Below are 115107 nucleotides of genomic sequence, written 5' to 3'. Positions count from 1 at the left end.
TCCTGGCCGGGTACCGGCAGCTGGTACTGCGCGCCCGTAGCGCCGGGCTGCGGGTGGTCGGCGCGACCGTCACCCCGTTCGAGGGCTGGACCCGCTGGACACCGGAGCTGGAAGCGGTACGGCAGCAGGTCAACGCGGCGGTACGGACCGGCCGGGTGTTCGACGCCGTAGCCGACTTCGACACGGCACTGCGCGACCCGGAACGCCCGTCGCGGATGCTGCCCGCGTACGACAGCGGCGACGGGCTGCATCCCAATTCCGCCGGTCATGCCGCGCTGGCCGCGGCCGTCGACCGCCGACACCTTCTGTGAGGGCCGCATCATGAACCCAGGCACCAACCCGGGCACCACCCGGCGCACCGTTCTCGCCGGGGCTGCGGCGCTCGGCGCAGCCGCCGCCCTGCCGCTCACGCTCACCGCGGCCACCGCGCACGCGGCGGCCGGGGACGCCGCCGTCGATGACGCCGCCGGCCTGCGCAGCCGCTGGCACACCCTGCTCACCGGCGGCCCCGGCCTCGACCTGACGGACCCGCAGATCGCCGCGGCCGTGGCCAGGATCGGCAAGGCCGCGACCACCTCGGCGAAGGGCCTCGACCCGACCCGTACCGACGGGCTGTTCCCCGATCTGACCAGCACCACGCTCTCCAACCACGTCACGACGTCGTTCAAACGCCTCGCCACGATCGCGACCGCGTGGGCGGTCCCCGGCACTCCTCAGTACGGAGACACCGCGCTGCGCGATCTGCTGCTCGCCGGCCTCGACTGGATGCTGACGAACCGCTACGGGCCCGGTCACACCCGGTTCGACAACGACTGGGACTGGGAGATCGGCTCCGCACTCGCCCTCAACGACGCGACCGTGCTGCTGTACGACGCGCTCGGGACGGAGCGGCTCGGCCGGATCACCACCGCCGTACGGCACTACACGCCCGACCCGAACCTCTGGCGGGCCGACCGGCAGATCGCGACCGGCGCCAACCGGGTGTGGATCTCCACCGTCGTCGCCGTCAACGCCGTGCTCAGCGACAACGGCGACGATCTGGCCCGGGTCCGTGACGCTCTTTCGGACGTCGAGGGTTCGGGCGCAAACAGTGTCCTCGCCTTCAACGACGTCAGTGCGGCGGCGCAGGGTACGGGCGAGGGCTTCTACTCGGACGGTTCGTTCCTCCAGCACTACAAGCACCCGTACAACGGGGGGTACGGCAAGGAGCTGCTGAACAATCTCTCCCGGCTGCTGAACCTCCTGGCCGGTACGGCGTGGAGGGTCACCGACCCCGATCTCGACAACGTCCTCAGCTGGGTCGACGACGGCTTCGATCCACTGCTGGCCCGTGGCGATGTGATGGCGTCGGTGTGCGGGCGCGAGATCGCCCGCCCCAGCAAGCAGGGCCATGTCTCGGCGCAGACGGTCATCGAGGCGGTCGTGCGGCTGATCCCGAGCTTCCCCGGCGAGGCGGCCGACCGGTTCACCGCCCTGGTCAAGCAGTGGATCGCCGAGGACACCTACCGGGACTTCCTGGCCGTGACCGACCTCGCCTCGCTCGTCGCCGCCCGGCAGGTCATCGCTTCCCCGGTCCCGGCGCGTGGCCCGCTGGTCGCGCACAAGCAGCACCCGCGGATGGACAAGGCGGCTCACCACCGGCCGTCCTTCGCCCTCGGTATCTCCGCGTACTCGTCCCGGATCTACAACTACGAGTCGATCCAGAACGAGAATCTGCACGCCTGGCACCTCTCCGACGGCATGGTCCTGCTCTACACCGACGACCTCGGGCACTACAGCGAGGACTACTGGCCGACCGTCGACCCGACCCGGCTGCCCGGCACCACCGTCATCGCCGGCCGGCCCGCGGACGCGGCGGGGCAGCGCACCACCAGCACCGCGGACTGGGCGGGTGGCACCGCCCTGCCGGGTACGACGCTCGGGGCGTACGGCATGGAGCTGCGCGCGTACGGAAGTTCGCTGCACGGGCTGAAGAGCTGGTTCTGTCTGGACGACGTGATCGCCTGCGTCGGCTCGGGCATCACCTCCGACGCGGGCACGGCCGAGACAGTCGTGGAGAACCGGAAGCTCCGCGACCCGAAGGCGGCCCTGCTCGTCAACGGCACGGCCGCGCCCACGGACGCCGGCTGGTCGGCAAAGCTCGACCATGTGCGGTGGCTGCATGTCGCCGGCACCGGCGGTTACATCTTCCCCGAACCCGCCACGCTCCACGGCCTGCGCGAGGACCGCACCGCGACCTGGCGCGAGATCAACCTCAAGTACGGCACGGACACCCCGGTCACCCGCCCGTATCTGACGCTGTGGCAGGACCACGGCACCGCGCCGAGCGGGGCGGGCTACTTCTGGCTGCAGGCCCCGGCGGCCTCCGCCGAGCGTACGAAGCAGTGGTCGTCCGCGCCTCCGGTGAAGCTGATCGCCCGCTCCACCGCCGTGCATGCGGTACGCCGCTGCGCGGACGGACTGGTCGCCGCGAACTTCTGGACCGCGGGCACCGTGCAGGACCTGGCCTCGGACGGTCCCGCCTCGGTGCTCGTACGACCGGACGGAAGGACGGTGAAGGTGTCGCTGTCCGACCCGACGCAGCTGCGGTCCTCGGTGGTCCTGGACCTGGCACAGCGCGGTCTGACCGTCGTCTCCGCCGATCCGGGAGTCAGCGCCGCACCCACCGGCAACGGCATCCGGATCACCGCCGACACCGCTGAACGCCACGGTGCAACCCTCAACCTCACCCTGAAGAGGAGCTAGACCCTTGCTGTTCGACATGGATCTGGACCGGCTGCGCGACTACCGGCCGGAGCCGGAGGAGCCGGCCGACTTCGACGCGTTCTGGGAGAAGACGCTCGCCGAGACGGCCCGCCACCCCCTGGAAGCCGAGTTCGTCCCGTACGACGCCGGGTTCGCGACCGTCGATGTGCTCGATGTGACGTTCCGCGGCTGGGGCGGGCAGCCCGTGAAGGCTTGGCTGATCCTGCCGAGGGTGCGCTCCGGGCCGCTGCCCGCCGTAGTGCAGTACATCGGCTACAACGGCGGCCGGGGCATTCCGTACTCCTGGCTGACCTGGAGCGCACTCGGGTACGCGCATCTGGTCATGGACAACCGGGGCCAGGGCGGCGGCGGCAAGAACACCGCGGACACCCCGGACATCGGTCCGGACGGGCACGGCTCGTCCTCCCCCGGCTTCCTGACCAGCGGCATCGAAGACCCGTACCGCCACTACTACCGGCGGCTGATCACGGATGCGGTGCGTGCGGTGGACGCGGCGAAGGCCCATGAGGCGGTGGACGCTTCGCGGGTGGCTGTGCTCGGGGGCAGCCAGGGCGGCGGGCTGGCCCTGGCCGTCGCCGGGCTGCGGGACGACATCGCGGCGACGGTCGCCGATGTGCCGTTCCTCTGCCACTACCGGCGTGCCTCGCAGATCACGGACGCCGGACCGTATGCGGAGATCGCCCGCTGGCTGTCCGGGCACCGCTTCCGGATCGACGAGGCGATGGAGACCCTGTCCTACTTCGACGGGGTCAACTTCGCGGCACGGGCAACCGCCCCGGCGTGGTTCTCGGTCGGTCTGATGGACAGGATCTGCCCGTCGTCCACGGTGTTCGCCGCGTATCACCGCTATGCGGGTCCGGCCGAGATCGAGGTGTTCACGTACAACGGGCACGAGGGCGGCGCGGAGTACGACCTGCCGCGCAAACGCGACGCGCTGCGCGGCGTGTTCGGTCGCTAGCGGAACAGGGTCACCGGCCCAGCGCCGCCATCGCGGCGTTGTGGCCGGGAACCCCGCTGACCCCGCCGCCGCGTACGGCGCCCGCCCCGCACAGCAGCACATTGGCGTGCGCCGTCTCCACCCCCCAACGGCCGGTGGATTCGGTGGCGTAGGGGAAGGCGAGGTCCCGGTGGAAGATGTGGCCGCCGGGCAGCCGCAGATCCTGTTCGAGATCGAGCGGTGTCTTCGCCTCGATGCACGGCTCGCCGTTCTCGTCGTGTGCCAGACAGTCGGTGATCGGCTCGTCCAGGTGTGCGTCGAGTTCGGCGAGTGTGGCCGTCAGGAGCTCGGCGCGCGTTGCCGCGTTGTCGGCGGCGAAGAGCCGGGCGGGGGTGTGCAGACCGAACAGGGTGAGGGTCTGGTAGCCGCGCGCGGCGAGGCCGGGGCCCAGGATCGACGGGTCGGTCAGCGAGTGGCAGTAGATCTCGGACGGCGGGGCGGTGGGCAGCCGGCCCGCCGCCGCGTCCCGGTAGGCATCGGCGAGCTGCCCGTACCCCTCGGCGATGTGGAACGTCCCGGCGAAGGCCTCGCGCGGGTCGACGGAGCGGTCGCGCAGCCGGGGCAGCCGGGTGAGCAGCATGTTCACCTTCAGCTGCGCGCCCTCGGCCGGGGTGGGCGGCTCGTCCCCGAGGAGGGCGGCGAGCGCCTGCGGCGAGGCGTTGACGAGGACCTTGCGGGCCGTGACGACGTGTTCCGCTTCGGGTGAGCGGACGGTGATCTCGGCCCTTGTTCCATCGGTTTCGATACGGGTCGCCTCGTGCCGTACGCGGATCTGTGCCCCGGCCTCGCGGGCGGCCCGGGCGAGGGCGTCGGTGAGCGCGCCCATGCCGCCCACCGGGACGTCCCAGTCGCCGGTGGAGCCGCCGATGATGTGGTAGAGGAAGCAGCGGTTCTGGAGCAGGGACGGGTCGTGCGCATCGGCGAAGGTGCCGATCAGGGCGTCGGTGAGAACGACTCCGCGTACGAGGTCGTCATGGAAGGTCTTCTCGACGGCGACACCGATGGGCTCCTCGAAGAGTGTCCGCCAGGCCTCCTTGTCACCGATCCGCTCGCGCAGTGCGTCCCGCGTCGGCAGAGGTTCGGTGAGTGTCGGGAAGGCCTGCTCGGCGACGCGTCGCGTCATTCCGTAGAAGCGCTGCCACGCCTCGTACTCCCGGTCCGAGCCGGTGAGCGCGGCGAAGGAGTCCCGGGTGCGGTCCCCGCCGACGAGCAGCCCGGTGGCGCGGCCGCCCCGCACGGTCGGGGTGTACGAGGAGACGGTCCGCTTGCGTACGGCGAAGTCCAGTCCGAGATCGCGGACGATCTTGTGCGGCAGCAGGGACACAAGGTACGAGTAGCGCGACAGGCGGGCGTCGACCCCGTCGAAGGGACGGGTCGAGACGGCCGCTCCCCCGGTGGTGGCGAGGCGTTCCAGAACCAGGACGGACTGTCCGGCGCGGGCGAGGTAGGCGGCGGCGACCAGACCGTTGTGGCCGCCGCCCACGATCACTGCGTCATAGCTGTCGGGTGCGGGCATGCCCCTTCGTAACACGGGACGTTCCCCCCTGACCAGAGGTGGTGGTGCCTGGTCAGTGCGGTGGCGCTCCCCGCCCGCGGCGCAGTGCCGCGACCCGGCGGTACAGCTCGACGGCCTCCGGTCCCCGGCCGAGCTGCTCCAGGCAGTGCGCCTCGTCGTTGCGGCCGGCGAGGGTCTCGGGGTGGTCGGCGCCCAGGACGCGTTCGCGGGCCTCGGCGACCTGGCGGTAAACAGTGAGGGCGTCGGCCCAGCGGCCGAGCCAGCCGAGGCCGACGGCGACCTCGCGGCGGCTGACGAGGGTGTCGGGGTGGTCGGGGCCCAGGACGCGTTCGCGGATCGCGCACACGTCGCGCGCCTCGGCGAGCGCTTCCTCCCAGCGGGCGAGGCGCCCCAGGTTGACCCCGCGGCCGTGGCGGGCGCGGAGCGTCTCGGGGTCGGCGGGGCCGCCCACCCTCGTCCGGTCGTCGACGAGCGCGCGGTACAGCTCCAGGGCCTCCGCGCTGCGGCCCAGGCGACCGAGGCTGATGCCGACCTCGTAGCGGGCGGACAGCGTGTCGGGATGGTCGGCACCGAGCGACCTCGACCGGGCCTGGGCGACGTCCCGGTAGGTGTGCAGGGCCTCCGTCCAGCGCCCCAGCCTGCCGAGCGTGTACGCCACTTCGTAGAGCGTGACCAGGGTGTCGGGGTGGTCGCCCCCGAGCAGGCGGGTGCGGGCCGACGCCACGTCCCTGGCCATCCGGTACGAGTCCTCCAGGCGGCCGAGCCTGCTGAGGTTGAAGGCGAGATTGTGGCGGCAGCGCAGGGTGTCGGGGTGGTCGGGGCCCATCGACCGCTCCCGGGAGGCGAGGACCGCCGCGTACACCTGATGGGCCTCGAAGTGCCGGCCGAGCTGGCCCATGACGTACGCCATCTCCTGACGGGCCGCGAGGGTCTCCGGGTGGTCGGGGCCCAGGGTGCGTTCGCGGCCCTGGGCCACGCGGCCGAACTCCCGCAGGGCGTCGGACGCGCGCCCGGTGCGGCTGAGGGTGAAGCCGACCTCGTACCGGCTGGAGAGCGTGTCGGTGTGGTCGGGGCCGAGTGCGTGCTCGCGTTCGGCGGCGACTGCACGGTGTACTTCGCCCGCCTCCTCCCAGTGGCCGAGCCGGCCCAGGTTGAGGCCCGCACTGTGCCGGTTGGCGAGGATGGAGAGCAGCTCCGGCGACGGGGTCGGCCGCTCGGCCCTGACCGGTGGCAGCTCTCCGGTGAGGTGCCGCATGTCGGTGCCGGTGGTCCACTCGCCGGTGAGGCCCGCGGAGTGGTCGGGCGGGGCGAGCCCGAGGTGGGCACCGGTCGCCTTGTGTCCGGTGGTCATGCCGCGGGTCCAGGCCGGCAGCTCCTGCCCCGGACGCACGACGGGAACAGGCGGCGCGAGCCGTACCTGTCCCGAGGGCTGGAGCTGCGGCTGCTCGCCGGTACGGCCGACGGCGATCCGCCGGCGCAGGTCGCCCGCGTCGACAGGCCGCCCCTCGGGGGTCTTGGCCAGCAGTTCCAGGACGACGCGGTCGAAGAACCCGGGGAGTTCGGCGCGGTGGGTGCGCAGTGGCTCGGGCTGGGTGTCGCGGTGTCCGACGAGGACGGCCCAGGCGTCGTCGAGGTCGAACGGCGGTGCTCCGGTGGCGATCTCGTACAGGACGCAGCCCAGTGAGTAGAGGTCGCTGCGGTGGTCGACATGGCCGCCGCTGATCTGCTCGGGCGACATGTAGTGCGGGGTGCCCATGGCGATGCCGGTACCGGTGAGGCGGGAGGTGAAGCCGATGTCGTGGCCGAGCCTGGCGATGCCGAAGTCGCAGATCTTCACCGTGCCGTCGCCCAGCCGCATGATGTTGGCGGGCTTGAGGTCGCGGTGCACGATGCCCTGCTGGTGCGTGTAGCCGAGGGCGTCGGCAACCTGTTCGGCGATGTCGACGATGTCGGGCACCGGCAGCGGATGCTGTTTGTTGTCCTCCAGCAGCTGGCTGAGGTTACGGCCGTCGAGGAGCTCCATCACCAGGTAGAGGACGCCCTCGTGCTCGCCGAAATCATGGACGACGGTGACGCCCCGGTGCTGGAGCGCGGCGGCGACGCGGGCCTCGCGGCGGAAGCGTTCGCGCAGGACACGGGTGAAGGACTGGTCGTGCTGGGGCCCCATCGGCTTGAGGCATTTGACGGCCACGTGGCGGCCGAGCGACTCGTCGCGGGCGCGCCACACCTCGCCCATGCCCCCGCGCCCGATCAGATCGAGCAGTCGGTACCGGCTCTGGATCAGCCTGGTGTCCGCCATCGCCTGCTGTCGCCCCCGTCGCTTCGCCTACTCCTGTGCCCTCCCCGGCCCGTCCAGTATGGCGGCCTGGCTGCGCAGTTTGTACGGGGTGGGGCGGCTGCCGGGACCGAGTCGGGCCATCGCGTTCAGAATGTGACCGGGCGGGAGTTGCCAGCGGAGCCGGGAGGGAATGCAGCGCAGAGCGGTTCCGGCGGTGCGCAGACGGCGGTCGACGGTGCGCACGGGCCCCACGGGTCTGCCGTACAGCTCATGGGCGTACGGGGGCAGTGACTGGTAGGCGAGTGCCGCGACGCGCCGCCACAGCAGTGCGCGTGCCGGTAGGAGCAGCGGATGAACGGGTGGACGGCGCAGGAAGTCGTCGACGTCCAACGCCTCGGGGGATGCGGCAAGTTGGGGCCGCACCCGTTCGAAATAGGCGGCGAGCTGTGCGGTGGTGGCCGGGACGTCGGCGGGGTCGAGACCGACGAGACGGGCGCTGTGGCGGTGCTCGTCGATGTAGCGGTCGGCCTGGGCGTCGGTGAGCGGGAAGCCGGAGCGGCGTTCGACCTGGAGGTAGGAGTCGACCTCGGCGCAGTGCACCCAGAGCAGCAGCCCGGGTTCGTCGACGCCGTACATCTCACCGGTCGCCGGGTCGGTGACCTTGAGGAGCCGGTGGATCCTGCGGACCCGGGCGCCCGCCTTCTCGGCCGCTTCGGTGGTGCCGTAGGTGATCGTTCCGACGAAGCCTGCCGTACGCATCAGCCGCCCCCAGGCGTCCTTGCGGAAGTCGGAGTTCTGCATGACACCGCGTACGGCGCGCGGGTGCAGCGCCTGGAGGTAGAGCGCACGCACTCCGGCGACCCACATCATCGGATCGCCATGCATCTGCCAGGTGACGGATTCGGGCCCGAAGAGCCCCGGGTCGGCGTCCACCATGTCGCTCGTACCTCCCGTCCGGCGGCGTACGTACGCAAAGCATGCGCCATGCGACGAAGACTCACAGCTGACACTCACCAACGTCCCCGACCTGCAGTGGTGCCAACCGGGTCAAGGCGCTCAAAGCTCATAATCAGGAACTTACTTGGCATATTGGTACACGATCGCTGCAGACATGACGATCACGTCAAAGGACACACACGGCCCTACAGGCAGCTATGCATTGCAATGAGAGCCGTCCGCCCCGCCCCTGAAGTGGTCACAGAACCGGACTGGCAGCCCAAGATCACCCCGAGATGCATCGCCACCACGTCCACCACTCGCTTTCACTGAGCGGTCAAGATGCGACACCACCCACTCCATCTGCACAGTCCCAGCTCACAGCCCTGCCCACCCCACAGAAAGGCTGGTCCTCGACAGCGAGGGAAGCGAGCACGGCGGGAGCTGATCACTGGTACCCCAGAGTCTCGTCCTTTGCCGCGTCGCTCACCCATGGGGCAGTGGCTGCGAACAGAGCGAGTGCGGGGGCCATGAGTTCTCCGTCGAAGACTCGGGAGCTGTCAACGGCATTGGCCCAGGTGTTTCATCGGTGCACGGCTGTCGGGCAGCCGCGCTTGGGAGGATGCGCGGGTTCGGATGCCGCCTCGCTGTGTCCGCATCGGGGACGTGAGGGCCAGACGCGGCCACTCCCGTCCCCGAACCTCCGTGTGTCGACACGAGCTGTCACGGCTCATGCGTGGTCACCGACTCCGAGCGAGTCGTGGAGAGTAGGCGTGCCCCGAGAGGCTGACCGGATCCCCGGTCACCACCGCGGCTTCGTCGGGTTGAAGTCCGGGTGGAACCGGCGCATGTAACCCGTGTCGTCGCGTCCGGTGATGCCCTGCCGAAGGTAGTTCTCATGCAGCCGGGCAAGCGCGTCCCGGTCCAGCCGCACGCCGAGCCCCGGCGACATCGGCACGGGTACGGCGCCGTCGACGAAGGTCAGCGGGTGCTCCACCACGTCGACACCCAGCTGCCACGGCGTGTGGGTGTCGGCGGCGTAGGACAGCTGCGGCAGCGCCGCGCCGAGGTGGGTCATCGCGGCAAGGCTGATGCCGAGATGGCTGTTGGAGTGCATCGACAGGCCAAGGCCCCAGGTCTCGCAGATGCCCGCCAGGCGCACGGACTGCCGCAGTCCGCCCCAGTAGTGGTGATCGGACAGGATGACCTGAACGGAGCCGCGATCGACGGCCTCGGGAATGTGGTCGAAGGAGACCACGCACATGTTGGTGGCCAGCGGCATCCCGGCGGTCTCGGCGATGGCGGCCATGCCGGCCAGGCCCTCGGTGGGATCTTCGAGATATTCCAGCAGGCCCTGAGTCTCGGCGGCGACCCGGCGGGAGGTCTCGACGCTCCACGCGGCGTTGGGATCGATGCGCAGCGGCAGCGTGGGGAACTCCTCGCGCAGCGCGCGAATGGCGTCGAGTTCCTCGTCGGGAGCGAAGACACCGCCCTTCAGCTTGATCGACTGGAAGCCGTACATCTGCACCATCGTCCGGGCCTGCGCCACGATCCCGTCAGGGTCGAGCGCAGCGCCGTAGGGGTCCGGGGCATCGCCGGGATGCTGCGCCCACTTGTAGAACAGGTACGCCGAGAAGGGCACGGCGTCGCGTACCCGGCCGCCGAGGAGATCGTGGACCGGCCGGCCGATCGCCTGGCCCTGCGCGTCGAGGCAGGCGACCTCGAATGCGGAGAAGACCCGCAGCGCCGCCTTCTCCGGGCCCATGCCGCCGGCCGGACCGAGTTTCTCCGCGGGCGCGTCAGCGGTGCCGAGCAGCGCATCCACCACGGACTTGATGTATTCGGTCCGGAACGGGTCCAGCCCGATCAGCAGCGGTGCCACCGTACGCAGCACCGCCAGGTGCGTGGCGTCGCCGTAGGTCTCGCCGAGCCCGATGAGCCCGTCCCCGCAGTCGACTTCGATGATCGCGCGCAATGCCCACGGCTCGTGGCAGCCCACGGCGTTGAGCAACGGCGGATCAGGGAATGCGATGGGCGTGATGCGGATGTCGGTGATCGTGGCGTGCCCTGACGGGCTCTGCAGCTCCACGTGGTCCTCCCTCGTACCGGAACCAGTCGTCATGCCCGGGACTCCTCCAGTCGATGGAGTGCCGTGCGTCCGCGGTCCACGATGGCCGCGAGTTGCGCGACGTGTTCCGGTGTGGCCTCCACCAGCGGCGGCCGGACGGGGCCGACGGCCAGTCCGGCCAGCTGCGCACCGGCCTTGACCAGCGAAACGGCGTAGCCGGGCACACGGTCGCGCAGCGCGGCGAACGGCAGGTAGAACTCGGTCAGCAGCGTTCGCTGTGCCTCCTCGTCGTCGTCGCGCACAGCCCGGTGGAATGCGGTGGCGATGTCGGGGGCAAAGCAGTGCACCGCCGAGGAGTAGCTCTCCACGCCGATCGCTGCGTAAGCTCGTGCGCTGAGCTCTGCGGTCGGCAGGCCGTTGAGGAATCCGAACTCGGCGGCGCGGGGGTGTCCGCTGGTACGTACGGCGGTGACCAGGCGGAGCATCGCGTCGACGTCGCCGCAGCCGTCCTTGATGCCCGCGACGGTCGGGATGTCGAGCAGTTCCACCGCGGCTGCCGGATCGAGGACCGCGTTGGCCCGCTGGTAGACGGTGATCGGCAGCGGTGTGGCCTCGGCGACGTAGCGAATATGGCGCACCAGCCCCTGCGGGGTGGACGTCAGCAGATAGGGCGGCAGCAACAGCAGTCCGTCGGCGCCGCATTCCTGCGCGGCCAGCGCGAACTCCCGCGCGACCCGCGGGCCTCCGCCCGCCCCGGCGAACACCCGTATGCGTCCGGCGGCCTGCTTCACCGCGGTGGACACGACCTGCCGGTACTCGTCGAGCCCGAGCGCGGGGAACTCGCCGGTGCCGCACGCCACGAACAGCCCGCTGGGTCCGGCGGCGATCTGTGCCTCGACGTGGGTGGCGAAGACGTCCAGGTCGACCTCGTCGGCGTCGTCGAAGGGAGTCAGAGGGAAGGAGAGCAGTCCCGAGAGCCGCGTTGTTCGTTCATCGCATTTCACGGTATTCATGGATAAATCTCCACTTCAAGGGTTGCCTCGGCCGAGCCGGTGCTCGGCCGACTGTTACGAACGGATAGCTGTTATGAACGGATGGCTGTCACGAACGGACGGCTGTCACCAGGTCCGCCCCAGGGGGAGGGCGCACCAGGCGCCCCCGAGCCGGGCTGCGGTCGGGTCGGCGGGGTCCGGCACGCCGCACCCGTCGGTCACCTCGGGCGCGAACTGCTCGGCGTCGTCGAGCGGGTGGTAGCCGATCGCCTCACCTTCGGCCAGGCTCAGCCGGCCCCGGGTGTTGCGGCTGACTCCCCAGACGATCCGGTAGCCGGGTTCGCGGCAGCTCAGGCAGGCTTCGACGAGGCGGTGCCCGTCGGCCGGTGACAGCCAGGTGGACAGCCCGCGCATCCCGTTCGGCATCGGGAACCAGCTTCCGATACGCAGACAGATGATGTCCATGCCGAAGCGGTCGTGGTACAGGCGCCCGGCGGACTCGATCGCGGCCTTGCTCCAGCCGTAGAGCGTGTCCGGGCGGGCCGGTGCGTCCGCGGCGACCGGAGTGCCGTCGTACTGGTGGAAGCCGACGGTATGTGTCGAGGAGGCGAGGACGACCCGGGGCACACCGGCCAGCCGGGCCGCCTCCAGGAGGTTCAGTGTGCCGCGCACGTTGCGGTCCAGTACGTCGTCCAGGGTGGACTCGACGCTCTGGCCGCCGAGATGGACAATCGCGCTGACGCCCCGGCATGCCTCCAGCAGCGCCTCGGCGTCGGTGAGGGAGGTGATCACGGTCTCCTCCGCTCCGCTCCCTTCGATGGCGGGCGGCGTGGTGATGTCGAGAAGCCGCAGCGTGCGGCCCTCCCGTGCCGCCAGCGGCCGCAGTTGCGTGCCGACCCTGCCCGCGGCGCCCGTGAGCAGGATCCGGGTGGTGTCGACGGAGCCGGTGGTGCGCGCGCCTTGCCGGGTCATGCGGAACCTCCGATGTCGTTCGATGCGTAACTGAGCGGCGTCCATGGCCGGCAGTGGCCCGACTTCCCGGTCACGCCCCAGCGCCGCGGCGGCGACCGCGGTGACCGAGCCGAAGGCGGGCCACCTCAGTCGGCTCTGGGAGGGGGCCGTACAGGTAGCCACCGGCGAACGCGTTGCCCGCGCCCACCGGTTCGACGTACGCCGATAGCGACCCGTACCGTCCACCGCGGACATTTGGTGAATACGGTCGTGGTACGTATCGCGCCCGCTTACCGCGTGCAGCCGGATGGTCCTATTCGTCGCGCTGTGACGGCTTGGCCCGGCCGGTCGCGTGGCGACGGAAGGCCTCTGCGGCGTCGTCTTCCCGGCCGTTGACGAGTATGTCGAGCAGGCGCGCGTGTTCGTCGACCAGCTTGTCGCGGCTGCCGGTGTAGAACGGGTTGGAGACCACGCGCAGCGTCCAGAGACTGGGCTCCATCACCTCCCACAACCGCGGCAGCAGGTGGTTGCCGCTGGCCTGGCAGACGAGGCGGTGGAAAGCCATGTCGCTGTCGCGGAAGCTGCTCGGGTCGTCGTGCAGGGCCGCCCGTCGCATGTCGTCGATCACCGAGTTCAGCTGGTCGACGTAGCCCTCGGCGCGGCGCTGGGCGGCGGCTCGGGCGGCGAACTCCTCCAGCAGACCGCGCAGTTCTCGTGCCTGTTCAGCTTGCTCGATCGAGATATTGGCGACCCGGCTGCCCAGCCGCGGCACGTGAGTGACCAGGCTTTCGTGCACCAGCCGTTTGACGGCCTCGCGCACCGGGGCCTGGCTGATGCCCAGGCGTTTGGCGATGTCGGATTCGACGATCCGCTGATCCGGTGCCATCTCGCCGCTCAGGATGGCCGAGCGCAGCAGCCGGTAGACGCGGTCGGACAGCAGCCCGCCGGACGTCATGCCCCTGTTCTGTTCTAGCAGATCGTTCAGACCAGTCATCAGTGCTCCCTTTGCCGGATCATTGTCATCCTGTCGCCGGCGGACGGGTCCGCCAGATCAAGTCGGTATGCCCTGATGGCCGTTCCACCCCGGACCGCGGCGGCTTCGTCAGCGGTCAGCCCGTCCAGCACCCGGGCCGTGGCTCCGGCCACGGCCTCGTACGGCGACCACTGTGTGCTGACCGGCCAGTCGGACCCGAACATCAGCCGGCGTGGCCCGAACACGTCGAGCAGCACCCGCGCCACGGCGTCCAGGCGCACTCCGCCCGGTTCGGCGGTGGCCTTTCCGAGTCCGGACAACTTGCACACCACGTTGGGCAGTCGGCCCAGTGGCGTCAGCTGCGCGGCCCATTCGCTGAGGCCTTCGCGCCGCACGTCGACGGCCGAGATGGCGGCGTGGTCGACGACGAACCGCACCTGCGGCAGGTCCCTGGCCGCTGCGTATGCCTCACGCAGAGTCCCGTGCCCCAGCAGCAGGTCCATGGCCAGGCCCCGCTCGCCGAGAGCCGCGAGTGAGCGCCGCACCTGGGGCAGCCCGAGGCGGGCGCCCTCGCCTGCCCCGACCGGGTCACGGACCCCGACCAGCGCCGAACCCCCGTCCTCCGCGCGGAGTGCGTCGATCGTGTCCACGGCGGCCGGATCGGCGAGATCGGCGTGGACGACGACGCCGGCGAGCCGTGGGGACCGCGCGGCCAGGCCCAGCAGCCAACGGGCCTCGTCCACGGTCCGCCCGGCCTGCACGACAACAGCCGTCACCGACCCGGAGGCCGCGGTGAGGTCGTCGAGAAGGAAGGGGCGATGCAGTTCGCCCGCGGACCGCAGCCACGCGTGGTCGTGCAGGTCGGGGTCCCACAGGTGGACGTGTGCGTCGATGACGGTCACGGCGTCGGCACCTCCTGCGGGAGCAGTCCCGCTTCGCGCAGCTCCGCCCACAGGTCGGCGGGGACGGTGGTCTGCGCCATGGCGAGGTTCTCCCACACTTCATCGGCCGTCCTGGCTCCGACGACCAGAGCGGACACGGCAGGATGCCCCCAGGCGAACCGCAGGGCCGCCGCCTTCATCGGCACCCCGTGACGGGCACAGATCTCCGAGATGGCCAGCGCGGTGGCAACCTGTTGCGGCTCGGCTGTCCGGTAGTCGTACCTCGCGCCGGGTCGCGGATCGGCCAGCAGGCCGGAGTTGTACACCCCGCCCAGGATGACCCCGACACCGCGGGCCTCGCACTCAGGCAGCAGGCCCGTCAGAGCTTCCTGGTCGAGCAGAGTGTACCGGCCGGCCAGCAGCACGCAGTCCACGTCGACTTGCGCGACGATCCGCTCCAGCATGCCGCTCTGGTTCATGCCCGCGCCCACCGCCGACACCACGCCCTGCTCCCGCAGGTCGACCAGGGCGCGGAAGGCCCCCGCGAGGGCCTCCTGCTCATGGTGGTCGGGGTCGTGCACGTGCGCGATGTCCACCCGGTCCAGGCCGAGCCGGGTCAGGCTCTGCTCCAGGCACCGCATGGTGCCGTCATAGGAGAAGTCCGGCTCGGCCCCGTCGTCGGTGAGGAGGTATCCGACCTTGGTCGCGACGACGACCTCAGACCTGGGTACCCCGGCCAGTACCTGGCCGAGGCGCTGTTCGGACACGCCGTTGCCGTACCGGGGGGCGGTGTCGAACAGGCGCGTCCCACCCGCCAGCGCGGCACGCACCGTGCCGGTGGCTTCCTCCTCCGGAACCGGCTCGTACAGGTTGCCCAGGGGCGCGCAGCCCAGGCCGAGCCTGCCGACCGTGAGACCGGTGCGGCCCAGCACACCCGGGCCCGAGACATGGTTCATCGCTGGGACGACCGCTGCTGGTCGCGCCACTGTTCGTACTCCGCGCGCGACTCCGACGTCAGCGGGTAGTAGTTGCCGAGCCGGGCGCCCTGGTCGAGACGCATCCGGCTGAACACCTCCCACTCCTGGTGGTCCTGGGCCGTGGCGACCACCTCCGGCGCGGTCGCCCGGGGGACGACGACGGCGCCGTCATCGTCGGCGACCACGATGTCGCCGGGCAGGCACAGCACTCCGCCGGCGGCAACCGGCACGTCGTACGCCCAGGGGAACAGCTCCGACTGGGAGGCGTAGTGCGGGGTGGTGCCGGTGCACCAGATCGGCACGCCGAGCTCACGGACCCGCGGAGCGTCCCGGATCCGGCCGTCGACGACGATACCGGCGCCGCCCTTGCGCTTGAAGTAGCGGACGAGCATGTCGCCGACGCAGCCGCTGAACGCCGACCCGTACGCCTGGATGACGAGGACGTCACCGGGCTGTACCGCCTCCAGGACCGCCCACAGGGCGGTTTGGCGTTCGACGGCCTCCTGGGCCAGGCCGCTGGCTATGTCCTCGCGCTGCGGCATGAACTGGAGCGTCAACGCCGAACCGGCGATCTTCTGCCCGGTCGTGAGGGGCTGCGGCCCCTCCATCCACGTGCGCCTGATGCCCATGCCGTGCAGCTTCGCGCACGCGGTGGCACTGCTCACCTGGCCCATCTGGTCCACCAGCTCCGCATCGGCACGCTGGTATGTGTCGCCGCGCACCGGAAGGGGAAACACCCGCTGGGCATGCTCATCGTTCGTCATTCTACTTCTCCTGGTATCGGTCGAACGTGGGGTGGCTCGGGGTGAACTGACGGCGTCTCACCTGCATGGTCAGGTCGAGCCGGGTCCCTGGCGGCAGGATCACCAGCAGGTGATTGTCGTGCACGTCGATGTGCCGGGTACTGGTCGTGAACTCGTCGGCCCGGTAGGCGCGGTTCGGGCCGGGGTAGCCGCTGTCGAGTCGATCCACCACGACATGGTCGATGCCGTCCTCGGCGAACGCGCCGGCCTGCACGGCCACACGCCGCTCACACGTATTGCTCAGGTTGACCAACTGGACGCCGACTCGGGCCTCGTCGAGGCTCTCGACGAGGGCGGCGACGTCGGCCGGCAGGCCGGGACGGCCGCGGTCGGCGTCCCAGTAGCGCACCCGTGCCTGCTGGAGCCCCCCGTTGTAGGGGGTGGCGGGAGCGCCGGTGGTCAGCTGCACCAGAATCTCTGTCCCCACGGGATTGAGCCGCTGCCACCAGTGGATGTCATCGGTGCGGGCGGTTGTCGCATCCTCGCGGACGAGTGCCATCCTGCGGGCGACCTGCCCCAGCGCCATGCCGAGGGCTCGGGCCGGGTAGTCGGGGTTGCGACCGTCGAGGTAGGCGAGCCACGGCGCCTCGTGTCCGGCCTCCTCCTTGTCGCGGAAGGCGTGCACGGTGGTCCAGTCGTAGCCGCATTCGCGCTCCACGCGGTCAAGCCGCTGCCGGTCCTGCGGGTCGCCGGAGCACCACCAGATCCAGGCCGGGAAGGCGATCTGCAGCGGCTGGTGGTCGAACCAGCCGTGCAAGCCGTACCGGTAGGGCACCAGTTGCAGGTCGCTGTCGGCATCGGGCCCGAGGCGCTGGAGCCAGGTCGTGGCCATGCTGGAGTCACCGTCACGAACCGGCCCGCGCGTCGCCTCTTCCAGCACCCGGTCCAGTGGGGCGCGGGCCAGGTCGAACCACGCGTTGTCGCCGGTGACCAGAGCGGCGTTCATGGCAGCGACGACCGCGACCGCGCCGACGCTGTGCAGACCGTGAGGCCAGGTCCAGCCGTACGGGCCGCCGTACCAGCGGCCGTCGTGCAGCTCACCGACCTCCCCGGAGGGCCCCACGTTGTCGGGGATGACGCCGCCCGCGGCGGCGGCCCGGTCCCGCCAGGCCTGCACGTAGTCGACGAGCCAGTCGCGGTACCGGTCCTCGCCCGTGTACAGCCACGCGTTGGCGATCAGCGAGGTGGAAGCGAGGTTCACGGCGACGTCGCCGTCGCCGAGCCGCCGGTTCATCGCCTCGCCCATACGCCGCGCGTTGACGGGGTCGGCCAGGTCGTCCCAGGTGTTGATGCCGGGCAGATCCTCCAGGGGCAGGCCGTACGCTTTCATGTTGGTCAGTTCCGCGCCGAACCCCTGCGCCCATGCGTCATCCACGCCCCGGCGCGGCCCGCCGGCCCCGGTGTGCGGAGCCCGGATGATCCGCTGCGAGCCGTCGACGTTGCCGACGGGCGAGGTGGGCAGGTAGAGGTCGGCGAAGCGCAGCGCCCGCCGGCGGAACGTGTCGTCGGACGGGTCGGCCGCGCAGATCCCGTAGAACATCAGCAGCGACTCGCCCTGGTGGAACCAGTCGTACCCGCGCTCGTACTCGTCGACCAGGAACCCGGCGTCGGAAAGCTGCCGAGTGATCCCGTTCCAGTGCTTCTTGCTGGCGTCGAGGAGGTCATCCGCCCCGCCGAGCATGTACAGCATCGGCCAGTTGAAGAACGGTTCGTAGAAGTCGTCCGCCCCGTCACGGCCTTTCAGTTCCCCGTCGAAGCGCAGCCCGCCGTCGGGGTGGCAGTACCGGTCCTCGAAGACCCGCCATGCCTCGTCCAGCACCGAGAACAACTGCCGTTGCAGTACGGCCCAGGCCGGCGGTTCGCAGGCCGGCACGGACGCCGTCACGCTCACCATGTGCTTGCCCACGGTCACCCCTTCGTCGCGCCGGCGGTGAGGCCACCGACGATCTTGCGTTGCATGATCACGAAGAAGACCAGCACCGGTGCGATCGCCAGGAGCAGCGTCGGATAGACCACGGACAGGTCGGTGGTGTGCAGACCGATCGCGGAGTACACGCCGGTCATCACGGTATACAGGCCCGACGTCGGGCCCAGCACGATCTGCGGGTTCACGAAGTCCGTCCAGACCCCGATGGTGTGCAGGACGACCGCGGTGACCACGACCGGCCGCATCAGCGGGAAGATCACTTGCCAGAAGGTGCGCAGCCGGCCTGCACCGTCGATCTGCGCCGCCTCGTCGAGCTCCCGGGGGATGGACTTGATGTAGCCCACGAACAGGAACATCGACAGGGGCAGGGTCAGCGTCGCCTCGTACATGACGAACCCGGGGATCGTGCCCATCAGGCCCGTGAAGCGCAGCACATAGATCACCGGAATGACCAGCACCTGCCCGGGGATGAACAGCCCGGCCAGGAACACCAGCAGCATCCCCTTGTGCCACGGGCGGGTACCCCGGGCGATGACGTAGGCGGCCGGACCGGCCAGCGCCAGAGACAGCGCGTTGACCAGGACCACGAACATCACCGTCACACCGAACGCCTTGATGATGTTGTAGTCCGGTGACGACAGTGCCGCTCGGAGATAGTCCGTGGACAGCACGCCCGGGTCGGCGGAGAACGGCCGTTGACGGATCGCCGACTCCGGTTTGAACGCGTTGACGATCACGAGGTACAGCGGCGCCACCATGACCAGTGCGAAGAGGCCGAGCATGACCGGGCCGACCCGGCTGCCTGCATTGCGGTTCACAGTTCCACCGCCTTCTCGCTGCGCTGGCGCAGCGCGACGATCACGACGGCGAGCACCGTGATGACGATCATGAGGACGATGCTCTGGGCCGAGGCGTAGCCGATCTTCCCGTTCAGGAACGACTCCGACAGGACCAGGTACGCGTACGTCTGCGTGTGGCCGGCCGGACCACCGTCGGTCATCGCCAGTACCAGGTCGTAGACCCGCAGCAGTTGGACGAGTACGAGGACCACGTTGATCGTCACCGTGGGTGCCAGCATCGGCAGCACGACCTGGCGGAACGTCTGCCGGCGTGAGGCGCCGTCGATGCGCGCCGCCTCCAGGAGCGACTCGGGGATCGTCTGCAGCCCGGCGAGGTAGAGGACCACGTTCACCCCGAACGTCGACCAGATCACCACGAAGACGACCGCTGCGAGCGCCCACTGCGGATCGGACAGGAACGGGATCTTCGAGCGGTGCGCCGCGGTCAGGAGGGTGTTGACCGCTCCTTCGCTGCTCAGTATGGCCGACCACAGGAAGCCGATGATGACCGCGCCGAGCACGTGCGGGTAGAAGAACAGGCCCCGCAGCATCGCTTTGACGCGCCCCTGGCCGTTGAGCATGACCGCGAGGCCCAGGCCGAGGACGTTGCAGGCCACGGTGCCGACCACCGCGATCACGAGCGTGACGTATGCCGCGCTCGCCACGTCCGGGTCGTGGAACAGCTGAACGTAGTTGTCCAGGCCGACGAATTCGGAGTTGTCGGAGAAACCGTCCCAGTCGGTGAGGCTGAGCCGTCCGGCGACCACGACAGGGATGAGGATGAAGGCCACGATCGCCGCCAGTGCGGGGCCGACCATGAAGATGCCGGACAGGCTGCGGGCGGCGCGTGCGCGCAGCGGGCGCGGGGAAGTGTGGTGAGTGTGACGGGGGCGCTCGGGGACCGGTGGGTTGTCCGGCGGTCCAGGAGCGGTAAGCGTCTCGTTACTTGGGCGCATTCGCGGCCCACCACTTGTCCATGGCACCCGCCACCTGATCGGCTGTCGTCCCGAGATACATGCTCTGGACCTGGGTGTTGAACTCCGCGGGGAAGCCCGCCGGGGAAGAGTTGTCGCCCAGTCCGGGGCCGATCGCCACGGTCTTGCCGCCGGCCTCGTCGAGGAGCTTCGCGATGTCCTTGGTCAGCGGGGAGGCTTCGTAGCTGTATCCGGTACGGAAGTTGCCCTCCGCGCTCAGCGCCCTCGTGATCGCCTTCTTGTCGCTGACCAGGTACTTCACCAGGTCTATTGCCGCGTCCGCGTGCCTGGAGCTCTTGAGCACCGAGTACGGCATGGCCGGGTTGGCCCCCTGCGGCGGCGTGGAGCCGTCGAACGTGGGGACGGGGAACACGCCCGCGTCGATGCCCGGCTTCGCTTCGGCGAGCGAGGCCGCCAGCCAGTTGCCCATCACCATCGTCGCCGACTTGCCGGCTGTGAAGTTGTTGATCATGTCCTGGTACTTGATGCCGTTGGCGTCCTTGGGAACCAGGCCGTCCTTGATCCACGACTGGTAGACGCCCAGGTACTTGGCGTAGTTGCTGCCGGCGAAGGTCACGGAGCCCTTGTTCCGCTTCGCGTACCACTGCGGCTCGGTGTTCATCACGTTCGGGTTGGCCATCATCAGGGCCTGCGCGCCGGTGGTCCACTCACCACCGGTCTGCAGCGGCGTGTAACCGGCGCCCTTCAGCTTGCGCAGCGCGGCGGTGAACTCGTCGACCGTCCTGGGCGTCCCGGTGACACCGGCCTTGGCGAAGGCAGCCTTGTTGTAGAACACCAGCGACTGAAGCTGGACGCCGGTGCCGGCCATCCACACCTTGCCGTCCAGCTTGGACGCCTCCGCGAACGGTGCGTCCTTCACCCACTGCTCGTCGGGCAGCGGCTCCATCTGTCCGGCGAGAGCCGTGTTCTGCCCGCCGGCGAGGATGTCGGGCGGGCTGCCCGCGGCCAGTTGCTGCTTCAGCGTGTCCTCGATGCCCCTGCCGGTGGGCGCCTCGATCGTGACCTTCACTCCGGGGTGACTGGCGACGTACCCCGCCACCAAGTCCTTGTAGAACTGCTTGGTCAGCACCGGAGTGATGTTGACCAGCATGCGGATGTTCTTGTCGCCGCCTGCTGAGTCCGAGCCGGTCGAGCAGCCCGTGAGCAGTGCGGCGGATATGGCGATGGCACCCAGCTTGACCAGGTGCCGGCGAGAACCCGAAACCATCGAAACCTCCATCGATTGCTAATCGCTTATCGCTTATCGATAGCGCGCTCACCATCGAGGACCTGCCGGGCGACGGTCAAGGCCTGTCAACGGAGGCGTTACCCGTTCGCAACCTGCGCTGCGTGTGAACCGTGCTTCATCCAGCGGGTTTTGAAGGATCCCTTGACACTCGCCACCGCCGACCCACTACTTATCGCTCAACGATTATCGATAGTCGGAGCGTCGTGCAACGAAGGCTCGGCCGGAGGCGCTGTGCGCCCGGACCGAGGGCCCGGTTCCAGTAGGCACCTACGAAAGGCACAACATGTCCAGATTCTCTCGACGTGATCTCCTCAGGGCCGCCGGGGCCGTCGGCGCCGGCGCGTCGGCGGCCCTCGTCGCCGGGCCGGCCTACGCCGGTACCGGTGACCGGCGGGACCGGCCCAAGGACCAGAAGTCCTTCTTCGTGGCAACGGACGGGAAGGACTCGAACCGGGGCACGCAGGCCGCGCCCCTCGCGACGCTGGAGAAGGCGCGCGACGTGATCCGGACCTGGCGGCAGGGGGCGCCGGGCCGTGCCACGGAACCGGTGACCGTCTTCCTCCGGGGCGGCACGTACCGGCGGACGCGAAGCTTCACCCTCGAAGCGCAGGACTCCGGTGCACCGGGCCGGCCGGTCACCTACGCCGCCTACGAGGGCGAACAGGTCCGGCTCGTCGGCGGCGTGGACCTGCCCGCTACCGGTTTCGAGGCGGTCAGCGACCAGGCAATCCGCGACCGCCTCCCGGCCGGGTCACGCGACACCGTCCGCGAGTTCGACCTGAAGGCGCTCGGGATCACCGACTACGGCCAGATCGTCCAGACCGGATACGGCCTGCCGCGCGCGGTCACCCCGCCCGAACTGTTCTTCAACAGCGAGGCGATGACCCTCGCCCGTTACCCGAACACCGAGTTCCTCGCCGTCGGTCAGGTCATCGACCCGGGCGGGAACCCCCGCAGCGTCCTCGGCGACCCCGACAAGATGGCCGCCGAATTCGCCAAGGGGGCCACGTTCAAGTACACCGACCCCCGGCCGTCGACCTGGACCGACACCAGTGACGTGTGGATGCAGGGCTACTGGTTCTACGAGTGGGCCGACGGCAACCTTCAGATCAAGGCGATCGACCCGGCGGCGCAGACGGTCTCCACCAAGACCGCCAGCATGTACAGCGTCAAGGCGGGCCAGCGCTACTACTACTACAACGTGCTTGAGGAACTCGACTCGCCGGGTGAGTGGTACCTCGACCGGGCCACCGGGAAGCTGTACCTGTACCCGCCGAGTGACCTGTCCGGCGCGTCGGTGCAACTGTCGCTGCTCGCCGACCCGATGGCCGTCCTCAAGGGCTGCTCGAACGTCACGTTCTCGAACCTCATGTTCGAGGGGTCGCGCGGCGACGGCATCGTCATCACCGACGGCACGTCCAACACGGTCGCGGACTGCACCCTGCGGCTCCTGGGCGGTCGCGCGGTCACGATCGGCGACTCAAGTGTCTCGGCCGGCCCGCACGGCGGATCGCTGAACGAGGTCCGCGGCTGCCACATCCAGGCCACCGGTCAGGGGGGCATAGCCCTCGCCGGCGGTGACCGGGCCACCCTCACCCCGGCACGCAACCGGGCGGTCGGCAACGAGATCCACGACTACAGCCGCCTCCAGTTGACGTACAACCCCGCGGTCGAACTCGCCGGTGTCGGAAACCACGTCGCCAACAACCACATCTACGATGCGCCGCACGTCGCCATCCTCTTCCGCGGCAACGATCACGTGATCGAGTACAACGAGATCAACGATGTGGTGAAGGAGACCAACGACGCCGGCGCCATCTACGCGGGACGGGAGTGGACCGGACGCGGCACGGTCATCCGCTACAACTTCCTGCACGACATCGTGGGCAGCGGCGGATCCCTCTTCGCCTCGGGTGTCTACCTCGACGACTGCTTCTGCGGAACGACGGCGTTCGGCAACATCTTCTACAAGGTCGACACCGCCTTCCAGATCGGCGGCGGCCGGGACAACGTCATCAGCAACAACATCATGCTGTCGTCCGGCCGTTCGGTGACGCTCGACGAACGAGGTCTCAACTGGGCGGCGGAGGAAGTGGCACCCGGCGGCGCGTGGGGGATGTACGACCTGCTGGCCGCCGTTCCCAACCAGAAGGAGCCGTGGCGGTCGCGCTATCCGAACCTCGTGAACATTGCCGACGATCAGCCGGCGTACCCGAAGTACAACGTCGTCGAGTACAACGCGCTCTGCACCGTCGCCGCGCTGGACATCGCCCCGTCCGCGCGCACGTACGGAACGGTTGACCGCAATCTGACACTCACTGCCGACCCCGGCGTCGTGACAGTCGTGGACGGGAAGCCGACCCTGGGCAACGACGACCTGATCGCCGCTCAACTCCCCGACTACCAGCGGATACCCATGAACCGGATCGGACTCTCGTGACCCGCACGGCCGAGAGCCGCGGGGCAGGGAACCGGCCCAGTCAGAGCCAGTAGATTAATTAGTAATTAATCTTGACGGTGGCCCGGTTGCCCCGTCAGTCTGTATCAGCCGAACGAGGCCCGGCCGCCTGGGTCAGGAGGCCGGGCCTCGTTCCGTGGGCGCGCATGCGGAGTCGCAGGTGCACCTCAGCACAGCACAGAGCCGCACCTTTCTGGTCACCCCGCAGTCCAACTCGTCGTACGCGTGAGGCAGTAGCCAACCGTCCGAACGGCGCCACCGGCAGAATCGCCGACAGCTTCACCACCCGAGGAGCCGACAGCCCCATGAACGGAAACACCCGCTTCGCCGACAAGGTGGCAGTGGTCACCGGAGCCGCGTCGGGCATCGGCGCGTCCACCGCCGAACGGCTCGCCGCCGAAGGCGCCGCGGTGATCCTCGCCGACATCGCCGAGGACGCGGGCGAGCGTGTCGCCGCGGGCATCCGAACAGCGGGCGGCCGGGCCCTCTTCGTCCGCACGGACGTCGCGGACGAGGACGACTGGGGGCGGATCGTCTCCGCGGCGCACACCTTCGGCCCCGTCGACGTCCTGGTGAGCAACGCCTTCACGGTCGACGTCACCCCCGCCCACGAGATGACCGTCACCTCATGGGAGCGCCAGCTCGCAGTGAACCTCACCGGAGCGTTCCTCGGCTTCCGTGCGGTCCTGCCCGACCTGCGCGAACGCCGCGGCGCCGTGGTGCTCACCTCCTCGGTCCACGCCCACAAGGGCATCCCCGGACATCCCGCGTACGCGGCGTCCAAGGGCGCGCTGCTCTCTCTGTGCGGACAACTGGCGGTGGAGTACGGACCCGAGGTGCGGGTCAACGCCGTCCTGCCCGGCCCCATCCTCACCGGGGCATGGGACCGGGTCTCGGAGGAGGACCGGAGGCAGAGCGTCACCGAGACTGCCGCCAAGCGTTTCGGCACCCCCCAGGAGGCCGCGGCGGCGATTGCGTTTCTCGCCGCCGACGAGGCGTCCTACATCACGGGATCGAGCCTGCTGGTGGACGGCGGCTGGTCCGTCGTCAAGGCCTCGGCCTGACCGTCTCCGTACCCATCGCACACCAGAAAGGCACACAGACATGACGCCATACGCGCGCCGCGGAGTGCACGGCCAGACCGTGGAGACTCTCGCGCGCCGGGTGCTGAGCGGCGAGATCCCCGAAGGCGCGACACTCGATCTCGTTGCGCTGCAGGACGAGTTGGACGTCAGCCTGACCGCCTTGCGGGAATCCCTGAAGGTCCTCGCCGCCAAGGGGATGGTCGACGCGCGCCAGAAACGCGGCACCTTCGTCAGAGCCCGCGCCGACTGGAACCTCCTCGACGCGGACGTGCTGCGCTGGCAGTTCGCGGGTGGCACCGACTCCGGCACCGATCCGGCACTGCTGCACAACCTCGGTGAGGTGCGCGGCATCATCGAGCCGGCCGCTGTCCGGCTGGCCGCCGCCCGCCGCACCGATTCCGATCTGGACGCACTCGAAGCGGCCCTCGCCGCGATGGGTGAGCAGGAGGGCGGCGCGGCCCACGCGGTCGAGGCGGACCTCGCCTTCCACCGCGCGCTCCTCGCGGCCACCCACAACGAATTGCTCGAACGCATGGAGATGGTCATCGAGTCGGGCCTCGCGCACCGCGACGAGATCGTGCACAGTTCGCCGCACAGCGAGGACCCCGTACCCAGTCACCGGGCTGTGCTGGACGCCGTACGCGACCAGGACCAGGCTGCCGCCGAACGCGCCATGCGGGACCTGCTCGACCAGGCCGTACGCGACCTCGACCGGGCCCACGACACCCGGCCGGCCACCGACGAGGGGACCGCGAACCGGTGAAGATCACTCGCATCGAGACCTTCCTCGTACCGCCACGCTGGCTGTTCTGCCGGATCGAGACCGACGAGGGCGTCGTCGGCTGGGGGGAACCCGTCGTCGAGGGCCGGGCCGAGGTCGTCCGCGCCGCCGTCGATGTCCTCGCCGAATACCTGATCGGCCAGGACCCGCTGCGCATCCAGGACCACTGGCAGGTGCTCAGCAAGGGCGGCTTCTACCGGGGCGGACCGATACTCTCCAGCGCCGTCGCCGGTATCGACCAGGCCTTGTGGGACATTGCCGGCAAGGCCTACGGCGCCCCCGTGCACGCGTTGCTCGGCGGTCCGGTCCGCGACGAGGTGCGGGTCTAAGCCTGGGTCGGCGGCGACGAACCCGCCCAGCTCACCGAGGAGATCACCGCCCAGGTCGAGGCCGGCTTCACCGCCGTCAAGATGAACGCGGCGGGTCGCACCACACCCCTCGCCACCCCCGCCGAGACCGCCGCCGTCGTCGATCGGGTGACCGCCGCCCGTGCGGTCCTCGGCCCCGGCCGCGATGTGGCCATCGACATGCACGGCAGATTCGGACCGGCCGGCGCCCGCCGGGTCCTGCACGCCATCGAGCCGCTGCACCCGCTGTTCGTGGAGGAACCGCTCCTTCCCGAACAGGGGCACCTGCTGCCCGCCCTCGTCGGCGCCACCTCCGTACCCATCGCCACCGGCGAACGGCTGTACGGGCGGGCCGATTTCCTGCCCGCTCTCACGGCCGGCATCGCGGTCGCCCAGCCGGACCTCTCGCACGCCGGAGGCATCTCCGAGGTCCACCGCATCGCCTCGCTCGCCGAGACCTACGGTGCACAACTCGCCCCGCACTGCCCCCTCGGCCCGATCGCACTCGCCGCCAGTCTCCAGATCGCCTTCGCCACCCCGAACTTCCTCATCCAGGAGCAGAGCCGGGGCATCCACTACAACAAGGACGCCGACCTGTTGTCGTACGTCGTCGACACCGAACCGTTCCGCTTCGTCGGCGGACGGGCGCGGCGCACGGCCCTGCCGGGGCTCGGTGTCACGGTTGAGGAGAACGCCGTACGCGCGGCCGACCGGACCGGGCACGCCTGGCGCAATCCGGTGTGGCGGTACGACGACGGCGCCTTCGCCGAGTGGTGAACACGATGCCCGCCGTCAGAATCGAGACCGACCCGGCCGGCGGCGGAAGGTGGACGTCCCTGCGTGCGGCCGGCCGCGAATGGCTCTGGCACCGCGACGAGCCACGCCGCCCCGGCGCCATTCCGGGCGACGCCTTCGCCGACGCCGGTGGACTGGAGGAATGCGTACCGACCGTACGCGGCACACCCGACCACGGCGATGCCTGGGCCCGGCCCTGGCAGTGGGCCGATGGCACCGAGTCCGTCGACTGCCCGGACTTCCGGCTCAGCCGCCGGATTCGCAGCGACGGAGGCCGCGCAGTGGCCGACTACCGGCTCACGGCCGAACCCGGCTACCGCTTCCTGTGGGCCGCGCACGCGCTGTTCGATCTCTCGGAGGAGGCCCATATCGGGATCAGGGACGGCACGCCGACCCGCTTCTATCCCGACAGCGGCGCCCGGTGGACCCCCTGCTCCTGGCCGTCGCAGCCCGGGCGGACAGAAGGACTCGACCGGCTCGGGCCGGATGACGGGACGGCCGTCGGCGCCATCGTCGACACCCCACAGGTGTACGTCCGCGACGGCGCGGCCACGTTGCGCATGGCCGTCGAGGCCGAAGGCCAGCCGGTGTCCGTAGCGCTGTGGCGCAACCTCGGCGGCTTCCCCGAGCAGGAACCGTACCGGTCCGTAGGGGTCGAGCCCATGCTCGGCCGGGTCTTCGACCTGGCGGCCGCGCAGGACGGGGACGCCGCGTGCGTCCCGCGCAGCGGCGAGGTCCGCTGGCGTCTCACGCTGGCTGCGCAGGCACCGGAGCCGTGGACACAACCAGCGCCACAGACGGAGCCGGAAACCGACACGGCACCGGAAGACACAGACAGGAAGGGAACTCGCACGTGGATCTGCTGACTGCGCTGCGCACCCACCGGATCGTCGCCATCGTGCGCGGCGACGATGCGGACGCCGCGCTCAGGACCGTACTGACCCTGGCGGAGGAGCACCTCCCGCTCATCGAGGTCTCTCTCAGCGGAAAGGACGCACTCGACGTCATCCGCCGGGCCCGCGCCGCGCTGGGCCCCGGTGCACCGCTCGGTGCGGGCACCGTCCTCACCGCCGAGGACGCACACGCGGTACGCGACGCGGGAGCCGGCTTCGTCGTCACCCCTGCCGTCTGCGAAGCCGTCACGGAGGCCCAGCGCCTCGGGCTGCCCGTCCTTGCGGGGGTGATGACCCCCACCGACATCGTCGCCGCACGGCGGCTCGGTGCGGACGCGTTCAAGATCTTCCCTGCGGCGCAGGCCGGTGGCCCCGGATATCTGAGGGCACTGCAGGGCCCGTTCCCGGACGCGCCGTTCGTGCCGGTCGGAGGAGTGGACGCCGACGCGGCCGGGACCTATCTCGCGCACGGGGCTACCGCCGTGGGTGTCGGCTCGCCGCTGATCAGCGACGCGGCCGACGGCGGCAGTCTCGAAGCACTCCGCGAGCGGGCGCGCGCCTTCCGCGACGCCGTACGCGCCGCCGCCCCCGCGGACGCCGGCCGATGACCGCCGGCACACCGGCCGTCTGCTGGCAGGACCGGCTCGGGCTCGGTGAAGGAATACGCGCGGTCGACGACGGCATCGTCCTCGTCGACATCCTCACCGGGCGGCTGCTGGCCGGACCCACGGACCGCTCAGCTCCGCTGACGCAACTCGCCCGGCTGTCCGTGCCCCTGGGCGCGGTCGCCCCCGTCCACGCACGCCCCGGCACCTGGATCGCGGCCGCCGGAACCGGTGTCTGTCTGATCACCGCGCACGGGCGGACCGAGTGGCTCGCGCGCCCCGAGGACGGGGCCGCCACGGCCATGCGGATGAACGACGCGACCGCCGATCCGTACGGCAGGTTCTGGGCGGGCAGCATGGCCTACGACGCCGAGGACGGCGCGGGCTCCCTCTACCGTGTCGACCACGAGGGCACGGTGATCCGGGTGCTGGACGGCCTCACCGTTCCCAACGGCCCGGCATTCTGTGCGGACGGCACCGTGATGTACCTCGCCGACAGCGCCAAGGGGATCATCCGCCGGTACCCGGTCGACCCGGACACCGGGCTGCCGGGTACGCCGGACACTTTCGCCGCCTTCGACCGCGGCAGCCCCGACGGTATGACGGTGGACGCCGAGGGCGCCCTGTGGACTGCGGTCTGGGGCACCGGCACTGTCCACCGCTACCGCGCCGACGGCACCTTGGACCGGCAGATCCGAATTCCTGCGACGCAGCCCGCCGGGCTGTGCCTCGACGGGGACAGCCTGTACGTCACCAGCGCGCGGCACGGTCTCGCTGCACCCGGACCGCTGGACGGTGCAGTCTTCACCACGCGGGTCGGCGTCCGGGGCCTGCCCACGTGTGCCTACCACCCCGGGAGAACCGAGTGACGGCGATTCACACGTCCCGCGAAACCGGCCGGCGGCCGGTGACGGGACCGGTGACCTGTATCGGTGAGACCATGGCCGCGCTGATCCCCGAACCCGCCGCCCCGCTGGACGGTGCCGGTCTGCTCGGGATCCGGATCGCGGGCGCCGAGTCCAACGTGGCGATGTACCTCGCCGACCACGGGGTGCCCGCCCGTTGGGTCTCCGCGCTCGGTGACGACCCGTTCGGACACCGGATCCGCGCCGAGGTGGCCGCGTCCGGTGTCGACATCAGCGGCGTACGCACCGACCCGCACCGCCCGACCGGACTCCTCGTCAAGGACCCCGGCACCGAGGGCACCCGGGTCCACTACTACCGCCGCGGCTCCGCCGCCTCGGCCCTGACCCCGGACATCCTGGACGACAATGCCGTGCGCTCCGCAGGCCTCGTGCACCTGAGCGGCATCACCCCGGCACTCTCGGCAGGCTGCCGGGACCTGGTCACCGCGCTGCTCGAGCCCGACATTGCTGAACGCCCGTGCCCCGTGAGCTTCGACGTCAACCACCAGGCCGCTCTGTGGGCGGAGGGTGCGGCGGCCACCGTGCTGCTCGGGCTCGCCCGACGGGCGGACATCACGTTCGTGGGCCTCGACGAGGCACAGGCCCTGTGGGGAGACGGACTTGCCGACGCCTTCGCCGTACGGGACTTGCTGCCACAACCGCCCGTCCTCGTCGTCAAGGACGGTGCACGGGCCGCCACCGCCTTCGACGGCCCCAGGGTCCACACCGTGCCCGCGCCCAGGGTCGAAGTCATCGAACCGGTGGGCGCCGGTGACGCGTTCGCGGCTGGGTTCCTCGCCGGACTGCTGCGCGGCGAGGAACCCGTACGGGCGCTGCGGCTGGGGCATCTGACGGCGGGCGCCGCGCTGCGGGTGACCGGCGACCACGGCCCGCTGCCGGACCGCGCCCGCCTCGCCGAGCTACTCGACGCGGCGCCCGAGGAGTGGGCAGAAGGTGGGTGACCCGGCGATCCGGCCACTGAGCTGAACCGCATTCCGTGCGGCCCTGAAGCCAGGCATGATCGCCCCGGCCGATGGGAGAACACAGGTCCGATGCCTGCACCAGCGAACGCGCACCCCGGCCCGCTGGGCGCCGCTGCCCGACGGAACGTACCTGACCCGGATCAACGGGGTCCGGTTGCGGATCACCGACGCGCACATCGCTGGGACCACCGTCAAAGGGCTGCGGCTGCGGCACCGACCCGGACCGCGCCTCGTTCACGGTGGCTCTGGAGACCGCGAAGGACCAGGTCATCGCCGCTGCCGGCGTATTACCGGACGGAGGGCCCCGGCGGCTCGGACAGGCCGTGCTGGACAACCTGCTGCCGCCGCGTCGGCCGCGTGTCGCCCCGCGCCGCGTCAAGTGTCGGATCTCCCGGTATGCGTCACCACCGGACCAGGCCCAGGTCCTCAGCGCGTCTCGCATCAGCGACATGACCAGCACCGTGGACCAGAGCCCACAGGGCTCCGATGGGTCGACGTGACCGGACACTGCAGTTGTTGCGGACCGACCCGGCACGTTCCTGGCGCGCCTGCGAGATCGCCCGGGGAATCGGCCTGGACGATGCGCGCGGACTGCGTGCCGAGTTCGGCCGCTGGGTCAACGAGGGCATCCTCCGCAGGGCCGCCCGGTCATGCCGCAGGTGTACACATCACCGGCCGGCAGATCGCCCTGCGCGGCCCGTACCAGGCAATGATGCGGGGCAGTATCGACGGTGCGGCCCCGTCACGATCACGTTGTCGGCGCACAAGAACCAGGCGAGCCAGGGCCACGACATCTCTCTGGACTCCGTCGAAGGGAAGCGCTGAGGCGTGTCGTCACACTTCCGTCGTGGCCCTGACTGTTTTCAGCGGTCATGGACCGACCGAGGCCGTTGTCAGCCGCGAGTGACCTGCAGGCTGTACGTGACCTCCGCGTCGGGCATGATGCCGTTGTTGCGCGCGGTGATCGTGAACCGCTTGGTGCCCGGGGCGGTGGGGACTCCGGTGATGCCGCCGGTGTCCTTGTTCAGGCTCAGTCCGGCGGGCAGCGCGCCGGATGTGACCTCGTACCGGACCGTACGGGGCGAGCTAGAGGTGACCTTGAACGCGTACAGCTCACCCACGCGGCCGTTGGCCGGCTCCGGTGTCGTGAAACCGGGCTTCGGCGCCCGCACCGGCTGAGCCCGGCCGACCGGACTGCCGGACGAGTCCAGTTCCTGCAGCGACCACTCCTTCCCCTCGGCCATCTCGCTCAGGTGCCAGTTCTTCTTCTCGTCGGTCATGAGCTGCTGCTGAGCGGGCGTGAAGGCGCCGGCCTCGATGGCGGAGTTCCAGATCCGTACCGCGGTGAGGACCTCTGCGGTGTTGGATCCCTTGGCGAGACTGTCCGTGCTCGTCTCGAACCAGCCGAAGTTCGCGCCGATCGACGCGCCGAGGGCCAGGTTGTGCTCGACGCCGAGCGTGCTCGTGCCTCCACCGATCGGCAGTGAACCACCCATGGCGGGCAGGAAGTTGGCCCGGTAGAAGTTGTTGTTCCTGATCACCTGCGCGTAGTTGGAGTCGGACCAGCCGATGCCGCCCCAGCTGATCCGCGACTGGGCGAACCACGAGTTGGACGACGGGTTGGACGCCTCGCAGATGAAACCGTCCTGGGAGTCGAGCCGGCGATAGATCCCGTTGACCAGGTGAGCGAAGCCCTGGCCACGCCAGCCGCTCCAGGACACCTCCTCCAGCCCGTCGTACGAGATGCTCCGGACGCCGGTGGTGTTGGCCATCGTGGCAAGGCGGGTGGCGATCTCGTCGATGACCGGCAGGTCGCCTCGTGCACCGCCGTACTGGTTCTCGCTGACCCGGGTGGCGTCGGCCCCGGCGGGGTGGGCCGCCGCGGCCGATCCCCACTGCGCCCGGCTGATGCCGGTGAACTGCCACTCGCCGGCGCCGGCCTGCGTCACACCGGAGTATGTGAGGAACTCGTCGCCGATGCGCAGCCGGCGGCCGATGACGTGACCGCCGCCGCCGGAGTCTCCGTCGGCGTACAGGGTCGTGTCCGACGCGGCCAGAGCGCGGGTCAGCTGCACGGTCGCGCCGACCGTGAGCCGCATGTCGGCCGGTGCGGGAGAGATGTACGGGTCATCGGCCTGGATGAAGTTGGACAGGGTGTGCACGCCGACCCGCATGCCGCCCGCGGCGGCGGTCGCCACCAGTTGAGCCGCGGCGGCGTCCGAGCCGCCGAAGCCGCTGTTGAACTGGTAGTGCCCCGTCGACTTCCAGGGACCGGCCGCGCCCTGCACGGAGTAGACGTTCTTGATGCCCGCCTGCTTCGCGAACTTCATGGCGTCGGAGAGGTTCGAGGTGCCGAGGGACGACAGGGCCAGGAACGGCTGCCGGGTCGCCCGGGTCGTCTTCTGCCACTGCCCGTCGATGGTCGGGTACGGCAGGTGCTCGCCCTGCGCGATCTGGCTGAGCACGGTGAGCACGAGATCAGGGGTGCTGCCGTACACGGCCAGCTTCGATCCGAGGATCCGGCCTTCGAAGCCCGGCAGCGGGCCGATCCGGATGCCGTCCTCGCGGGTCCGTACGGTGCTGTAGTCGTAGGCGTAGGCGCGCAGAATGCTGCCCCACGACGTCTTCGCCGCGGCGCCCCACTCGTTCTGCGTCCCGGCCTCCCCGTACGGCTTCGACTGCACCTCCGAGCCGAACCCGTACGCGTCGAACTCCTTGGGCCAGCCGCCGACGGTCTTGTCGTTGAGCGGGGTGATGCCGAGGGCGAAGCCGCTGTCGCGGACCACACCGACGGCCTCGCCGACGGTGTCGGTGACGCTGGTGGTCAGCGGCCCCCACAGCAGGGTCCGCACGTCCACGCCCGGTGCGGCGTCCAGACCGACGACCTCAAGCGTCGCGTACGTCGCGTGGTTGACGACCTTGACCTCGACCGTCGCCTGGTCGCCGCTGAACACCAGCATGTGCCGGTCCTGCCGGGAGACCTTCACCTGGGTGGGGGTGTCCTGGTGTCCGTCTCCCAGGACGACGGACACCAGGGGGAGCGACTTGCCCGCCGGCAAATGGTCGGTTCCCGTGCGTATGTCCTTCAGTTCGACGACCCGGCCCGCCGGGTCGAGACCCAGCGACAGGAATCCCGCCCTGATCCGTAACGGGCGGCCGGCCTGTTCCGTGAACGCCGGCCCTGCTGCTGCCGCCGGCTGGGCGAGGGCCGGCGTCGCGATCAGCGCCAGCGAACTGACACCGCCGGCGATCAGGAAGTTTCTTCTGTCCACAATTCCTCCAAATCGACATGTGTCGATATGTCTCGTGTTCTACGTGGAGGGTGCAATCGGTTGTGCAGTGGTGCCGGCCGACGTCGTCACCGGCCGGCACCACCTCTCAGCGGCGCAGCAGGTTCGTCGCCGGGCTCGCGGCCCGGACCTCGAGGCGCCGGAGCGAATAGCCGAAGGACGACGTGCGCTTGATGCCCTGCATGCGGATGTACCGGCCCGACACGGGAGCGAAGGTGAGGTCGTCCACGCGGGCGCCTGCGGGCTTGTCCCGGACGGCGGCGGCTGTCTTCCAGTTCGTCCCGTCGTCGGAGACCTGGATGTCGTAGTCCTTTCCGGACGCCGTCTCCCAGTCGAGCAGGACGCGGCGGACCGTCTGTACCTGGCCCAGGTCCACCTGGATCCATTCGCCGTCACGGTAGGCACTGGCCCAGCGGCTCACCGGGTCACCGTCAGTGGCGTTCTCCGGTCCCAGGCTGGGCACTTCGGACGACGACGCGGTGGTCGGCCGGTGCAGCGCCAGATCCGCTGCGTCGAAGACGCGCATGCTCCACAGCGCGAAGCCGTCCTGCTTGCGGGCCGCTTCGGTGCCGACGAGACGCACGTACCGGGCGGTGACCGGCTCGAAGGTGAGCGTGTCGGATCCCGCGGACGCGCGGTCCGTGCGGTGGGCGACCGTGGTCCAGGTCGTGCCGTCGCCGGACACCTGGATCGCGTAGTCGCGGCCGTGTGCGGGCGCCCAGTCCAGGTCGGCCTTGGTGACGGTCTGGGGGCGGCCGAGGTCCACGCGGAGCCAGGCGTGATCTCCCGGGCCGCTCTGCCACTTGGTGGTGCTCACCCCGTCGAACGCCGCGTCGGCCGTGCCGGCGGACGCGGACGCCGGCTTGCCCGCACTCAGCTCACTGTTGGCCGGGGTGGCGAGTGTCGTGGCGACCTCGGTCAGCCCCGTACCCACGCCGAGCTTGCGCACGGTCGACATGAAATCGCTGTACGGGACACCCGAGTTGGCGCCGCTCCACATCTTCTGCGCGAGGACCCCGAAGGTGGGCTCGACCAGCTCGTGCACGTCGAGTTCGGTGTAGCTGGACTTGGTCAGGTCGTTCCACACCGAGGACATGGCGCCGAGGAGTTGGGGGTCCTTCGATGCGACGCTCTGGCCGTCGGGGAAGACGTTGGGTTCCCAGTTGTCGTAGAGGTACTTACCGTCCAGGCCGTGGCCGTGGTAGTAGCTCGCGAACGGGACGATGTAGAGCAGGGCGTCGTTGGTGTTGATGAACGAATAGCCGTCCTTCTTGGCGGCCTGCGGTCCGTACCACGAGTTGTTCCAGCTGTTGAGGGTGACGTCGCGGTCGAAGCCCTCGGTGTTGGACGTCATCAGGGACAGGCTGCCCCAGGCGCGCGGATGCTTGCCGAGCGTGCGGATGTGGGCGGCGATCTCGTTGAAGTAGCTCTTGTAGCGGGGCTTGTCCGACCGGTACTCGTCGGCGCCGAAGTGCACGTCCGGGCCGCGGAACCACGGCGTGAACTCGTCGAACACCGACTTCATGAACGCGGTGGTCTCCGGCTTGGACAGGTCCAGGTGGTCGGAGTCGCCGTTGTTGAGACCCAGGGATGGCTTGAACCGGATGAACGCGAGCGAATGGGCGGGGGCGTCGAACTCGGGGACGAGCGTGACGCCGTTGGCGGCGGCGGTGTCCTCGAAGGAGTCCCAGTCGTGCCGGCCGTACGCCCCGTCCTTCGAGGCCAGGCCGGACAGCGCGGGGTTGTCGGTCTTGAGCCGGAAGCCGGCCTGGGCCTCGCTCCAGGGCCGGTCGCCCTTGAACCCGTTGTCGTTGAGGTGGATCTGGAACTCATTGAGCTTGAACCAGCCCATGAGGCGGATGTAGTCGCGGATGAAGTCCGCGGTGAAGAAGCGCCGCCCGACATCCAGCGTGAAGCCCCGCACCTTGTAGTTCGGCCAGTCCACGGCGGTGCCCACGGGGACGGAGTCACGGCCGTCGTCGAGCAGCAGGATCTGCAGGAGCGTACGGGTGCCGTAGTAGACGCCCTTCGCGGTCGGCGCGGTGATCCGCACGTTCTCGCCGGTGACCGTGAAGGTGTAGCCCTCTTCCTTGAACCGGGCGCTGTCCACCGCTTCGGGCAGGGTGGGATCGACCGAAAGCACGATGTCGCCGCTGTGCGGGTGGCGCGGCGACAGGGCCGGCTTGCGCCCCGTGACCTGCTCGATCTCGTCGGGGAGGGTGGCGAGTTGATCGCGGAGACGGTCGCGGTGCGCTCCGGCGAACACGATGCGGCTGTGCCGGCCCAGCTCGAAGAATCCGGTGCGGCCCTCCCACTTCTGGAGGGCGGGCACCACTGCGGGTTCTGCGTTGACCGGGTCGGGGGTGGCGCTCGCCGGTGTCGCGGGAGCGGCGAGGGCGAGCAAGGAGAGCATTGACGCGAGAAGGCACAGCAGCTGTCCTGGACGCACTCTCATGTGAAACTCCAAGCGTTCTCGATGGATTCGTTCCTGGAGGTTCGTGCGGGTGACGCGATGGGGAGCAGGTGCCGGCCGTGCCGTGCCCCGACCGAGGCCGGGGCACGGCACGGCAGCGGTCACGGCCGGGTCGTCATCTTGTAGGTGGTCTTCGCGTCGGCGATGATCCCGCCGTTCCTTGCTGTGATGGTGAACTTGCTGGTGCCGGTGGTGGTCGGGATTCCGGTGATGCCACCGGTGTCCTGGTTGAGGGTCAGGCCGCGCGGGAGGCGGCCGTCGGTGACCTCGTAGCGGATGGTCCGCGGAGACGTCGAGGTCACCTTGAAGGCGTACAGCTTTCCGACCCGGGCGTCCGCCGGCTCCGACGTGGCGAAGCCCGGTGTCGGGGCCTTGATCGACTGCGGGTCACCGATCGGCTGACCGGACGTGTCCATCTCCTGCAGCGTCCACTCGGCGTCCGGCGTGACCTCGCTCAGGTGCCAGTGCCTGCTCGCGACGCCCAGCTGCTTCTTCTGCTCGGCAGTGAACGCGCCGGATGCGCGCGCGGACTCCCACATCCGGACGGCGGCGAGCAGCACGGCGGTGTTCTGCCCGGACTGGAGGCTGCTCACGCTGGTCTCGAAGTTGATGCCGGCGTCGAGGGATGCCGCGTGCGCCAGGGTGTCCTCGATCTTCTGCAGGGCGTCGCCGCCCGAGAGCCCCTGCTGGCCCATCATCCCGGGCAGGTAGTTCGCCCGGTAGAAGGTGTTGCTGCGGATGATCTGGGCGTAGCTCGTGGGGCCGATCTCACCCCAGCTCGCCCTGGACTGGGCGTCCCAGGTGTTCGACGCGAGGTTGCTGCACTCGGTGATGAAGTTCTTGGTGGTGACCTGCCGGTGGACGCCGTTGACGAGCCGTGCGAAGCCGTAGCCGCCCCAGCCGTTGTAGCCGGTGCCTTCAAGCCCGTCGTAGGACGTGGCGTGGACGCCGCTGGTGTTGTAGGCGGTGGCCAGCCGGGTCGCGATCTCGTCGGTGATCGGCAGACCGGCCAGCGCGCCGCCGTAGCCGTTCTGGATGAGCCGGGCGACGGTGGTACCGGCCGGGTAGTCCTTGGCGGCCGAGGACCACTGTGCCCGGCTCAGGCCGCTGACCTGCCACTCGGTGTTGCTGACCTTGGTGACGGAACCGTAGGTGATGAACTCGTCGCCGATGCGCAGCCGTTGACCGTCGACGCCGGAGGCCAGCAGGCCGTTGGCATCCACGTACAGCGTGGTGTCCGACCCGGCCAGCGGGCGGGTGAGCCGGGCGGAGCCGCCCACCGCGAGCCGTGGATCGGCCGGCGCCTTCACGTACGGGTCGTTGGCATCGATGAAGGTGGACAGGGTGTGCACTCCGACCTCGATGCCCTCCTTCGCCGCTGCGGCCACCAACTGGGCGGCCGCCGCGTCCGATCCGCCGAAGGAGCCGTTGAACTGGTAGTGCCCGTGCGACACCCACGGCCCGTTGCCGCTGATCGCGTAGATGTTCCGCACCCCGGCCTGCGCGGCGAGCTTGGCGGCCGCTGTGACGGTGCCCGTGTTGAGGTCGTGGACCCAGAAGTGGGTCTGCGAGGTGCGCTGGGCCGCCTTCTGCCACTGGCCGTCCAGGGTGGGGTACGCCTGGTCGTGCTCCTTGGCGATCTGGCTGAGCACGGTCAAGGCGAGATCCGGCGCACTGCCGAACAGGGCGATCTTCGACCCGACGATCCGGCCCTCGGGCGCGGGCAGCGGGCCGAGCGGGATCTCGTAACCGTTGGTGCGCTGCCGGACCCGTGCCTTGCTGTAGTCGTAGGTGGTGGCGCGCAGGACGCTGCCCCACGTGGTCTTCGCGGCGACGTTGCTCGCCAGCCACTCGTCCTTCACACCGGTCTGCAGGCCGTACGGATTCCATACGAGGTCAGGACCGAACCCGTACGCCAGATGCTCGTTCGGCCACCCGCCCACCGTCTTGTCGTTCAGCGGCCGGACCCCCATGACGAAATCGGAGTTGGCGACCACACCGACCGTCTCGCCGATGGTGTCGTCGAGCATCGTCGGCAGCGGACCCCACAGCAGCGTCTGCACATCCACACCCGAGGCGGCCGTCAGGCCGACGACTTCAAGTGTGGAATGCGTGGGAAACCCGACGGCCTCTACCTGGATCGTCACGCTCTCGCCGACGAACTCCAGGACCTGCCGGTGGTGCGCCCGGTCACGCGACACGACCCGCACCTTCGCGGGAACCACGTGCTTGCCGTCGGCCACCACGCTGACCAGCGGCACAGGGGTGTCCTTGGCCAGGTGGTCGGTGCCGTCACGCAGGTCCACCAGGCTGTCCACGTACCCGGAGCCGCTGATGCCCACCGACAGGAAGCCCGCCCCGATCCGCAGCGACGAGGACGTCTTGGTCCTGGCCGTTCGCGCGGCATGCGCGGGTCCGGCGGCCATGGCCACGGCCGTGGCCGAACTCAAGCCGCTGGCAACCAGAAAGCGACGCCTGTCCACATGTCCTCCTAGGTGAAGTGACTCTCGATGACGCGCGGGATCGCTGATCAACTGCCCGCGAACAGCTCATAGGGGCGCAAGGCCGGCAAACGTCGAGCGACGAACGAAGTCACCTGGATAGTTCGTATTCTTCAACGAAGATGGTTCGCGCTGTTCCGAGGAGCGGGATCGGCGGACGGCCGTGAGCCGGAGAGCCCATAGGCCTGCCCGTGCAGGGAAGTGCGCTTGCTTCTCCTGTGTAACTACCGCAGCACAAGTGCGGTCTAGCGTGCACGGCACGGAAGTGGCCGTCAAGGCTTAGTTCGGATCTATTCCCGATGGCGCAGGTGCTCCGCAGGGCGGTCCGAGCACCCCTGTACGGGCGGCCAGGGAGGTATCTTGGGGGCCCAGCACTTGGTATTTCGTGACGGCATGCATCGGATACATGGAGCAACATGACTGGATCATCCCGGCCCGCGTCCGCGGCATCGGAGACGGAGACTGAGGCGGCTCCCTACCGCCCCGGCTACGAGGTCGCAGCGGAGCGCATCCTGGAGTACGTCGCCCGGCAGGGGATGGGGCCCGGCGACCGGCTGCCGACGGAGAAGGATCTGGCGGCCGAAGTGGACATGAGCAGGACGGTGGTGCGAGAGGGCGTCAAGATCCTCTCGGCCCTCGGGAGGCTCTCGGTGGAAAAGGGGCGCGGCATCTTCGTGGCGCATCCCAGGAACGACCTGTGGTCCGACACGTTCTCCCGGTTCCTGCCGACCGACCCGAGCCGCGTCGGTGAACTGTTCGAGTTCCGGCGCTTCACCGAGGCCGAGACCAGCGGGCTCGCGGCCGCGCGGGCCACACCGGTTCAGCTCAGGGCGATCCGCGAGGCGGCGCAGCGCTCGGCGGAGGCCGCCGAGCGCGACGACCACGAGTCGTTCGGCCGGGCCGATGCGGAGTTCCATCAGGCGATCGGCGCGGCAGCGGGGAACGCGTTCCTCTCCAGCCTGGTCGACGCGATCCAGCGGCTGCAGCGACAGGTCACCATCGTGGCCCTGGCCGACTCCGCACCGGGATCACTCGCCGGGGCCGCGGAGCAGCACCTGGCGATCCTGGAAGCGATCGGGGCCGGTGAGCAGGAACAGGCCGCCGCCCTAATGGCCCGCCATATCGACACGACGGAACTCCAGGTCCAGCGAGAGATCCGCAATCGCATTTTCGCCGCTCCCGCCGGCCGGGACGGGGCGTGACCGCGGACGACAGCCTCGATCAGTAGCGCCCCGCCGCCCCGCCCCGCCGCCCACACCGGAAACGACCGGGCGACGGGGCGGTCGAAGCGTGCCGGGGTCGTGAACCGCGCCACCGACGCGTCTCGCTCCCGCGAAGCGAATCCGTAGGGGCCGACGAAACTCTACCGACATGTATCAGATCTATTGCCTCCCTGGTTCAGGCAATAACTCCGTCTCATCTCTTGACATGCCGTCGCGCGCGGACTTCCATACCCCAAGGTGCCCTGACGGGCGAACGCTGAGGGGAAGCGGTCGCCCCCGAGAGCAGCAGGACTCTGGGAAGAGTCTGAACCATGTGACGGATTCGGTGGACGGTCGGCAGCGGGATTCCCTCTCTCGTCTCGGTACGAACAAGACAGCGACTCGGTACCGCCCCCGGACAACGACGGGTAGGGGAAGTTGGACATGATGCGCAATCCGATACTCACGAGAACCGCCGCCCTCGCAGGTGCTCTCCTCCTGGCCGGGTGCACGGCCGGCAGTTCCGGTACGAGTGCGTCCAAGGGCGACGGCGACAAGGTCACCCTGACCTTCCTCACCTTCGAAACGCCCAACCTGGACGCCAAGTACTGGGACGCCGCGATTGCCCGCGCCTCGGCGAAGGTGCCCGGGGTGACGATCAAGAAGCTCGTGTCGCCCAGCGCCGACCGCACCGGGTACGCGAAGCAGCTCGACAGCACGGGTCAGTTCCCGGACGTCATGATCGGCCTGAACCCCGCCGGATTCGCCGAGGCGGGCAAGCTGTCACCGTGGACGGACAAGGAACTCGCGACGTACGAGAACCCCCGCGCCAACACCTATGACGGCAAGGTCTACCAGCTGCCCTACGCCGCCCAGACGACGCTCGTTTACTACAACAAGAAGGACTTCGCGGCCGCCGGCATCGACGCACCGCCCCACACGTACCGTGAACTGCTCGACGACAGCGCCAAGTTGAAGAAGAAGGGCATCAACCCCTTCGTGGTCGGCGGTGGCGGCAAGGATTCCTGGGCCGACATGTTCCCGCTGATCTGCACGGTGGCCACCGACGTCTACAAGAAGACGCCGGACTGGCTGTCCCAACGCGCCAAGGGCAAGGTCAAGTTCACCGACCCGGCGTTCGTCGCCGCCGTCCAGAAGGTCCCCGACCTCGCGGACAAGGGATACATCGACCGCGCCGGCCTTTCCCGCTCCTACGCGGACACCGAACAGGCCTTCCGTGACGGAAAGGGCGCGATGTATCCGATGGGCAGCTGGTTCTCCGCCTCGGCCGACGCGAAGAAGCCGGACTTCGGCACGGGCGTCTTCGCGTGGCCCACGGACCAAGGGGCCCCGGCACTCCCGGGCGTCCTCGGCGGCGGGATGACGGTGAGCTCCAAGGCGTCCGACGTTCCCCTGGCCAAGAAGTGGGCCAAGGCCTTCATGGAGGACCAGAAGAACCTCGACGCCGCCGTCAAGGCCGACGGGCTCATCATCGACATCAAGGGCTACAGCCCGCCCAGCACCATGGGTCCCGTCTACAAGAAGACCGTGGCGGCGTATCGGCAGGCCCAGAAGGACGACGGGATCGTCAACTCGTTCTCCCAGGAGACCGGTGACGGTTCCCTGCCGCCCGGCCTGGCCGACAAGGCCGCGGCCGGCGTCCAGAATCTCCTCGGCGGCCGCATGACAGCCCGTCAGTTCGGTGCCTACATGGACGAGCAGTGGGACAAGGCCACCCGATAATGCGCATACGTACCCTGACTCGACCGGAGGGTTCCGCTGCCGCGCCCGAGGCGCAGGACACGGCAGCGGTCCGATCACAGGACACCCCCGCGCGGCAGCCGTCGCGACCGTCCCGGCGCTTCCGGCCGAACGGCGGACCGGGCCGCTTCGCTCTCTTCGCGGCTCCCGGACTGCTCGCCTACCTGGCCCTCGTCCTGGTGCCGATCGGCATGACCGCCGGCTACAGCCTCACCAACAAGAACCCCTTCAACCCGCCGACCCGGTGGGTGGGCCTGTCCAACCTCACAAGCCTGTTCTCCGACGACGATTTCCTCAAAGCACTGCAGAACACCGTCGTCATCACCGTGATCGTGACGCTGGTGACCAACGCCGGCGGCCTGGCGATCGCCCTGCTGCTCGACCGGCGCGGCTGGCTGTACAACGCTCTGCGCAGCGTGTTCTTCGTACCGGTCGTGCTGAGCGCCGTAGTGGTCAGCGTCATCTGGCAGGCGATCCTCGTCGACGACGGCCTGCTCAACTCCATGCTGCGACAGCTGGGGGTGAGCCATCCGCCGGGCTGGCTCTCCGACCCGAGCCTCGCTCTCTACACGGTCTCGTGGGTCATCGCCTGGCAGGGGCTCGGCTTCTGCGTGGTGATCTACCTGGCCGGACTGCAGGGCATCCCGCAGGAGTTGCACGAAGCGGCGGCCATCGACGGCTGCGGACCACTGATGCGGTTCCGCCACGTCACCTGGCCGATGCTGGCACCCGCCGTCACCATCAACACGGTCATGTCACTGATCGGCGGATTCAAGGCCTACGACCAGATCCAGGTGCTCACCAACGGCGGCCCCGGCCCCGGCACCACATCCACCCTCGCCTTCCAGGTGATCCAGACCGCGTTCAACGGCAACCACGTCGGCTACGCCTCCGCGATGGCCGTGGCGATGCTGATCCTGGTCGCGACCGTCTCCGTGATCGCGCTCGGGTGGCTGCAGAAACGCGAGGTGTCCGCATGAGCACGAACACGAAGATGAACCCGGACCTGAACGCGAGCATGAACAGGGGTGGAACAAGGGCGTGGATACGTCCGGTCGTCGCGCTCCTCGCCGGCCTGCTGTTCTTCCTGCCGATCTACCTCGTGCTGGTCAACGTGTTCAAGGACGGTTCGGCGATCGTGTCGAACCCGGTCGGCCTCCCGGTCCCACCGACCCTGGACAATATCCAGAGCGTGCTGTCGCGCCCGGACCACCTCTTCTGGTACGGGCTGGTCAACAGCACGGAGGTCACCGTGATCTCCATCCTCGTCATCACCGCGATCTCCGCCATGCTCGGCCACTACCTGGCCCGGTCGACCGGCTTCCTGTCCAAGGTCATCATGGTCGTCCTGCTCTGCGGTCTCATGGTGCCACCCGCGGTGATCCTCACCCCGATCACCGAAGTCCTGCGCACGCTTGGGCTGATGAGCAGCGTGCCCGGACTGGTCCTGGCGTACGTCGGCTACTACATGCCGTTCGGGGTGTTCGTCTTCGCGGGCTTTGCCAAGACGATCCCCCGAGAGCTCGAAGAAGCCGCGGCGATCGACGGCGCCGGAGCGTTCCGCGCCTTCTGGCAGGTGGTCTTCCCGCTGATGCGGCCGGCCTCGGCCAGCGTGGTGATCTTCCTCGGCGTCTGGATCTGGAACGACTTCCTCAACCCGCTGATCGTCCTGGGCCCGGCGGCAGGCACCACGGTGACCGTCGGCATCTACCGTGCCATCGGCGAACACCAGGCGGACTTCGGCTCGGTCTTCGCCTTCATGTTCCTGGCGACACTGCCCATCCTCGTCTTCTACCTGGCCTTCCAGAAGCAGTTCGTCAAGGGCCTCACAGGAGGAGCGACGAAGGGTTGATATCGGCCGGTACGGCTGGGCATGTGACGGGGGGCGGGGACCGACGCAAGCCCCGCCCCCCGTCACATGTCGCGGACTTCGGACACTCGCGCCCCTTCACGCCCGTTCATGTCCTTTCACGTCCCTTCAGCGAGAGGCACTCCTCACCCCATGCACCCCACAGCACCCGTGCACACCGCCACCGCCGTCGACGCACTGTCACTGGGTGCCGCCGCCCCGGGGAACCTGTTCCACGCGGTCAGCGACGAGGACGCGGCCGCCACCGTGGAGGCCGCCTGGAACTGCGGCATCCGTGCGTTCGACACCGCTCCGCACTACGGACTCGGCCTGTCCGAGCGCCGGCTGGGGGAGGCACTGCGCACTCGGCCACGTGCGCAGTTCACGCTGTCCACCAAGGTCGGCCGCCTGCTGCGCGCACGCGCCGGGCTGCCCGGCGACGACCTGGCCAACGGCTTCGCCGTCCCGGCCACCCACGAACGGGTGTGGGACTTCAGCGCCCGCGGTGTACGCACCAGCGTCGAGGAGAGCCTCGCCCGGCTCGGCCTCGATCGCGTGGACACCGTCTACCTGCACGACCCGGACAGCCACGAGCGCGAGGCCTTCGACTGCGCCTACCCCGAGCTGGAACGGATGCGTGCGGAGGGCATGGTCGGCGCGATCGGCGTCGGCATGAATCAGACCGCGATGCCGACACGCTTCGTCCATGACACCGACATCGACGTGGTCCTGCTGGCCGGCCGCTACTCCCTGCTCGACCAGAGCGCTCTGGCCGCACTGCTGCCGCTGGCGGCGCAACGCGGAGTGCCCGTGCTGGTCGGCGGGGTGTTCAACTCGGGCCTCCTCGCCGATCCCCAGCCGGGCGCGACCTTCGAATACGCACCGGCCCCGGCACACCTGCTGGACCGGGCGCTGGCTCTGCGCACGCTGTGCGAGACCTTCGGGGTTCCGCTGCGGGCAGCCGCCCTGCAATTCCCGCTGGGGCACCCGGCGGTCGCCGGTGTGCTGCTCGGGGCACGCAGCACCGCCGAGGTGACGGACGCCACCGCGATGATCAGCCACCCCGTCCCCGAGGAGATGTGGCTCGCCCTGCGTGCCCAGGCTCTGCTGCCGCCGGGCGTGCCGGTGCCTGTCCAGCGTCAGGACGGCATACGTCCCTGATCGCGGACGGCGGTGTGCGACCGGGTCCCCGGAGCACAGACTCCCCGCGTTGAACCGAAATTGATCGAAGTTCCCTTCAGTGGAACGCACACACGAGGATGGTTACAGAATGCTTGACAGGAGAAACTGTCTTTCTCTGTTGGCGGCCGCTGGAGTCGGAGCGAAGGTCGCTCTCGAACCCACGATCTCACGAGCCCAACCGCTCGACGCAGGGGTTGCCGGAGCCGATGGCCAGGCTGCGGAACTCAGCCGTTCTCTGCGCAAATTGCACGGCTCCCTCCGGGTGTCGATTCGGGAATATGACGGCACGACGCTGCGCCGGGCCCAGGAATTCGACGGCGACCTACTGACAGACGGACCGCGACAGTGGCAGCTGAAGTGGGATGCACGACGGGTGCCCGATCATCACGGATGGGAGGTCACCCTGACCTGCACCCTGGAGAAGGGGGCGGCGGAACAGACCGCAATCTCCGTTGATTTCCCATTCGAGAGCTGGGAGACCGCCAACTATGTGATGATTCCCGGAATCATCTACAACGGCAATCGCTATCGCACCATCGGCAACGGATACAATCCGGACTATCCGGCCGACATGTACTACAACCCACAGACGCCGCTGACGATATCGAACAACCCGCGACTGGCCTCCGATGCCGCCTCGCCCTCACGGATCGAGCTGGCGACGTGCAATACTGCCGCCCCGGCGATGAGCTTCTTCTCACCCAAGTTCGGAAAGGGCTGGATCGTCCTCACCGAGCAAGGAACCCGCCTGGGCAACAGTGGGCTCTCGGTTGAGGAGAGTGCGAGCAGGGAAAGCTGTGAATTCCGCATCTCGGCACCGGTCATGCGCCGGCAGGCGGCCGGTTTCGGCGACTTTCGGCCGAGCGGTGACAGTGCGTCGAACTGGGCCCCCGGTGACGCGGTTTCGATTCGCTTCCAGGTTTTCACCTTCGATGCCGACGGAATTCCGGCAGTCCTGCAAAAATTCATGGATGTGCGAAAGTCGCTCACCGGCCCCACCGCGCCTCGCAACCTGCTTCCGATGAGTAAGCTGGCGGAGCTCGGCACCAACATCTGCCGAGGCAATTTCACAGAGACCAAGGCGGGCCGCTACTACCTTCCAGAAAACTCCAGGCACTTTCAACTGGGTTGGGTGAGCGGAATGATCAACACCTACCCCATGTTGGCTCTGAATGACCCGACGGAACGGGGCAGGGTCTCCGATGAGCTTGACTTCATCTGTTCCCGCATGAAGGGGCAGAGCGGATTTTTCTACGGCTTCATCAGCGAAGATGGTGAGATCCGCTCAGAGAAGGCCCACCCCGACTTTCCGGCGGTGCAGGCGATGGTACGCAAGAACGGAGACGTGCTCTTCTGGCTGATCAAGCATGTGATGCTCCTGAAGGCGCAAGGGCACGGCGACACCATCAAGGAATCCTGGGAACTGGCCGCAGGCGGTCTGGCCGAAGCATTCACCCGGACCTGGCGAAAGCACGGAGAATTCGGTCAGTACATCGTCCCCGAAACAGGCGACATCGCCGTGTACAACTCGACGGCCGGCGCCATCGCTCCGGCCGGGCTCGCCCTGGCGGCTGAATACTTCCACCGTCCGGACTGGTTGGCCGCGGCCGAGGAAGCAGCCGAATTCTACTATGAGCGCGACATCAAGTCCCGTGGATTCACCAGCGGAGCATGCGCGGATATTTCACAGGATGCGGACTCCGAAACAGCGTTTGGCCTCCTGGAGTCATTCATGGCGCTGTACCAGTACACCGGAAAGAAGAGATGGATGAATCGCGCGAAGGTCCAGGCCGCTCTGTGCTCGTCCTGGACTCTTGCGTACGATCCGCTGTTTCCGGCAGGCAGTGATATCGCGCGGCTGGAGGGAAGGATGGCCGGCGCCGTTTGGGCAAGCAGCCAGAACAAACATGCCGCGCCCGGTGTCTGTACGTCCTCCGCCGACCACCTGTTCAAGCTGTATCGAGCTACTGGGGACAAGAAGTACGCCGAACTCATCAGCGATATCCAGCATGCCCACGCCGAGGCCGTCAACATGCCAGGACACATAACCACCGACTACCTCATCGGTTCGAGCATGGAGCGGATCCAGCCCAGCGATGCCGAGGGCAAGGATGCCGTCGGTGATTTCATCAGGACGAGAAACTCCTGGACCGAGACCAATGGTGTCTTGATGGCACTCGAACTTCCCGGAATCTACGTCCGGCCCGGGGAAGGAATTCTCATTCCCTTTGATCATGTCGAGGCCGAGCATGTCAGTGAGAGCCGTCAGGCAGCCGTAGTCCGCTTGACCAACAACACGGCCTACGCGGCATGGGTGTCGGTACTGGCGGAAACGGCCCGCCAAGCGGCCCGCCCCCTTGGGTACACGGCGTTCCTCGACTGGCCGCAGGTCGAAGTCCCGGCGGGTGGGTCGGTCACCGTGCGGATCACGAGGAAAGGCAAGGTCGCACGTCAAGCCTGATCCGACTGAGCCTGTCCCCGTCTACGGTCTGTGACCCGCGGCAGGCAAGCGGTGGAGGGGCGGACGCAGCTGCGTCCGCCCCTCCACCGCTTGCCCCTGATGTCACTTGAGATGGAAGACCTCTTCGGCGGGTGCCCACCACTCGCCGTCGCCGACACTGTCCAGTGGCTGCTGGCAGGGGTCGGTACGGGCCCACCAGTCCCGGGTGACCGGGCACTCGGCGATGAGTGCGGTGTCGGCCGCGTAGTCCTCGCCGGTGTACTCGAGGTAGCTGAAGAGCAGCCCGTCACGCAGGAAGATCGAGTAGTTGCCGATGTGGGCGCGCTTGAGGGTCGCGAGGACCTCGGGCCAGGCCGCCGCGTGCAAGGCGCGGTATTCCGCCTCGAGTTCCCCACGCAGGCGTATTACCGAGGCGTAGCGTTGCACGGGCATGGTGTGACTCCTTATCCACGAAGCGCTGAGGCGTTGAGACGTTGAAACCTGAGACATCGTCAAGGATGTTCCGGGGCCGCCCTGTTGGCTCGATCAGAAGTCGTCACCAGCCCGGTTGATCGAAGCCGATGCCGGGCGCCGACGGCGCCCGCACCAGCCCGTCGGCACCGACCGCCGGCTCGCGCTGTACGGGGTTGGTGTAGACGAGGGACTCGTAGTAGGTGGTGTTGGGGATCGCCATGCACAGGTGGGCGTTGACCACTCCGCTGCCGTGCACCTCGGCTCGCAGGTTGTAGCTCTCGGCCAGGTGCGCGATGCGCAGGGCTCCGGTGATCCCGCCTTTGAGCTGCGCGCTGGTGCGGACCCGGCTCGCCGCGCCCGCCATGATGAAGTCACCAGCGTTGAAATGCGCGCCGTCGGAGGTCTCCGCGACCAGCAGCGGAATGCCGACCTGTTCGGCCAGCCACCGGTGGGCGGTCACGCTGAACTCGCGCATCGGCTCCTCGTACCACAGGTAGTCCGCCTCGGACAGTGCGCGGCCGAGGTACACCGAGTCCGCGAGGTCGAACCCGGCCGAGCCGTCGTACATGAGCGGGACGTCGTCACCGACGTGGGCCCGCAGCTTCTGGCACAGGTCCGCGTCGGCTCGCGGGTCTCCCCACGCGTGCAGCTTGATGGCGGAGTAGCCGAGCTCCAGACACTGGTCGGCCACATCGAGGTACTCCTCGACGCTGCCGAAGGTGACCGTGCTCGCGTAGGCGGGGATGGCCTCGCGGTAGGGGCCGAGCAGCCGGTGGACCGGCTGCCCGGCCGCGAGGCCGGCCAGGTCCCACAGCGCTACGTCGACCAGGCCGAGCGCGTAGATGGGGAGCTCCTCTATGCGGTCCAGCTCCCACAGGCGGTGCCACAGCAGCTCGCGCATCAGCGGGTCGCGGCCGAGCAGGTCCTCACGTATACGGCGGTTCACCAGATCGGCGACGATCAGCCCACGTCTCGTGTGCGCCTCGCCCACCAGGCCTTCGTCCGTGTGGACCCGCAGGATCCCGCCCACGACCGCCGGCTCCGATCCGGGCAGCCCTGCCCGCCACCGGAAGGGCGGCTGAGCGGGCAGATCGACCAGTTCCACAGTCACGTCGGTGATTCGCATGGGTGTCCTTCATGGGTGGTGGTGTGGGGTTCAGGCGTTGGGGTGGCCCGGGGCGATGCGGTGCCGGATCTCTCGCTGGAACTGGTGGGTGGTCCGGTCGATGTGGTGGGCCATGAGGGTGTGCGCGTGCGTGGGTTCGCCGGTGGCGACGGCGTGGGCGATGGCTTCGTGCTGGGCGGCGGCGTCGCGCAGGGAGCCGCCCGCGAGGCCGGCCAGTCCTATGGCGGTGACCTGGTGTTGCAGGCGACGCAGAGTGTCGATGGTGGCGGCGAAGAAGGCGTTGTTGGTGGCTGTGGCGATGGCGGTGTGGAAGGTGTCGTCGGCGTGGCTGAAGGCGTCGATGTCGTCTTGCCGGGCGGCCCGGGTGGACTGGTGGGCGGCCGCGCGGACGGCTTTGACCTGGGCGGGGGTGGCGCGTTCGGCGGCCAGGCGGGCGGTGGTGGTTTCCAAGTGGCGCCGGAATTCGAAGAGTTCGTCGACCTGACGCAGATCGGCGGGCAGGAAATGGGTCAGGGAGTGCTGCCAGGAGGACTGGTCGGGCTGGGCGACGTAGATGCCGCGGCCCTTGTGTACGGACAGCCGGCCCAGCGCGGAAAGGATCTTCACCGCCTCGCGGACCACGGTCCGGCTCATCCCCACCCGGTCGGCCAGGTCCTGCTCGGTGGGCAGCCGGGCGCCGGGCCCCAGGCCGGCCAGGACGAGGTACTCGAGGATGCGTTCGGCCGCGACCTCGTAGCCGGGACGGTAACCGGGACGGTAACCGGCCCCGTCGCCCGGGGGTTGTGGCGCGGGTGCGGTGCTGCGGGCTGCGCGGGTCAACGGCGCTCCCCTTTCACGTCGATCCACTTCTCCGTCGATCCATGTCACGGCGGTCCGGACAGTACGGCGGTCCACGTCGGGCGTGAGCTCGCCGAGCGACGCAGAGACGCGCCATTTGCGATATGTTTCTGATACATCAGCCAATCCGGGGTCAGTGAATCACATTCAAACTCTTGACGCCAGGATCCGGTGAGCTCAGACTCGTTCCGTCCCGCACCGGCCGCCTCACCCCACCTCTCACCGGGGCAGCATCCTTCTCCGCCCGGCCGCAGCGCCCCCGAGAGCGCGGCCGCCCTGGCGGTCGGCACCATCCCGACCCCCTCAGAATCAAGACAATCTCACCATGCAACCGGACATGTTCCAGATCTATCGTCCGGTCATCCTCGCCCTGCTGGGGTCGAAACCTTCTGAAAGGGCAAGCACCTTGGACGACATCAGGCTCGGCGTCATCGGCCTGGGTAATCGCAGCGACCTGGCCGATCTGGCCCACCAGCCCGGATCGGGCTCACTGGTGGCCGCCGCCTGCGACCGCGACCGACAGTTGCTGACGCGCGCCGAACAGCGATTCGGCACCCAGGTGCGGACCGCCGCGGATCACCATGAGCTGCTCGACGCGGGACTCGACGGCGTGCTGGTGCTGACTCCGGACCACACGCACGAGGGGATCGGCCTGGACTTCCTTCAGGCTGGTGTACCAGTGTTCCTGGACAAACCGATGGCAATCACCACCGAGGGGTGTGACCGGCTGCTCGCGGCAGCTCACCGGCATCGGACCCCGCTGTACGTGGGCCACAATATGCGCCACATGCCGGTCGTGGTGGCCATGCGTGAACTGATCGTCAAGGGGGCGATCGGCGAGGTCAAGGTCATCTGGTGCCGCCATTTCGTCGGCCACGGCGGGGACTTCTACTTCAAGGACTGGCACGCGGACCGACGCCTCACCACCGGCCTGCTGCTGCAGAAGGGCGCGCACGACATTGATGTCATCCATTGGCTGGCCGGCGGCTACACCCGGCGGGTGAACGCCATGGGCGGGCTGACGGTCTACGGGGACATCGACTCACACCGCGACCGCAGCGGGGAGCGGATGACCGAGTGGCTGTCGACGGAGAACTGGCCGCCACTCAGCCAGACCGGTCTCCACCCGGTGGTGGACGTGGAGGACCTGAGCATGATGCAGATGCAGCTGGACAACGGAGTTTTCGCGAGCTACCAGCAGTGCCACTACACCCCCGACTACTGGCGCAACTACACGGTGATCGGCACCGAGGGGCGCCTGGAGAACTTCGGCGACTCGGAGGGAGCGGAGGTCCACGTGTGGAACCGCCGCTCCGACGGCCGCGCCGAGGCCGATCTGGTGGTGCCCGTGCACACACCGACCGGCACGCACGGGGGCGCCGATCCCGTGCTGATGGCGGAATTCCTGCGGTTCGTGCGGGACGGCGGAGCCACCGTCACCTCGCCCGTTGCGGCCCGCGAAGCGGTGGCGGCCGGCTACGCGGCCACCATGTCGTTGCGGGACGGCGGCCGGGCCGTCGAGGTCGCGGCCCCGGACCGGGACCTGGCCGCGTACTTCGGGCACGGCCAGAGCTGATTCGGGCAGGCGGAAGCCGGCGGGATCCCGTCGGCCCTCCGGGACTCGCTTCAGGTGGCTCCGGTCCGGAAGGAATACGGACCGGAGCCACTTGGCAGTCCGGAGGTCAGTCGGTCGGGCCCAGATCCGGGGCGTCGCAGAGCTCGATCCGCTCGCCCGGCCGGTGCAGTTCCAGGATCACGAGTTCATTTCGGCCGGCCCGCCACACCGGGGCAGGGGCGTACAGGGTGCGCTGGGGTCCGCGGTCCCAGTAACGGCCGAGGGCGAAGCCGTTCAGCCACGCCTGGCCCTTGGTCCAGCCCGGCAGGGCCAGGAAACCGTCGGCCGGTTCCGGTACCTCCAGCGTCGCACGGTGAAAGGCCGGGCCCTCGACCTGTTCGGCGGCCCCGAACCGCAGGCCTGCCAGATCGGTCAGCGGGAGGGGGCGGATCTCCCAGTCGAACTGGTACTGGCCGTCGATGCGGACGCCGCCGCTGATGCCCTTGCGATCCTCCAGCAAGGGGCCGTAGTTGATCCGTCCCATGTTCTCCACCAGCAGGTCGAGTTCGGCACCGGTGTCGGGGACGTTGATCGGCAGCGCGTCGAGCGACCCTGTCCGCTCCAGGACGCCCAGCGGCACTCCGTCGAGGAACACCTGAGCCCGGTCCGCGAGGCCGTGCACGCGCAGGGTCGAGTCGGGGAAGGAGCCACGGAGCCACGTGCGGTAGTGGATCAGCCCCAGTGACTGGCCCAGCACCTCCATCGGTTCCGGTGAGAGCCGCTGCCGAGGAGTGGAGAGCACGTCGAGGCAGTCCGCCAGCGCCACCGCACCGTTCGGCCGTACCGTCTGCGGGGCGAGCCGGTCCGGTGTCGCGGGTATCGCGTACGGGATCGGGCCACGGTGCCGCTCGATCACCGCGCGGAACGCGTGGAACTTCTCGGTCAGCTCTCCGGCCTCACCGACCGGAGCGTCATAGTCGTAACTGGTGCAGGTGGGCTGGTAGTCGGTCTCGTTGTGGTTGGCTCCGTTCCACCATCCGAAGTTCGTGCCGCCGTGGCCCATGTAGAGGTTGACCGAAGCGCCCTGAGCCAGCATCCGGTCCAGCTCCCCGGCGGCCTCGTCCGCGTTCCGTACGTGGTGGTGCTCGCCCCAGTGGTCGAACCAGCCGTGCCAGTACTCGGAGCACATCAGCGGGCCGGTCGGCTGGTAGCGGCGCAAGGTCGCCAGTGACTCCTCGGGCTGTGAGCCGAAGGTCGCGGTCGCCAGGGTGCCGGGCAGCATGCCCCCGCGCAGTACGCCGTCAGTGGCTCCGTCGGCGGTGAACAGCGGGCAGTCCACGCCGCGTCGGATCAGACCTTGCCGCAGATGGTCGAGGTAGGGGGTGTCATGGCCGTAACTGCCGTACTCGTTCTCGATCTGGACGGCGATCACCGGCCCGCCCCGGCCGGCGAGCAGGGGGCGCAGGACTGGGATCAGCTGGTCGAACCAGGCGTCCACGGCGGCCAGATAGCGGTCGTCGGTGCGGCGCAGCCGCAGCCCGGGGTCGGCCAGCAGCCATGCGGGGAGGCCGCCGAACTCCCACTCGGCGCAGATGTAGGGGCCGGGTCGCACGATCACGTCCAGGTCGAGCCGGGCGGCGGTGCGCAGGAAGCGGGCGACATCTGCCTGTCCGGAGAAGTCGGTCTGCCCGGGAGCCGGCTGGTGCAGATTCCAGGCGATGTAGGTCTCGACGGTGTTGACGCCCATGGCGCGCAGCCGCAGCAGCCGGTCCTCCCACAGTTCGGGGTGGACACGGAAGTAGTGGATGGCGGCGGAGACGATCTGGTGGGGGCGTCCGGCGCGCAGGAAGCCGCGCACGGTCACGGTCAGTTCGGCGGTGGAACGGGGAGGTGTCACAGCTGTTCCCAGGGGGTCGGGGGTGTGGATCGAGGAGGCCTCGTCGGGGGATCCGCTCTGCGCAATCCCCGGAAGAAGGCGGAAAGGGGTCCGGCCGACGTGCGCGAAGTGGTGCCGGCCGTACAGCGGGAAGCCGCTCAGCGTCGTGCCGCCGCCCGCTGGACGGTGGCCGGGGCCCGAGAGGCATGCGGGGCGAGGCCGGCGGCGTGCTGATGCGCCGCCGGTGAGGATGTGACGAGGGCACCGAGGTGAGACCTTTCTTCTCGTCCTTCACCCGGCTTCCTCCGGGTCCCGCACGTGCCGGGTCGGTGTCAGCGGGAGTCTCCGAGCGGCGCGGTACGGTCGCCCGGCCGCCCGCGCTCCCCGGCCAGGTAGGCCGCGCCGAGCAGCGGGGCCTCGTCCGGCCGGTGCGCCGGGGTGATGACGACGCGTCGGTTGCGGACCGGATCGGCCTCGGCGAGCCCTGAGCGCAGCGGTTCGGCCAGGAGATCCCAGGCCCCCGCGATGGCGCCCCCGACCACCAGAACCGTCGGTTCGAAGGCGGCGAGCAGTGGCCCGAGCACCCTTCCCAGGGCACGGAACGACTCGGTGAACACCTCCGCCGCGGCCCGGTCCCCCTGCCGCGCCCGCCGGGCGATCTCCCGGACGTCGGGCGGCGCCGCGCCGGTCGCCCGTGCGTAGGCCCGCCGCAGGGCACACCGGGACACCGTCTCCTCCAGGGGTCCGCCCGCGTACCGCAGGTTGTGGACCCAGCCTTCGGGAGGGATCCCGGGGCCGTGCCGCAGTATCCGGCCGTCGCGCAGGAAGCAGGAACCCACACCGGTCCCGAGCGTGATACCGGCGACGGTGCGGTGCCCGCGCGCCGCCCCGGCCCACCACTCGCCGAGCACGAACGCGTCCGCGTCGTTGCAGAAGCTGAGCGCGGTGGCGCCGGGCAGTGATGCTGTCAGGGCGGCCCGCAGATCGACCCCCCGCAGGGCTTCGAACTTGCCGACCCCTTCGAACCGCCCGATCCCATGCTCGTAGTCGAACGGACCGGGCAGTGCCACGGCCCATGGGCCCGCGCCGAGGCCGGACAGCCGGTCGGCGCAACGGACGAGGGCCGACAGGATCTCCTCGGCACTGCCGTTACTGTCCACCGCCTCACGGAACGAGCGGCCGGACCGGAGGCTGCGGGCGCGGATGTCGACACCGGCCGCGGTCACATGGGTGCCGCCGACCTCGAGGACCGAGATGGTGGCCTCGTCGGCGGGGCTCACCGCACCAGCGCCTTCACATAGCGCACCGGTCCCCCGCCGAGGGCCCACACCCGGTAGGCGCCGACCGCGGCGGGCACGGTCAGTGTCTCGGCGTACGCCAGCACATGGCGGTGGCCGCCACTGGTCTCCAGGAGGATTCCGTCGCCCTCCACGACGTTGAGGACGTGGAAGCGGTGGTCCGTGTCGTCGTCCGCGACGGTGTCCGGCGCCAGTGCGATCCGCCGGACCTCGAAGAACATCTCCGGGAGGCGGCCGATGACGTCCTCGTGCCAGCCGTCGCCCGAGCGCAGGGTGCGCGGCGTGGGGACCAGGTCCCTGGCCACGGCTTCCCCCGACCGGTCCGGGTCCAGGTTTTCGAACGCGTGGCCGACGTGGACCGGCCGCTGCCTGCCTTCGCTGTCCTTGCGCAGCCAGTCGTAGAGGCGAAGGCTGTACAGGTACGGCGTCGCGCTGATCTCGAGTACGACATTGCCCTCGCCGCTGCCGTGCGGGGTGCCGCCCGGGATGAGGAAGATCTGGTGCGGATCGGCCGGGAAGGTCTGGACGTACTGTTCGATGTCGAACGGCACGCCGTCGTGGAACGCCCGGTCCGCCTCGTGTCGGAAGGCCGCGAGGTCGGCGTCCTGGCGCAGCCCCAGGAACACCTGCCGGCCGGGCCCGCCGAGCATCATGTAGTAGGTCTCGTGCTGGGTGTACGGCCATCCGAATACGCGGCGCATGTAGTCCGACTGCGGGTGGCAGTGGACGGAGAGGTTGCCACCGCCGACGGTGTCGAGGTAGTCGAAGCGGATCGGGAACGAGGTGCCGAACCTCGCGTGTACGTCGTCGCCGAGGATCGCCTCGGGGTGCGAGGCGACCAGTGCCTGCAGGGGCACCTCGACCCGCGGACCGTCCGGCGTACCCACCAGAATCCCGCTCTCGGGAGCGATGAGCTCATAGCCCAGCGCGGTGTTGGCCCCCTCCTGGTTGAAGCCGAGCTGCTCCTGGGCCCAATGTCCGCCCCAGGAAGTGGTGTTGAAGGTGGGGCGGGTACGGAAGGGCCGCCTGGCCAGATCTGCGAGGGCTGCGCGCAGGGCGGCGCCCTCCAGCCAGGACGGGGCCTGCGCGTCCTGGGTGTCCAGCCACAGGTCGACGCCGGATACGAGGGTGTCGCGGTGCCGGTCGAGGACGGGCCAGTCGATGTAGAAGAGCCGACGGGTCGTGCCCGCCCCGGTACCGGCGGGCTGCCCCAGGTTGCGGCCGGTCCCGCCGGTGATCTGGGCCTCGGCGTACCGCTTGGGCAGGTCCGCGTACCAGAGCCGGTCGTGCGGCACCAGGGCCGCGCCCGGTCCGAAGACGACCGTTACGGTGTCGTCGGCGGCCCCGGGCTCCGGCAGCCCGGTGAAGAAGTCGGCGAGCCCGGCCCGGGACAGCGGGGCGAAGTCCGGGTCGTCCTCCAGTACCGCGGAGGCGGTCAGGGCGAGGACGTCCGGCCAGGGCGCGAAGTGCTCGCGCAGGTCGGTCTGTTTGGTCGCGACGGCACGGGCGGCCAGCGCCTCACAGATCCCGGCGGCAACCGCCTCCCAGTCCACGGCCGCCGTGCCGTCGACGGCGAGGACAAGACCCGGGGCGAGTCCGGCGACCGCCTCCCGGTACCCGGCGCCCACCTCTGCGGAGATGCTGTAACACGGTTCGGCTTCATAGCCGCGAACTTCCGACATGACGGTGTCAGCCTTTCTGTCTTTCGGTAGGGCTTGCTGATCGTGCGGCTCAGGCCGCTCCTGCGACGAGGGCCGGGAGCACCGCACTCGGCGTGATGCCGGGTCCAAGCGGCGCAGGCGCCGACCGCGCCATGATCGGGACGGTCGGAGGGCGACGGCGACCGGGTCGCCGTCGCCCTCCGGTCCGCTCAGCCTCCCCATGGCGCTCCAGCCGCCGGTCCGGTCGCGGCCTGGTGTCCGACGGTGGGATCACGGCCGACGCGGCGATGAAGGCAGGCTCGCAGCCGCTTCAATGTCCATCTGATATTTCTGAGCTACGGACCTCCACAGCTGGAATGTATCCGATCTATGGTCTTGACGTCACGGAGCACCCCACAAATACTGAGCTTCGCCTCGCGATGGATACAAGTACCGGACCTCAGCGCCTCGGGAAACTACAGCCCCACCCCTCGACCTTCGAGGGCAGCACCAGGCTCCTCACGTTCAACGTGCCCAAGAATCTGAGTAATTTCCAGTTCTTCGCAACGGGAAGGTGCACATAAATGCTTGCTAAGTTGGCCGCGCGCTCCAGAAGGCGGGTCGTACTCGGGAGTTTGTCCGCGGCCGCCCTGGTCCTGACAGCGGCGGCGTGCGGAGGGAGCGGCGACGACAAGGCCGCCGGCGGCACCGTCCACCTGGAGTTCTGGGGCTGGGCCCCTGGCTACGACAAGTCGGCCGAGCTGTTCAACGCCACCCACAAGAACATCAAGGTCACCTTCAAGAAGCTGCCGTCCGGTGGCCAGGGCGGCTACGACAAGATGCTCTCGGCGGTGAAGGCGGGCAACGCCCCCTGTCTGGCGCAGATCGGCTTCGAGTCCATACCCACGTTCCTGCTCGAGGGCGCCCTGGAGGACGTCTCCCAGGAGGCCGGTGCCGCGAAGGACAAGTTCGTTCCGTGGACGTGGAACCAGGTCACCGTCGCGGGCAGAACCTACGGCATCCCGGTCGACACGGGCCCGATGGCCATGTACTACCGCAAGGACGTCTTCAAGAAGTACGGCATCTCGGTGCCGACGACCTGGGACGAGTACACCAAGGCGGCCGAGAAGCTGCACAAGGCCGACCCCGAGGCCCACATCGTGAACCTGCGGGCGATCACCCTGTCCGGCCTGGCCTGGCAGAAGGGCGCCAAGTGGTTCGGCACCGAGGGCGACGCGTGGCACGTCGGCGTCAACGACGACCAGTCCCGTCAACTCGCCGACCACTGGCAGCAGTTGGTGGACAAGAAGCTGGTGGCCACGGACCAGGGCTACAGCCCCGCGTGGTGGAGCGGCCTGCAGTCCGGCAAGGTGGCCACGGCGATCGGCGCGGTCTGGCTGAACCCGCTGATCGCCCAGAATGCCCCCAAGGCCAAAGGCAAGTTCGCCGTCGCCCCGATGCCGCAGTGGACCGCCGGGGAGAAAAAGTTCGGCAACGACGGCGGCGGCAGCACGGCCCTGCTCAAGGGCTGTCAGCACAAGGACGAAGCAGTCGAGTTCGCCACCTGGATGAGCACCGACCCCGACAGCCTCAAGAATCTGATCACGAAGACCGGCATCTACCCGGCCGCCACCGCCGGACTTGAGCTGCCCGAAGTGAACAAGGGCGTGGACTACTACGGCGGCCAGAACATCTACAAGGTGTTCGGCGAAGCCGCCCAGCACACGGACACGAACTGGCAGTGGGGTCCCACGCAGTCGCAGTTCGGTGTCGATCTGGACGAGGCGACCGCCAACGCCTACGCCGGTTCCGGCACTCTGTTCGACGCGCTCAACAACGTACAGAAGAAGACGCTCGCGGCGATCAAGTCGAAGGGCGTGAAGGTCAGATGACCCGCGATGTGGACTCCCCGACAGTGCCGGTCGCGGACCGGACGGCGCCGTCGGGCGGGCACGGACGGGACCGGTTCGCCGGTGCCCCGGGCCGGGAGCGGCGGCCGTCGCGCGGCCGCTCCGGCAGCAGGCTCGCCGCCCGGCGCAACCGCTCCGCCGCCGTGCTGCTCGCCCCGTTCGGCGTCCTGTTCCTGGCCGTGTTCGTCATCCCGATCGGGTACGCCGTCCATCAGAGCCTGTTCCGGGTGGAGCGCTCCGGGCTCGGCTTCGGGGCGCCGCGCACCGTCTTCGCCGGCCTGGACAACTACACGCGGGTGCTCACCGACAGCACGTTTCTGAAGGGCGTGGGCAGGGTCCTGGTCTTCGGCCTCGTCCAGGTGCCGGTGATGCTGGGGCTCGCCCTGCTCCTCGCCCTGCTCCTCGACTCGCAAGTGGCACGGTTCAAGCGCTTCTTCCGCGTGGCGTACTTCCTGCCGTTCGCGATCCCCGGTGTGATCGCGGCGGTGCTGTGGGCCTTCCTCTACATGCCCGGCATCAGTCCGTTGAACGACGTCGGCAGGAGCATCGGCGTAGACGTCGACTTCCTCTCCCACAACGTGATCCTCTTCTCGATCGGCAACATCGTCACCTGGTCCTGGACCGGCTACAACATGCTGATCATCTACACCTCGCTGCAGTCGGTCCCCAAGGAGCTGTACGAGGCCGCCGAGCTGGACGGATGCTCCGGATTCCGGATCGCCTGGCACATCAAGGTGCCGCTGGTGCGCCCGGCCCTCACCCTGACCGGCGTCTTCTCCATCATCGGCACGCTGCAGCTGTTCGGCGAACCGATGGTGCTGCGCCCCATGACCGCCACGATCAGCAGCAACTACACCCCGGTGATGCTCTCCTACCAGGCTGCCTTCGGCCTCAACGACTACAACTTCGCCGCGGCTGTCGCGGTGGTCCTGGCCCTTGCCACATTCGCCCTGTCCTACGGCTTCCTGCGCCTGAGCACACGAGGATCGCGATGAGCACGCAGCCCGCACCCCGACACCGCGGGTCCGACCCCGGGCGGGCGGCGCCGCCCGCCCGCCGTCGCGGCACCTCGGCCGCCCGACTGAGCACCACCGTGCTGCTGTTCGCGATCGCGGGCTACTTCCTGCTGCCGATCTGGTGGCTGATCGTCTCGGCGACGAAATCCAACGGCGACCTGTTCGGCAGCAACGGCTTCTGGTTCGGCTCGCACTTCCACCTCGCCGACAACCTCACGAAGGTCTTCCGGCACAGCGACGGCGTCTTCGGCCGCTGGCTCCTCAACAGCCTTCTGTACTGCGGGGCCGGGGCCCTGGTGGCGACCCTGTTCGCCGCGATGGCCGGATACGCCCTGGCCAAATATCCCTTCAAAGGCCGGGAGGGTGTCTTCGCCGTGATCCTCGGCGCGGTGCTCATCCCCCCGCCGCTGCTCGCCCTCCCGCTGTATCTGCTCGCCTCGTCGACCGGCCTCGTCAACACGTACTGGTCGGTGCTGATCCCGAGCGCCGTCACCCCCTTCGGGGTCTACCTCGCCCGCGTCTACGCCGAAGCCTCCGTGCCCGACGAACTCACCGACGCCGCCCGGGTCGACGGCGCGGGAGAACTCCGGATCTTCTTCACCATCGCCCTGCGGCTGATGTCGCCCGCGCTGGTCACCATCTGCCTGTTCCAGTTCGTGGGGATCTGGAACAACTTCTTCCTGCCACTGATGATGCTCGCCGACGACTCACGCTGGCCGCTCACCCTGGGGCTCTACTTCTGGAACAGCCAGCTTCGGGACCAGCCCTGGTACGACATCGTCGTCACGGGCTCCCTGGTGTCGGTGGTCCCCCTCTGTATCGCCTTCCTCGCCCTCCAGAGGTTCTGGCGCTCGGGGCTGTCCGCCGGAAGCCTCAAGAGCTGACGCGCGGACAGTTCCGTGCTGATCAGCTTTGGCGCGTGTTGCGGGCTTCTCTCAGCAGGTGAGGGCAGTGGCTCACCCGAGGAAGGCGTGGAAGTGGGAGCCGGATCGCTCGTACCGGATGGTGAGGCGCCGGCGGCCGAAGAGCCGGGCGATGGACCGCTCGGTCCTCCAGCGGTGCCGGCCGAGCTGTTCGCCGGACTCGATGCCCGGCCGTGCGATGCGTGGGACGACTCCCCGCTCGCGCGGCCAGGCCAGGTGTTCGGCGGAGAAGTCCGTCTTGTCCGCGCGGAGTTTGGCCGGGCTTCGTCGACGGTTTCCGCGTCGGGAACGGATGGCGGGTATGCCGCGGACCGACGGCTTGAGGGCGAGGCTCTCGTGCATGTTGGCGCCGGTCATGGCGACGCTGAGCAGGACGCCCTGAAGCTCGGCCAGCAGATGCAGTCCGCTGCCCTGCTTGCCGCGAGCGACCGGGGGGCGGCCCGGTCAGCGAACGCCCTCTTTCGCCCGCTCCGAGGCGGCGTCAACGATCGCATATGTCCAGTCGAGCTCAGCCTGGCCGCCGAGTTCGTCCAGGACCGCCCGGTTCGATCCGCGCCACAGCCCCGCCTTGGCCCATGAGGTGCGCCGTCGCAGGCGACATCCCGGACGTCTCCAGCAGGGGCCGCCAGGCACCCCCGCTGGTCGGCATGTACACCACCGCCGTGAATCCGACCCGCTCGTCCAGCAGCGCGGTTCCGCCGCCCTGAGGGCGGGAGTTGAACGACGACAGCAACGGAACGCCAAGTTCCGACAGACCGTCAGGAACCAGCCGCCGCGACAGATCGGCACCCCCGAAGAGACGTCGTGCCGCAGCTCACACCACCACGTGGGGCATCCCCTCAGTCCGAACCTTCGTGGTGCCCTGCCGTGGTCGCGGCACGTCCTTCCCGTCGGAGCCGGCATCCCGATGACTGCGGGCTGCAGCCGGTGCCAACCATGCCTCTCCTGTGCCAACTATGAATCCTCGTCACATGCGCTCACCGCCGTACGCGCGGCATCCCCAGACCGATCCACGAGATGATCTCCCGCTGGATCTCATTGTTGCCGCCGCCGAAGGTGAAGATGACCGCGGACCGGTATCCGCGTTCGAGCTCGCCGTGCAGTACGGCGCCCGCCGACCCTTCCTTCAGCGGTCCCGCCGAGCCGACGACCTCCATCAGCCAGGCGTAGGCGTCGCGGCGTGCCTCGGAGCCGTAGACCTTGACGGCCGAGGCGTCCTGCGGAGTGAGTGTTCCGTTCTGGACCGCGGACACCATCTGCCAGTTGAGGAGCTTCATGGCGTCGAGCCGGGTGTGGGTGCGGGCCAGGAGGGAGCGGACCCAGCCGAGGTCGATGACGCGGCGGCCGTCGGTGAGCTTGGTGTCCGCCGCCCAGCGCTGGACGTTGTGGAGGGCGCGGATGGCCATGGTGCCGTGAGCGGCGAGGGTGACCCGTTCATGGTTGAGCTGGTTGGTGATGAGCCGCCAGCCCTTGTTCTCGTCGCCGACGCGGCGGGAGACGGGGACGCGGATGTTCTCGTAGTAGCTGGCGGTGGTGTCGTGCGAGGCGAGGGTGTTGATGATGGTGCAGGAGTAGCCGGGGTCGCTCGTCGGGACGAGGAGCATGGTGATGCCCTTGTGGGGCGGGGCGTCCGGGTCGGTGCGGACGGCGAGCCAGACCCAGTCGGCGGTGTCGCCGTTGGTCGTCCAGATCTTCTGCCCGTTGACGGCATACTCGTCGCCGTCGCGCACGGCCCGGGTCTTGAGCGCGGCGAGGTCGGTGCCCGCGTCGGGCTCGCTGTATCCGATCGCGAAGTCGATCTCACCGGCGAGGACCTTCGGCAGGAAATAGGCCTTCTGTTCGTCGGTGCCGAACTGCATGATCGTCGGACCGACGGTGTTGAGGGCCATCAACGGCAGCGGTACGCCCGCCTGGGCGGCCTCGTCGAAGAAGATGAACTGTTCCATCGGGGACAGGCCGCGTCCGCCGTACTCCGTCGGCCAGCCGACGCCGAGCCAGCCGTCGGTACCGAGGCGCCGGATCGTCTCTCGGTAGAAGTTCTTCTGGGCAGCGGGGTCGGCGTAGCGCGCGTAGGCGTTGTCGGGGACCAGTGCGGCGAAGTACGTACGCAGCTCGGCGCGCAACTGCTGCTGTTCAGGCGTGTATTCGAGGTGCACGGCCCCTCCAGGAGTCTCGCGGTCGCGTCGCCCGTGTGCGGCGGCGCACACAGTAGAACGTGTTACAAGAATCCGGAAGGGCCAGGGCGTCTCCGGCGGGCGTCAGCGCTTGACGGCGCGCAGGACGACGAACTTCGGGTCGCCCGCGACCGTGGTGCAGTTGCCGAAGGTCCGGCGCAGCTGGGTGTGGTAGCCGAGGTGCCGGTTGCCGACGACCCACAGCTCGCCGCCCGGCCGCAGTGCGGCGCGCGCCCCGTGGAACATATTGCGGGCCGTCGCGTCGGTGGTGGCCTGGTGGGAGTGGAACGGCGGGTTGTTGAGCACCAGGTCCACACTGCCGGGCGGCAGCTGTGCCGGGCCGTCGCCGACCACGAAGTCGGCCTTGGCGTCCGGGCCGGTGTTGGCCCGGAAGGTCTCCTTCGCGGAGGCGACCGCCTGGTACGACTCGTCGATGAAGGTGACCGTCGCTTCGGGGTTGGCGAGCGCGGCGGACAGTCCGACGACGCCGTTTCCGCAGCCGAGGTCGACGACCCGGTCCGGGCCGCTGCGCGCGGGGAGATGGCCGAGGAAGAAGCGGGTGCCGATGTCGAGGCGCTCGGCGCAGAAGATCCCGGCATGGTTGGTGACCGTCCGGCCGGAGACCGGACCGACACCCTCGGGCAGCTCGTAGCGGTACGGCCAGGGGCTGGGCGTACGGGCCAGGGCCGGGTCCGGGGTGCAGAAGATGAGCCGGGCCTTCTTGACCGCGAGGGAGGTGCGGGTCGGGCCGATGATCCGCTCGAAGAGTTTGAGGGTGGAGGTGTGGATCTCCTTGACCATGCCGGTGCCGATGACGACGGTGCCCGCGTGGACGGCCGGTGCGAGCCGGTGGAGCTGGTCCTCCAGGAGCGCGAGGCTCTTCGGGACGCGTACCAGCAGGACGTCGATACGGTCCGGCGGTGCGTCCCTGGCCGACAGGAGGCGTACGGCATCCGCATCCACGCCGTTGCGGTCCAGATTCGCCAGGGTCGCGCGCTGCGCCAGGTAGGAGTCGGTGATCTGTACGGGGCGGTACCCGGCCAGCACCGTGCTCAGGGCGCCCCAGCGGTCGCCCACCACGACCACGGCGCCCGACAGGTCGACCGGTTCCGACTCGTCGGTCCCCTCCAGCCGCCGCAGCAGATACTCATCGGCAGCGTCCCAGGCGCGGAACGGGTCGCGCGGGTCCTCGGGGAAGCGGGCCAGCTCGTACCCGGCCCCTGACGTCGTCAAACGGTTCATTGTGCACCCAGGCTAGCCGAACCGCGGGGAGCGCCCACGCACTCCCCGCGTCGGCCGCCGGGCCACGCGCTACGGCAGCGTCTTGTCGATCGCCGCCCGGCCCTCCCGGGCGAGCCTGCGCTCCGCCCACTGAAGATTCTTCGGAGTCAGGTCCCGCCCGGAAGCGAGCACCAGGTCCTCTGCCGACGGATTGTCGCTCCCGCCGGTGTGCAAGAGGCTGTCGGGAGTCACTCCCCGGCCTGCGTATACGGATTCGGACTCGTCGCTCATGCCGCCTCCTCGTCCTTTCGGTCATTCTCGCCCCGCGCCCGGCCCTCCGCATCCGATGCCTCCCCATCCGCTCCCGGCGACACGGACAAGGCCTCACTTGACCTGCACATGATAGGTACACAGCGTTCACACCATGGTCACGGTGCGTGTGGAAGGCTCCCGCTGACCACGTACCACACGACCACCGCGGCGCCGCCCCCCACCTTGTGACGGCTTCGTGGTGCCCGCATTTTCGGAGAGGACACCCCACATGTCCCGTCGTCACCTTCATTACCGGCGCCCCCTGCTGGCGACCCTCGCCGCGTTCGCGGTACTCGCAGGCACCGCGGCCGCCGCACCGGCCGCCACACCCCAGGCCGCGCCGGTCGCCGCGACACCGCTCGGCGCTCTCGACGACACGTACTACCAGGACGCGCTCGGCAAGTCCGGAACCGCGCTCAAGAGCGCACTGCACACCATCATCAGCAGCCAGACCAAGATCTCCTACAGCCAGGTCTGGGACGCTCTCAAGGACACGGACGAGGACCCCGCCAACCCCTCGAACGTGATCCTCCTCTACTCCGGACGCTCCGAGCCCAAGAGCGACAACGGCGGCTCTGTCGGCCAGTGGAACCGCGAGCACGTCTGGGCCAAGTCCCACGGCGACTTCGGCACCGCCACCGGCCCCGGCACCGACATCCACCATCTGCGCCCGGAGGATGTCACCGTCAATTCCATCCGCGGAAACAAGGACTTCGACAACGGCGGCAGCGCGGTCAGCGGCGCACCGGGCAGCTACACCGACAGCGACTCCTTCGAACCGCGCGACGCGGTCAAGGGCGATGTGGCCCGCATGATCCTCTACATGGCGGTGCGCTACGAGGGCGACGACGCCTTCCCCGACCTCGAACCCAACGACAGCGTGTCCAACGGCTCCGCACCGAACATCGGCCGCCTTTCGGTACTGAAGGCGTGGAGCCAGGAGGACCCGCCGGACACCTTCGAGAAGCGGCGCAACGACGTCATATTCGACCAGTACCAGCACAACCGGAACCCGTTTATCGATCACCCGGAATGGGTCGAGTCCATCTGGTAGACGCGCGGGCCCGGGCGGGCTCCTGTCGCATTTCAGTCGGCCAGGCCGCTCGCACTCCAGGCCACGGCCTCCTCACGGGAGGCGAAGGCCCGAAGGGCCGTGTGTTCGTCCTGCTCCCCGGCGCCGGGGAGCAGGACGAGGTGGCCCGCCGGGTCGGCCACTGCGGTACGCACGCCGCCTTCCACGAGCCGGCCGAGTCCGCTCTGCAGCACCGCCCGGGCCACCGAGTCGATATCGGTCACCTGCCGCAGATCCAGCACCGCGGCCCCCGTCTCCTGCGGTCGCGCCTCGTCCAGGGCGTACAGAACCCGCTCGGCCGCGGTGAAGTCGAGGGCGCCCTGGGCGGCGACGACCGCGACCCGTTCGCGCCGGGCGCGCTCCCGCGGCCCGGCCTGGGCGGACGGCAGATCGTCGGCGGTGGTGACCAGGGTGACGGTGGACCCGGCCAGCGCCGGATTGTGCATCAGATGCAGTCCGAGCCGCTCCGACAGGGCCCCGAGCGCGGCGCGCCCCCGTACGGAGGTGCCGGTCGGATCCAGCAGCGGGCTGTACGTCGCCAGACCGAACCTGGCGGGGCCCGAGGCGATCAGTCCGCCGGACACACCGCTCTTCGCCGGCAGCCCCACCCGTAGCAGCCAGTCGCCCGAGGCGTCGTACATGCCGCAGGTCGCCATCACGGCCAGCACCTGGGCCGCGACCGGCTCCGGGACCACTTCGACGCCGGTGAGCGGGTTGACGCCGCCGTGTGCGAGGGTCGCGGCCATCGCGGCGAGGTCGAGCGTGGTGACCCGTACCGCGCACTGTCTGAAGTACGTCTCCACTGCCGCCACCGGGTCGACGGGCAGCGGGCCGGCGCTGCGGATCAGATAGGCGAGAGCGCGGTTCCGGTCGCCGGTGACGGACTCGGAGGCGTACACCTGCTCGTCGACATCCAGCTGCCGTCCGGCGAACCGGCTCAGGCAGTCGAGGATGCGGTCGAATCTGGGGGCGTCGGGGGTGTCCGGGATCAGCGCGGTGGTGACGATGGCGCCCGCGTTGACCATGGCGTTGTCGGGCCGCCCCGTGACCGGTTCCAGGCTGATGGCGTTGAACGCCTCGCCGCTGGGCTCGGCGTTCACCCAGCGGCCCACCTCGTCGAGCCCGAGGACGGTCAGGGCCAGGGCGTAGACGAACGGTTTCGACACGGACTGCATGGTGAACGGGGCGTCGGCGTCACCGGTGCTGTAGCGGTGGCCGTCCATGCTGATCAGCGCCAGTCCGAACGCATCCGGGTCGGCCAGCGCCAGTTGCGGAATGTAGCCCGCGAGTTGGCCGCCTTGCAGCCCGGCGAACCGCGCGTGCAGTTCGCCCAGGGCATCGGTGACGGCTTCGGCGGCGCTCACCCGGCCCGGCCGTCAGCTGCGCTCGGCCTGGGCGATCCGGGGAAACGTCTTGACTCCGGCCGCCTTTCGGCTGTTGGCGTGCTGGCTGACGGTCCGGCCGGGCGGGACGTCCGCGAAGCCGACCACCACGGAGTCGAGCACCTTCCCGGACGAGTCGACGAACTCCACCTTGACGGCGTAGAAGGCGGCCTTGTCCGTGCGGTTGGTGACCCGGACGAGGGCGCTGCGGAACTGCTCGGATGTCACGACCGGCAGCCCCGTCACCGAGACGTCCTTGACCGCGTTGCCCCGCCCCCGGACGCCTTCGAGCTGCTTGGCGGCCTGCTGGCGGTTGCGCTCGGCAGCTGCGGAGACCGAGGCCGCGAATTCCTGCTGGGTACGCGGACTGGCGCTCGCGGACCGGGTCATGGCCGGTTCCGGGGACACCGTACGGGTGCTCCTGGCCGTGCCCTGCGAGGAGGTGTCGGAACCGCCGCAGGCGGCGGTACCGGCGATGATCACCGCGGCCAGCACGGCTGGGGTCAGGTTGTGGGCTGCGCGGCCGCCGAGGGCTTGCCGCAAGGGGCTGGTCGGGTTCACGGACGCTCCGTCTGCTCGGAAGGGCGTAAGGGAGATGGAGAGGCAGGAAGAGATGAGGAAATGGGGGTGAGGCAGAGACAGTGCGGGGAACCCGGAACGCCGGGCTCCCCCGGTCGGTCAGGCCGCGTCCTCGCCGAAGATCTCGCGCAGCCGCGCCTCGCTCTGCATGTCCAGGTTGCTGTGGAGCAGTTCGGCGCCGCCGTCGGGCAGCGCGTCGCCGATCCGGTCGGGCACCTCGTTCACAGTCAGCAGGAAAAGGGCCGAAGTCCCGGGCGTCACCTTCTCCTTGACCTCGGCGATGAAGTCGTCGTCGATGCCGACATCGGCCAGCTTGCCGCCCAGTGCCCCGGCCGCCGCGCCGATCGCGGCGCCCAGCAGCGGCATCAGGAAGATCAGCCCGAAGAGCATTCCCCAGAACGTGCCGCTCAGTGCGCCGGCACCGACGAGGTTGATCAACTGCTTGGTCCTGGGCTTCGCCCGGTCGGCGGGCCAGCTCACCACGGCCGCGTCGAGGATCTTGATCAGCCCCTCCTTCTGAAGGGACTTGAGCGTCGTCTCCACGTTCTCCGCGCCCTCGGCCGACTGGAACTTCCACACGGTGAGCGTGGACATCGCACGTACCTCCTGAGACCGATAACAAAGAACTCGCCCATATTATGATCAAAAGGTATGAATTGACTCGTCGAATTCACCCGCTTCAGTAGGGAGCGGATGACGGCCGAAGCCCCTGGGAGAGAACGATGGATACGGATGCCCTGACCGCCGGCCTGTTGCAGGAACTGCGGGCGGCCAAGCCCTATCCGGCCCTGTCCCTGAGCATGCCGACGCACCGCCGCGCTCCGGACAATGCCCAGGACGCCGTTCGGCTGCGCAACCTGGTGGCCGAGGCCGCCAGCCGGCTGGAAGCGGATCCCGCCGTCGCGCGCGAGGCCCGGACCGCTCTCAAGAAGCAGCTCGACCGCGCGGTCACCGAGGTGGACCCCCGCCGGGCCCTGGACGCCCTGGTCGTCCTCGTCACCGCCGACGAGCACCAGATCTGGCAGCTGCCACGTACCGCACCCGAACGGGTGGTGCTCAGCGACACCTACCTGACCCGTAACCTGGTCGCCGCGAAGGCCCAGGCCCAGCCGTTCTGGGCACTCACCGTGTCGGCCGACCACGCCGCTCTGTGGAGCGGCACGGCGGACGTTCTGCTCGAGAAGCGGACCGGCGGGTTCCCGCTGACGGCTCCGCGGGAGGCGCCCAACCCGCAGCGCGAGGAGCGGATCGGCGACACGCCGAGCACCTTCAGTGACGAGGAGACGCGCAACTTCCTGCGCACCGTCGACGAGAAGCTGCGCGCGGTACTGGTCACGGACCCGCGCCCGCTGTATCTGGTCGGCCTCGCCCCCGCGCTCGCTCTGCTGGACGAGGTCGGCGAGAGCGCCAAGTCGGCCGTGGGCCGGGTCGCCAAGGGTGCACCTGCCGACTTGACACCGAGCGGCCTGCTCAAGGAGCTGAGGCCGGCGCTCGACGAGCGGCAGCAGCGGTTCGCGGCGGAGATCGACGGCACGCTGGACGAAGCGCGCGGCCGCCGTGCCTTCGCCGGTGGTCTCGACGAGGTGTGGGCCGCGGTACGGGAGGGCCGCGCCGGACTGGTCGCGGTGGAGGAGCACTTCCAGCAGACGGTACGGGTGTCGGACGAGCACCTCGAACCGGTGAGCGGCGAAGCCGCGGACCTCACGGACGGCTCCGTCCGTGAGGACATCGTGGACGAGCTCGTCGAGGCGGCGCTGGACAGCGGCACCGACGTGGTCTTCCTCGCGGACGACTCGCTCGTGGAGCACGGACGGATCGCGGCGGCTCTGCGGTACTGAACAGTCCGGCAACACGCCGTACGCCGCATCGGGTGCGCGGCAGGCGTGCGGGCCCCGAGGGCCGCTGGGACACTGGGGAGGGGCCCGATCGAGCCCCGGGCCGAGTCCCGGGGCAGATCCCAGGGAGAGGAGTGACCGCACCATGCCACGCGGATCCAACGCCAAACGGGAACGGCAGTACGAACACATCAAGGAGAGCGCGCAGGAGCGCGGGGTCAGCGAGGACCGGGCCGAGGAGATCGCGGCCCGTACGGTCAACAAGGAGCGCGCCCGCGCCGGCGAGTCGAGGACCGCGAGCCGTACCTCCATCGAGGACATGTCGTCCTCGCGGCGCGGCGGTCTGCGCTCCCACAGCGGAGCCGAGGGGCCCACGCGCGACCAGCTCTACGAAGAGGCGAAGAAGAAGAACGTCCACGGACGGTCGCACATGACGAAGGCCCAGCTGGCACAGGCGGTCGGCCGCTGAGCCCACATCACAAGGGACCGGGGCGGTGTCAGCCGCCCCGGTCCTTGTGACGTGGGCTCAGAGACCGGGGCGGTGTCAGCCGCTCCAGGTCCAGTCCGCCACCTCGGGCAGGTCCGTGCCGTGTTCACGGATCCAGGCGTGATGGCGGGTGCGGACATCCGCCATCGCCTGGCGTACCGCCACGGCACGGACGCCGAGGCCGGGCACCCGGTCGATGACATCCATGACCAGCCGGTAGCGGTCCAGGTCATTGCGGACCACCATGTCGAAGGGCGTGGTCGTGGTGCCCTCCTCCTTGTAGCCCCGCACATGCAAATGGGCATGGCCGGCGCGACGGTAGGCCAGCCGGTGGATCAGCCACGGGTAGCCGTGGTAAGCGAAGATCACCGGGGTGTTCCTGGTGAACACCGCTTCGTACTCGGAGTCCGGCATTCCGTGCGGGTGCTCGTCGTGGGGCAGCAGCCGCGTCATGTCGACCACATTGACCACCCGTACCGCCAGCTCCGGCAGATGCCTGCGCAGCAGATCGGCTGCCGCCAGCGTCTCCAGCGTGGGTACGTCACCGGCGCAGGCGAGCACCACATCGGGTTCGCGGCTGCCGTCCTCCGTGCCCGCCCACTCCCACACGCCGACTCCGCGGGCGCAGTGCGCGCGGGCCTCGTCCATGGTGAGCCAGTCGAAGCTCGGCTGCTTGCCCGCCACGATCACATTGACGTAGTCCCGGCTGCGCAGCGCATGGTCGGCGACGGAGAGCAGGGTGTTGGCGTCCGGCGGCAGATAGACCCGTACGACTTCGGGGCTCTTGTTGAGGATGTGGTCGACGAAGCCGGGGTCCTGGTGGGAGAACCCGTTGTGGTCCTGGCGCCAGACGTGCGAGGTGAGCAGGTAGTTGAGCGAGGCGATGGGGCGGCGCCAGGCCAGCCGGCGGGATGTCCTGAGCCATTTGATGTGCTGGTTGACCATCGAGTCGACGATATGGGCGAACGCCTCGTAGCAGGAGAAGAGACCGTGCCGGCCGGTGAGGAGGTACCCCTCCAGCCAGCCCTGGCACAGATGCTCGGAGAGCACCTCCATGACGCGTCCGTCGCGGGAGAGGTGCTCGTCGGTCGGCAGGATCCGCTCCTGCCACGCCTTGGCGGTGGACTCGTAGAGGGCGTCGAGCCGGTTCGACGCGGTTTCGTCGGGGCCCACGACCCGGAAGTCGCGGCGTTCGGCGGTGGCGGCCATGACGGCCTTGAGCAGTCCGCCGAGCACCCGGGTCGGCTCGTGCAGCACGGTGCCGGGCTTGTCGACCTCGACGGCGTGGTCGTCCAGCGGCGGGATGGGCAGATCACGCAGGAGCAGACCGCCGTTGGCGTACGGGGTCGCGCCGAGCCGGGCGGTGCCTTCGGGCACGCAGTCGAGCACCTGGGCAGTGGGGCGCCCCGAGGTGTCGAAGAGTTCCTCCGGCCGGTAGGAGCGCATCCACGCCTCCAGCTGACGCAGATGTTCGGGGTTGTCCCGGACGCCGGGCAGCGGGACCTGGTGGGCGCGCCAGGTTCCTTCGACGGGCACTCCGTCGACCTCGGCCGGGCCGGTCCAGCCCTTGGGGGTGCGCAGCACGATCATCGGCCAGTGCGGGCGCTCGGTGTCGCCGCCGGTGCGGGCGGCGGCCTGGAGTTCCCGGATGCGGTCGACGGCCCGGTCCATCGCGGCGGCCATCGCCCGGTGGACGCTGAGAGGGTCGTCGCCGCCGACGTACAGGGGGTCGTGCCCGTAACCGCGCAGCAGCGCGTCGAGTTCCGTCTCGGGGAGGCGGGCGAGCACCGTCGGGTTGGCGATCTTGTAGCCGTTGAGGTGGAGGACCGGGAGGACGGCCCCGTCGTGCACCGGGTCGAGGAATTTGTTGGAGTGCCAGGACGCGGCGAGCGGTCCGGTCTCGGCCTCGCCGTCGCCGATGACGCAGGTGACGAGCAGGTCCGGGTGGTCGAGGGCGGCTCCGTAGGCGTGGGTGAGGGCGTAGCCGAGTTCGCCGCCCTCGTGGATGGAGCCGGGAGTCTCCGGTGCCACATGGCTGGGCACCCCGCCGGGGAAGGAGAACTGTTTGAACAGCAGCCCCATCCCCTGGGCGTCACGGCTGACGTCGGGGTACGTCTCCGAGTAGCTGCCCTCCAGCCAGGAGTTGGCGAGGACGGCGGGTCCGCCGTGGCCGGGACCCCAGACGCACAGGGCCTGGATGGAGCGGGTCTTGATGATCCGGTTGAGATGGGTGTGGACCAGGTTCAGTCCGGGTGAGGTGCCCCAGTGGCCGAGCAGGCGCGGCTTGATGTGCGCCGGGGTGAGCGGCTCGGTCAGGAGCGGGTTGGCCAGGAGATAGATCTGGCCGACGGCCAGATAGTTGGCGGCCCGCCAGTGCGCGTCGAGTGCCGCGATCTCTTCGTCGGAGATGCCGGACGTCACTGCCGGGTGGGCGGCATGACTCATATGTGTCTCCTAGGACGTGGCGCCGACGGGCTCGGGGCCGTACCAGACCGTGGTCGCGTTGCAGAATTCGCGGATGCCGTGCCCGGCGAGTTCACGTCCGTAGCCGGAGCGCTTCACGCCGCCGAAGGGCAGCGCGGGATGGGACGCCGTCATGCCGTTGAAGAAGACACCACCCGCCTCCAGATCGCGCACACAGCGACTGGCCTCGTCGGCGTCCCGGGTCCATACGTTGGAGCTGAGGCCGAAGGGGCTGTCGTTGGCGAGCGCCACGGCCTCGTCCAGCCCCTCGACGCGGTAGAGCGTGGCGACGGGGCCGAAGGTCTCCTCGCGGTGGATGCGCATACCGGTCGTGATCCCGGTGAGGACCGTGGGGGCGTAGAACCAGCCCCGCTCCAGCTCCGGGCCCAGATCGTCGGGCCGGCCGCCTCCGCACAGCACGCTCGCGCCCTGCTGTACCGCGTCGTCCACCAGCTCCTCCAGGTCGGCGCGGCCCTGCTCGCTGGAGAGCGGTCCGACATCGGTGGATTCCTTGAGCGGGTCGCCGACCGTCAGATCGCGCATGCCCACGGTGAACCGCTCGGCGAACTCGTCGTACACCTCCGTGTGCACGATGAACCGTTTGGCGGCGATACAGGACTGTCCGTTGTTCTGCACCCGGGCGGTCACGGCGGTACGGGCGGCCCTGGCGACGTCCGCCGACGGCATGACGAGATACGGGTCGCTGCCGCCCAGTTCCAGCACGGTGTGCTTCACCTCGTCGCCCGCGATCGACGCGACCGAGCGCCCGGCCGGCTCACTGCCGGTGAGGGTGGCAGCGGCGACCCTGCGGTCGCGGAGGATCGACTCGACCGCTCCGGCTCCCACGAGCAGTGTCTGGAAGCATCCCACCGGGAACCCGGCCCGGCGGAACAGGCCCTCCAGATACATCGCCGTCTGCGGGACGTTCGACGCGTGCTTGAGCAGGCCGACGTTCCCGGCCATCAGCGCGGGGGCGGCGAACCGTACGACCTGCCAGAGCGGGAAGTTCCATGGCATCACGGCGAGGACGGCGCCCAGCGGGCGGTAGTGGACGTAGGCCCTGGAGGCACCGGAGTCCTGCACATCGGCCGCCTGCGGATGCTCGTCCGCGAGGAGTTCCTCGGCGTGGGCCGCGTACCAGCGCATCGCCTTCACGCACTTGGCGGCCTCCGCGCGGGCCGCCTTGACGGGCTTGCCCATTTCGGTGGTCATGGTGCGCGCGATGTCCTGGACGTCCTCGTCGAGAAGACCGGCGGCCACGTTCAACAGACGGGCCCGCTCGTCGAATCCGGTGGTGCGGTACTGCCGGAACGCGGTGTCGGCAGCGGCGAGCTTCTGCTCGATCTCCGCCTCTCCCAGTGCGTCGAACGTTCTGAGGGTCTCGCCGTTCGCGGGGTTGACCGTCGCAATGGGCATGACTGTGGCTCCTTGCCTCGGTACTTCGACCGTGCAGCGCCGCGCGTCGTGCCGCAACGCGGGCCCTGCGGGGCGGACACCCGACCGGCGCGGACCATGCGTGCGGTGTGCACGCCGTCCGCGCCGGGAAGGTGAAGCGTTCAGCGGGTACGGAAACCGGCAGTACCGGTCCTGGTGGCCCGCCTCAGACGAGAGCGGGGGCGGAGTCGGATGCCGTCGTGGGTTCGGGGACGGGATCCGGGACGGCGACAGGCGGACGACGGAACTCGCGCACACCGGGCAGCGGCGTCGACGGCACCAGGTCGACGGTGCGCGGCTCCTTCGCGTACCGGGTGAACCAGACGACTTTGCCTTCGGCCGTGCGGCAGGTGCCCCAGCTGTCGCTCAGGGCCATGACGCGGCTGAGACCACCGCCGCCGGTGCTGAGCAGGCGCGGCATCTCAAAACCGTTGTCGGCGACGGAGACCGTGAGATGCCGCCCGGACCAGCGGAGTTCGACGACGCAGTTGTTGTCTTCACCGACATGCCGCTGGACATTGGTCAGCAGCTCCTCCACCCCCCGGCACACCGGCCGGATATGAAGTTCTAGGTTCCAGTGGCGTAGGTGCGCGGCGATGATCCGCCGCAGCTGCGAAACACGCTCTGCCGAAACCTGGAGTTCGACCAGATAGTGCCGGTCGAGTTGAACGGTCATCGTCGAGGCTCCTCACATCGAGGCCCACTGACTTCGCCCCATTGAACCAACGACCCCCGAATACGAAGAGTGAGCAGATGTCACTTCTGGGTCACTCAACAGGGTGACCCTGCAGAGCCGGATGCGCAACACAAGGGCCGACGTCCCTGCCGTACAGGGGAGATCTGCCCAGGTCAGAGGAGATACGGCAGCAGCGTGTCCGGGGTGAGGGGAAGGTTGCGCAGCCGGACACCGGTGGCGTGCCGGACGGCGTTGCCGACGGCTGCCGCAGCGCCGACGATGCCGATCTCACCGATGCCCTTGCTGCCCATCGGGTTGAGATGCGGATCGTCCTCGTCGATCCAGTGCACCTCGATCTCCGGTACGTCGGCGCAGACCGGCACATGGTAGGAGGCGAGATCACTCTCGGTGAAGTCGCCGAAGACGGGGTCCATGGTGCTGCCCTCGGTCAGGGCCATGCCGATTCCCATGGTCATTCCGCCGGTGAACTGGGAGCGTGCGGTACGGGGGTTGAGGATGTGCCCGGCGGCGAAGACGCCGAGCATCCGGCGCACCCGCACTTCTCCGGTGCGGGAGTCGACGGCGACCTCGGCGAACTGCGCACCGAACGCATGCCGTGCGTACGGGGACTCCCCGGAGGTCTCCTGCCCGGTGTCCGCGAAGACCGTCAGCCCCTCGGCCGGAAGGGGGCCGGTGCGCTCGCGCAGCTGCCGCAGGAGGGCGTTGGACGCCTTGTGCACGGACCAGCCCCAGGACGCCGTACCCGAGGAGCCGCCGGCCAGTGGGGCGTCGGGCAGTTCGCTGCTGCCGATGTCGATCAGGACGTTCTCCACCGGGGTGTCCAGTACGGAGGCCGCGATCTGCGCGAGTACGGTGCGGGCGCCGGTGCCGATGTCGGTGGCGTTGACCTGGATGCGGTACGAGCCGTCGGGTGCCGCGTGCGCCGAGGCGCTGGAGCCGAAGAGGTACACGGGATACGTGGCGGACGCGACGCCCGTACCGAGCAGCAGCGGCCCCTCTTCGCGGACCGCGGGGCGCGGATCGCGGTCGTACCAGCCGAAGCGTGCGGCACCCTCCTCCAGGCAGGCGGCGAGGCCCCGGCTGCTGAACGGGCGGCCGGAGTCGGGTTCGTCGGCCGGATCGTTGCGCAGGCGCAGTTCGACGGGGTCCATGCCGAGGGCTGCGGCGAGTTCGTCCATGGCGGATTCCAGCGCGTACATGCCCGGGGCCTCGCCCGGTGCGCGCATCCAGGAGGGGCTCGGCACGTCCAGGGCGGTCACACGATGGGTGGTGCGGCTGTGAGCCGACCCGTACATGACGCGGGCCGGGACGGCCGCCTGCTCCACGAACTCCTTGATGGTGGAGGTCTGGGTGATGACCTCGTGGGAGACCGAGGTGAGGGTACCGTCGAGTTCGGCACCGAGCCGGAGGCGCTGCACGGTGGGCGGACGATGGCCGGCCACGGCAGCCAACTGGCGCCGCGGCAGGGCGACCTTGACGGGGCGTCCGGTGTGACGCGCGGCCATGGCCGCAAGGACGGCCTGCGGGCGTGTGGTGCCTTTGCAGCCGAAGCCGCCCCCGACGTGTTCGGAGACCACGGTGATCTGCTGCGGCCGGAGCCCGAAGGCGGCGGCGAGGCTCTCGCGGGCCGCGGTGGACCCCTGATTCGCGTCGTGGACGTGCAGGTGCCCGTCCTCCGTCCACTGCGCGGTGGAGGCGTGCGGCTCCATGGGGTGGTTGTGCAGGGCGCCGACGGTGTAAGTGGCGTCGACCTGTACGGGTGCCATGGCGAAGGCCCGGTCGGCGTCGCCGCGTTCGCGGACGGCGGGGTACTCGCCGTTGACGGTCTCCGGCGTGTACAGGCCGGGGTGGTCCTCGGACAGGAGGACATCGTGCTCGGTGGTTTCGTACGCGATCCGCAGCGCCTCGGCCCCGGCGCGGGCGTGGTCGAGCGTGTCGGCCACCACGAGCGCGATGTGCCAGCCCCGGTGCGGGACCCGGTCGTCCTGGAGGACGGCGAGGATCGGGTCGTCGGGCTGCTTCAGCCGCGGGGCGTTGTCGTGGCTGAGGACGGCGTGCACGCCCGGCTGGGCCAGCGCCTCGTCGGTGTGGACGGCACTGACGCGGCCGCGGGCGATCGTGGCGGGGACGGGCCAGCCGTACAGACAGCCCGGCGGGGTGTGCTCGGCGGCGTAGCGGGCGGTGCCCGTGACCTTGTCCCGGCCCTCGCGGCGTGCGACGGGGGTGCCCAGTGGTGGAGGGGCCTGGCTCATGACGGGGTCCTCACGTCTGCGGGTCGGCGTTTGTGCGGTTGCTCAGCTGTCGGCGGCGAGTTCGGCCAGTGCGTCGACGGCCAGATTGCGGGCGAGTCCCACCTTGAACGCGTTGTCGCGCAACGGCCGGGCCGCGGCGAGTTCGTCGTCCACGGCCCGTTCGAAGGTCTCGACGGTGGCCGGTGCGCCCCGGAGCGCGTCTTCTGCGGCGTGTGCGCGCCAGGGCCGGTGGGCGAGCCCGCCGAAGGCCAGCGCCGCATGCTCGATCCGGCCGTCGCGGACGCTCAGTACCGCGGCGACGGACGCGAGGGCGAAGGCGAACGAGGCACGGTCGCGGGCCTTGCGGTAGAGGGAACCGGCGCCGTCCGGGCGCGGCGGCAGGACCACCTCGGTGATGAGTTCGCCCGCCCGGATCTCGGTGTCCCGGTCGGGAGTGTCGCCCGGCAGACGGTGGAATTCGGTGGCGGGTACGGTCCGTTCGCCGTCCGGTCCGTGCAGCTGGACGGTGGCGTCGAGAGCGGACAGGGCCACGGCCATGTCGGAGGGGTGGGTGGCGACGCAGTGCTCGGAGTGGCCGAGTACGGCGAGATCGCGGTGGGCGCCTTCGAGCGCGGGGCAGCCGGTGCCGGGTTCCCGCTTGTTGCAGGGCTTGGAGGTGTCCTGGAAGTAGGGGCAGCGGGTGCGCTGCAGCAGGTTGCCGCCGGTCGTGGCGGTGTTGCGGAGCTGCCCGGATGCGCCGGACAGCAGTGCCTGCGACAGGGCGGGGTAGCGGGTGCGTACCGTGGGATGGGCGGCCAGGTCGCTGTTGCGTACGGTCGCGCCGATGCGCAGTCCACCGTCGTCGGTGTCGGCCACCTGGTCCAGGGGCAGTCGGCTGATGTCGATGAGCAGGTCGGGGGTTTCCACCCCGAGCTTCATCAGGTCGACGAGGTTGGTGCCGCCGCCGAGGAATCCGGCGCCGGGGTGGGCGGAGCTCTCACGGACCGCTTCGGCGGTGGTCCGGGCGCGGAGGTAGGCGAAGGGTTTCATGGCGCCACGTCCTCGATCGCCTCGACGATGCGGGGGTAGGCGCCGCAGCGGCACAGGTTGCCGCTCATCCGCTCGCGGATCTCGGGGGTGTCGAGCGGCGCCGGAGTGGATACGGGTGCGGTGCGTGCGGTGACATGGGAGGGGAAGCCGTCCGCCGCCTCGCCGAGCATGCCGACGGCCGAGCAGATCTGGCCGGGTGTGCAGTAGCCGCACTGCAGGGCGTCGCGGTCCAGGAAGGCTTCCTGGAGGGGGTGGAGCCGGTCGCCGGCGGCGAGGCCCTCGACGGTGGTGATGCGGGCGCCGTCGTGGGCGACTGCGAGCAGCAGGCAGCTGTTGGCGCGCCGTCCGTCGACGATGACGGTGCACGCCCCGCACTGTCCGTGGTCGCAGCCCTTCTTCGCGCCGGTGAGGTCGAGGTGTTCGCGCAGCGCGTCCAGGACCGTGGTGCGGTGATCGAGCGTCAGGGTCTGCTCGGTTCCGTTGATGTGCAGTGTCAGGGTGGAACGGTCGCCGGTTGCTCCCGGCTGTCGCGCACCGTCGTCCCGCCCTTGAGAGGGGTCCACTCACTCGCACCTTTCAGGGGTGACCTTTTGTCCGTTTTCTATCAGATATGTAATGCCTTTCTGCTTCATTGCTCCGTCGCCGGGCCGTGGCCTGCCGGCCTGTCAGCTCTCTCGGACCTACCGGTTCTGCCGGCTCTCCAGGCGCAGGCGTACCTCTTCCTCCTGGTCTCCGGAGACCGTCCCGACGACCCGCACGTCGAAGGCGTGCGCCAGGCTCCGCCGGAGCCGTTCGACCGCCCAGTAGCCGCCCTGCACATCGACCGACACGGGCGCGCCGAGTGGGACCGGTCCCGAGACCACCCTCTCCTCGGTGACATCGACGGTCGCCACCCATGCGGTGGGGCGCCTTTCCGCGAGTTTCTTCGGTACGTCGACCGAGGCCCGGTCGGTGGTGAAAGCGGCCCGCAGCGCGTCGAAAACCATCCGGGCGTCGCCCTTCTCGCACCCGCTGATGACGACCGAGACCTCCTGGTCGTAGTGGCTTTCCTCCGTCTGCTTCTCCTTGATGGTGTTCACCGCGGTTCCTTCCGCTCGGCATTGTGGGTTACGTCCCCGCGCTGGGGACCGACGGTGCAGACGGGGTCCTCGGCGGAGGCGATGCCTGCCGCGAAGATCCCGAAGCGTGTGCAGGCCGAGCCTGCGAGCAGCGCGAGCCCGGCCCCGACGGCGGCCGGCCACGGCCGCCGAGGAGCGCCGCACCCACCGCGCCGGCCGCGGTCGGGAGGCGGGCAGAGCGCAGCAGCGCACCGGCCCGCCCCTGGCGGTAGGTTTCGGCCACCCACGCCGAGCCGGCGCTCCGCGGCCCGGCTCGCGAGGCTCTCGCCCGCGGCGGCGAGTACCGCGGTGTAGCGGGCCGGTCCGTTCTCGCGTGTGGGGGCGCCGTCCCCGCGGCTGCAGCCGTCGCCGACGCGGCGAAGAGACAGGGAAGTTCGCGGTGTGTTCCGTGCCGGGCGGGTACGGCCGTGTCGGCCGCGAGGACGGCGGTGTACGTCGCCGCGGCGGGACCGAGCAGCGCGGCGGCACCGGCGCGCGGCATCCGGCCGGTGGTGGCACAGAGTGCGGCGGCGCCCGCGGCCGGTCCGTATGCGGACAGCAGCCAGGAGCCAGGAGCCGATGCTCATCGGGGAGGTCGGTTTGAGGACACGCAGCATGTGGGTGAAACCGGCGGGGCGGCCGAGGTCGTGGACGAGTGCGGCGGCCGAGAGGGTGACCGCCGCGAGGGAGGACACCTTCATCGTGGTCGCCGTCCTGCCGTGGCCGGTCAGCTGCGCCCCGGCGGCAACCACCGAGCCCGCCCCGGTGAGTCCGCCGAGGAAGAAGTACCCGGCGATGTCACGCGTGGACCAGGCGGGCGCCTTGATCACGGGACGTCCGTAGTACGAGCCGAGCTCGGCGCGCGGGACCATGAGTTCCTCACCGCGCCGCCGCCGCTTCGGCCGGTCCTTCCGCCCGGGCCTCCCGGTGCCGGTCATCGCTGTCCTTTCCGACGGGTCAGGGCGGGCAGTGCGAAGGACAGTGCGACGCCACCGACGAGGGACAGTGCCGCGGTGCCCGCGTGGAGCCACATCGCGGGCAGGTCGCGGGTGGTGACGACCGGATCCGGGGGCAGCCCGTAGACCTCCGGCTCGTCCAGCAGCAGGAAGAACGCCCCGTCGCCGCCGACCCCGTTGTCCGGGTCGTGCCCGTACAGCCGGGCGTCGGTGACACCGGCCTCATGGAGCGGATTCGGCACTCCCATCGCTTCCCTCCAACGATTCGAGGATCCTCTCCAGGCTCGCCCCGCTGCTGGGTGACGGCGACACGAAGCCGTCGGCAGGCCGATGGTCCAGGCACCGGAGGACCCCGCTGATACGCCCTCGTAGAACCGAAACACTTTTAGGTTTATATCCACTTAAAACATGAATTCATAGTCATTGCCGAGTGATGCTTCTGCCTCGGGGTATCCGGGAGGCATGGACGTATCGAACGGAGACCTCGGTTCACTGGCCCTCACCCTCGCCGACGGGCGGGGCGCGACCGGGGCGGTGATGGGCATTGTCGGAGTGGCACTGGTGGGCGTGCTGATCGGTGCCGTCTGGCTGGGCAAGCGGCGCCGGGCCCAGGAGCTGCCGCCGCCCCGGCCCGAGGAGCAGCCGCTGCGGCCGGACCACCGGAGCCATCTCGAGCAACGCGATGTCCACGGCGACGACAGTTTCCCGCCCGACAGACGGGGCCTCTCGCCCTATGAGCTCGGTGACCACGGGAGCGAGGCCATCCGTCGCGACAGCGATGAGCAGCGTGACTGACCTCCCGGAGGCCGGGGGGCAGCTGCCTCACTGAGTGGTGCGGCGAGGCGCGCGGCGCCGCCGCGTGTTGCGGGAGCGACCGCCCGCGGTGAGGCTGGTGAAGCTCCGACGGCCGCCGGCACGCGCAGGCCGCAGAACCGGATGAAGGCAGTAGGACCATGACCGGAAGCCATGCTGGGACGGCGTCGATGCCCGCGCCGCTGACCGGATCCGCAGCGCCCTGCTGGGTCAACCTCATGACCCGCGACCTGGAATCGGCGCAGGAGTTCTACGCCGCCGTGCTGGGCTGGACCTTCCGGCCGGGCAAGCTGGGGCAGGAGTTCTCCGTCGCACGCCGCGGGGATGTGCCGGTCGCCGGCATCGGCGCGGTGGCGACCGCCTACCGCGTGGCCGTGGCCTGGACCCCCTACTTCGCCGTGCCCGACGCCGACGCGGCGGCCTCCCGCATCCGTGAGCGCAGCGGCACGGTCGCAGTGGGGCCGCTGGCGCTCGGCAAGGGGCGCGGGGCGCTGGCGGCGGACCTCGACGGTGCGGTGTTCGGCATCTGGGAGCGGACCGAGCCCGCGACCTCGCCCCGCGCGCCGGACGGCCACTCGCACGCCTGGCTCCGGCTGCACACCAGGAACGCCTTCGACGCCGCGATCTTCTACGGCGGGGTGCTCGACTGGGCGAGCGGGCGTCCCGGGTGCTGCGAGGTGTCGTACGAGAAGGACGAGGTCATCGTCGACTGCGACGGGCGTCAGCTGGCCCGGATCAGCTCCGGCGCGGTGGAGGCGGCGCCCGATCCGCTGGTCCGCCCGCACTGGCAGGTCCACTTCCCCGTCGCCGATGTGGCGGCCACGGTCGAGGCGGCGCGGCAGCACGGCGGCAGTCTGGTCGAGCAGCGTCCGCTGGGGCAGGGCAGCGAGGCGACCCTGCTGGACCCGGACGGCGGGCTCTTCACGGTCACGGACGTCCCGGGCCCCGTGGCGGGCGATTCCGGCTGAACGGACCAGCCCGTACCGCGGTCATTTCTTACGTCCGGGCGAGGAGCGGGCCAGCGCCCAGGCCGGGAACACGAACCAGCAGACCAGGAACCACAGCGCCATTGCGCCGACCAGCCACAGGGCGAGGGAGTTGTGCAGGGCCACCCGCAGAATGAGCAGCAGCGCGGAACACATGGTGCAGAACAGCAGGACCAGCCCGAGCACGGTCAGCCGTGACGCCCAGGTGACCGTCTGGGGCTTGAGCCGTCGTCCGGTGAGCAGCCGGTGGTACGCGACGGGCCCGATGAGGGCGGCGGCGGTGGCGGAACCCAGCATCACGGTGACCACATAGATGGTGCGGTCGGTGTCCGACAGTTCGGTGAAGCGCGGCTGGAAGACGACGGCGAGCAGGAAGCCGAACAGGATCTGGACACCTGTCTGGGCCACCCGCAGTTCCTGGAGCAGTTCGTTCCACTGCCGGTCCGCCCGTTCCTCGGGCGTCTCGTGGCGGCCCGTGGCGCGGCCCGGGCCGCCGGGGAGGTGGGATGTCGAAGTCACCGTGAGCCTCCGTCCGAATGCGCGGAGTACTTCGCGTTCCCTTCCTCCCCCACCGTAGACCTGACGGCGGGCACACCGGGCCTCGACGAAGTGTTCGACCCCGCCTAACATCTTGAGTACGGCATCGCGCGTCGGTCACCGACCGGGTGAGGCGTGGAGGTGCCCGTGAGATGCCCGTTGGAGGCATTCCACAGTGTCAGTCGAGTTGAATCACACCATCATTCACGCCCGGGACAACCGGGAATCCGCCGAGTTCCTGGCGAACATACTGGGCCTGGAAGTCGGCGGTGAATGGGGCCCGTTCATACCGGTCGCCACCGCGAACGGGGTCACCCTGGATTTCGCGACCATTCCCGAAGCGTCGATCGCCCTGCAGCACTACGCCTTCCTCGTCTCGGAGGCGGAGTTCGACACGGCGTACGCCCGCATCAAGGAGCTCGGGATCACGTACTACGCGGATCCGCATCGGAAGCACCCGGGCGAGATCAACCACAACGACGGCGGCCGAGGCATCTACTTCCTCGATCCCGCCGGTCACGCCATGGAGATCATCACACGTCCCTACGGGGGCTACACCTCGTAACACGACGTACGGGAAAGGGGGGTCGGCCGGGATCCGTGCGCGGGTTCCGGCCGGGCCCCTCCGCGTCGGGTCAGGCGATCGGGAGCACCAGTTCGGGCCGGTCCCACATCACCGCGGGCGGGTTGGCCGCAAGGGTGCCGGTCCGCCGGGCACCCACACTGCGGTAGAAGCCCTCGGCGGGCGGATGCGAGACGATGCGGACGCCGGTCAGGCCGGCGCGCTGCGCCCCGTCGCGCAGATGCCCGATGAGCAGCCGCCCGATGCCGAGCCCCTGCGCATCGTCGGCGACGAACATGAGGTCGAGTTCCGGCGGGGCGAGGACCAGCGAGTAGAACCCGAGGAGCCGGTCGGTGTCGGGCTCGACGGCCGCGAAGACCTGGTGGGTCTCGATGTAGTCGGGCCCCACCCGGTATCCGGCGACCATGGCGGCGTAGGGCCCCTCATAGGCGCGAGAGGCCCTGACCAGCCGGGTGAGCCGCTTCGCGTCCCGTGCGGTCGCCCGCCTGATCCGTACGGCCTCGCCGCGCACCCCGCCACCAGGTCGTGTAATCCTCGGTGTCATAGAAGGAGTATTACGCATCCGGCTGTGCGGCACCTATTATTTCCGGGTCCGCGGACTCCCGAGTACTACGACGGTCCGCGCGCCGCGCGCCACTCCTCGACCATGGCGTCGACGTCGAACGGCTTGAGGTTCAGCAGAGGACCCGGCGGCGGCCGCCTGATGGCTGCCCGGATCTTCTCGTTGACCTCGTTCAGCATGCGCCGCACCTCGGCCTCCGTCCGCACCCCGGGCACGGCGTCGCGCACATCCTCTGCCTCTTTGCGCAGCGCCAGTGTCGGCGGGAGCACCGACACTCCCTCCCGCTGCATCTTCTGCTTGATCCACCAGGTCTCGTCGTAGGGAGCGTCGAGGCTGTCGAGCGGCTTGCCGAATCCCGGCAACTGCGAGAAGTCGCCGCGCTGCTCGGACTCGCGGATCTGCTTGTCGACCCATGATTCGAAGCTGACGCCCGCAGGCTTGCGTTCGGTCAACGTACGCCCCTCTCGGAGGATTCGTAATCCGGTCCTTTCACGATACCGAGGGGCGCCAGGAGCATCCGCCGCGCCCCCCGCCGTCACCTCACAACGGGCGTCGGCGCAGCACCACTTCGGGGTCCGGAGGCTCGCCCCCGTGCCCGCTTCAGTGCGCGTGACCGCCGGGCGCCCCGGTCCCGCTCCCCTGATGGCCGGCGGCAGCCTTCCCCGTTGCCGCCACGGGGACGGTGAACGCCGCCGTGCGGACCTTTCCTTCGTGCCGGAAGTCGAGGAAGAGCCGGTACGTACCCGCACTGGGCGCCGTCGCCGTGAAGGACACCACGGGACCAGGGCCGCCCTCGTCCGGGTGGACGTGCAGATAGGCCAGGTCGCCCGAGCGCAGGGCGACCAGGTGCCCGTACGCGCCGAGGTAGGGCTGCAGATCGGTGACGGGGCGGCCGTTCCTGCTGACGGTGAGCTTCAGCTTTCCGCCCTGGCCGGCCCGGAGTTCGCCGTCGAGTGCGACGCGGTAGCCGTCCACCTCGGCGGTGGCGCGCGGGGCCGGCAGAGCTGCGGGGCGGTAGGTGCCGGAGACGGCCAGATCCGCGCCCAACGTGAGGTTCTCGGCACCCCCGGCGGCCGGAGTGAAGTCGGCGAACGCCCGGTAGCCACCGGCCCCGGGCAGGTCGACGGGGGTCGACCAGGTGCCGTCGGCCGCGCGGACGGGGTGCAGGTGCCGGAATTCGGTGAGGTCACTCGATGCGAGGATGAAATGCAGTTCCTTGCCGTGCTCGCGTTGATAGGCGGTGACCTTGCGGCCGCTTTCGTCCTCGATGGCGAAGCGGATCTCGGTCCGGGCCCCGGCTCGTATCGTGGGCGTTTCGAGGGCCAGCGTGTAGCCGCCGTCGGAGATCTGCAGCCCGCCGGCCACTGGATCCGCCGCCCCCTTCACCCCGCCCTCCTCTCCCTCGCCGTGCCCGGCGTGCTGCTGTGCGGGGCGGTCCTCAGCGGCCACCAGCGGGTCCACGCCGCTGCCCACGCCGTACGCGGTCCCGAAGGTCGCGGCGAGCGCGGCGGCGAAGGCGGTGATCCTCAGTGCGTTGTTCATGACGGTGTCCCCCATCGGGTCCATCGGGAGGCGGCGCTTCCCGATGGGTCACAACATACCCCCTGGGGGTATCGAGTCAACCCGGGAGTGCGTCATTGCTTCCCGCTGCTTCCCGCTTCCGTGAGAGACCGGCCGACGACGCCGGGGAGGGACCGGGGTCCGGGCGTTCGGCTCAGGCGGACACCACGAGCCCGCTGCACAGCCGCTCCACCACGGCCTCCGGAATCCTCAGACCGTCGCGCACATATCCGCCGAGCCCGCCCCACCTCTCGTCCATGGCATCCAGCGCCATGTCGAGATACCGGGGGCGGACGTCGATGATCGCGGACGCGATCTCCGGGTCACCGCCCGCGTCGAGGAAGCCCTGTACGTAGGGGGCGTAGGCGACCCGTACGACCGGATTCACCGCGAGGAACTCGGCCCGCACCACATCCCGTGACGCACCGACCAGCATCAGGAGCAGCGCGGTGGCCCAGCCGGTACGGTCCTTGCCTGCCGTGCAGTGGAAGAGCACCGGGCGGGCGCGTTCGTCGGCGGCCGTCTCGACGAAGGCCCGGTAAGCGGCGGCGGCACCCGGCGATAGCACCATCTGCCGATAGGTCTCGGCGAACATCTCCTCGGCCTTCCCGCTCCCCAGCAGCTGCTCCGCCGCGACCGGGTCGGCGAGCAGTGCACGCAGCCGGGCAGGTGCCACGCCCGGATTGTCACCGAGCACATCGGCGACGAAGAGCCGTGCACCGGGCGGCAGCCGGTCGGGGGCCGCCGCACGCTCGTCGGCGGTCCGCAGATCGACGACGGTGCGGATACCGAGCGCGGCCACCGCCATGTCCTGCGCCGCGTTCAGCCCGCTGAGCTGGCCGGAGCGCAGCACGGCGCCCGGCCGGACCCGATGGTCAGGACCCAGAGCGATGCCGCCCAGGTCGCGGAGATTGACGACGGTGGATGCCGGGACGGCCCTGGCGGTCTGCACGATGAATTTCCCCTTTTCCCGACACGTATCCGAATTGATTCGGCCTGGCCGGATCAAACGTCGCACGCGGTCGGGAGATCGACAAAGTAAAACGCCGGAGCAGCGCCGATCGACGGCACCTTAGGAGATAAAGGAAATGTGAAATCGCAACCGCCCCCTCCAAGTCAGGGGGTGCAGCACATTAAATGTGCAGTGTTTCCGCGGTAACGCGCTCGACATGGAACAGTTGTCGGCGCGTGGGCGGGGCCGGCAGCCGTAGAATTTCCGACCGCACGATTCCCCGCCGCAGCCCGACCGAGTCAGTCCGCCAGGATCTTCGCTTTCTGGGCCTCGAACTCGGCATCGGTCAGGATGCCTTGCTTCTTCAGCTCGGCGAGCCGCTCCAGCCGGCTGATGAGATCGTCCGCGGGCGGTGCGGCGGGGACTTGCTGTGCCGCCTGCCGCTCCGCGGCGTCGCGTTCGGCGAATTTCGCCTGCTGGTGCTGCTGGACCCGTCCGCTGACCGCCGAAGCGGTTCCCGCGACGACGGCTGTACGGGCCATGGCTCCGAGCAGGCCCGGTCCTCGGCGGTTCATTCCCGGTCCTCGACGAATCGGCATGTCGTAGCCTTCCTGGTGCGGTGCCGGCCGGCGGGATGTGGTCAGCCGGCGGAATCGGCGGCGGACACGGCCGCTTCCGCCAGGCCGGCGGGGATGCGCTCATGGGCGACGACCTGACCGCCCGAGGCGCGGACGGCCACCGTGAGCGGCACCGCCCACAGGTCTTCCCACACGATCAGCGCCGCGGAGCTGCCCGGCGGCACCTGCTCCCCGAGCGCCCGGATGTCCTCCCTGTTCAGCAGGTCGGTGACCACTCCTTCGACCGGTTCGAACGACACGAGTTCATCGGGGTCGAGGTCTTCCAGTTCGATCAGGTCGAGGGTGCCGTCCTCGGCCCGGTGCACAAAGGTCAGGTCGAGGATCCGCACCGCCTTCGACGCGACCGCTTCGGCCAGCGCCGGCGCGATGGCGCCCGTGAACCGGCTGCCCGGGAAGGCGATGACGAGGTACTCCACAGGTCCCACAGCCACGGGCACGTCCTCTCCTGATGGATGGATTGCCAGCAGCATAACTTCGGTCATTTAACACTGCATTGTGGCGAATCATCTGTAACCGGTGAATACAGAGGTGATTCCGTCACAGGGTGACGACGGTGGCCTCGGTTGCCTTGACGCTGGTCCACACAGCCGTCCCCTCGCTGAGGCCCAGCTCGGTCGCCGCCTCGGGGTGATCTCGGCAACCAGGTCCGGAGCCTCGTCGGAGACGATCACCACCCGGAGCCGGCTGCCCACGGCGGTGATCTCACGGACCGTTCCGGGCCAGACGTTGCGGGGGCTTCCCCCGGGCCTGTCATGGTGCACGGAGACGGCTTCCGTCCCGATGATCGCGAGGGCCGCCGTCCCCTCGGCGAGGGAGTCCGCGACGACCAGCCGGCCGCCGTCGGCGAGGGCGAGGGTGCCGTCGGGGGCGGCGAGGACGACCTTCAGCTCGGGGTCGGTCAGGTCCTTCAGGTTCTCGACCTTCTCCGGATTGCCCTCCCCGGTGGCGATGACGAGACGGTTCCTCGCGATGACGATGGGGGCTGCGGTGTCGGACTTCAGCCCGTCCATCGTCTTCGTGTCCGCGGTGACCCGGGCATCGGCGGGTGCGCCCTGCTTCACCTGGGCGGCGAGTTACTGGGATCCGGCGAAGGGGAACGTCACCTTCGTACCCGGGTGTTACTTCTCGTGCGCGGCGCCTGCGGTCTTGAACACATCGGTGAGCGAGGCCGCGGCCGGCACCGTCAGCCGGGCCCCGGGGCGCCGGAGGCCGCCGCGGACTCACCTGCGGAGTCCTTCTTGTTGCCGTCACCGTTGCCGCAGGCGGCGAGCGGGACCAGCAGTGCGGCGGTCACGATGACGGCAGCGGTGCGGCGCCTGGTGAGGGTGGTCGTCGTGTCTGCGGGGCTCCTTGGAGCTGATGCGCGTCGTAGGTGATGCGCGATCAGGCGCGGTCGATGTGCACGTTGGTGGACTTCACGCGAGCGGTGGCCTGCATGCCGACCTCCAGTCCGAGCTCCTCGACGGCCTCCCGGGTGAGCAGCGACACCAGCCGGTGCGGGCCTGCCTGGATCTCGACCTGGGCCGCGACATCGCCGAGCTTCACTCCGGTGACGATGCCCGGGAAGGCGTTGCGGGCCGACGTGTACGAGGTCTCGTCCTCGCCTCCCCCGCCCTGGCCGATCTCGATGGAGAACGCGGCCAGATCACGGCCGTCGATGAGCCTGCGGCCGCCTTCGTCACGGTGGGTCGCGACCCTTCCGGCGTCCGCCCAGCGACGGGCCGTGTCGGGGCTGACCCCCAGCAGACGTGCCGCCTGCCCGATTGTGTAGGACTGCATGTGCGACAAGATATTCGAATTTATATCGCAGCTGCAATCCATCTGGCTGATCTGTGGAGCAAATGCCGGGTGTGCTGGAGGAAGCGCCAAGGCTGGGATCCAGGTCGGTTACGCGACCGTGCGTGAAGGATCAAGCGCGCTCGGAGAGGGCAAGGTCACAGACGGAGCCCCTGCTGCTCGTCTGAGACCTGACCTAGCATCTGGGCATGACGGTCCTGCCTGCTGACGGGCTTTCGTTGGCCGCCGAATTCCCTCACCCCGCCCATGAGCAGTGGCAAAGCCTAGTCGAAGGCGTGCTGCGCAAGTCGGGCAAGGATGTTGTGGGTTCGGCAGCCGAGGAAGCGCTGTCCACCACGGTGGAGGACGGGCTCATCACCCGCCCCCTCTACACCTCGCGCGACAGCGCGCCCGATGCCGGATATCCGGGCTTCGCCCCCTTCACCCGCGGCGGCAAGGCCGAGGGCAATGCGGCGGGCGGCTGGGACGTACGGCAGCGCCACACCCTGTCGGATCCTGCACGCCTCAACGAGGCGGTGCTCGCCGACCTGGAGAACGGTGTCACTTCACTGTGGCTGACCGTGGGCAGTACCGGTGGCGTTCCGGTGTCCGCTCTGGCGCGGGCGCTGGACGGCGTCTATCTCGATCTGGCTCCTGTGGCGCTCGACGCCGGCAGCGAATTCGACGCTGCGGCGACGGAATTGCTGCGGCTCTACACGGAGCGGGGCGTCGGCGCGCAGACCGCGCGCGGCAACCTCGGCGCCGACCCGCTCGGGCAGGCCGCCCGCAGTGGTGCCGAACCCGGCCTGACGACGGCGGTCCACTGGGCACAGCGGTGTGCGCGGGAGTATCCCGGACTGCGGGCCCTGACCATCGACGCGCTGCCCTACCACGAGGCCGGCGGCTCGGCCGCCGAGGAGCTGGGCGCTTCGCTGGCTACCGGTGTCGCCTATCTGCGGGCGCTGACGGAGGCCGGGCTCCCGGTCGAAGAGGCATGTGCTCAGCTGGAGTTCCGGTACGCGGCTACGGCCGATCAGTTCCTGACCATCGCCAAGCTGCGGGCCGCACGGCGGCTGTGGGCCCGGGTGGCCGAGGTCTGCGGGGCCGCTGACGCCGGGGCGCAGCACCAGCACGCGGTGACGTCCTCGGTGATGATGACGCGGCGCGATCCCTGGGTGAACATGCTGCGGACGACGCTGGCATGTCTGGGAGCGGGTGTCGGCGGGGCCGACTCCGTCACCGTGCTGCCGTTCGATCACGCCCTGGGCCTGCCGGACGCGTTCGCCCGGCGGATCGCCCGTAATACGTCGACGATCCTGCTGGAGGAGTCGCATCTGGCCCGGGTGATCGACCCGGCGGGCGGTTCCTGGTACGTGGAACGGCTCACCGCCGAACTCGCCGACGCCGCCTGGGCGTTCTTCCAGGAGATCGAGCGGTCGGGTGGCCAGGCGGCCGCTCTGCGCTCGGGAATGATCGGCGAGCGTCTCGCGGCCACATGGGCGGCCCGCAGCAAGGACCTGGCGCGGCGCAAGGAGCCGGTCACCGGGGTCAGCGAGTTTCCGCATCTGGCGGAGCGCCCGGTGGCGCGCGAGGCGGCCCCCGCCGAGGTGTCCGCCACGGCATCGGGCGGTCTGCCCAGGGTCCGTCGTGATGAGGCGTTCGAGGCACTGCGCGCCCGGTCGGACGCGCATCTCGCCGCGACCGGGCAGCGGCCGCGGGTGTTCCTCGCCGCGCTCGGCCCGGCCGCGGCCCACACCGCGCGGGCGTCGTTCGCCTCGAACCTGTTCCAGGCGGGCGGAATCGAACCGGTCCACGATCCGGTCTCGGTCGACGCGGCAACGGCCGCCGACGCGTTCAGGGCCGGCGGGGCCACCGTGGCGTGCCTCTGCTCCAGCGACACGCTCTACGCCGAGCAGGCCGGGGCGGTCGCCGAGGCACTGGGTTCGGCCGGCGCCCAGTGGGTGTTCCTCGCGGGCCGGCCCGGCGAGTACGCCGGTGTCGACGAGTACGTCTTCGCGGGCTCCGATGTGGTGGCCGTGCTCTCTTCCCTTCTCGACCGTATGGGTGTGGCGTGATGCGTATCCCTGACTTCTCCGACATCGAGCTCGGACCGGGCGGCGCCGCCGAGGTGTCCGAGGACCAGTGGCGTGCCTCGGTGAAGGAGTCCTCCGGCAGTTCCGACGGCGATCTGCTGTGGGAGACCCCGGAGGGCATCGCGGTCAAGCCGCTGTACACCGGGCGCGACGTGGAGGGGCTCGACTTCCTCGGTACGTATCCGGGCATGGCCCCGTATCTGCGGGGCCCGTATCCGACGATGTACGTCAACCAGCCCTGGACGATCCGGCAGTACGCCGGGTTCTCCACGGCCGAGGAGTCCAACGCCTTCTACCGCCGCAACCTCGCGGCCGGGCAGAAGGGCCTCTCCGTCGCCTTCGACCTGCCGACCCACCGCGGCTACGACAGCGACCACCCGCGGGTGACCGGCGACGTCGGCATGGCGGGCGTGGCGATCGACTCGATCTACGACATGCGTCAGCTCTTCGACGGCATCCCGCTGGATCGGATGTCGGTGTCGATGACGATGAACGGTGCGGTGCTTCCCGTACTCGCGCTGTACATCGTGGCCGCCGAGGAGCAGGGCGTTGCGCCCGAGAAGCTGGCCGGGACCATTCAGAACGACATTCTGAAGGAGTTCATGGTCCGCAACACCTACATCTATCCGCCGAAGCCCTCGATGCGGATCATCTCCGACATCTTCGCGTACACCTCGCAGAAGATGCCGCGCTACAACTCGATCTCCATCTCGGGCTATCACATCCAGGAGGCGGGTGCGACCGCCGATCTGGAGCTGGCGTACACCCTCGCGGACGGGGTGGAGTATCTGCGGGCCGGGCGGGACGCCGGGCTTGACGTGGACGCGTTCGCACCGCGGCTGTCGTTCTTCTGGGCGATCGGCATGAACTTCTTCATGGAGATCGCGAAGTTGCGGGCGGCCCGGCTGCTCTGGGCCAAGCTGGTCAAGGAGTTCGAGCCGAAGAACGCCAAGTCGCTGTCCCTGCGCACCCATTCACAGACGTCGGGGTGGTCGCTGACCGCGCAGGACGTTTTCAACAACGTCACCCGGACCTGTGTGGAGGCGATGGCCGCCACCCAGGGGCACACCCAGTCGCTGCACACCAACGCGCTCGACGAGGCCCTCGCCCTGCCGACGGACTTCTCGGCGCGGATCGCCCGGAACACCCAGCTGCTGCTCCAGCAGGAGTCGGGCACCGGCCGGGTCATCGACCCGTGGGGCGGCAGCGCGTACGTGGAGCGGCTGACCTACGACCTGGCGCACCGGGCCTGGCAGCACATCGAGGAGGTCGAGGCGGCGGGCGGCATGGCGCAGGCCATCGACGCGGGCATCCCGAAGCTCCGGGTGGAGGAGGCCGCGGCCCGTACCCAGGCGCGTATCGACTCCGGGCGCCAGCCGGTGATCGGGGTCAACAAGTACCGGGTGGAGACCGACGAGCAGATCGATGTGCTCAAGGTCGACAACTCCTCGGTGCGCACCCAGCAGATCGAGAAACTGCGCCGGCTGCGCGAGGAGCGCGACGAGTCGGCCTGCCAGGCCTCCCTGCGGGCGCTGACGGCGGCGGCCGAGCGGGCTCCCGGCCCCGGTCTCGAAGGCAATCTGCTGGCGCTCGCCGTCGACGCGGCACGCGCGATGGCGACCGTGGGCGAGATCTCGGACGCCTTGGAGAAGGTGTACGGGAGGCATGCGGGCCAGATCCGTACGATCTCCGGTGTGTACCGCAACGAGGCAGGTGATTCCCCTTCCGTGGACCGGACCCGGACGCTGGTGGACCGGTTCGAGCAGGCCGAGGGGCGCCGTCCGCGCATCCTGGTCGCCAAAATGGGGCAGGACGGCCACGACCGCGGCCAGAAGGTGATCTCGACGGCCTTCGCCGACCTGGGCTTCGACGTCGACGTCGGCCCGCTGTTCCAGACGCCGGCCGAGGTGGCACGGCAGGCGGTGGAGGCGGACGTGCACATCGTGGGCGTCTCCTCACTGGCCGCCGGACACCTCACGCTCGTACCGGCGCTCCGCGAGGAGCTGGCCGCCGAGGGCCGCGAAGACATCATGATCGTGGTGGGCGGGGTGATTCCGCCGCAGGACGTCGAGGCGCTGCACGAGGCGGGGGCGACGGCGGTGTTCCCGCCCGGCACGGTGATTCCGGATGCCGCGTTCGACCTGGTGACGCGGCTCGGCGCCGCGCTCGGCCACGAGCTGTGAGCCGCTGACCAAATGCCTGTGAAGATCGACATCGACAGCTATGCGAAGGGGGTCCTCGACGGGAAGCGGGCGTACATCGCGCGCGCGATCACTCTCGTCGAGTCCACCCGCCCCGATCACCGGGCGCTGGCCCAGCAGTTGCTGCGCGAGCTGCTGCCGCATTCCGGGAACGCCCGGCGTATCGGCATCAGCGGCGTGCCGGGGGTCGGGAAGTCCACCTTCATCGACGCGCTCGGCACGATGCTCACCGGGCTCGGTCACCGGGTCGCGGTGCTGGCCGTCGATCCCTCCTCCAGCCGTACCGGCGGCTCCATCCTGGGCGACAAGACCAGGATGGAGCGCCTCGCGGTGGACCCCGCGGCGTTCGTACGTCCCTCCCCCACCGCCGGGACGCTCGGCGGGGTGGCCAAGGCGACCCGGGAGTCCATCGTGGTGATGGAAGCCGCGGGATACGACGTGGTGCTGGTGGAGACGGTCGGCGTCGGCCAGTCGGAGACGGCGGTGGCCAATATGGTCGACACGTTTCTGCTGCTCACGCTGGCCCGTACCGGCGATCAGCTGCAGGGCATCAAGAAGGGCGTCCTGGAGCTGGCGGACGCCATCGCGGTCAACAAGGCGGACGGCCCGCACGAACGCGACGCACGCGCGGCCGCGCGTGAACTGGCGGGCGCGCTGCGGCTGATGCACCCGGCGGACGTGGCCTGGACGCCCCCGGTCCTCACCTGCAGCGCCCGTGAGTCGACGGCTCTCGACACGCTGTGGGAGCGGCTGGAGCAGCACCGTACGCTGCTCGAATCGACCGGCCGGCTCGCCGCGAAGCGGCGTGACCAGCAGGTCGACTGGACCTGGACGATGGTGCGGGACGAGCTGCTGGAAAGTCTGCGCGGCCATCCGGAGGTGCGCGCGCTCACTCCGGGTCTTGAACAGCGGGTACGGAACGGCGAGTTGACGGCCACGCTGGCGGCCGAGCAGATCCTGGGGGTGTTCCGGGGCACGGCCTCGGCGGCGGAGGGCGGTGACCCTGCGGGCTGACTCGACGAAGGTCCTAGAGATCGAGCTGGTACTCGACCGACTTGTGCGTCGGCTCGTAGCCGAGTGCGTCGTTGACGCTCCGCATGTACGTGTTGCTGTCCGCGGTGTCCGCCAGCAGCCCGTCGAGGGCCGGGTGGCGCTCGCGGGCCTGCAGGATGGACTGCGCCTTCATCCACCGTGCGAGGCCGTGCCCCCGGTGTTCGGGGAGGACTCCGGTGCCGTAGTGCTGGCCGTCGCCCTTTCCGGCGCCCGGAACGACCAGCTCGGTGAAGCCCGCGATGGTGGAGTCGCACTCGTCGACCGCGGCAACGGTGTGGAGCAGCTCGCCGCGTGCCGCGACGGCCGCTGCCGCGGCACGGACCCGGTCCACGTCCCAGATGACCGCGCCGTAGTCGGTGTCGTCCATCGGCATGTCGTCCATGGCACGGCGCGATGCGGCGAACGTCGGCGCAAGCTCGTCCGGGACGGTGCCGTCCCAGGACACCAGGCGATATCCCGGATGCGGCTGCCCGACGATCCCGCTCAGAGCCCCGGTGTCGGCCTTCGACAGCAGAAGGCGGGCATACGTCAGGGTCAGCACCTTGCGCAGCCCTTTGGCCCGCAGGAAATGATCACCGGGGGAACCGGCCTCGACCTGCGTGATGACGCTGCGTCGGCCCTCCTCGCGGGCAGCGGCGACCGCGGCGTCCAGCAGCTGTGAGCCGATGCCGCCCCGGCGCTCCGCCGGGTGGACGTGGAGTTCCAGTTCGGCAAGGTGGTCCTGGCCCTCGCGGGTGAAGACGCGCAGGAACGCAGAACCGACGGGGCTGCCCGCAGGGTCGGACGCCAGCCACGCCAGCCGGTGGCTCGTGCCGGCGCGGTCGGGGTCGGTCAGTGCGGTGATGCGTATCGACAAGGTGACTCCTTTGCGCCGAGGGCGCCGGTCAGGACGGGTGAGCGGGCGTGCGGCCCGGAGAACCACATCACTCCGCGAGCCCCACTGCAACCGGTTATCGCAGCCGTTGCCGCCGACCCGGCATGTGTACCGTGGTACGGTGCAGTTGGTACATGTGTACGCCTCGATGTGAGGCGCCGGTGCCGATTCACCCTCGTGGAGCTGCTGCGCCCGTCCTTGCTGACCGGCGATCCAGCTTTCCCGCACCACTTCTTCCAGTCCGGTACGGGCTGTCCCCGTCCGGGCTTTCCTGCCCACCGTCCGGGGCGTGATCTCTTCCGCCCCCATGCCGTCCGGGCCCCTTCATTCGCCATGTCCGCGAAAGGACCACTCCATATGACCAGCACCCTCGAACACCCCGTCGCTCAGCAGGAATTGCCCACCGAGGCCGTCGGCGTCCTCGACATCACGCACCAGGGGCACGGCGCACTGCGCGTCCGTGGCGGCCACCCCTCCCCCGGCGACGTACAGGTCTCCGCCGCCCTGATCCGCCGCCACGGCCTGCGCAAGGGCGATGTCGTCGAAGGCTCCTGCGACCGGCCCCGCACCCTGTCCGGGGTCTCACGGGTCAACGGCCGTTCCCCGCAGGCGCTGCGCGGCCGGCCCCACTTCCGTGATCTCACCCCGCTCCACCCCCGGCAACGGCTGCGCCTGGAAACACCGTCCGGCAGTCCGGCGATGCGCCTCGTCGACCTGGTCTCCCCGATCGGCATGGGGCAGCGCGGACTCATCGTCGCGCCGCCCAGGACCGGCAAGACGGTGCTGCTGCAACAGGTCGCCGCAGCCGTCGCCGCCAACCATCCCGAGTGCCATCTGATGGTGGTGCTGCTCGACGAACGCCCCGAGGAGGTCACGGACATGCGCCGGTCCGTACGGGGCGAGGTGCTCGCCTCGACGTTCGACCGGCCCGCGAAGGAGCACATCGCGCTCGCCGAACTCGCGGTCGAACGCGCCAAGCGCCTGGTCGAACAGGGCCAGGACGTCGTCATCCTGCTGGACTCCCTCACCCGGCTGTGCCGCGCCCACAACAACGCGTCAGCCGCGGGCGGACGCACCCTGAGCGGCGGCGTCGACGCAGCTGCCCTGGTCGGCCCCAAGCGGCTCTTCGGCGCCGCACGCCTCACCGAGGAGGGTGGCTCCCTCACCATCCTGGCCACCGCGCTGGTGGAGACCGGCTCCCGCGCCGACGACTACTTCTTCGAAGAGCTCAAGAGCACCGGCACATGGAACTCCGGCTCGACCGCACACTGGCGGACAGGCGCACCTACCCGGCCGTGAACATCCCGGCGTCCGGCACCCGGCGTGATGAACTCATCGTCTCTGAAGACGAGTTGAGGGCGGTACGTGGACTGCGGCGCGCGCTGCACTCCAGGGACCCGCAGACAGCACTCGAAACGCTGCTGGACCGGATCCGGCACACTCCGGACAACGTGGCCTTCCTCCGTACGGTCCACCGCACCGTCCCGGATGCCTGAGCCTGCCCGAGCGGGGCCGGACGGCGGAATAGCATGGACCGCCCTTGCATGATCCGTCCCTCACGAGCACAGGGAGAGCAGGCACATGGAATTCCGCCGACTCGGCCGCAGCGGTCTGACCATCAGTGAGATCGCTTACGGAAATTGGCTCACTCACGGCTCCCAGGTGGAGGAGGACGCGGCAGCCGCCTGTATCCGCGCCGCCCTCGACGCCGGGATCACCACCTTCGACACGGCGGACGTCTATGCCGAGACGCGGGCCGAAGCCGTCCTGGGCCGGGCGCTCAAGAACGAGCGCCGCGAGGGACTTGAGGTGTTCACCAAGGTCTACTTCCCGACCGGCCCCGGGCACAACGACCGGGGACTCGGCCGCAAGCACATCATGGAGTCCATCGACAACTCGCTGCGCCGCCTGCAGACGGATTACGTGGACCTGTACCAGGCGCACCGCTACGACCACTCGACCCCGCTGGAAGAGACCATGGAGGCGTTCGCCGATGTCGTCCGCTCCGGCAAGGCCCTCTACATCGGCGTTTCGGAGTGGACGGCCGACCAGCTCCACGCCGCACATGGGCTGGCCCGCGAACTGCAGGTGCCGCTGATCTCCAACCAGCCGCAGTACTCGGCGCTGTGGCGGGTCATCGAGGGCGAGGTGGTGCCCGCGTCCGAGGAGCTGGGCATCGGTCAGATCGTCTGGTCGCCGATCGCTCAGGGCGCCCTCACAGGCAAGTACAAGCCCGGTGCGCCACTCCCGGCCGGCTCTCGGGCGACGGACGAAAAGGGCGGCGCGAGCATGGTCGCCGGCTGGCTCCGCGACGACGTGCTGGAGCGCGTCCAGCGGCTGCGGCCGCTCGCCGACCAGGCCGGTCTGAGTCTTGCCCAACTCGCGGTCGCCTGGGTGCTGCAGAACTCCAATGTCTCCGCCGCGATCATCGGCGCCTCCCGGCCCGAGCAGGTGACGGAGAACGTCGGGGCGGCGGGTGTGACACTCGACGCGGAGCTGCTGAAGGGCATCGACGACATCCTGGACCCGGTGGTGGAACGGGATCCCGGGCTGACGGCCGGGCACGAGAGCAACAGCTGATTCGACCGGCCGCAGGTGTGGGGCAGGGGCCGCCGTTCCGGCGGGCCCTGCCCCGTCATTCGGACGCTCGGGGCGAACCGGTGGCGTGCCGCCGCCCGGCATCGGTCACAACGGCCCGGTTTCGTGGGTCACTTCCTTGACACGTCGCGACAGAGGAATGTGGCCGATGGACGAACAGGAACTTCTGGCGGCCCGCTTCGAGGAGCACCGGCCCCGGCTACGGGTCGTGGCCTTACCGGATGCTCGGCTCCTTCAGCGAAGCGGAGGACGCCGTCCAGGGCACCTGGCCGCGGCTCAACAGCACCGGCACCCGCGAGGTGGAGAACCTCGGCGGGTGGCTGACGACAGTGGTGGGGCGGGTCTGCCTCAACATGCTGCGCTCACGCGGCACGCGGCGCGAGGACTCCTGGGACGCCGACCTGCCCGACGCGGTCGCGGGCGACGAGACCGGAATCGGCCCGGAGCAGCAGGCGGTGTTGGCCGACTCGGTCGGCCAGGCCATGCTCGTGGTGCTCGACACGCTCGCCCCCGCCGAGCGGCCGGCATTCGTCCTGCATGACATGTCCGCCGTGCGCTTCGACGAGATCGCGCCCGCCATGGAGCGAACCCCGGCGTTTGCTCGCCGCTTCGGCGGGCGTTCTGTCCGTCGGAGGTATGTCCCGCACCGGCCGGGAAATGTGACCGGTGCGGAGGCGGATTCTTTTCCGAGCGGTGCGCGGATCTCTTTTCCGAGCTGTACGAGGTCAGGTGCCGGTGTGCAGTGAGGCGGTGTGCTCGCGGACCTGCGCCGGTGTGAGATAGGCATCCGTGTACTCGAAGTCGCGCAACTTGGCCGGATTCCGGGCCTGGAAACCGGTGCGTACGAAGTCGTCGCCCGCGATGGCGTTGAGCATCCAGTTGGTCATGACCCGTGCCTTGGCCACATTCGTCCGCAGCGCCGACCAGTGGTAGCCGCGGGCCACCGCTTGCGCGACGATTCCGTGCATCTCGACGCCGAGAGGCTTGGAGACCGCGTCCTTGCCGCCGAGATCCACGACCAGACCGAGATCCTTGTGGACGTACGGCTTCAACGGCTGGTGCCGCAGCGTGGCGATGAGGTTGTCGGCGAGCCTGCGGCCCTGGCGCATGGCGTGCTGCGCGGTGGGCGGGCAGACCGCCCCGTCGCCCTTGCTCAGGTCCGGTACGGCCGCGGCGTCGCCGAGCGCGAAGATGCCGTCGAAGCCCGGCAGGTTCATCTCGGGTGTCACCGCCAGCCGGCCGCGTACGGTCTCCGCGTCGAATGTGGCGACCAGCGGACTCGCGGTGACTCCCGCCGTCCAGATCAAGGTGCGGCAGGGCACCACCCGGCCGTCGGTGAAGGTGACCTTCTCCGGCCCGGCCTCGGCGACGGAGACGCCGAGCGACACCTCGATGCCCCGTGCGCGCAGTACTTCCAGGGCGCTCCGGCCGAGCTTGTCCCCGAGTTCGGGCATCAGCTTCGGGGCGATGTCGATGAGATGCCACTTGATCAGCTTCGGGTCGAGCCGTGGGTAGCGCTTGACTGCGTTGGTGGTGACGCGCTGCAGACAGGCGGCCGTCTCGGTGCCCGCGTATCCGCCGCCGACCACTACGAACTGCAGGCGCGAAGCCCGCTCGTTCTCGTCGTGGCTGGCGTCCGCGAGGTCGAGCTGAGCGATCACGTGGTCACGTGCGTACGCCGCCTCGGCCAGCGTCTTCATACCCTGGGCGTTGTCGAGCAGGCCGGGGATGTCGAAGGTACGGGTGACGCTCCCGGGGCTGAGCACGATGTAGTCGTAGGGCTCGTAGACGACCTCGTCGGTGATCTTGCGAATGACGCAGATCTTCGCCTTGGGGTCCACTCCGATGGCCCCGCCCGGGATGATCCGGGTGCGGTGCTTGCGGCTGCGGCGCAGCGACACCGCGACCGACTGCGGGGTGAGCACACCTGCCGCGACCTGGGGCAGCAGGGGCAGATAGAGCTGGTACGAGAACGGGGCGACGAGCGCGATCTCCGCCTCGCCCGGGATCAGCCCGCGCTCCAGTCGGCGTACGCACTCCACCCCGGCGAAACCGGCGCCGACAACGAGAATCCTGGGTCGTGCCACAGTGTTCGTCCCTTCTCGGGCCCGCACGGTCGTCCGTTCGCCTGCCCCGTCGCACGCGCCCGTCATCTCACATCTTTACGAGCCGCATCCGACTTCGCCCGCTGGGACCGGCGGACGGACGACACCACCGGGTCAGCGGACCAGGAGGGTGACCGCTGTGCAGGTGCCGCCGACCACGCCCACGAGCACGACACCGGCAGCCACACAGCGCGCCTTGAGCCTGCGGTAGCGCGCGTCGTATTCGCCGCGCAGCTCGGTGGCGCGGGCGGAGATCCGGCAGAGCATCGCCCGCGACGCGGCGAGGCGGTCCGCGGTGTAGACCCGTGCCACGTCCTCACGCTGTGCCGTGGTGAGCCAGGGCAGCTCGTCGGTGAAGCGGCCGGCCTGTCGTCGCGCCTCCTCGATCTCGGCGTTCCACAGCAGATAGCCCTCCAGCTGTGCCAGACCGCGGGCGCTGTCCTTGTCGGGGTCCACTCGCTCCTCCTCTCCCGGGGCCGCCGTGCTCACGCCTGCTTGTCCCCCGGGGTCCACGTCGTCCCGGTGTCGGGACGGTTGAGGGCTCCGTCGAGGGCGCGCACCGAGGGGTGATGCAGGTCGAACGCCGGGGATTCGGAACGGATCCGCGGCAGCGTGAGGAAGTTGTGCCGCGGCGGCGGGCAGGAGGTCGCCCACTCCAGCGAACGGCCGAAGCCCCACGGGTCGTCGACCTCGACCTTCCTGCCGTACTTGGCGGTCTTCCACACGTTGTAGAAGAACGGCAGCATCGACAGGCCGAGCAGGAACGAGGAGATCGTCGAGATCGTGTTCAGCGCGGTGAAACCGTCGACGGCGAGGTAGTCCGCGTAACGACGCGGCATGCCCTCGGCACCCAGCCAGTGCTGCACCAGGAACGTGCCGTGGAAGCCCACGAACAGCGTCCAGAACGTGATCTTGCCGAGCCGCTCGTCCAGCATCTTGCCGGTGAACTTCGGCCACCAGAAGTGGAATCCGGCGAACATCGCGAAGACCACGGTGCCGAAGACGACGTAGTGGAAATGCGCGACGACGAAGTACGAGTCCGAGACGTGGAAGTCCAGCGGGGGCGACGCCAGGATGACGCCGGTCAGACCACCGAAGAGGAACGTCACCAGGAAGCCGATGGACCAGAGCATCGGTGTCTCGAAGGACAGCGATCCCTTCCACATCGTGCCGATCCAGTTGAAGAACTTCACACCGGTCGGTACCGCGATGAGGAACGTCATGAACGAGAAGAACGGCAGCAGCACACCGCCGGTGACGTACATGTGGTGCGCCCACACGGTCACGGAGAGGCCCGCGATGGCGATCGTGGCACTGACCAGACCGATGTAGCCGAAGATCGGCTTACGGCTGAAGACAGGAATGATCTCGCTGACGATCCCGAAGAATGGCAACGCAATGATGTACACCTCCGGATGGCCGAAGAACCAGAAGAGGTGCTGCCAGAGCAGCGCGCCGCCATTGGCCGCCTCGAAGACGCGCGCCCCGAACTTGCGGTCCGCCTCCAGCACCAGAAGTGCCGCCGCCAGCACCGGGAAGGCCAGCAGGACCAGCAAACCGGTCAGCAGCACGGTCCACACGAACATCGGCATCCGGAACATCGTCATGCCGGGTGCGCGCAAGCAGATGATCGTGGTGATGAAGTTGACCGAACCGAGGATCGTGCCGAAGCCGGAGAAGGCCAGACCCATGATCCACATGTCGCTGCCGATGCCCGGCGAGCGGACCGCGTCGGTCAGCGGGGAGTAGGCGAACCAGCCGAAGTCGGCCGCGCCGCTCGGGGTGAGGAAGCCGGCCACCACGATGATCGAGCCGAAGAGGTACAGCCAGTACGCGAACATGTTCAGCCGCGGGAACGCCACATCGGGCGCGCCGATCTGCAGCGGCATGATCCAGTTGGTGAATCCGGCGAACAGCGGCGTCGCGAACATCAGCAGCATGATCGTGCCGTGGATCGTGAACGCCTGGTTGAACTGCTCGTTCGAAAGGATCTGGATCCCGGGACGGGCCAGCTCGGCGCGCATGACCAGGGCCAGCACACCGCCGACGATGAAGAAGGCGAACGATGTGAGCAGGTACAGCGTGCCGATCGTCTTGTGGTCGGTGGTGGTCAGCCACTTGATGACGACGTTTCCCGGTTCCTTGGCATGGACCGGAAGCTCGTTCGCGTACGCCTCCTCTTCCTCGGCTGCCCCTGTTGTGCCCGTCGTCGTCACTGGGACGCTCCTTCGATTGTCATTCGCGAGTGGACTGAGCACCCGGCTGGGGCGCCGTCTCCACCGGGCCGGCCGACAGGCCGACCCCGCGCGCGTCACGCCAGATTCCAGGTGCAGCAAATCAGCCGCGGGGCCACTATGTGCGGCCCTGCGCCCGCCGTCGCGTGACTTTCACTCGTCAGGGCGTCCTCGGGTCGGGTCCTCGGCCCCCTCGCACACGGCCGATGCCGGTGCGGCCTTCCACATCGGTGATGGCCGTCTCGGAGCAGCCCGAACTCCCGCACCGCCCAACGTTGTTACCGAGGAAGCCGGTGAACGCCCGGATCGGTGACCGGCCCTGGGCGACCCGGCTGTCGCTCAGGCCAGCCCGCCCGTCGCGCGCACATTCTGGCCCGTGATCCACCGGCCGTCGTGGCCGGCCAGGAAGGCAACCACATCAGCCACATCCGCGGGTTCGCCCAGTCGGCCGAGGGGAGTCATGCCGGCGACTGCCTCAAGCGCCTGCGGCTGGTTGGTTCCGCGCAGCAGCTCGGTGTCGGTCGCGCCGGGCGAGACGGTGTTGACCGTGATCCCGCGCGCTCCGAGTTCGTGGGCGGCAATGGCCGTGAGTTGCTCGACCGCCCCCTTGCTGGCGGCGTACGCGGAGATGCCGCGGCCCGGCCGCACGGTGTTCGCCGTGGAGATGTTCACGATGCGGCCGCCGTCGCGCATCCGCCGGGCCGCATGACGGATCGTCATGAAGACCGCTCTGGTGTTGACCGTCATCACCTTGTCGAACACCGCCGGGTCGGTGTCCGCGATGAGGGACGGGGTGAGGCACAGTGCGGCGTTGTTCACCAGGATGTCCAGGCCGCCCAGCTGTGCCTCGGCGGCTTCCATCAGCTGCTCCGGCGCGTCCGGGTCCGCGAGATCGAGACGGATGGCCCAGGCCTTGCCACCGTTGTCCTGCACCGTGCGGACGACCTCTTCGGCTGCGTCGTCGCTGGTGGCGTAATTGAAGACCACGTGGGCCCCGTCTCGGCACAGGCGCTCGACGATCGCGCGGCCGATGCCCCGCGATCCTCCGGTGACCACAGCGTTCCTGCCTGTCAGCACGGTCTCTCCCCCTCGAAGAGCAGTTGATCCGGATCATTCGAACCTACCTGCACAGCGGCTCCCTGTACGCGATTGCGCGGAGAACCGTCGGCGCCGGCCAAGCGTCTTCGAGTGCCGGCCCGGAATACGGAACCGCCCCGGCCGGGCATGGAGCCGACCGGGGCGGGAGGGGTGCGGGGGCGCTTGGCTGCGCCCCCTTCCGTAGCTGTTTCGTCAGCGGATGCTGGCGATGGCCTGCGTGAATGTCGCCGACGGACGCATGATGGCCGAGGCCTTGGCCGGGTCGGGCTGGTAGTAGCCACCGATGTCGGCCGGCGAGCCCTGCACCGCGATCAGCTCATCGACGATGGTCTGCTCCTGCTCCCCCAGCGTCTTCGCGAGCCCGGCGAACGCCTGCGCGAGCTGCGCGTCGTCGGTCTGCTGCGCCAGCTCCTGGGCCCAGTAGAGGGCCAGGTAGAAGTGGCTGCCGCGGTTGTCGATGCCACCGAGGCGACGGGTCGGCGACTTGTCCTCGTCGAGGAAGGTCGCGGTCGCGCGGTCGAGGGTGTCGGCGAGCACCTGGGCGCGCGCGTTGTCCGTCGTCTGCGCGAGGTGCTCGAAGCTGGCGGCCAGCGCGAAGAACTCACCCAGGCTGTCCCAGCGCAGGTAGTTCTCCTTGATGAGCTGCTGGGCGTGCTTCGGGGCGGAGCCGCCGGCGCCCGTCTCGAACAGGCCGCCGCCGCCCATGAGCGGGACGATCGAGAGCATCTTCGCGCTGGTGCCCAGCTCGAGGATCGGGAACAGGTCGGTCAGGTAGTCACGCAGCACGTTGCCGGTGACCGAGATGGTGTCCTCGCCGCGGCGGATGCGCTCGATCGAGAAGGCGGTCGCCTTCTCCGGCGACATGATCTCGATCCGCAGGCCGTCGGTGTCGTGGTCGGCGAGGTACGTCTTCACCTTGGCGATCAGCTGCGCGTCGTGGGCGCGGTCCTCGTCGAGCCAGAACACGGCCGGGACGCCGGCGGCGCGGGCGCGGGTGACGGCGAGCTTGACCCAGTCCTGGATCGGCAGGTCCTTGGCCTGGCACATGCGGAAGATGTCGCCCGCACCCACGGCCTGGTCCAGCACGACGTTGCCGCTGCCGTCGACGACCCGCACCGTTCCGGTGGTGGGGATCTCGAAGGTCTTGTCGTGGCTGCCGTACTCCTCGGCCTTCTGCGCCATCAGGCCGACGTTGGACACCGAGCCCATGGTCGACGGGTCGAAGGCGCCGTTGGCGCGGCAGTCGTCGATGACGACCTGGTAGACACCCGCGTAGCTGCTGTCGGGGAGCACCGCGAGGGTGTCGGCCTCCTGGCCGTCCGGGCCCCACATGTGACCGGAGGTGCGGATCATGGCCGGCATGGAGGCGTCGACGATGACATCGCTCGGTACGTGCAGGTTGGTGATGCCCTTGTCGGAGTCGACCATGGCCAGCGCGGGGCCTTCGGCGAGCTCTGCCTCGAAGGACGCCTTGATCTCGGCGCCCACGTGCGGCACCGAGTCCAGGCCCTTGAGGATGCCGCCGAGGCCGTCGTTCGGGGAGAGACCGGCCGCTGCGAGCACATCGCCGTACTTGGCGAAGGTGTTCGGGAAGAACGCGCGGACCACGTGGCCGAAGATGATCGGGTCGGAGACCTTCATCATGGTGGCCTTGAGGTGGACGGAGAACAGCACGCCCTCGGCCTTGGCGCGGGCGATCTGCGCGGTGAAGAACTCGCGCAGGGCCGCGACGCGCATGACCGCCACGTCGACGACCTCGCCCGCGAGCACCGGCACCGACTCACGCAGAACGGTGGTGCTGCCGTCGTCGCCCGCGAGCTCGATACGCAGCGAACCGGCCTCTGTGGTGACCGTGGACTTCTCGGTGGAGCGGAAGTCGTCGACGCCCATGGTGGCGACGTTCGTCTTCGAGTCGGCCGACCAGGCGCCCATGCGGTGCGGGTGCGTCTTGGCGTAGTTCTTGACCGAGGCGGGGGCACGGCGGTCGGAGTTGCCCTCGCGCAGCACGGGGTTCACCGCGCTGCCCTTGACCTTGTCGTAGCGCGCGCGGACGTCCTTGTCCTCATCGGTCTGCGGGTCGTCCGGGTAGTCCGGAAGCGCGTAGCCCTGTGCCTGCAGCTCGGCGATGGCAGCCTTCAGCTGCGGGATCGAGGCCGAGATGTTCGGCAGCTTGATGATGTTGGCCTCGGGCGTCTTGGCCAGCGCACCGAGCTCGGCGAGCGCGTCGTCGATGCGCTGGCTCTCCTGGAGACGCTCGGGGAAGCCGGCGATGATACGCCCGGCCAGGGAGATGTCACGGCTCTCGACATTGACCCCGGCCGTCGAGGCGTACGCCTGGACCACGGGCAAGAACGAATACGTCGCCAGGGCCGGGGCCTCGTCGGTATGTGTATAGATGATGGTCGAGTCAGTCACCCTGTGCTCCGCTCCACGTCTGCAACATTGCTTGACATCAAGATATCTCGTGATCGCTGCCGACTCGACAGGGCCCTGCCCCTGCTCCGGCGGGTGCCGAAACGGGCGCCGGGTTCAGGGACGTCCCGACGGCGGGACTTCTTCCCCGGGCGGCACCGGACCCGGCGGGGTGCCGTCGCCGAACGGCCGTCCACCCAGCTCTTCCCGGTGGTGCGGGGTCAGCCAGCCCGACAGATCGGGGCCGACGGGAACGATGCCGGTGGGATTGATGCCCGTGTGAACCCGGTAGTAGTGCTGCTTGATGTGGTGGAAATCGACCGTGTCGCCGAAACCGGGGGTCTGGTACAGATCCCTGGCGTACGCCCACAGGATCCGGTCCTCGGCCAGTTTCGAGCGGTTGCACTTGAAGTGTCCGTGGTAGACGGCGTCGAAGCGCACCAGTGTGGTGAACAGCCTGATGTCCGCTTCGGTGAGGGAATCACCGACGAGATAGCGCCGGTCCGCGAGTCGCTCGGACACCAGGTCCAGGCGGCGGAACACATCCTGGTACGCGGCTTCGTACTCGGACTGCTGCGCCGCGAAGCCCGCGCGGTACACACCGTTGTTGACCTCGCGGTAGATGCCCTGCATGACCTCGTCGATCTCGTCGCGCCGGGCTTCGGGATACAGGTCGGGCGCACCCTGCCGGTGCAGCGCGGTCCATTCGGTCGCGAAGTCCAGCGTGATCTGCTGGAAGTCGTTGGTGACGAGCCTGCCGCTGGGTACGTCGACGATCGCGGGCACGCTGACCCCGCCGGGGTAGTCCCGCTCCCGTGCGTTGTACGCCTCGCTGAGGTATCCGATGCCGAGCACGGAATCCCTGCCGCCCTCGTCCAGGGTGAAGCGCCAGCTGCGGTCGTCCTGGATCGGATCGGCGACGGCCAGCGAGAGGGCTCCCTCCAGCCCGAGGAGCCGACGGGACACGAGTGCGCGGCTCGCCCACGGGCAGGCGCGGCTGACGACCAGCCGGTAGCGGCCGGCCTCGACGGGCCAGCCGTCCCTGCCGTCGGCGGTGATGCGGTCGGCGAAATGGCTCCTGGACCGTTTGAAGGCCTTGTGCCCGTACTCCGCGTTGCCGTCGGTCTCTGTGCTGGTGGTCTCGTTCTCCTTCATCGCGTTCTCCCTACGGATGGCCTGCGGACGGACCGATGTGTACGAATCCTGCTGCGGCGCTCCCCGCGCACATCTGCCAGCCCGATGACCAGAGCGACCAGGACGAAGGCGACCGCGACGACGAGCCCGTGGTCGTACGCGGTGGCCCACCCGTCGCCGCCCAGTTGGGCGAAGAACACCGAGCCGACCGCCGCGATCCCGATCGCCGACCCGACGCGCTGGCCGGTCTGGAGGGTTCCGCCGGCACTCCCCGCGGTGGCCACCGGCACTTCGGAGAGGGTCAGTGTCTGGTTCGGGGCGATGACCAGGCCACTGCCGAGACCGGCCAGGAGCAGTGGGGCCGCCATCGCCCACCCCGCGCCCCGCCCGGGCACCAGATGCACGGCCAGTGCGGTGGCCGCCAGCCCCACGGCCACCGTGGTCAGCCCGGCCACGACGAGGGGGCGCCCGAATCGGCCGACCATTCGGCCGCCGGGGCTTGCCGCGACCGCCGCGCCCAGTGCGAAGGGTGTGATGGCGAGTCCCGCCTGCAGGGCGGAGTAGTGCAGTCCGCTCTGCAGGTAGAGCGTGGTGATGAAGAAGATCGAGGTGAATCCGGCGAAGTACAGCAGGATCAGCAGACAGCCCAGCCAGTAGGAGCGGACCCGGAAGAGCGACACGTCGACGACGGATTGCGTGCCGCGTCTGCCGCACCGGGACTCCCAGCCGACGAAAACGGCGAGCAGCGCCACGGCCACCAGGAGCAGCAGCCACTTCCGGTTGCCCGGCCACTGCTGCGACTGGACGAAGGGCAGCAGCAGAGCCAGTACACCCGCGCCGAGCAGCAGGACACCGAGGGGGTCCAGGTCACGCAGGCGAACGGGGCCGGCCGAGGGGGTGTCCGGGAGCAGGCGCCGGGCAAGCAGGAGGCAGACGGCACCGAGCGGCAGATTGACGTAGAACACCCAGCGCCAGCCCTCATGGGCCCCGGCCGCCTGGATCAGCAGCCCGCCCGACAGCGGGCCGACGGCGGTGGAGATGCCGACCACCGTGCCGAACATGCCGAAGGCCCGGCCGCGCTCCTCACCGGAGAACATCTGCTGGATCAGCGCAGAGATCTGTGGCGAGATCATGCCTCCGGCAAGGCCCTGGATGAGACGGGCGACCACCAGCCAAAGGCTGGACTGAGCGGCTCCGCAGGCTGCCGACGCCAGGGTGAACATGGCCAGACCGGCCATGAACACCACGCGGCGTCCCCGCGCGTCACCGAGCCGTCCGGCGGGGATGAGGAACAGGCCGAAGGCGAGGGAGTAGCCGGAGAGGACCCATTGCAGGTCGGACTCCGGGGTGTGGAGCCCTTCCCGGATCGACGGCAGGGCGACATTGACGATGGATACGTCCAGCAGAGTCATGAACCCCGCGATCAGACACACCGCGAGCGCCCGCCAGCGGCGCGGGTCCGGAGTGTCGGGGCCAGTGGCAGAGTGAGCATCCCACCCCGCAGTACCCCAGTGACCTGCACTCTCTGCCATGGCTCGCACCCTAGGACGAAGCACCCCGATACTCATCCCGGCAGGGCCGCGACGGCGGTTTTCCGGCATCCGTTTCAGTGGACGGGCAGCACCGGGCGCAGGAGACGGCCGTGTCCCAGGGGGCGGGAAACGGCCGTCGACGATCCGTGCGGGCTCCGGGCCCATGCCTTCGAGAACCGGCCTTTGGCCGGACGCGCCGTTCGCAGCTGCGGTGCGTTCACACTCCTGGCAGGCGGCGCGCGGACCGTCGCAGATGGAAGGCCCAGGTCGCCACCAGGCAGAGGCCGTAGTACCCGAGGAACGCCAGATATGCGGCCTGCCCGTTGTGTGTGTCCAGGAAGGACTGCCGGAAGGCCAGGTTGACCAGCACTCCGCCGAAGGCGCCGATCGCCCCTGCCACCCCGATCAGCGCCGTGGTCCGCAGCCTGGCGGCTGGTGACGCCGAGCGGGTGGGCGATATCGGCCCAGCTGGTTCCGGCTTCGCGGGCGGCCTCGATGAGGGACGGTTGCCGTGCCGCGAGCCGCCGACGTACGTCCCGCAGCAGAAGGAGGGCGTCCAGCGCCTCTCCCGGCCCGGCTGCGGCGGGTGCATTCCGTGCTGTCGGGTGTGCATGCCTGACGTACGGCGGCCTCGATCGCGCTGAGTGCAGTCGTGGCCGCGAGGAGAGAGGCCGGCAGGCCGGGTCCGCCCTCCGCCCACGGTCAACGGGAAGGGGGGTCCGTTGACGCCCATGAGATGGCAGGCGTTCCTCGAAGCGGTGAAGGAACGCGGCGCCCATCCCTCGCCCGAGGAGGCCGAGCGAGCCGCTCGCGTGGCCCTGTCGCTGCTCGGGGCACACCTGGTCGGCACGGAGCGAAGCGAGCTGGCCGCCCGGCTGCCCGAGACCTTCGCACTGATCCTCCTCAACCCGCTGAAGGCCGCGGAAACCCCTCACCCCCGAACGGCTCGTACGCGCCACCGCCGCGTGGATCGAGGGCGCCACCGAGCAGACCGCCGCGTGGGACACCGGCGCCGTTCTCAGTGTGGTGGCCGACGCCGGCGGCGAGGATCTGCTGCATCGCGTCCTGCTGCAACTTCCCCCCGGCTACGACCTGCTCTTCGGCCGCCCCGTGTCCGAATGAGAACCCGGCGGTTACGGTGCACCCTCACTGCTCCGTCCCACCGGGCCCCTGTCGAAGACCGCGGCACGCGTGATCTCGGCTGCCGTGTGTCATCCGGGTCCTGGCCAATGCAGTCAGCCCCGCTGTGGCACTGTGGACGATGCCGCAGGCCATCGGAGGCTGACGTGACTGTGCTCGTCTGGATCAATGAAGGCACCTGGCGGGCCGCAGTGGACGCTGCCCGCGCCCACGCCCGAGCCGGGGACGAGATCGCCTTGCTGCACGTCACCGGCGACGACGTCGCCGAAGCAGCCCACGGCGCATTCGTCGGTCTGCTGGGCCGTGGCCACCGCGGACGCGACCCCGGCGACCAAGTGGCGGCCCTGTCCGCGAGCGCAGCCGCCGAACTCTTGGATGCGGCCGCCGGCCGCCTGGACCGGCCCGCGGTGCGCCTCCAGGCCCACGGCCGTGCCGAAAGGGAGGTCGTCCGCGCCGCCGAGGGCGCCGACCTGCTCATCTGCGCACGCGACGGCGACCGCCACCGTCTGGGGCCCCGCAGCCTGGGCCCTGAGACGCGCTTCGTCGTCGACCACGCTCCTTGCCCGGTCCTGTTGGTCTGGCCCGAACCGCCGCCCGGCATCGACTCACTGCCACCGCACCCGCACCCGCCGCACCTCTGACGGCTCGGTCTTCTCGTCCGGTGCAATTGCCGGCGCGCTCCTCGTAGCCGAGCAAGGCACGCCAGAACGGCGTCACTTCAAAAGCGACGAGCCCGTCGATGGTGACGTGGACGGTGTGCGCAGATGGCACATCTGCACCCACGAACGACTGGGCGGTCGCCTATCCCAGGAACGCCCCGGTGGTCGTCACGAACCGGTCGGGATCGTCGAGCCATGGGAAGTGTCCGGCTCCGGACTGAATGACGAGTTCGGCGTTCGGGAACAGCTCGGTGAACTCGGCCATCGCGCGAGGAGGGGCACCCAGGTCGACCTCCCGAGCAGGTCCATCTTTTCGAGGCCCAAGTGCTCGCGCAGAGCGTCCACGTCATCGACAAGCCGGTCGCAACGGTACGAAGCGGCGTCCTCCGGCATCGCGGACTCGCCGGTGCCCCGGAGATCCAGCATGACCAACTGCCTGTGCGCGGAAAGGCCTCCGAGGTCGCCGAGGTAGGCGGAAGCCTGCATCGGCCCTCCGGGCAAGCAGACCACAGGAGCACCGTTTCCGAACACGTGATATGCAAGCTTGGTTCCGTCATGCGTGGAGAAGGTAGGCATGGCCAAGACCCCTTCAATAGCGTTCGGACAAAAACCGGGATTCCCGGCCCGCTCGAAAAACCGTGCGAGGCAACCCCGGCGTGCCACGGGAACTGATCTGAGCCCAGCCCCAGTTCTTGGAGCGATCAGTCAAGCCACATAGGCGGACAGCTTCAGTGTTTCGGCGAGTACCCGCCACAGCCCCCACGCGAGTACTCGGCTTGCGACGTTGCAGATCAATCCGTCGGTACATTCCGTCGGCTTGTTCTGCCAGGCGCTCACCGTCATGAAGTGCCAACCGAGGCTACGTGAGAAGGCGAACCGGATGTGGAGTCCGCTCCCCAAGGAATGCCCCGGGAGGGTCACGATCTGAAAGAAGTCGTCCTCGACGATTTCGACTCGAACGGGGTTTCCTCCCAGGAGTGAGCACTCGTCGCTCTCGCGGACCCGCCCCGCACAGCCGCCGCTCACGGGGAAGAGCCAGAAGTTGCTGGTGAGCTGGTCGCGCACGTCGTGCGGGCTGGTGAATGGGTGGAGTCCGAGGAAGTACGTGTACCGGTAGAGCCAGTTCGAGCGATAGCAGGGACCGAAATCCGAACCGCAGTCCCCAGAAGCGGTTCCGGTGCTGCCTTGTGCCGCCCCACTCCCCTGCGTGCGCGGCCTGCTGCCCTCTCCGATGGCTGCCGAGCTCACCCGAATGGCATACGTGGCGGCCGCCGGAGCCAAAATCATCAGGGCCATGCCAAAAAGCACAGCAAGAGCCATACAGCGCGCAGACCGTGACTTCCGCACGTGCCGGGAACGCAGCTCCTCGATTTCTTCGGCCACCCTGCCGGTCATCCACTCACCACGCATGTCGCTGGGCAACGAAAATCCTCGACTGCAAACGCTGCACCGGGCCGATATCTACGAATTCAGACATCCACGCCTCCCGGGTGATTACGAGCCAAACGCACCCTACATTCGACATGACGGCCCGGCATTTCGTGGGGCCCGTGCGGGCTGGACCGTGAAAGAGGCGGACCCCCGCGCCGGCGGGAGGCCCCGGCCACCGCCGGTCGGAATGCCCGTGGCGCAGTCCGTGACCCACGGCGACGTTCCCTCAATACTGGGCCTGAGCCAACAGATCCCAACACCACCGAGCGGGCAAGGACCCGAGCCAGAGAGTCGGCTGCCGGTCTCACCTGGAGGTACACATGAGGATGCTCATCAACGTCCCGGAGTTTGGCGAGGCCGCAGGTCAAAGCCATGCTGGGGGCCCACTGGTCAGCAGAATCCCAGCATGATCCGGAGACGTGCACGTGGCGACACAACTCGTACGTGGGATGGGCAGCTTCTTCAAGAGCTGCGCCTGCGTCCGCCGGATCCGTTGTGCTCATCCCTATTCCATTCGCTACCGCGACGCTTCTGGCCGCCGGCGCGAGGAGACAGGGGTACGCAAAACAACAGACGGAACTCGACCGGATGACCAAGATCTACGAGGAGAAGCGGGGCACTCCACGCGCCCAGGCCGACCTCAAACATGAGATCGGGAAACAGCGATTCGGGGAATATTCCTCCCTGGGCACTTCGATCACGCCAGCCTTGATTCGTCTTCGGGGACTCGCCATTCCACAGGTGAGGTCTCGGGCGCCCCTCGGGGGTTCCCTGCGGTGCGGGTAACCGTTGGATCGCATGAAGTGTTGACGTGGGATATCTCCCACAAGGAGTGTCGATAGCGTCAGAAAAAAATGAAGCCCCGCCAGTTACGTCCTGGCGGGGCTTCTGGTTGGCCACGAAAGTCACCGACCCCATCACGAAGATCACCGGGACCACCTACGACAGCCTCGGACGCGGCACTCAGGTCTGGCTGCCCAGCCGGCTGCGTATCCTCGGCGCCGCACCGAACTACACCTATGGCTACCACCCCGTCCCAGGAGACCGTGCCCTGGTATCCACCAGCAGCCTGAGACCGAGAGCCTCGGGCTTACACCACCTGCTGCACCATCTACGACTCCCTGCTGCGCACCCGTGACACCCAGTCCCCGCCCGGCGGCCGCCTCGACAATCTGACGCAGTACGACACCCGCGGCCAGGTCAGCTCCACCTTGTCCGACATCTGGGGCGCGAGCAGCGCACTGTCCCGCGCCCCGGCAATCGTCGAGGCGGCCGGGCCCGCTGTAGGTGGACACCACCTACGACGGCGCCGCTGCGCCTGGGCGAGGCCAGGCCAGGTGCACGCGAGTTCCCACGACTGTCGCGATCGACGTCGATGCTCAAACCAGACGATCGCACATCGGCGAACGCGGAACTCCGCCCTCGGATACAGGGGACGCAAGCTCGCGGAGGTCAAGGCGACAGGCCTTAAGCAGTCCTTATACATTCACAGCGAAATCCTGATCCCAGGAGGCGCGAATAACCGCCCCGCGCCCGGGAATGCGGCGGGCTCAAGCCTGCTCGCGGGCGCCGCGGAGGCATCGTGTGTCGCATGCCTCAGACAAAATGTCCCCATTTGGCACACATGAGTTCAATACTTATCCGGGTACGAGCAAATCGGACGATGCCAGGGAGTCCTCACTCGTCATGCATACCCTCATACACGCTTGGGACGAGATCTACTCGTCCTGGCGCCAATTGCACTGGTACGGGGTGGCCGTCGGCTCACTCCTTGGTATCAAGTTGCTCCTGTCCATCCGCCGGCGCCGCAGTCCCGGGCTCACATTCAGGAAAACGACCCATCGGCTCAACATTCACGGGGTCGTCACGGTGTACAACGAATCCCCCGCGATGCTTCGGCGCTGCCTGGAATCGATCCTCGCGCAGACGCTGCTGCCTCAGTCTTTGACGGTCATCGACGACTGCTCCGCCGACCAGTCCGCCGCTGCCCTCATCGGGGAGATGCGCCCGCAGTTCGACCGGGCCGGAATCCGTCTCGGCTTCATCCGGTTCCCCGACAACCGCGGCAAGCGCCACGGACTCGCCGCAGGCTTCCGGGAGGATCCGCTCGCGGACGCGTATCTGTGCATCGACTCCGACACGGTGCTCGACGAGCACGCCGTCGCCGAACTCGCCGAACCCTTCGGGGAGCGCCGTGTCCACTGCGTCACCGGGTTGGTCCTCGCCCACAACCGCGGCACCAACCTCCTCACGCGCCTTATCGACATGAGGTACGTCAATGCTTTCCTGGGCGAACGGGTCGCCTACTCGCGTCTCGGTTCCGTCCTGTGCGCCTGTGGCTCTCTCGCGATGTACCGGGGGTGGGTCATACGCAAGAATCTCGACGACTTCCTCGACCAGCGGTTCCTCGGGCGCCCCGCGACCTTCGGTGACGACCGGCGTCTCACGTACTACTGCCTCACCGAGGGCAAGTCCCTCATCCAGCCGTGTGCTGTCGGCTACACCGACGTCCCGGAACGTCTCGGGCACTACATCCGCCAGCAGATCCGCTGGGGCAAGTCCTTCATCCGTGAAGGGTTCCTGCTCTTCGCCAAGTTCCGGCTGAGCCGTATGTACTGGTGGCTCAATCTGATTGAGCTCGTCACCTGGGTTGCCTTCACCGCGGGCATGCTCACCGCCCTCGTGGCCATCGCGCTGCATCCGACCGGTTGGGCCCTGCTCGCCAGCTACGTCGGCTACATGTGTGTCATGTCGTGGGTGCGTTCCATCCACTACCTGCGCGGCGCCGCCATGGTCGGGATCGTCGACCGGGTGCTGACGTTCCTCGCCGCTCCGCTGTACGCGCTGCTCAACATCGCGCTGCTGCTGCCGTTGCGCCTGTGGTCCCTGGCGACCCTGCGCCACACCAAATGGGGCACGCGCGCCAAGATCGAGGTCGGCGTGGACATCGAAGCTCCCGAGGGCCGCGGCGGTGCTCCGACCCCGTCCCTCGCAATCCCCCACCAGGCTTGGGACGGCACCGCGAACTCGCGGAGCGGGCTCGCGTACAGCCCGGACGACGGGGTCGCACGGCCGGCCTTCGATTTTCCCGGTGCCCAGACACAGGTCGTCCAGTAGGCGCCGCTCGGTTCGGCGGCGGGGCCCGTCCGAAGGTCGGCACATGCGGGAACTCCCGCGTAGCCGGCGATCCGCTACGGCGGTGCGACGGAGAGTGCCGCCGCCTCCCTTCCTGAGCGTTCAGTCGGGCGCGCTCATGGAGAACGGCGTCGGCCTCCGACACCGTCGCCCGCGCCGGTCCCGGGACCGCCCCCTCCACCTGCACTGGGAGCTTTTGTGGGCACTGCCCGCCCTACCGTCCGCCCTGTCCGTCCTGATGACCGCGGGCCTCGACGTCGTGCGTGGACCGTGTTCAAGACGTTGCTCCTGGTGATCGCTGTGGCCGCCGGTGGCCTCGCGCTCTATCCCGAGTGGCGTGCCTCGCATCGGGCGCCCCCGCAGCTCACCATCCGGTACAAGGCCGGGAGCCCTGCCACGGCCGCGGTAGCCCAGCCATGGCTGGAAGTCGTCAACACCTCCAAAAAGAGGGTGCGCCTGTCAGACGTGGCGATTCGCTACTACTTCACCGGAGACGGGGCTTCCTCGTACGCCTTCAACTGCGTCAAGGCCGCTGTCGGCTGCTCGAACATCGCCGGGGAGACCGTCGCGCCGGCCGGTCCCACCACCACCGCCGACCGCTACCTCCAGATCAGTTTCACGACGGGCGCCGGCAGCCTGGCACCCGGCGCCAAGAGCGGAGCCATCGGACTGCAGCTGTACCGCCCCGACGGCAGGAAGCTGGACCAGCTGGACGACCGTTCGTTCAATGCCGCTGACACCACCTTTCAGGCGTCGAGGACGGTGACCGCATACCTGCGCGGTGCGCATGTCTGGGGGGACGAGCCCACCGGCCCTGCCGGCTCCACAGGCCCTACCGGCTCCGCGGGCCACGCTGCTGCGTCCGCACGGGGCTCGTCCGTCCCCCGCCCGAGGCCTGCCCACCCGCGCGGGATCGTGTTCGACGACTTCCACTACAGCGGCCCCGACGATCCCGCGCTCCACGCGCACGGCTGGCTGGTCCGTACCAGCCCGGGCGGTCCGGGCATCCACGACACGTGGTCGGCCGCAGGCGTGAGTTTCCCGGCCGAGAAGACCGCTGCGGGCGGCCAGGTCCTGCAGCTGCGGGCCAGCACCGACGGGACAAAGGCGAGCACCAAGCAGGCCGAGGTGCAGAGCAGCGGCACCAACTTCCTGACGGGGACCTATGCCGCCCGGATCTACTTCAACGACAAGCCCACCAGTGGTCGCAACGGCGACCACGTCAACGAGTCCTTCTACACGATCTCGCCCAACAACTCTCGCTACAGCGAACTCGACAACGAGTACATGCCGAACGGGGGCTGGGGTGCGCCGGGCCCCAAACTCGATACCACGAGCTGGTACAGCGCCGACGCCGAAGACCGGGTCACACACAAACTGGTCTCCAGCCTTCAGGGCTGGCACACCATGGTGATCACGGCCGTGCACGGCGTGGCCACCTACTCGGTGGACGGCCACAAGCTGTTCAGCAGCGGCGGCAAATACTTCCCACGCCAGAACATGTCCATCAACTTCAACACCTGGTTCGTGGACCTCCCCTTCACGGGTCCGCGCGCCTGGGACATGCGGGTCAACTGGTTCTACTACAACGCCGACAAGGCCCAGTCCCTGGCGGATGTGCAGAAGGCTGTGAACGACCTCTACGACAGCGGCACCCATTACGTCAACACCGTCCCCAAGCGCTGAGCCTGTGGCATTGCGCGACTGTCGGGTTACTCCGAAGTCCTGTGCCATCCGGGCGCCGGCCCTTGCGCACATCGAGGCGCAACTGCGACGCAAGGAATCGCCCGTATTCCTGGGCATCCCCGCATTCGATCAGATCGCAGGCCGAAGCGCCTGAGGAGGTCATGACGGTGGCCGCCCACGGGTCGGACCTCGCTGGTGCTCGGGCCACCAGCTTGCAGACGGCATACATACAATGGCACCTGCCCATCGTCTTCTCCTGCACCCCTCACCAGCGGCTTTTGGAGCACCTGTGCCCCAGGGCCATTGCATGACCGGGATCTGTCCGGGTTGATCACGTGAGGCCGAGAGTTGCCAGGGGGCGGCGGTGGTCGCGGCCGGTGTGGCGCAGGGCGGCGGCAATGTCGGTCTCGCCGTCCTGCCGGAAGATGCTGATAGCGAGGTTGCGCAGGCCTGCCATGGTGCGGGGCAGGTGTCCGGTGCGGACCTCGGAGTCGTCCTCGCGGAAGGTCACCTGCCAGTCGGACCACTCCACGATTCCACCGTGACGCTGCGCGAACACGGACAGGTAGCCACAGCATCCGCCCGTGCACTCAGGCTCCCCCGGCACTACACGTCGCCCCTCGCCGGCCGCCCAGAGGGGACCGTGACCGTCGGCGGGCAGCGCCTCCTCCGCAAACGGGCCGCGGCCTCCCTCTCCGACCGCCTCTGCCCCCACTTCCTCGCCGTCGATCCGGAACTGCAACTGGGCAGCCCATCGGGTGCCCGGTGGCAACGCGCTGACCTCAAGCCGATTGAACACCCGGGCACCCTACGTGGGTACTGACCGCGACAGGTCTCTTCCGCCCGGGCGCAGGCGTCTGGCCAACCACCAGTCGACGTCCCAAGAGGCGAACGTTGTCTAATTCCTTCGTAGCAGCGCCGAGTGGGGACCCTCAGTTCCTTCGTGCTGTTCGAGTACCGCACCGTGATGCCTGAACGTTGCATGGCGATCGA

General features: G+C 69.3%; 93 protein-coding genes and 9 pseudogenes (1 of these 102 only partly in view). 40 read left to right on the top strand and 62 right to left on the bottom strand.

What is annotated here, in order from left to right; translation table 11 throughout:
* The 3 genes in view from ACGFU7_RS17800 to ACGFU7_RS17790 are tightly spaced (at most 10 nt apart) and all read left to right on the top strand, a layout consistent with a single transcriptional unit that may run on beyond the window.
* Positions 1-311: the end of an SGNH/GDSL hydrolase family protein gene (locus ACGFU7_RS17800; protein WP_393696811.1), read on the top strand. 841 nt of this gene lie to the left of the window's left edge; the window shows 311 of its 1152 coding nt (coding positions 842-1152); its start codon lies beyond the left edge, outside the window; the stop codon is at positions 309-311.
* A gap of 10 nt (positions 312-321) precedes the next feature.
* Positions 322-2745: a polysaccharide lyase 8 family protein gene (locus ACGFU7_RS17795; RefSeq protein WP_393696809.1), complete on the top strand. Its 2424-nt coding sequence runs from the start codon at positions 322-324 to the stop codon at positions 2743-2745.
* A 4-nt stretch (positions 2746-2749) separates the two neighbouring features.
* Complete coding sequence (locus ACGFU7_RS17790) at positions 2750-3724, top strand: acetylxylan esterase (protein WP_393696807.1); 975 nt, start codon at positions 2750-2752, stop codon at positions 3722-3724.
* A 10-nt stretch (positions 3725-3734) separates the two neighbouring features.
* Here the strand turns inward: ACGFU7_RS17790 and ACGFU7_RS17785 are convergent, their stop codons facing one another.
* The 14 genes from ACGFU7_RS17785 to ACGFU7_RS17720 all read right to left on the bottom strand — a co-directional run bounded on the left by ACGFU7_RS17785 (position 3735) and on the right by ACGFU7_RS17720 (position 21106).
* Complete coding sequence (locus tag ACGFU7_RS17785) at positions 3735-5279, bottom strand: phytoene desaturase family protein (protein ID WP_393696805.1); 1545 nt, start codon at positions 5277-5279, stop codon at positions 3735-3737.
* A 52-nt stretch (positions 5280-5331) separates the two neighbouring features.
* Positions 5332-7578, bottom strand: a complete 2247-nt coding sequence (locus tag ACGFU7_RS17780; protein WP_393696803.1) for a tetratricopeptide repeat protein — start codon at positions 7576-7578, stop codon at positions 5332-5334.
* Between the two features lie 27 nt (positions 7579-7605).
* Positions 7606-8493, bottom strand: a complete 888-nt coding sequence (locus tag ACGFU7_RS17775; RefSeq protein ID WP_393696802.1) for an oxygenase MpaB family protein — start codon at positions 8491-8493, stop codon at positions 7606-7608.
* 802 nt (positions 8494-9295) lie between these two features.
* Complete coding sequence (locus ACGFU7_RS17770) at positions 9296-10576, bottom strand: glucarate dehydratase family protein (RefSeq protein WP_393697054.1); 1281 nt, start codon at positions 10574-10576, stop codon at positions 9296-9298.
* Between the two features lie 35 nt (positions 10577-10611).
* Positions 10612-11574, bottom strand: a complete 963-nt coding sequence (locus ACGFU7_RS17765) for a 5-dehydro-4-deoxyglucarate dehydratase (protein ID WP_393696800.1) — start codon at positions 11572-11574, stop codon at positions 10612-10614.
* Between the two features lie 105 nt (positions 11575-11679).
* Positions 11680-12525: an NAD-dependent epimerase/dehydratase family protein gene (locus ACGFU7_RS17760; RefSeq protein WP_393696798.1), complete on the bottom strand. Its 846-nt coding sequence runs from the start codon at positions 12523-12525 to the stop codon at positions 11680-11682.
* A gap of 292 nt (positions 12526-12817) precedes the next feature.
* A complete protein-coding gene (locus ACGFU7_RS17755; protein WP_393696796.1) occupies positions 12818-13498 on the bottom strand; it encodes a GntR family transcriptional regulator in 681 nt (226 codons plus the stop codon).
* The gene (locus ACGFU7_RS17750) at positions 13498-14379 is read right to left on the bottom strand and encodes an amidohydrolase family protein (protein ID WP_393696794.1); all 882 of its coding nucleotides are present in this window, start codon (positions 14377-14379) and stop codon (positions 13498-13500) included. Before ACGFU7_RS17750 ends, ACGFU7_RS17755 begins: the two co-directional genes overlap by 1 nt.
* On the bottom strand, positions 14376-15314 hold the full coding sequence (locus ACGFU7_RS17745) for an aldo/keto reductase (protein ID WP_393696792.1): 939 nt from the start codon (positions 15312-15314) through the stop codon (positions 14376-14378). Before ACGFU7_RS17745 ends, ACGFU7_RS17750 begins: the two co-directional genes overlap by 4 nt.
* The gene (locus ACGFU7_RS17740) at positions 15311-16099 is read right to left on the bottom strand and encodes a ribonuclease activity regulator RraA (RefSeq protein WP_393696790.1); all 789 of its coding nucleotides are present in this window, start codon (positions 16097-16099) and stop codon (positions 15311-15313) included. Before ACGFU7_RS17740 ends, ACGFU7_RS17745 begins: the two co-directional genes overlap by 4 nt.
* A gap of 1 nt (position 16100) precedes the next feature.
* A complete protein-coding gene (locus tag ACGFU7_RS17735) occupies positions 16101-18044 on the bottom strand; it encodes a hypothetical protein (RefSeq protein WP_393696788.1) in 1944 nt (647 codons plus the stop codon).
* Between the two features lie 2 nt (positions 18045-18046).
* Positions 18047-18883 carry a carbohydrate ABC transporter permease gene (locus ACGFU7_RS17730; RefSeq protein WP_393696786.1) on the bottom strand — a complete coding sequence of 279 codons (837 nt, stop codon included), beginning with the start codon at positions 18881-18883 and terminating at the stop codon, positions 18047-18049.
* Positions 18880-19860: a carbohydrate ABC transporter permease gene (locus ACGFU7_RS17725; protein WP_393696784.1), complete on the bottom strand. Its 981-nt coding sequence runs from the start codon at positions 19858-19860 to the stop codon at positions 18880-18882. Before ACGFU7_RS17725 ends, ACGFU7_RS17730 begins: the two co-directional genes overlap by 4 nt.
* Positions 19847-21106 carry an ABC transporter substrate-binding protein gene (locus tag ACGFU7_RS17720; RefSeq protein ID WP_393696782.1) on the bottom strand — a complete coding sequence of 420 codons (1260 nt, stop codon included), beginning with the start codon at positions 21104-21106 and terminating at the stop codon, positions 19847-19849. The genes ACGFU7_RS17725 and ACGFU7_RS17720 overlap by 14 nt, the downstream gene beginning before the upstream one ends.
* Positions 21107-21410: 304 nt before the next feature.
* Between ACGFU7_RS17720 and ACGFU7_RS17715 the strand changes: the two genes are divergently transcribed.
* From ACGFU7_RS17715 to ACGFU7_RS17675, 9 genes and pseudogenes are all read left to right on the top strand, one after another.
* A complete protein-coding gene (locus tag ACGFU7_RS17715; protein WP_393696780.1) occupies positions 21411-23567 on the top strand; it encodes a right-handed parallel beta-helix repeat-containing protein in 2157 nt (718 codons plus the stop codon).
* Between the two features lie 323 nt (positions 23568-23890).
* Entirely contained in the window at positions 23891-24649 is a 759-nt protein-coding gene (locus ACGFU7_RS17710) for an SDR family NAD(P)-dependent oxidoreductase (protein WP_393696778.1), read from the top strand.
* Positions 24650-24689: 40 nt separating this feature from the next.
* On the top strand, positions 24690-25433 hold the full coding sequence (locus tag ACGFU7_RS17705) for a FadR/GntR family transcriptional regulator (protein WP_393696776.1): 744 nt from the start codon (positions 24690-24692) through the stop codon (positions 25431-25433).
* Positions 25430-26575 (top strand): annotated as a pseudogene (gene dgoD, locus ACGFU7_RS17700) (galactonate dehydratase). The gene ACGFU7_RS17705 and the pseudogene dgoD overlap by 4 nt, the downstream one beginning before the upstream one ends.
* A gap of 5 nt (positions 26576-26580) precedes the next feature.
* Positions 26581-27459 (top strand): hypothetical protein, encoded by an 879-nt coding sequence (locus ACGFU7_RS17695; protein WP_393696774.1) that lies wholly within the window; start codon positions 26581-26583, stop codon positions 27457-27459.
* The gene (locus ACGFU7_RS17690; RefSeq protein WP_393696772.1) at positions 27447-28094 is read left to right on the top strand and encodes a bifunctional 4-hydroxy-2-oxoglutarate aldolase/2-dehydro-3-deoxy-phosphogluconate aldolase; all 648 of its coding nucleotides are present in this window, start codon (positions 27447-27449) and stop codon (positions 28092-28094) included. Before ACGFU7_RS17695 ends, ACGFU7_RS17690 begins: the two co-directional genes overlap by 13 nt.
* Positions 28091-28960, top strand: a complete 870-nt coding sequence (locus ACGFU7_RS17685; protein WP_393696770.1) for an SMP-30/gluconolactonase/LRE family protein — start codon at positions 28091-28093, stop codon at positions 28958-28960. The genes ACGFU7_RS17690 and ACGFU7_RS17685 overlap by 4 nt, the downstream gene beginning before the upstream one ends.
* Positions 28957-29958, top strand: coding sequence for a sugar kinase (locus tag ACGFU7_RS17680; protein WP_393696768.1), 1002 nt, complete (start codon positions 28957-28959; stop codon positions 29956-29958). The genes ACGFU7_RS17685 and ACGFU7_RS17680 overlap by 4 nt, the downstream gene beginning before the upstream one ends.
* 106 nt (positions 29959-30064) lie before the next feature.
* A pseudogene (locus tag ACGFU7_RS17675) lies at positions 30065-30627 on the top strand (IS4 family transposase); the annotation flags it as partial.
* 245 nt (positions 30628-30872) lie between these two features.
* Here ACGFU7_RS17675 and ACGFU7_RS17670 read toward each other — a convergent pair.
* The 3 genes from ACGFU7_RS17670 to ACGFU7_RS17660 all read right to left on the bottom strand — a co-directional run bounded on the left by ACGFU7_RS17670 (position 30873) and on the right by ACGFU7_RS17660 (position 38168).
* Positions 30873-33251, bottom strand: a complete 2379-nt coding sequence (locus ACGFU7_RS17670; RefSeq protein ID WP_393696766.1) for an Ig domain-containing protein — start codon at positions 33249-33251, stop codon at positions 30873-30875.
* A 106-nt stretch (positions 33252-33357) separates the two neighbouring features.
* Positions 33358-35724 carry a discoidin domain-containing protein gene (locus tag ACGFU7_RS17665; RefSeq protein WP_393696764.1) on the bottom strand — a complete coding sequence of 789 codons (2367 nt, stop codon included), beginning with the start codon at positions 35722-35724 and terminating at the stop codon, positions 33358-33360.
* A gap of 119 nt (positions 35725-35843) precedes the next feature.
* Positions 35844-38168 (bottom strand): putative Ig domain-containing protein, encoded by a 2325-nt coding sequence (locus tag ACGFU7_RS17660; protein WP_393696762.1) that lies wholly within the window; start codon positions 38166-38168, stop codon positions 35844-35846.
* Between the two features lie 491 nt (positions 38169-38659).
* On the opposite strand from ACGFU7_RS17660, the gene ACGFU7_RS17655 reads away from it, so the two are divergent.
* The 6 genes from ACGFU7_RS17655 to ACGFU7_RS17630 all read left to right on the top strand — a co-directional run bounded on the left by ACGFU7_RS17655 (position 38660) and on the right by ACGFU7_RS17630 (position 46698).
* Positions 38660-39445 (top strand): FadR/GntR family transcriptional regulator, encoded by a 786-nt coding sequence (locus ACGFU7_RS17655; RefSeq protein WP_393696760.1) that lies wholly within the window; start codon positions 38660-38662, stop codon positions 39443-39445.
* 444 nt (positions 39446-39889) lie between these two features.
* On the top strand, positions 39890-41188 hold the full coding sequence (locus ACGFU7_RS17650; protein WP_393696759.1) for an ABC transporter substrate-binding protein: 1299 nt from the start codon (positions 39890-39892) through the stop codon (positions 41186-41188).
* Entirely contained in the window at positions 41188-42186 is a 999-nt protein-coding gene (locus ACGFU7_RS17645) for a carbohydrate ABC transporter permease (RefSeq protein ID WP_385327746.1), read from the top strand. The genes ACGFU7_RS17650 and ACGFU7_RS17645 overlap by 1 nt, the downstream gene beginning before the upstream one ends.
* 38 nt (positions 42187-42224) lie before the next feature.
* A complete protein-coding gene (locus tag ACGFU7_RS17640) occupies positions 42225-43058 on the top strand; it encodes a carbohydrate ABC transporter permease (RefSeq protein ID WP_317862217.1) in 834 nt (277 codons plus the stop codon).
* Between the two features lie 150 nt (positions 43059-43208).
* Positions 43209-44216: an aldo/keto reductase gene (locus tag ACGFU7_RS17635; RefSeq protein WP_393696757.1), complete on the top strand. Its 1008-nt coding sequence runs from the start codon at positions 43209-43211 to the stop codon at positions 44214-44216.
* A gap of 109 nt (positions 44217-44325) precedes the next feature.
* Positions 44326-46698 carry a hypothetical protein gene (locus tag ACGFU7_RS17630; RefSeq protein WP_393696755.1) on the top strand — a complete coding sequence of 791 codons (2373 nt, stop codon included), beginning with the start codon at positions 44326-44328 and terminating at the stop codon, positions 46696-46698.
* A gap of 102 nt (positions 46699-46800) precedes the next feature.
* Here ACGFU7_RS17630 and ACGFU7_RS17625 read toward each other — a convergent pair whose 3' ends face one another.
* The 3 genes from ACGFU7_RS17625 to ACGFU7_RS17615 all read right to left on the bottom strand — a co-directional run bounded on the left by ACGFU7_RS17625 (position 46801) and on the right by ACGFU7_RS17615 (position 49096).
* Positions 46801-47130 (bottom strand): L-rhamnose mutarotase, encoded by a 330-nt coding sequence (locus ACGFU7_RS17625; protein WP_393696753.1) that lies wholly within the window; start codon positions 47128-47130, stop codon positions 46801-46803.
* Positions 47131-47233: 103 nt separating this feature from the next.
* Positions 47234-48277 carry an enolase C-terminal domain-like protein gene (locus tag ACGFU7_RS17620; RefSeq protein ID WP_393696751.1) on the bottom strand — a complete coding sequence of 348 codons (1044 nt, stop codon included), beginning with the start codon at positions 48275-48277 and terminating at the stop codon, positions 47234-47236.
* Between the two features lie 30 nt (positions 48278-48307).
* Positions 48308-49096, bottom strand: coding sequence for a FadR/GntR family transcriptional regulator (locus ACGFU7_RS17615; RefSeq protein WP_393696749.1), 789 nt, complete (start codon positions 49094-49096; stop codon positions 48308-48310).
* A gap of 424 nt (positions 49097-49520) precedes the next feature.
* Between ACGFU7_RS17615 and ACGFU7_RS17610 the strand changes: the two genes are divergently transcribed.
* A complete protein-coding gene (locus tag ACGFU7_RS17610; RefSeq protein ID WP_393697052.1) occupies positions 49521-50690 on the top strand; it encodes a Gfo/Idh/MocA family protein in 1170 nt (389 codons plus the stop codon).
* A 106-nt stretch (positions 50691-50796) separates the two neighbouring features.
* Here ACGFU7_RS17610 and ACGFU7_RS17605 read toward each other — a convergent pair whose 3' ends face one another.
* From ACGFU7_RS17605 to ACGFU7_RS17595, 3 genes are all read right to left on the bottom strand, one after another.
* Positions 50797-52566 (bottom strand): beta-galactosidase family protein, encoded by a 1770-nt coding sequence (locus ACGFU7_RS17605; protein ID WP_393696747.1) that lies wholly within the window; start codon positions 52564-52566, stop codon positions 50797-50799.
* 311 nt (positions 52567-52877) lie between these two features.
* The gene (locus tag ACGFU7_RS17600) at positions 52878-53825 is read right to left on the bottom strand and encodes an ROK family protein (protein ID WP_393696745.1); all 948 of its coding nucleotides are present in this window, start codon (positions 53823-53825) and stop codon (positions 52878-52880) included.
* Positions 53822-55525, bottom strand: a complete 1704-nt coding sequence (locus tag ACGFU7_RS17595) for a class I mannose-6-phosphate isomerase (RefSeq protein ID WP_393696743.1) — start codon at positions 55523-55525, stop codon at positions 53822-53824. Before ACGFU7_RS17595 ends, ACGFU7_RS17600 begins: the two co-directional genes overlap by 4 nt.
* A gap of 542 nt (positions 55526-56067) precedes the next feature.
* Between ACGFU7_RS17595 and ACGFU7_RS17590 the strand changes: the two genes are divergently transcribed.
* The 3 genes from ACGFU7_RS17590 to ACGFU7_RS17580 are packed head-to-tail and all read left to right on the top strand — an operon-like array spanning position 56068 to position 59293.
* The gene (locus ACGFU7_RS17590; protein ID WP_393696742.1) at positions 56068-57375 is read left to right on the top strand and encodes an ABC transporter substrate-binding protein; all 1308 of its coding nucleotides are present in this window, start codon (positions 56068-56070) and stop codon (positions 57373-57375) included.
* Positions 57372-58388 carry a carbohydrate ABC transporter permease gene (locus tag ACGFU7_RS17585; protein ID WP_393696740.1) on the top strand — a complete coding sequence of 339 codons (1017 nt, stop codon included), beginning with the start codon at positions 57372-57374 and terminating at the stop codon, positions 58386-58388. Before ACGFU7_RS17590 ends, ACGFU7_RS17585 begins: the two co-directional genes overlap by 4 nt.
* Positions 58385-59293, top strand: coding sequence for a carbohydrate ABC transporter permease (locus ACGFU7_RS17580; protein WP_393696738.1), 909 nt, complete (start codon positions 58385-58387; stop codon positions 59291-59293). The genes ACGFU7_RS17585 and ACGFU7_RS17580 overlap by 4 nt, the downstream gene beginning before the upstream one ends.
* Before the next feature lie 72 nt (positions 59294-59365).
* On the opposite strand, the gene ACGFU7_RS17575 is transcribed toward ACGFU7_RS17580, so the two are convergent.
* Positions 59366-59689, bottom strand: coding sequence for a hypothetical protein (locus tag ACGFU7_RS17575; protein ID WP_393696736.1), 324 nt, complete (start codon positions 59687-59689; stop codon positions 59366-59368).
* 218 nt (positions 59690-59907) lie between these two features.
* On the opposite strand from ACGFU7_RS17575, the gene ACGFU7_RS17570 reads away from it, so the two are divergent.
* The gene (locus tag ACGFU7_RS17570; protein WP_393696734.1) at positions 59908-60039 is read left to right on the top strand and encodes a hypothetical protein; all 132 of its coding nucleotides are present in this window, start codon (positions 59908-59910) and stop codon (positions 60037-60039) included.
* A gap of 270 nt (positions 60040-60309) precedes the next feature.
* Here ACGFU7_RS17570 and ACGFU7_RS17565 read toward each other — a convergent pair whose 3' ends face one another.
* The 3 genes from ACGFU7_RS17565 to ACGFU7_RS17555 all read right to left on the bottom strand — a co-directional run bounded on the left by ACGFU7_RS17565 (position 60310) and on the right by ACGFU7_RS17555 (position 63018).
* Positions 60310-61488 carry an acyl-CoA dehydrogenase family protein gene (locus tag ACGFU7_RS17565; RefSeq protein WP_393696732.1) on the bottom strand — a complete coding sequence of 393 codons (1179 nt, stop codon included), beginning with the start codon at positions 61486-61488 and terminating at the stop codon, positions 60310-60312.
* Between the two features lie 102 nt (positions 61489-61590).
* Positions 61591-62748, bottom strand: a complete 1158-nt coding sequence (locus ACGFU7_RS17560) for a methyltransferase (RefSeq protein ID WP_393696730.1) — start codon at positions 62746-62748, stop codon at positions 61591-61593.
* Positions 62749-62817: 69 nt separating this feature from the next.
* A complete protein-coding gene (locus tag ACGFU7_RS17555) occupies positions 62818-63018 on the bottom strand; it encodes a hypothetical protein (RefSeq protein WP_393696728.1) in 201 nt (66 codons plus the stop codon).
* Positions 63019-63268: 250 nt separating this feature from the next.
* On the opposite strand from ACGFU7_RS17555, the gene ACGFU7_RS17550 reads away from it, so the two are divergent.
* Complete coding sequence (locus tag ACGFU7_RS17550) at positions 63269-64093, top strand: endonuclease I family protein (RefSeq protein WP_393696726.1); 825 nt, start codon at positions 63269-63271, stop codon at positions 64091-64093.
* Between the two features lie 32 nt (positions 64094-64125).
* On the opposite strand, the gene glsA is transcribed toward ACGFU7_RS17550, so the two are convergent.
* The 3 genes from glsA to ACGFU7_RS17535 form a co-directional block, all read right to left on the bottom strand.
* Positions 64126-65475, bottom strand: coding sequence for a glutaminase A (glsA, locus tag ACGFU7_RS17545; protein WP_393696724.1), 1350 nt, complete (start codon positions 65473-65475; stop codon positions 64126-64128).
* Between the two features lie 12 nt (positions 65476-65487).
* Positions 65488-66054, bottom strand: a complete 567-nt coding sequence (locus tag ACGFU7_RS17540; protein WP_393696722.1) for a hypothetical protein — start codon at positions 66052-66054, stop codon at positions 65488-65490.
* Between the two features lie 117 nt (positions 66055-66171).
* On the bottom strand, positions 66172-66666 hold the full coding sequence (locus ACGFU7_RS17535; protein WP_393696720.1) for a DUF1269 domain-containing protein: 495 nt from the start codon (positions 66664-66666) through the stop codon (positions 66172-66174).
* 128 nt (positions 66667-66794) lie between these two features.
* Here ACGFU7_RS17535 and ACGFU7_RS17530 point away from each other — a divergent pair, with 128 nt between their 5' ends.
* Positions 66795-67910 carry a chemotaxis protein gene (locus ACGFU7_RS17530; RefSeq protein ID WP_393696718.1) on the top strand — a complete coding sequence of 372 codons (1116 nt, stop codon included), beginning with the start codon at positions 66795-66797 and terminating at the stop codon, positions 67908-67910.
* Between the two features lie 142 nt (positions 67911-68052).
* Positions 68053-68376, top strand: coding sequence for a plasmid stabilization protein (locus ACGFU7_RS17525; protein WP_393696716.1), 324 nt, complete (start codon positions 68053-68055; stop codon positions 68374-68376).
* Between the two features lie 75 nt (positions 68377-68451).
* Here the strand turns inward: ACGFU7_RS17525 and ACGFU7_RS17520 are convergent, their stop codons facing one another.
* From ACGFU7_RS17520 to ACGFU7_RS17480, 9 genes and pseudogenes are all read right to left on the bottom strand, one after another.
* Positions 68452-70839: a phosphoketolase gene (locus ACGFU7_RS17520; RefSeq protein WP_393696714.1), complete on the bottom strand. Its 2388-nt coding sequence runs from the start codon at positions 70837-70839 to the stop codon at positions 68452-68454.
* A gap of 9 nt (positions 70840-70848) precedes the next feature.
* Positions 70849-72273, bottom strand: a complete 1425-nt coding sequence (locus tag ACGFU7_RS17515) for an NADP-dependent succinic semialdehyde dehydrogenase (protein WP_393696712.1) — start codon at positions 72271-72273, stop codon at positions 70849-70851.
* Between the two features lie 184 nt (positions 72274-72457).
* Entirely contained in the window at positions 72458-72967 is a 510-nt protein-coding gene (locus ACGFU7_RS17510; RefSeq protein WP_393696710.1) for an ATP-binding protein, read from the bottom strand.
* Positions 72968-73140: 173 nt separating this feature from the next.
* Complete coding sequence (locus ACGFU7_RS17505; protein ID WP_393696708.1) at positions 73141-75240, bottom strand: xanthine dehydrogenase family protein molybdopterin-binding subunit; 2100 nt, start codon at positions 75238-75240, stop codon at positions 73141-73143.
* Between the two features lie 42 nt (positions 75241-75282).
* Entirely contained in the window at positions 75283-76269 is a 987-nt protein-coding gene (locus tag ACGFU7_RS17500) for an FAD binding domain-containing protein (RefSeq protein WP_393696706.1), read from the bottom strand.
* A complete protein-coding gene (locus ACGFU7_RS17495; RefSeq protein ID WP_393696704.1) occupies positions 76266-76832 on the bottom strand; it encodes a 2Fe-2S iron-sulfur cluster-binding protein in 567 nt (188 codons plus the stop codon). The genes ACGFU7_RS17500 and ACGFU7_RS17495 overlap by 4 nt, the downstream gene beginning before the upstream one ends.
* A gap of 117 nt (positions 76833-76949) precedes the next feature.
* Positions 76950-77348 (bottom strand): hypothetical protein, encoded by a 399-nt coding sequence (locus ACGFU7_RS17490; RefSeq protein ID WP_393696703.1) that lies wholly within the window; start codon positions 77346-77348, stop codon positions 76950-76952.
* The gene (gene nrfD / locus ACGFU7_RS17485) at positions 77345-78304 is read right to left on the bottom strand and encodes an NrfD/PsrC family molybdoenzyme membrane anchor subunit (protein ID WP_393696701.1); all 960 of its coding nucleotides are present in this window, start codon (positions 78302-78304) and stop codon (positions 77345-77347) included. Before nrfD ends, ACGFU7_RS17490 begins: the two co-directional genes overlap by 4 nt.
* Positions 78301-78693, bottom strand: a pseudogene (locus ACGFU7_RS17480) (4Fe-4S ferredoxin); the annotation flags it as partial. The pseudogene ACGFU7_RS17480 and the gene nrfD, both read right to left, overlap by 4 nt.
* Positions 78694-78784: 91 nt before the next feature.
* On the opposite strand from ACGFU7_RS17480, the gene ACGFU7_RS17475 reads away from it, so the two are divergent.
* Positions 78785-79117 (top strand): DUF6479 family protein, encoded by a 333-nt coding sequence (locus ACGFU7_RS17475; RefSeq protein ID WP_393696699.1) that lies wholly within the window; start codon positions 78785-78787, stop codon positions 79115-79117.
* A gap of 158 nt (positions 79118-79275) precedes the next feature.
* On the top strand, positions 79276-80103 hold the full coding sequence (locus ACGFU7_RS17470) for a VOC family protein (RefSeq protein WP_393696697.1): 828 nt from the start codon (positions 79276-79278) through the stop codon (positions 80101-80103).
* Between the two features lie 21 nt (positions 80104-80124).
* Here ACGFU7_RS17470 and ACGFU7_RS17465 read toward each other — a convergent pair whose 3' ends face one another.
* Positions 80125-80640: a DUF6328 family protein gene (locus ACGFU7_RS17465; RefSeq protein WP_393696695.1), complete on the bottom strand. Its 516-nt coding sequence runs from the start codon at positions 80638-80640 to the stop codon at positions 80125-80127.
* A gap of 193 nt (positions 80641-80833) precedes the next feature.
* On the opposite strand from ACGFU7_RS17465, the gene ACGFU7_RS17460 reads away from it, so the two are divergent.
* Entirely contained in the window at positions 80834-81223 is a 390-nt protein-coding gene (locus ACGFU7_RS17460; protein ID WP_393696693.1) for a VOC family protein, read from the top strand.
* A 70-nt stretch (positions 81224-81293) separates the two neighbouring features.
* Here ACGFU7_RS17460 and ACGFU7_RS17455 read toward each other — a convergent pair whose 3' ends face one another.
* From ACGFU7_RS17455 to ACGFU7_RS17415, 9 genes and pseudogenes are all read right to left on the bottom strand, one after another.
* A complete protein-coding gene (locus tag ACGFU7_RS17455; RefSeq protein WP_393696691.1) occupies positions 81294-81785 on the bottom strand; it encodes a GNAT family N-acetyltransferase in 492 nt (163 codons plus the stop codon).
* Between the two features lie 65 nt (positions 81786-81850).
* Positions 81851-82255, bottom strand: coding sequence for a DUF1992 domain-containing protein (locus tag ACGFU7_RS17450; protein ID WP_393696689.1), 405 nt, complete (start codon positions 82253-82255; stop codon positions 81851-81853).
* Between the two features lie 148 nt (positions 82256-82403).
* A complete protein-coding gene (locus ACGFU7_RS17445) occupies positions 82404-83345 on the bottom strand; it encodes a hypothetical protein (protein WP_393696687.1) in 942 nt (313 codons plus the stop codon).
* Between the two features lie 172 nt (positions 83346-83517).
* On the bottom strand, positions 83518-84315 hold the full coding sequence (locus tag ACGFU7_RS17440; RefSeq protein ID WP_393696685.1) for a tyrosine-protein phosphatase: 798 nt from the start codon (positions 84313-84315) through the stop codon (positions 83518-83520).
* A 299-nt stretch (positions 84316-84614) separates the two neighbouring features.
* Positions 84615-84890, bottom strand: coding sequence for an SHOCT domain-containing protein (locus tag ACGFU7_RS17435; protein ID WP_393696683.1), 276 nt, complete (start codon positions 84888-84890; stop codon positions 84615-84617).
* Between the two features lie 65 nt (positions 84891-84955).
* Positions 84956-85384: a DUF6325 family protein gene (locus ACGFU7_RS17430; protein WP_393696681.1), complete on the bottom strand. Its 429-nt coding sequence runs from the start codon at positions 85382-85384 to the stop codon at positions 84956-84958.
* A gap of 106 nt (positions 85385-85490) precedes the next feature.
* Positions 85491-85825, bottom strand: a pseudogene (locus ACGFU7_RS17425) (TOBE domain-containing protein); the annotation flags it as partial.
* Positions 85814-86247: pseudogene (locus ACGFU7_RS17420) on the bottom strand (substrate-binding domain-containing protein); the annotation flags it as partial. The pseudogenes ACGFU7_RS17420 and ACGFU7_RS17425, both read right to left, overlap by 12 nt.
* 89 nt (positions 86248-86336) lie before the next feature.
* A complete protein-coding gene (locus tag ACGFU7_RS17415) occupies positions 86337-86732 on the bottom strand; it encodes a molybdopterin-binding protein (RefSeq protein WP_393696679.1) in 396 nt (131 codons plus the stop codon).
* Between the two features lie 206 nt (positions 86733-86938).
* On the opposite strand from ACGFU7_RS17415, the gene mutA reads away from it, so the two are divergent.
* The 3 genes from mutA to meaB are packed head-to-tail and all read left to right on the top strand — an operon-like array spanning position 86939 to position 92037.
* Positions 86939-88804, top strand: coding sequence for a methylmalonyl-CoA mutase small subunit (gene mutA, locus ACGFU7_RS17410; protein WP_393696677.1), 1866 nt, complete (start codon positions 86939-86941; stop codon positions 88802-88804).
* Positions 88804-91005, top strand: coding sequence for a methylmalonyl-CoA mutase (scpA, locus tag ACGFU7_RS17405; RefSeq protein WP_393696676.1), 2202 nt, complete (start codon positions 88804-88806; stop codon positions 91003-91005). The genes mutA and scpA overlap by 1 nt, the downstream gene beginning before the upstream one ends.
* Positions 91006-91017: 12 nt before the next feature.
* The gene (gene meaB / locus ACGFU7_RS17400; RefSeq protein ID WP_393696675.1) at positions 91018-92037 is read left to right on the top strand and encodes a methylmalonyl Co-A mutase-associated GTPase MeaB; all 1020 of its coding nucleotides are present in this window, start codon (positions 91018-91020) and stop codon (positions 92035-92037) included.
* Between the two features lie 13 nt (positions 92038-92050).
* On the opposite strand, the gene ACGFU7_RS17395 is transcribed toward meaB, so the two are convergent.
* Positions 92051-92932 (bottom strand): GNAT family N-acetyltransferase, encoded by an 882-nt coding sequence (locus ACGFU7_RS17395; RefSeq protein WP_393696673.1) that lies wholly within the window; start codon positions 92930-92932, stop codon positions 92051-92053.
* A 375-nt stretch (positions 92933-93307) separates the two neighbouring features.
* Here ACGFU7_RS17395 and rho point away from each other — a divergent pair.
* The 3 genes and pseudogenes from rho to ACGFU7_RS17380 form a co-directional block, all read left to right on the top strand.
* A pseudogene (gene rho / locus ACGFU7_RS17390) lies at positions 93308-94446 on the top strand (transcription termination factor Rho).
* Positions 94447-94531: 85 nt separating this feature from the next.
* Complete coding sequence (locus ACGFU7_RS17385; protein WP_393696671.1) at positions 94532-95530, top strand: aldo/keto reductase family protein; 999 nt, start codon at positions 94532-94534, stop codon at positions 95528-95530.
* Positions 95531-95696: 166 nt separating this feature from the next.
* Positions 95697-96180: pseudogene (locus tag ACGFU7_RS17380) on the top strand (sigma factor); the annotation flags it as partial.
* Between the two features lie 93 nt (positions 96181-96273).
* Here the strand turns inward: ACGFU7_RS17380 and ACGFU7_RS17375 are convergent.
* From ACGFU7_RS17375 to ACGFU7_RS17340, 8 genes are all read right to left on the bottom strand, one after another.
* A complete protein-coding gene (locus tag ACGFU7_RS17375; RefSeq protein ID WP_393696669.1) occupies positions 96274-97635 on the bottom strand; it encodes an NAD(P)/FAD-dependent oxidoreductase in 1362 nt (453 codons plus the stop codon).
* A 132-nt stretch (positions 97636-97767) separates the two neighbouring features.
* Positions 97768-98109, bottom strand: a complete 342-nt coding sequence (locus tag ACGFU7_RS17370) for a hypothetical protein (RefSeq protein ID WP_393696667.1) — start codon at positions 98107-98109, stop codon at positions 97768-97770.
* A 29-nt stretch (positions 98110-98138) separates the two neighbouring features.
* Positions 98139-99869, bottom strand: a complete 1731-nt coding sequence (ctaD, locus tag ACGFU7_RS17365; RefSeq protein ID WP_393696665.1) for a cytochrome c oxidase subunit I — start codon at positions 99867-99869, stop codon at positions 98139-98141.
* A 357-nt stretch (positions 99870-100226) separates the two neighbouring features.
* Positions 100227-100964, bottom strand: coding sequence for a glucose 1-dehydrogenase (locus ACGFU7_RS17360; RefSeq protein WP_393696663.1), 738 nt, complete (start codon positions 100962-100964; stop codon positions 100227-100229).
* A 213-nt stretch (positions 100965-101177) separates the two neighbouring features.
* Positions 101178-103400, bottom strand: coding sequence for an NADP-dependent isocitrate dehydrogenase (locus ACGFU7_RS17355; protein WP_393696661.1), 2223 nt, complete (start codon positions 103398-103400; stop codon positions 101178-101180).
* A gap of 114 nt (positions 103401-103514) precedes the next feature.
* Complete coding sequence (locus ACGFU7_RS17350) at positions 103515-104552, bottom strand: glutathione S-transferase family protein (RefSeq protein ID WP_393696659.1); 1038 nt, start codon at positions 104550-104552, stop codon at positions 103515-103517.
* The gene (locus tag ACGFU7_RS17345) at positions 104549-106063 is read right to left on the bottom strand and encodes an MFS transporter (RefSeq protein WP_393696657.1); all 1515 of its coding nucleotides are present in this window, start codon (positions 106061-106063) and stop codon (positions 104549-104551) included. Before ACGFU7_RS17345 ends, ACGFU7_RS17350 begins: the two co-directional genes overlap by 4 nt.
* Positions 106064-106280: 217 nt before the next feature.
* Positions 106281-106676: a hypothetical protein gene (locus ACGFU7_RS17340; RefSeq protein ID WP_393696655.1), complete on the bottom strand. Its 396-nt coding sequence runs from the start codon at positions 106674-106676 to the stop codon at positions 106281-106283.
* Positions 106677-106794: 118 nt separating this feature from the next.
* On the opposite strand from ACGFU7_RS17340, the pseudogene ACGFU7_RS17335 reads away from it, so the two are divergent.
* A pseudogene (locus ACGFU7_RS17335) lies at positions 106795-107185 on the top strand (DUF2267 domain-containing protein).
* A 164-nt stretch (positions 107186-107349) separates the two neighbouring features.
* On the top strand, positions 107350-107844 hold the full coding sequence (locus tag ACGFU7_RS17330) for a universal stress protein (RefSeq protein WP_393696653.1): 495 nt from the start codon (positions 107350-107352) through the stop codon (positions 107842-107844).
* Between the two features lie 160 nt (positions 107845-108004).
* Here ACGFU7_RS17330 and ACGFU7_RS17325 read toward each other — a convergent pair whose 3' ends face one another.
* The 3 genes and pseudogenes from ACGFU7_RS17325 to ACGFU7_RS17315 all read right to left on the bottom strand — a co-directional run bounded on the left by ACGFU7_RS17325 (position 108005) and on the right by ACGFU7_RS17315 (position 109284).
* Complete coding sequence (locus ACGFU7_RS17325; protein WP_393697062.1) at positions 108005-108127, bottom strand: alpha/beta fold hydrolase; 123 nt, start codon at positions 108125-108127, stop codon at positions 108005-108007.
* Between the two features lie 83 nt (positions 108128-108210).
* Positions 108211-108348: pseudogene (locus ACGFU7_RS17320) on the bottom strand (alpha/beta hydrolase); the annotation flags it as partial.
* 219 nt (positions 108349-108567) lie between these two features.
* Positions 108568-109284, bottom strand: coding sequence for a hypothetical protein (locus tag ACGFU7_RS17315; protein ID WP_393696652.1), 717 nt, complete (start codon positions 109282-109284; stop codon positions 108568-108570).
* Between the two features lie 901 nt (positions 109285-110185).
* On the opposite strand from ACGFU7_RS17315, the gene ACGFU7_RS17310 reads away from it, so the two are divergent.
* From ACGFU7_RS17310 to ACGFU7_RS17300, 3 genes are all read left to right on the top strand, one after another.
* Positions 110186-110431 carry a hypothetical protein gene (locus ACGFU7_RS17310; protein WP_393696650.1) on the top strand — a complete coding sequence of 82 codons (246 nt, stop codon included), beginning with the start codon at positions 110186-110188 and terminating at the stop codon, positions 110429-110431.
* A gap of 548 nt (positions 110432-110979) precedes the next feature.
* Positions 110980-112410: a glycosyltransferase gene (locus tag ACGFU7_RS17305; RefSeq protein WP_393696648.1), complete on the top strand. Its 1431-nt coding sequence runs from the start codon at positions 110980-110982 to the stop codon at positions 112408-112410.
* 309 nt (positions 112411-112719) lie between these two features.
* Positions 112720-114114: a cellulose binding domain-containing protein gene (locus ACGFU7_RS17300; RefSeq protein ID WP_393696646.1), complete on the top strand. Its 1395-nt coding sequence runs from the start codon at positions 112720-112722 to the stop codon at positions 114112-114114.
* A 331-nt stretch (positions 114115-114445) separates the two neighbouring features.
* Here the strand turns inward: ACGFU7_RS17300 and ACGFU7_RS17295 are convergent, their stop codons facing one another.
* Positions 114446-114646, bottom strand: a complete 201-nt coding sequence (locus ACGFU7_RS17295; RefSeq protein ID WP_393696644.1) for a hypothetical protein — start codon at positions 114644-114646, stop codon at positions 114446-114448.
* Positions 114647-115107: the final 461 nt, after the last annotated feature.

Origin of the sequence: Streptomyces sp. NPDC048473, assembly GCF_043200155.1 — a bacterium.
Lineage (GTDB): Bacteria > Actinomycetota > Actinomycetes > Streptomycetales > Streptomycetaceae > Streptomyces.
This window is presented reverse-complemented; position numbering and strand designations above follow the sequence as displayed.

Excerpts from the sequence above, each read along its gene's own strand:
- ACGFU7_RS17795 (WP_393696809.1), top strand. The coding sequence starts at position 322 with ATGAACCCAGGCACCAACCCGGGCACCACCCGGCGCACCGTTCTCGCC.
- ACGFU7_RS17785 (WP_393696805.1), bottom strand. The coding sequence starts at position 5,279 with ATGCCCGCACCCGACAGCTATGACGCAGTGATCGTGGGCGGCGGCCAC.
- ACGFU7_RS17780 (WP_393696803.1), bottom strand. The coding sequence starts at position 7,578 with ATGGCGGACACCAGGCTGATCCAGAGCCGGTACCGACTGCTCGATCTG.
- ACGFU7_RS17775 (WP_393696802.1), bottom strand. The coding sequence starts at position 8,493 with ATGGTGGACGCCGACCCGGGGCTCTTCGGGCCCGAATCCGTCACCTGG.
- ACGFU7_RS17765 (WP_393696800.1), bottom strand. The coding sequence starts at position 11,574 with ATGAATACCGTGAAATGCGATGAACGAACAACGCGGCTCTCGGGACTG.
- ACGFU7_RS17760 (WP_393696798.1), bottom strand. The coding sequence starts at position 12,525 with ATGACCCGGCAAGGCGCGCGCACCACCGGCTCCGTCGACACCACCCGG.
- ACGFU7_RS17755 (WP_393696796.1), bottom strand. The coding sequence starts at position 13,498 with ATGACTGGTCTGAACGATCTGCTAGAACAGAACAGGGGCATGACGTCC.
- ACGFU7_RS17745 (WP_393696792.1), bottom strand. The coding sequence starts at position 15,314 with ATGAACCATGTCTCGGGCCCGGGTGTGCTGGGCCGCACCGGTCTCACG.
- ACGFU7_RS17740 (WP_393696790.1), bottom strand. The coding sequence starts at position 16,099 with ATGACGAACGATGAGCATGCCCAGCGGGTGTTTCCCCTTCCGGTGCGC.
- ACGFU7_RS17725 (WP_393696784.1), bottom strand. The coding sequence starts at position 19,860 with ATGCGCCCAAGTAACGAGACGCTTACCGCTCCTGGACCGCCGGACAAC.
- ACGFU7_RS17720 (WP_393696782.1), bottom strand. The coding sequence starts at position 21,106 with ATGGTTTCGGGTTCTCGCCGGCACCTGGTCAAGCTGGGTGCCATCGCC.
- ACGFU7_RS17715 (WP_393696780.1), top strand. The coding sequence starts at position 21,411 with ATGTCCAGATTCTCTCGACGTGATCTCCTCAGGGCCGCCGGGGCCGTC.
- ACGFU7_RS17710 (WP_393696778.1), top strand. The coding sequence starts at position 23,891 with ATGAACGGAAACACCCGCTTCGCCGACAAGGTGGCAGTGGTCACCGGA.
- ACGFU7_RS17705 (WP_393696776.1), top strand. The coding sequence starts at position 24,690 with ATGACGCCATACGCGCGCCGCGGAGTGCACGGCCAGACCGTGGAGACT.
- ACGFU7_RS17695 (WP_393696774.1), top strand. The coding sequence starts at position 26,581 with ATGCCCGCCGTCAGAATCGAGACCGACCCGGCCGGCGGCGGAAGGTGG.
- ACGFU7_RS17685 (WP_393696770.1), top strand. The coding sequence starts at position 28,091 with ATGACCGCCGGCACACCGGCCGTCTGCTGGCAGGACCGGCTCGGGCTC.
- ACGFU7_RS17665 (WP_393696764.1), bottom strand. The coding sequence starts at position 35,724 with ATGAGAGTGCGTCCAGGACAGCTGCTGTGCCTTCTCGCGTCAATGCTC.
- ACGFU7_RS17660 (WP_393696762.1), bottom strand. The coding sequence starts at position 38,168 with ATGGCCGCCGGACCCGCGCATGCCGCGCGAACGGCCAGGACCAAGACG.
- ACGFU7_RS17655 (WP_393696760.1), top strand. The coding sequence starts at position 38,660 with ATGACTGGATCATCCCGGCCCGCGTCCGCGGCATCGGAGACGGAGACT.
- ACGFU7_RS17650 (WP_393696759.1), top strand. The coding sequence starts at position 39,890 with ATGATGCGCAATCCGATACTCACGAGAACCGCCGCCCTCGCAGGTGCT.
- ACGFU7_RS17645 (WP_385327746.1), top strand. The coding sequence starts at position 41,188 with ATGCGCATACGTACCCTGACTCGACCGGAGGGTTCCGCTGCCGCGCCC.
- ACGFU7_RS17640 (WP_317862217.1), top strand. The coding sequence starts at position 42,225 with ATGAACAGGGGTGGAACAAGGGCGTGGATACGTCCGGTCGTCGCGCTC.
- ACGFU7_RS17635 (WP_393696757.1), top strand. The coding sequence starts at position 43,209 with ATGCACCCCACAGCACCCGTGCACACCGCCACCGCCGTCGACGCACTG.
- ACGFU7_RS17630 (WP_393696755.1), top strand. The coding sequence starts at position 44,326 with ATGCTTGACAGGAGAAACTGTCTTTCTCTGTTGGCGGCCGCTGGAGTC.
- ACGFU7_RS17625 (WP_393696753.1), bottom strand. The coding sequence starts at position 47,130 with ATGCCCGTGCAACGCTACGCCTCGGTAATACGCCTGCGTGGGGAACTC.
- ACGFU7_RS17620 (WP_393696751.1), bottom strand. The coding sequence starts at position 48,277 with ATGCGAATCACCGACGTGACTGTGGAACTGGTCGATCTGCCCGCTCAG.
- ACGFU7_RS17595 (WP_393696743.1), bottom strand. The coding sequence starts at position 55,525 with ATGTCGGAAGTTCGCGGCTATGAAGCCGAACCGTGTTACAGCATCTCC.
- ACGFU7_RS17590 (WP_393696742.1), top strand. The coding sequence starts at position 56,068 with ATGCTTGCTAAGTTGGCCGCGCGCTCCAGAAGGCGGGTCGTACTCGGG.
- ACGFU7_RS17585 (WP_393696740.1), top strand. The coding sequence starts at position 57,372 with ATGACCCGCGATGTGGACTCCCCGACAGTGCCGGTCGCGGACCGGACG.
- ACGFU7_RS17580 (WP_393696738.1), top strand. The coding sequence starts at position 58,385 with ATGAGCACGCAGCCCGCACCCCGACACCGCGGGTCCGACCCCGGGCGG.
- ACGFU7_RS17575 (WP_393696736.1), bottom strand. The coding sequence starts at position 59,689 with ATGACCGGCGCCAACATGCACGAGAGCCTCGCCCTCAAGCCGTCGGTC.
- ACGFU7_RS17570 (WP_393696734.1), top strand. The coding sequence starts at position 59,908 with ATGAGGTGCGCCGTCGCAGGCGACATCCCGGACGTCTCCAGCAGGGGC.
- ACGFU7_RS17560 (WP_393696730.1), bottom strand. The coding sequence starts at position 62,748 with ATGAACCGTTTGACGACGTCAGGGGCCGGGTACGAGCTGGCCCGCTTC.
- ACGFU7_RS17555 (WP_393696728.1), bottom strand. The coding sequence starts at position 63,018 with ATGAGCGACGAGTCCGAATCCGTATACGCAGGCCGGGGAGTGACTCCC.
- ACGFU7_RS17550 (WP_393696726.1), top strand. The coding sequence starts at position 63,269 with ATGTCCCGTCGTCACCTTCATTACCGGCGCCCCCTGCTGGCGACCCTC.
- ACGFU7_RS17535 (WP_393696720.1), bottom strand. The coding sequence starts at position 66,666 with ATGTCCACGCTCACCGTGTGGAAGTTCCAGTCGGCCGAGGGCGCGGAG.
- ACGFU7_RS17530 (WP_393696718.1), top strand. The coding sequence starts at position 66,795 with ATGGATACGGATGCCCTGACCGCCGGCCTGTTGCAGGAACTGCGGGCG.
- ACGFU7_RS17525 (WP_393696716.1), top strand. The coding sequence starts at position 68,053 with ATGCCACGCGGATCCAACGCCAAACGGGAACGGCAGTACGAACACATC.
- ACGFU7_RS17520 (WP_393696714.1), bottom strand. The coding sequence starts at position 70,839 with ATGAGTCATGCCGCCCACCCGGCAGTGACGTCCGGCATCTCCGACGAA.
- ACGFU7_RS17515 (WP_393696712.1), bottom strand. The coding sequence starts at position 72,273 with ATGCCCATTGCGACGGTCAACCCCGCGAACGGCGAGACCCTCAGAACG.
- ACGFU7_RS17510 (WP_393696710.1), bottom strand. The coding sequence starts at position 72,967 with ATGACCGTTCAACTCGACCGGCACTATCTGGTCGAACTCCAGGTTTCG.
- ACGFU7_RS17505 (WP_393696708.1), bottom strand. The coding sequence starts at position 75,240 with ATGAGCCAGGCCCCTCCACCACTGGGCACCCCCGTCGCACGCCGCGAG.
- ACGFU7_RS17500 (WP_393696706.1), bottom strand. The coding sequence starts at position 76,269 with ATGAAACCCTTCGCCTACCTCCGCGCCCGGACCACCGCCGAAGCGGTC.
- nrfD (WP_393696701.1), bottom strand. The coding sequence starts at position 78,304 with ATGACCGGCACCGGGAGGCCCGGGCGGAAGGACCGGCCGAAGCGGCGG.
- ACGFU7_RS17475 (WP_393696699.1), top strand. The coding sequence starts at position 78,785 with ATGGACGTATCGAACGGAGACCTCGGTTCACTGGCCCTCACCCTCGCC.
- ACGFU7_RS17470 (WP_393696697.1), top strand. The coding sequence starts at position 79,276 with ATGACCGGAAGCCATGCTGGGACGGCGTCGATGCCCGCGCCGCTGACC.
- ACGFU7_RS17455 (WP_393696691.1), bottom strand. The coding sequence starts at position 81,785 with ATGACACCGAGGATTACACGACCTGGTGGCGGGGTGCGCGGCGAGGCC.
- ACGFU7_RS17445 (WP_393696687.1), bottom strand. The coding sequence starts at position 83,345 with ATGAACAACGCACTGAGGATCACCGCCTTCGCCGCCGCGCTCGCCGCG.
- ACGFU7_RS17435 (WP_393696683.1), bottom strand. The coding sequence starts at position 84,890 with ATGAACCGCCGAGGACCGGGCCTGCTCGGAGCCATGGCCCGTACAGCC.
- ACGFU7_RS17415 (WP_393696679.1), bottom strand. The coding sequence starts at position 86,732 with ATGCAGTCCTACACAATCGGGCAGGCGGCACGTCTGCTGGGGGTCAGC.
- mutA (WP_393696677.1), top strand. The coding sequence starts at position 86,939 with ATGACGGTCCTGCCTGCTGACGGGCTTTCGTTGGCCGCCGAATTCCCT.
- scpA (WP_393696676.1), top strand. The coding sequence starts at position 88,804 with ATGCGTATCCCTGACTTCTCCGACATCGAGCTCGGACCGGGCGGCGCC.
- meaB (WP_393696675.1), top strand. The coding sequence starts at position 91,018 with ATGCCTGTGAAGATCGACATCGACAGCTATGCGAAGGGGGTCCTCGAC.
- ACGFU7_RS17385 (WP_393696671.1), top strand. The coding sequence starts at position 94,532 with ATGGAATTCCGCCGACTCGGCCGCAGCGGTCTGACCATCAGTGAGATC.
- ACGFU7_RS17350 (WP_393696659.1), bottom strand. The coding sequence starts at position 104,552 with ATGAAGGAGAACGAGACCACCAGCACAGAGACCGACGGCAACGCGGAG.
- ACGFU7_RS17345 (WP_393696657.1), bottom strand. The coding sequence starts at position 106,063 with ATGGCAGAGAGTGCAGGTCACTGGGGTACTGCGGGGTGGGATGCTCAC.
- ACGFU7_RS17340 (WP_393696655.1), bottom strand. The coding sequence starts at position 106,676 with ATGCACACCCGACAGCACGGAATGCACCCGCCGCAGCCGGGCCGGGAG.
- ACGFU7_RS17325 (WP_393697062.1), bottom strand. The coding sequence starts at position 108,127 with ATGGCCGAGTTCACCGAGCTGTTCCCGAACGCCGAACTCGTCATTCAG.
- ACGFU7_RS17305 (WP_393696648.1), top strand. The coding sequence starts at position 110,980 with ATGCATACCCTCATACACGCTTGGGACGAGATCTACTCGTCCTGGCGC.